Origin of the sequence: Paracoccus nototheniae, assembly GCF_004335005.1 — a bacterium.
GTDB lineage: Bacteria > Pseudomonadota > Alphaproteobacteria > Rhodobacterales > Rhodobacteraceae > Paracoccus > Paracoccus nototheniae.
This window is the reverse complement of record NZ_RQRT01000005.1, coordinates 57,317-154,791: the sequence shown is the minus strand read 5'-3', so window position 1 is coordinate 154,791 and position 97,475 is coordinate 57,317. Positions and strand designations below refer to the sequence as shown.

The following is a 97,475-nucleotide window of genomic DNA, read 5'->3' as shown; positions in this document are numbered from 1 at the left end:
TGGGGGAAGGCGCGAATTCATCAGGGGTCCGGGGCTTTGCCGGAACGGGGGGCCTTGCCGGGGGCGGTGGCCGGGGGCGCTTCGCCCCGTCGCCGGTCGGTCCTCGAACCGATGGCGCACCGACCGGCGACCCCCCGAGGATATTTTCATGAAGAAGACCAGGGTGGGCGTCTCAGTAATGGGGTGGCGGCTGATCGGCGATGGGCAGGCTGCCGGGGGCGTCGGCCTGACGTTCGGCCTCGGCCCGCATCAGCAGGTCAAGACGGCGGGTCAGGCGCGCCAGGTCCGCATCCTGACGGGCAATCACCTCGGACAGATCCTCGGTCAGGCGGGTCAGATGGGCCAGAGCCTCTTCCATCTGTTGCAGGCGACAGCCCTGCTGCTTGTTCATGTCGCAACCTTCCGTTAGAGCGGCCCCTGAATATGGGCCCGAAAAGGCGACCGAGACCATGGCAAAAGATCAAAAGAAGCAGCCCCGCCCCAAGGCCGAGACCCCCAAGGGTTTTCGCGACACCTTCGGCGCCGATGTCACCGAGCGCAAGGCCATGCTGGACCGCATCGCCGGGGTCTATCACAGCCACGGCTTCGATCCGCTGGAAACCAGCGCGGTCGAGACAGTCGAGGCGCTTGGCAAGTTCCTGCCCGATGTGGACCGCCCCAATGCCGGGGTCTTTGCCTGGCAGGAAGAGGCCGTTCCCGGCATCAGTGGCGGGGGTGGCGGCGGGTCGGGCGACTGGCTGGCGCTGCGTTATGATCTGACCGCGCCTTTGGCGCGCGTCGCGGCGCAGTACCGCAACGATCTGCCCAGCCCCTATCGCCGCTTTGCGATGGGGCCGGTCTGGCGCAACGAAAAGCCCGGCCCGGGGCGGTTCCGGCAATTCTATCAATGCGATGCGGATACGGTCGGATCGGCCTCGGTCGCGGCCGACGCCGAGATCTGCGCCATGCTGGCCGAGGCGCTGGAGGCGGTGGGCATCGCGCGCGGCGATTATCTGGTGCGGATCAACAACCGCAAGGTACTGAACGGTGTGCTGGAAGCGGCGGATGTGTCTGCCGATCAGGCCGAGGATGTGCTGCGCACCATCGACAAATTCGACAAGGTCGGTCGCGACGGCGTGCTGGCGCTGCTGACCACGGGTCGGCGCGATGACAGCGGCGCGCAGATCGACGGCGTCGGGCTGTCGCCCGATCAGGCGGCACCGGTCTTGGCCTTCCTGACCTCGAAAGGGGCGGATAATGCGGCGACGCTGGCCAATCTGCGCGCCGCCGTGGGCGGGTCCGACATGGGCGCCGAGGGCGTGGACGAGCTGGCTCAGATGGCGGCAATGCTGGCCGCGATGGGCGTGGCCGAGGATCGGGCGGTCATCGACCCCTCGGTCGTGCGGGGCTTGGGCTATTACACCGGCCCGGTCTTCGAGGCCGAGCTGACCTTCGAGATCCTCGACGACAAGGGTCGCAAGCGCCAGTTCGGATCGGTCGCGGGCGGCGGACGCTATGACGGGCTGGTCGAACGGTTCACCGGGCAAAAGGTGCCCGCGACCGGCGTCAGCATCGGTGTGGACCGCCTGCTGGCCGCGCTGCGCGCCAAGGGTCTGGGCGGGGATGCGGCCACCGGGCCGGTCGTCGTGACCGTCATGGACCGCGACCGGATGGCCGATTACCAGGCCATGGCTGCCGAGTTGCGCGCGGCGGGCATCCGGGCCGAGGTCTACCTGGGCAATCCCAAGAATTTCGGCAACCAGCTGAAATATGCCGACAAGCGCGGCGCTCCGGTCGCGATCATCCAGGGCGCCGACGAGGCGGCGCGTGGCGTCGTGCTGCTGAAGAACCTGCCTAAAGGTGCCATGTTGGCAAAAAACATGAGCCATGATGAGTGGGCGCAACAACCGGCTCAGATCGAAGTGGCTCAAGAACGTTTGGCAGAGATGACCCAAGCGATGATCCGTCAAATCAGCCTCAGCAATTCCTACATCGCGAAAGAAGACTGATGATCCCCAAGCGTGACAAGCAGGCCGTGGGTCAGCGCCTGCTGGGCCGGTTCCGGGCCGCGGGTGCGGTTCTGGTCGCGCCCGACATCCTGCTGCCCGCCGACACGCTGCTGGATCTTTATGGCGAGGATATCCGCGCCCGCGCCTATGTCACGCAGGATCCGATCCGGGGCGAGATGATGCTGCGCCCCGATTTCACCGTCCCCGTCGTGCAGGCGCATATGGACAACGGGGCCGAGCCCGCGCGCTATTGCTATCTGGGCGAGGTGTTTCGCAAGCAGGACATGGGCGACACCCGCCCCCGGACCCTGCGCGACCACGAATATCTGCAATGCGGGTTCGAGCTGTTCAGCCGCGACCCTGACGCCGATGCCGAGGTCTTCGCCCTGTTTCACGACGCGCTGGCGCCCTTGGGTCTGCGGGCCGAGACGGGGGATATGAGCCTGTTGCTGGATGCCGTGGCGGGCCTGCCGCTGACCGAGGCGCGATCGGCGGCGCTGCTGCATCACATCTGGCGGCCCGGTCGCTTTGCCCGGCTGCTGGCGCGGTTCTCGGCCCCCGCCGTGGCGCGCGATCTTCCCGACGCCACCGCCCCCTGGGCCGGTCTGCGCGGCGAGGATGAAATGATCCGCCGCATCGCGCGGCTGCAATCGGATGCCGCCGTGGCCCCCCTGTCCGCCATCTGGACCGATCGGCTGGACCGGTTGTTTTCGTTGCGCGCGCCCGCCGCGCTGGCCCTGCCCGCGCTGGCCGAACTGGCCGCTGACATGCCCGCCATCGCGCCCGCCGTGGCCCGCATCCGCGCGCGGATGGACGCCATCGCGGCGCGCGGGATCGACCTTGGCGCGGTGATCTTTGACGCTAGCCACGGACGCACGACACTGGAATATTACGACGGCTTCACCTTCAGCTTTCAGGCGGGGGCCCTTCACGAAAGCCGGGCGGGCTGGCCTCCGGTCGCCTCGGGCGGGCGCTATGATGCGCTGACCCGGGTGCTGGGGCGGGGCCGGGAAATTCCCGCCGTGGGTGGCATCATCCGCCCCGGACTGGTGGCCGAACTGGAGGCCTCCGCATGATCCGCCTTGGGGTGCCCTCCAAGGGGCGGCTGATGGAACAGACCTTCGACTGGTTCGCCATGCGCGGCGTGCGGATGTCGCGCAGCGGGTCGGATCGCGAATATGCGGGCCGGGTCGAGGGCGCAGAGGGCGTGCAGCTGGTCCTGCTGTCGGCGGGCGAGATCCCGCGCGAACTGGCCGCCGGGCGGATCGAGCTGGGCGTGACGGGCACCGATCTGGTGCGCGAAAAGCTGGCGGGCTGGTCGTCCGAGCTGGTCGAACTGGCGCCGATGGGCTTTGGCCATGCCGATCTGATTCTGGCAGTGCCCGATTGCTGGCGCGATTGCCGCGATCTGGACGATCTGGCCGCCATCGCCCGCGATTTCCGCGCCGAACACGGGTTCCGCCTGCGCATCGCCACGAAATATCACCGGCTGGTGCGGGCGTATCTGGCCGCGTATGAGGTCGCCGATTACCAGTTGGTCGACAGTCAGGGCGCAACCGAGGGCACGGTGGCCAATCTGACCGCCGAGGCGATCGCCGACATCACCTCGTCGGGCGAGACGTTGCGGGCCAACAACCTGCGCATTCTGGATGCCGAACCGATCCTGCGGTCGCAGGCGACGCTGTTTGCCGCCCGCGCGGCGATGGGGCCGCAGCTTTCGGATTTTGCCGCGCAGCTGGGGCTGCCCGAAATCGCCACCGGCTAGATAAGCGCCGCGCCGATGAGCGCCACCCGGATCAGAACCGCCTAGATCAGAACCGCGATCGAGATCGCGGCGATCAGCGCGCCCGCACCCAGTTGCAGGATGCCCGGCAGCCAGCGCCCCGCCTGTGCCCAGGGGCCGGTTTCGGGCAACAGCGCGAAACTCCCGCGGCGCGCCCAGACTGCAAGCCCGGCCACCGCCACGGTCACGATCGCGGTGCCCAGCCCCATGGCCACGGTGCCCAGAATGCCGATGCCAAAGATCCCCATCCGCCATGTCAGAATCAAAAGGAACAGCGCCCCCGTGCAGGGCCGCGCGGCGACGCTGCCGATGACCAGCACCGCATCGCGCAGCGACCGGGTCTGCGCCACCTGCTCGGGCGTTGGACCATGGGCATGGCCGCAGCCGCAGCTGTCGTCGTGATGGTGGTCGTGATGATGATGATGATGCCCCTGCCCCGGACCATCGGCCCGCGTGGCCTCGGCCCGCAGCATCCGTAACCCGCGAAGGCCCAGCCACAGCCCTACCCCGGCGACCAGCGCGGTGCTGAGGCGGGCCATATGCGCCTCGGACAGGTCGGTCAGTGCCTCGCGTCCCAGATCCAGAAGGGTGATGCCGCCCCAGACCAGCGCCACCGCCGTGCCCGCCTGCGCCAGCGATGCCGCCAGCGACAGCCCCGCCAGCCGCGCCAACGGCACCTGCGTGCCAAAGCCATAGCTGCCGATGACCATCTTGCCATGCCCCGGCCCGATGGCGTGAAACACCCCATAGCCAAAGCACACCCAGACCAGCGAGGCGACCGCCCCCGGATCCCCCGCCCGCAGCGCGCGCAGGGCGCCCGCCATCAGGTTCTGGGCCGCGCGCTGCTGGGCGGCGGCCCAATGGTCCAGCCCGGCCAGACCGCCCGACAGCCACAGCGCCACGACGATCGACCCGACCGCCAGCCCGACCAGCGCCAGAAGACGCGGCAGGGGCCCGCTCATGGGGCCGCCCCGCAGGTGATGCGCAGCTCGTCCGCGCCGACGGCGCCGATATCGACGACCAGCATTTCCTCGGACAGGGCGCCATCGGCCTCGGCCAGACCTTCGGCCACGGCGCGGGCATAGGCGTCGGCGGCGGCAAAGGGATCGCCCACGCGCTGATCGACCGCGCACTCGGCCCCCCGGATCACCGGCGGGGCGGGAATGGCGAATTGCACGTAATATTCTGGGTCATAGACCTGCACCAGCAGCGGCAGCGCGCCGTCCAAAGGGTCCGCCAAAGGCCGCACATGGGACGAGATCAGCCGCCCGTCCTGATAGCGGGCCGAAAAGTCGCGGGGGCCGTCCAGCGCGATGCGCCGCCCCTCGACCCCCAGAAACAGGCGCCCGTCGAACCCTTCCTCCCAATCGGCGTCAAAGCCTTGCAGGGCGGCTTCTTCGGAGGGGGTCAGGATGCCGTCGCCATCGGGATCAAGGCCCAGATCCTCGATGATCAGCAGCGAATAGAAATCGTCATAGGCCCATTCGACCGTCACCTGCGTCAGCGCCCCGCCGTCATAATCCAGCACCAGACCGGCATCGATGAAGACATGCGGATGGGCCGCAAGGGCCGTGGGCGCGGTGGCCAGGAGGCAGGCAAGCGGGAATGGACGCAGGAACATGGACGGCACCTTGGCAATGTCGGCGCGCCCAGTTACGCCCCTGACGGCGCGCTTGCAAATCACTGCCGCGACAGAAAGCGCAAGGGCGCTGCCGGAACCGGGCTGCGGACGGGTCCGTTTCGCCCCGTCGGAACAGGAGAGACGATGGAACGGGGCAGACGGGCCATGCTGGCGAAGGGCGTGATGATGGCGGGCATGATGACGGCGGCGCTGGCGCTGACCGGCTGCGGACGGCTGGTCGATGCCCGCGCCACCGCGCGCGAAACCGCGTTCGAGGCCCAGTTCCCGCCCACCGGCCAGCTGCTGGAGGTGAACGGCACCACCGTTCACGCCCATATCGAGGGCACAGGCCCCGATCTGATCCTGCTGCATGGCGCCAGCGGCAGCAGCCGCGATTTCACCTTTGATCTGGTTGACCGGCTGAAGGACCGTTACCGCGTCATCGCCTTGGACCGTCCCGGTCTGGGCTGGACGGATGCCATCGGCGATCAGACCGCAAACCCCATCGCGCAGGCCGAAGTGCTGCGCGCGGCGGCGGGTCAGCTGGGCGTGCGCGACCCGATCGTTCTGGGCCACAGCTATGGCGGCGCGGTGGCGCTGGCCTGGGGATTGCGCGCACCCGGCGACACGGCGGCGCTGGTGATCGTATCGGGCGCCACGATGCCCTGGCCCGGCAATCTGACCGGATGGTACGCCTTTATCGGCACGCCTTTGGGCGACCGCGTCGGACCGCCCCTGCTGACCGCGCTGGCACCGGTCGCGCTTGGCGACCGGATCATGGCGGGGATCTTTGCGCCCCAGCCCGTGCCGCCCGGCTATGACGACTATATCGGCGTGGGGCTGGCGGTCCGGCGTCAGAATTACCGCGCCAATGCCGCCCAGATCAGCGGGCTGCGGCCCTATCTGCGGGTCATGGCGCCCCAGTATCCCCGCCTGACCCTGCCGGTCGAGGTCGTACATGGCGGGCAGGACCGCATCGTCCCCGCCAGCATCCACGCCCTGCCACTGGCCGAGGCGCTGCCCGATGCACGGCTGACGATCCTGCAAGATCAGGGCCATATGCCGCAGCATGGCGATCCGCAGGCCATCTTGGACGCCATCGACCGGGCGGCGGATCGCGCAAGAGACCGGACAGAGCGCCGCCAAGCGCCGTGAACCGGCTCGTCTGAACCGCAGGGGCTTGCGCATCCCGCGCGCCCACCGCAGGCTTGCTGGACAAACAAGACGAGGCCCCCATGCTGACCATCCACGGCGTCACCCGTTCCCGCGCCTCGCGCATCATCTGGCTGTGCCATGAACTGGACCTGCCCTTTCAGCAGGTGCCGGTCATTCAGGCCTATCGTCTGGCCGATGCCGATGCGGCGGATGCGCCCCTGAACACCCGCAGCGCCGAATTTCTGGCCCTGTCGCCCGCAGGGGCGGTTCCGGTGATCGAGGATGAGGGGCTGGTCCTGTCCGAATCCCTGGCCTGCACCCTGCATCTGGCGCGCAAGCATGGCGGCCCCACCGGCCCGCAGGATTATGCCGAAGACGCGCTGATGGGCCAATGGTCGCTTTATGGTGCCACGGCCATCGAACCCGATGCGCTGACCATCATGTATCTGCATGGCCGCACCCTGTCCCAGCCCGACGATGAGGCGCTGGTGGCCGAGGCCGCCGAACGGCTGGCCCGCCCGTTGAAGGTGCTGGACGATCATCTGGCGACCCATGCCTATCTGATCGGCGGGCGCTTTACCGTGGCCGATCTGAACATGGCCGAAATCACCCGCTATGCCATGAACCATACGGCGTTGATGGAGCCGTTTCCCGCGATCCGCGCATGGATGGCGGCCTGTCACGAACGCCCGGCCTTTCAGGCGATGTGGCAGGCGCGGCTGGCGGAACCTGAATAAACCGGGCCGTCTGCTCATCGGTCACGCAATCCGTGGGGGCCGGGACCGGCGGGGCCACAACCCCTTGCCGCCCGCCCCCGCGCCGTGAGATAACCGGCCCGACCCAAAATCCCGACCCGAATACAGCGAGCAGACCAGATGGCCGACGACCTTCTTTCAGGCAATGCCGCCAGCGACGCCTATTCCGCCTCGTCAATCGAGGTCCTGGAAGGGCTGGAACCGGTCCGCAAGCGACCCGGCATGTATATCGGCGGCACGGACGAACGCGCCTTGCATCATCTGGTCGCCGAAATTCTGGATAACTCGATGGACGAGGCCGTCGCCGGTCATGCCAGCCGCATCGAGGTCGAGCTGCTGGCCGATCACAGCATTGTCGTGCGGGACAACGGCCGCGGCATTCCCATCGACCCGCATCCCAAATTCCCCGATAAATCCGCGCTGGAGGTGATCCTGTGCACGCTGCATGCGGGGGGGAAATTCTCGGGTGATGCGTATCAGACCTCGGGCGGGCTGCATGGGGTCGGCGCCTCGGTGGTCAATGCGCTGTCCGATCTGATGGTCGTGCAGGTCGCCCGCAACAAGGAACTGTACGAACAAAGTTTCTCTCGCGGGATCCCGCAGGGGCCGGTGGCCAAGATCGGCGCGGCGCCCAACCGGCGCGGCACCACGGTCACCTTCCATGCCGACGAACAGATCTTTGGCCATCACCGCTTCAAGCCCGCGCGGCTGATCAAGATGGTGAAATCCAAGGCCTATCTGTTCTCGGGCGTGGAAATCCGCTGGAAATCCGAAATCGACGACGGCGAGACCCCGCGCGAGGCGGTGTTCCGCTTTCCCGGCGGTCTGGCCGATTATCTGGCCGAGGTTCTGGCCGGGGCCAGCACCTATTCCGACCGCCCCTTTGCGGGCAGCATCGACTTTCAGGCCAAGTTCGGCGTGCCGGGCAAGGTCGATTGGGCGGTGAACTGGACGCCCGCGCGCGACGGTTTCATCCAGTCCTATTGCAACACCGTCCCCACCCCCGAGGGCGGCACGCATGAGATGGGCTTCTGGAACGCCATTCTGAAAGGCGTGCGCGCCTATGGCGAACGGGTCAACAACAAGAAGGCCCTGCAGATCACCCGCGAGGATCTGGGCGTGGGCGGCTGCGCGCTGGTCAGCTGTTTCATCCGCGACCCGGAATTCGTGGGTCAGACCAAGGACCGTCTGGCCACGACCGAGGCCGCGCGGCTGGTCGAGAATGCCGTGCGCGACCATTTCGACAACTGGCTGGCGGCGGACCCGAAATCGGCGGGTGCCATCCTCGATTTCCTGATCCTGCGGGCCGAGGAACGCCTGAAGCGGCGTCAGGAAAAGGAAACCGCCCGCAAGACCGCGACGAAAAAGCTGCGCCTGCCCGGCAAGCTGGTCGATTGCAGCGCGACCAACCGCGAAGGAACCGAGCTGTTCATCGTCGAGGGTGACAGCGCCGGCGGATCGGCCAAGATGGCCCGCGACCGCACCAATCAGGCCCTGCTGCCCCTGCGCGGCAAGATCCTGAACGTGCTGGGCGCGGCATCCGCCAAGATGGGTGCCAATCAGGAGATCAACGATCTGTGTCAGGCGCTTGGCGTCAGCATGGGCACCCGGTTCAACGTCGATGATCTGCGCTATGACAAGATCATCATCATGACGGACGCCGATGTCGACGGGGCGCATATCGCGTCCCTGCTGATGACGTTCTTTTTCACCCAGATGCGTCCGATGATCGACAAGGGGCATCTGTATCTGGCCTGCCCGCCGCTGTACCGGCTGACGCAGGGGGCGCACCGGGTCTATGTCTCGGACGATGCGGAAAAGGAACGGATGATGGAAAAGGGCCTTGGCGGGCGCGGCAAGATCGATCTGCAACGCTTCAAGGGTCTGGGAGAGATGGACGCCAAGGATCTCAAGGACACCACGATGAACCCCAAAACGCGCAAGCTGATCCGGGTCAATATCGATGACGAAGACGGCGGCGAGACCGGCGATCTGGTCGAGCGCCTGATGGGCAAGAAGCCCGAGCTGCGCTATGAATACATTCAGGAAAACGCCCGTTTCGTCGAAGAACTGGACGTCTGACCCGGTGCCCGCCACGCTTGGTCTGTACGCGCTGGCGGCTGTGGCCGAGATTGCGGGCTGTTTCGCCTTTTGGGCATGGCTGCGGCTTGGCCGGTCCGCGCTGTGGCTGGTGCCGGGGGTCGCGGCGCTGATCCTGTTCGCCTGGCTGCTGACGCGGATCGAGGCGGATTTCGCGGGCCGGGCCTATGCCGCCTATGGCGGGGTCTATGTCGCGGCCTCCATCGGCTGGCTATGGGCGACCGAGGGCCAGATGCCCACGCGCCTCGATCTGCTGGGCGCGGGGCTGTGCATTGCGGGAACGCTGATGATCGTCGCCGGCGCGCGGGCCTAGACCCACTTTGCCAAAGGCGGCAGGCTCATCAGCACGGCATCGGCGTTGTGCCCGGTCTCCAGCCCAAATTTTGTGCCCCGGTCATAGACAAGGTTGTATTCGGCATAAAGACCCCGGTGGATCAGCTGCGTGTCGCGGTCGGCATCCGCAAAGGCCTGGGTCATCCGCGCTTCGGCCAAAGGCAGGAAGGCGGGCAGGAAGGCCTGACCCACGGCGCGGGTAAAGGCGAAATCGGCCTGCCAGTCGCCGGTATTGAGATCGTCGTAAAAGATCCCGCCGACGCCCCGCGCCCGTCCGCGATGCGGGATGAAGAAATACTCGTCCGCCCATGCCTTGAAGCGGTCATAGTAATCGTCGCCATGCGGGCCGCAGGCATCGCGCAGGGTGTCGTGGAAATGCGCGGTGTCGCCGTCGTATTCGATGCAGGGGTTCAGATCGGTGCCGCCCCCGAACCACCATGCGCCAGGCGTCCAGAACATGCGGGTGTTCATATGGACCGCCGGGGCATGGGGGTTCTGCATATGGGCCACAAGACTGATGCCGCTGGCCCAGAAGCGCGGATCCTGATCCATGCCCGCCACGCCGCGCGCGGCCATCGCCGCCTGCGCGCGCGGGGCCAATGTGCCATGCACCTGCGACCAGTTCACGCCGACCTTTTCAAAGGCCCGCCCCCCCCGCATGACCGACATCAAGCCGCCGCCGCCATCCTCGGCGCGGGTGGTGGGGGTGACCTCGAACCGGCCGGGGGCGCTGTCGCCGGGGGCGCGATCCTCGAGCGCCTCGAAGGCGGCGACGATGCGGTCGCGCAGGTCGTGAAACCAGGTGGCGGCCTGTTGGCGTTCAGTCGTCATGGGATCGGTCATCAGGGATCGGCCTCATTCGTGATTTGCAAACCCGCCTGCGTCGGCGCTAGCATCGCCCGACCCCATAAAGAGAGCCGCCATGCGCCGCAACACCGCCCTTGCCCTTTGCCTTGCCCTGCCTCTGGCCGCCTGCGGCACGCCGCAGGAACGCTGCATCGATCGCAATACCAGCGAATACCGCACCGTCAGCAGCCTGCTGGCCGAGGTCGAGGGCAATCTGTCGCGCGGCTATGCCTGGGAGGAACGGCAGGTCGTGCGCACCCGGTTCGAACAATGCCGCCGCGTCTATCGCGACCGGAACGGTCAGCAGCATGTGACGACCTATGGCTGCTGGCGCGACGTCGTGGATAACGAACGCTACCGGGTGCCGATCGATCCGGCGGCCGAGACGCGCAAGCGCGATGGGCTGGTCGAACGGCAGGCGGCGCTGACGCGGGGGGCGAATGCGGCGGTGGCGGCCTGTCGGGCGGCCTATCCGGAAGCGGCGTAAGAAGGGGGGCCAGCCCCCCGTCCTGCGGACTCCCCCCGGGATATTTCAACCAAGATGAAAGGGCGGGGTCAGAGGATGCGGGCGGTGACCGGGTCGGCGAGGCTGCGGCCCCCGTCCACGGTGATGATCTGGCCGGTGACGAAGCGGGCGCCGTCGCTGCAGAGATAATGGACGGTTTCGGCCAGTTCATCCGCGGCGGCGATGCGGCCCAAGGGCGTGCCCGCGATGATGACGGCGCGGGTGTCGGGGTTGTCCTTCAGCGCGCATTGCAGTTCATGCGACATCACGCTGCTGAAGCTGACGCCGTTCACCCGGATGCGGTGCGGGGCCAGTGCCAAAGCGAGGCCGCGCGTCGCCTGTTCCTGTGCGGCGCAGGCAATGGAATAGCCCAGCATCGACGGGATCGGGCGCCGCGCCGCCAAAGTCGAGATGTTCACGATGGCGCCGGTCTGGGCCGATGGCCCTTCGCCCTCGGCCTGACGGATCATGCGTTTGGCGACCATCTGCGACAGGCGCAGGCCGGACAGCATGTTCTGGCGCAGCATCTCTTCCAGCGCGTCCATGTCGGTGTCCAGCGGATCGCTGTCCTTGACCAGCCGATGCGCGTTGACCAGAATATCCACCCGGTCGAAGGCGTCCAGCGTTGCCGACAGCAGGTTCGCCATCGCCAGCTTTTCCGACATGTTTCCGACGAACCGGCGGACATGGCTGTCGCCATCCTCGTAATCCGAAATGGCCGAGGCCAGCGCGCTTTCGTCATTGTCGGCGAACATCACCGAGGCGCCGCGTTCGGCCAGATGGCGCGCGATGGCCAGACCCACGCCGCGCCCGGCCCCGGTGACGATCGCTGTCTTGCCCTGAATGGACAGGGTCATCGGCGGCCCGCCTTGCGGGTGGTGGCGCTGCCCTTGCCCGCCGCACTGGCCTCGATCACCTTGAAGCGGGTGTCGCCGGCGATTTCATGCACCTGACCGAAATGCTGGGCCAGCACCTGTTCATAGGGCAGATGCCGGTTCGCGACCATCCAGAGGCGCCCCGCCCCTGTCAGGATCCGCGCCGCCGTCGCGATGAAGGCGGCGCCAAGCCGGGGGTCGGCCTGCCGCCCCTCGTGAAAGGGCGGGTTCATGATGACGCCGTTCACGGGTTCCCTGAGGGAAAAGTCGCGCGCATCGGCCCAGTGGAAGACCGCGCGCGGGTCGGTCACGTTGCGGCGCGCCGATTGCAGGGCGTCGTGATCGGCCTCGACCAGATGCAGTTCGGTGACGCCCGGGCGCGACAGGGCCTGCGCGGACAGCCAGCCCCAGCCCGCACCCAGATCGACGACGCGCGTGGGCATCTTGGGCGGCAGGTGATCGGCCAGCATCTGCGAGCCCGGATCGACACCGTCGGCAGAAAAGACGCCCGGCAGGGTCGTGAAGCCCGGAACCACCTCGCGCGCGGCAGAGGCCCAATCGGCGGGCAGCCCCCCGGCGGGCAGGGTGATGCGGAAGATCTTACCATGGGCCTTGCTGATCACCTCGGCCACAGACGTCAGGCCGCGCAATTCCCGCAGGACCGCATCGGCGCCGTCGGTCTTTTGCCCATCGACCCACAGCGTCGCGCCGGGCGGCAGATGGGCTGCGGCCTGCGCCAGCCGGGCGCGGGCGGCGGCCTTGGCGCGCGGCAGGCGGACGATGGCCAGATCGAACATCCCCTGCAGATCCGGTGCCACGCGAAACCCACGCGCCGCCAGGCCCTGATGGTCGGTGGCATGACCCTGAAGAATGGTCAGGCGTTGCGGGTCGAGGGGGGACAGATCGTCGGCGGCAGAGGCGCCGATGAACAGCACCTCGCCCCCGGGATGGCCGTCCGGGAAGGCCAGGTCCAGTCTGGATTGGGTCAAGGGGTTACTCTTTTTCCATGGTGCATTGCAGGGGATGCTGCTGGCGACGCGCCAGTTCCATCACCTGAGCGACCTTTGTTTCGGCCACCTCGTGAGAAAAGACACCGACAACCGCGACGCCGCGGCGATGCACGGTCAGCATGATCTCGATCGCTTGGGCATGGGTCATGTTGAAAAGCCGTTCCAGCACATGGACGACGAATTCCATCGGCGTAAAATCGTCGTTCAGCAACAAGACCTTGTACATGGGCGGGCGCTGCGATTTCGTGCGCGGCTTGACCGCCAGATCGGACTGATCGTCGGGTTTGTCGGGTGCGGTCATCCAGTGCGTCATCGGGCTGCGGTCAATCCTGAATGCGGCGGAGGGGGTGGCATCGGGTGAAATATAGCGCAAACGGGGCCGGATGAAAGCCCCCGCGCGGAAAGCACCCGTCGGCGGGCGGGGATGCAATTAAGTGGAATGCAAGGTTTCATGGATAAATAACCCGTGCTATTATCTGTTCATTAACGACGGGTGTGCGATGAATGACGCGCCCGCTTGAGGCAGAGAGACAGTGACAGTGACCCGATTTCCCCATGTCTTCCGGCTGCTTCGTCATGCCGTTCTGGCCCTTTCGCTGCTCAGCCTTCCGGCGGCAGCGGCGCCTTTTGCGGCCTACGTGATGGATGCCCGCACGGGCCAGCCGATCTATCGCCAGAATGCCGACACGCGTCTGCACCCGGCCTCGCTGACCAAGATGATGACGCTTTACATGGCCTTCTCGGCGATCGAACGCGGGCAGGTGCGGCTGGATTCGCGGTTTACCATCTCCAGCAAAGCCGCGAACGAGCCGCCGTCCAAGCTGGGCCTGCGCGCGGGTCAACAGATCGAGCTGCGCTATCTGTTGCGCGCCGCCGCGATCAAATCCGCCAATGACGCCGCCACCGCCCTGGGCGAAGGGCTGGCCGGGTCGGAAGAGGCCTTTACCCAGCAGATGACGCAGATGGCCCGCGCGCTTGGCATGAACAACACCCAGTTCCGCAATGCCCATGGCCTGACGCGTGAGGGGCATTTTTCCACCGCCCATGACATGAGCATTCTGGGCCGCCACCTGTTCTATGATTTCCCCCAATATTACAACCTGTTCTCGCGCCGGTCCGCCGATGCGGGCATCGCGCAGGTCGCGGCGACCAACCGGCGCTTTCTGGACGATTACGCGGGCGCCGACGGAATCAAGACCGGCTATACGCGGGCGGCGGGGTTCAACCTGACCGCCTCGGCGCAGCGCGGCAACAAGCGGCTGATCGCCACGGTCTTCGGCGGAACCTCGACCGCGCAGCGCAATCAGGTGATGGCGGAGCTGCTGGATAACAGCTTCCCGCGCATTCCCGACCGGGTGCGCGAGGTCAAACCGCAGCGGCCCCGGATGCTGGTGCAGGCGACCACCCGGCGCGCGCAGGTGGCGCCCAGCACGGCGGCCACCCAACCCGAACCACAGCGGATGGTCCTCCAGGCCTCGCCGCCGCCGACCGTCCGGCCCGCCGCTGCTGCCACGATCGCCACGGCGGCGGCCCCCCGCGTTGATCTGACCGAGGCGCTGCGCCTTGCCGGGGCCACGGCCCCCGCGCCGGTCGCACCGGGTGTGGCGCTGGCCAGCAGCAACCGCCCCCGCGCCCGGCCCGGCAGCGCGGTCGCCCCCGAGGCCATCGAAGAGGCGATTGCCACGGCAGTCGCATCCGACAGCGCGCCTGCCGCATCGGCCAGCCTTGCGGCGCCGGTTCTGGCAGCATCGTCGCGGCCCACGCCCTCGCCCCGGCGCAGTGCCAGCACTGCTGCCGTCGCGCCGGCGCCTGCCGTGGTCGCCGAGGCCGAAGCGACCCCTGCCCCGCAACCGCAGGCCGCCGCAGGCAGCCTGGTGCTGGACAGCTCGAACAAGCCCAAGCCGCGTTCGGAAACGGTGATTCTGGCCGCGATGGGCGAAGGCGATCTGGGCAATCCCGAAGCGTTGGAGGTCGTGCGCCGCCCGACCGACAGCGGTCGCAGCTTTGGGGTGTCGCTTGGCCTTTACACCTCTCAGGCCGAGGCGGACCGACTGCTGCTGGGGCTTGCGTTGCAGGACGGGAACCTGTTCGGCGCCGCCAGCCGTCAGGTCGCCAACACCAATCGCGGGTTCGAGCCGCGCTTTGGCAACCTGTCCAAGGGTCATGCCGAACTGGCCTGCGAACGGATGCGCAGCCGCTCGAAGCCCTGCACGGTTCTGGGAAACTAGGCCGAATCACCTGCGATCTCTGTCGACTTCCTCTCGCCCCGCCCTGACCGGCGGGGCGTTTTTCATGGCGCGCTCCGGTGCCTGTCCCGGCCATCCCGGCAGGCCCTTCCGGCATCTGCCAGGGAGGGGCGGAACATCAGCATGCCGCCCGAGACCCCTTCGGACCGCCCAAAGACACGCCCTGCGGCAGTCGCCATCGCGCTTTTCCAACCCGGATGGCCTATCCCGCAACCCGATTCAGCTCTGCACGATTTGGATCATGCCGCAGCAGCGGCGGGCAGGCCATCGTGTCTGCCCCGTCCCGATGCGCGATCCCGACCTGCCTGATTCGCGTCATGCCGTCGCAGAGGCCGGGCTGCGACCAAGTCCTGCCCCTTTCGGACCGCCCAAGGCCCGGCACACAGCAAAAAGCCGACCCGGTGGGTCGGCTTTCCAGCGGTCCGGTGCGAAAGACGGTCGTCAGCCGCTGAACAGGAAATGCAGCACGTCGCCGTCCTTGACCTCATAGGTCTTGCCCTCGACGCGCAGCTTGCCGGCCTCGCGCGCGCCCGCCTCGCCCTTGCCCGCGACGTAATCGTCATAGGCGATGGTCTCGGACCGGATGAAGCCCTTTTCGAAATCGCCATGGATCACACCCGCCGCCTGCGGGGCCAGCGTGCCCTTGGTGATGGTCCAGGCGCGGGCCTCTTTCGGGCCGACGGTGAAATAGGTCTGCAGGCCCAGCAGGGTGTAGCCCGCGCGGATCAGCCGGTCGAGGCCCGGTTCCTCCAGCCCCATCTCGGCCAGGAACATCTGCGATTCCTCGGCATCCAGCTGGCTGATCTCTTCCTCGATCCGGGCCGAGATGACGACATGGCCCGCGCCCTGCGCCTCGGCCATCGCGCGGACCTTCTCGGACATGGCATTGCCGTTTGCGGCCTCGTCCTCGGCCACGTTGCAGACGAACAGGACCGGTTTCGCAGTCAGCAGCTGCAGCATCTCCCATGCGCGGCGGTCATCGTCGGAGACGGTGATGGTGCGGGCGGGGAGACCGGCCTCCAGCGCGGCCAGCGCCTGTTGCAACAGGCGCTGCTGATCGGCGGCATCCTTGTCGCCGCCCTTCAGCTTGCGCGCCAGATTGGCCAGACGCCGCTCGATCGATTCCATGTCGGCGATCATCAGCTCGGTCTCGATCACCTCGGCATCCGCCAGCGCATCGACGCGGCCCTCGACATGGGTGATGTCGCCATCCTCGAAACAGCGCAGCACATGGGCGATGGCGTCCACCTCGCGGATGGTGGCCAGGAACTGGTTGCCCAAGCCTTCGCCCTTGCTGGCGCCCTTGACCAGACCGGCGATGTCCACAAAGGTGATCCGCGTCGGGATGATCTGCTTGCTGCCCGCGATCCCGGCCAGCATGTCCAGCCGCGCATCCGGAACCGCGACCTCGCCCACATTCGGCTCGATCGTGCAGAACGGGAAATTCGCGGCCTGCGCGGCGGCGGTCTTTGTCAAAGCGTTGAACAGCGTGGACTTGCCGACATTCGGCAGCCCGACGATCCCCATCCGAAATCCCATGACAGCACCCTTTCCCGACTGATTTCCGCGCTGCTGTTACGCGTCCTGCGGGCCCAAGTCCAGCGGTCGCCCGATTGCACCCCGCCCCCATGCGGGCTAGTCATGACACCAAAGAAGACGGGGACGGACATGACCAGAATCGACGACAGGTTTGCGGCACTGAAGCGCGACGGGAAAAAGGCGTTCGTGGCCTATATGATGGCCTCTGACCCCGATGACGCGACGGCGCTGCAGATCATGCGCGGCCTGCCCGAGGCGGGCGTGGACATCATCGAGCTGGGGATGCCCTTTACCGACCCCATGGCCGACGGCGCGACCATTCAGGCCGCGGGCCAGCGGGCCTTGGCGCAGGGCGGCAGCGTCAGCCGCACGTTGGCGATGCTGCGCGCGTTCCGTCAGCAGGACACGACCACGCCGGTGGTCCTGATGGGCTATTACAACCCGATCTATGCGCGGCCGGGCGGGGTCACGCAATTCCTGACCGACGCGGTCGAGGCCGGGGTGGACGGGCTGATCGTCGTGGATCTGCCCCCCGAAGAGGACGCCGAGCTGTGCGTGCCCGCCGCCGCTGCCGGGCTGAATTTCATCCGGCTGGCGACGCCCACGACCGATGACCGGCGTCTGCCTGCAGTGGTCAAGAACACCTCGGGCTTTGTCTATTATGTCAGCGTGACGGGCATCACCGGGGCCGCCGCCGCGAATGCCGCCGATGTCGCCCCCGAGGTCGCGCGCATCCGCGCCGCCGCCAATCTGCCGGTCGTGGTGGGCTTTGGAATCTCGACCCCCGAGGCGGCCGAGGCCATCGCATCGGTCGCCGATGGCGTCGTGGTGGGCAGCGCCATCGTCAAGCAGATCGGCGAAGGCCGCCCGGTCCCCGAGATCCTGGCCTTCGTCCGCGATCTGGCCGCCGGGGCGCATCGCGGGTGAGCCTGAGGTTCGACCATGTGGCGATCGCCGCCCGCAGCCTGCCCGAGGGTGCGGATTGGCTGCAGGCGCGGCTTGGCGTCACGCTGCAGCCGGGCGGGCGGCATCCGGGTCTGGGCACGCATAACATGCTGCTGTCGCTTGGCCCGGACGCTTATCTTGAACTGATCGCCCCCGATCCGGACAGCGACGACCGTCCCGGCTGGTTCGGGCTGGACGGTTTTGACGCGCCGCCTTGCGTGGCGGGTTGGGTGGCGCGGGCCGATCCGCTGACCGCCCCGCCGGGCACGCGGATCGTCACCGCCCGCCGGGGCGATCTGTCCTGGCGCATCACCCTGCCCGAGGCCGGGCAGATGCCGCGCGGCGGTGCCCATCCGATGCTGATCGACTGGGGCACGGGGCCGCATCCCTCGGATCTGCTGCCCGATGTCGGCCTGCGCCTGTCCCGCCTGACCCTGCCGCTGGACCGGCTGGAACTGTCCGACCGCCGCCTGATGCTGACCGGCGCGGGGACGCCGATGACGCTGACCGTGACCACCGCGGGCGGCGAGGTCGTGCTGTGATCCTGCGCGACGCCGGGCCTGGCGATGTGGCGCAGATCGCCGCGATCTGGAACCCGATCATCCGCGAGACGGCGATCACCTTCTGGCCGACCGAGCGGACCGAGGACGAGATCGCCGCCCTGATTGCCGACCGTCAGGCCACGGGCCATGCCTTTCTGGTGGCCGAGACCGATCGGGTGGTGGGATTTGGCACCTATACCCAGTTCCGGGGCGGCGGCGGCTATGCCCGCAGTCAGGAGCACACGATCTATCTGGCGCCGGGCCAGCGCGGTCTGGGCGTGGGCCGCATCCTGCTGCGCGGGCTGGAGGATCACGCCCGCGCGCGTGGTCACCGGATTATGATCGGCGGGATCACGGCCTCGAATACCGGTTCGATCGCGTTTCACGCGGCGATGGGCTATGCGCCATGGGGCCAGATACCGGCGGCGGGCTGGAAATTCGGGCAGTTTCACGATCTGGTGCTGATGGGGCGCGATCTGTCGATGTGATGGCCCGGGCGCGACACCCCGCCCCTATCGCCCGGCGCCGTTAGCGGCTAATCTGGGGTCATGGATTGTTGCGCAACCCCCCTGACCTGCACCGGCCCGTGCCCCGACCTGCCCAAGCCCCGCAGCTTCTGGCAGAGGATGGCCGACCGGATGGTGGCCTTCATGTGGACGAACCGTCCGGCCACGCCCAAGGAACGCTCGGTCGCCTTCACCATCGCGGTGATCGCGCTTGGGGCCAAACTGGCCAAGGTCGATGGCGCCGTTGCCCGGTCCGAGGTCGCGGCCTTTCGCCGGGTCTTCATCATTCCCCGGTCCGAGGAAAAGAACGCCGCCCGGGTGTTTGATCTGGCGCGGCAGGATGTGGCAGGCTTTGATGCCTGGGCGCGCAAGATCGCGGCCATGTTCCAGCCCGGTGACCCGGTTTTGCTGGACGTGATGGAGGGGTTGTTCGTCATCGCCGTCGCCGATGGCGCCCTGCACGAGGCCGAAATCCTGTTCCTGGCCGAGGTCGGACGCATCTTCGGCCTGTCTGAAGGTCAGATTTCGGCGATCCGGCGCCGCTACGACCGGGGCAGTGGTTGCCCCCCCTGCGAGGTTCTGGGGGTCGAGCCGAACACACCCTTGGACGAGGTCAAGCGCCGCTGGCGCAAGCTGGTGCGCGAAAGCCATCCCGATCATGCCATCGGTCGCGGCCTGCCGCCCGAGGCGATCCGTCTGGCCGAGGCCCGCACCCGCCGCCTGAACGAGGCTTGGGACAGCTATCGCACCCGGTTTCGTCCCGATCCCCAAACGGGACCGCGCGGCGCGCCGGCAAACGGGCCGCATGTCGGCGCGGCCTGACGGAATTGCGCCGGTTCTGAATGCCCGCCTTGGCGCCGCAGGGGATCGGCCAGACTGAACCTTGCATGACCCCGCGCCCGGCCCCATCTTGACGGCATGAACCGGATCCTTACCCCCCTCGCCCTGATGCTGGCCCTGTCGGCCGGTCCCCTGCACGCGCAGAACATCACCCCGCCGCCCGAGGAGCCCACCGCGCCTGAAGAACTCGGCGTGATCGAGCGTAGCTTGGGCGCGATCATCGGCCAGCTGTTCGGGGGCGACGATGCCGCAGACCCCGAGGGCCAGCCGAATGCCAATGATCTGACGCAGGATCTGTCCGGGGCGCTGCGGCAGATGGGTCCGGTGCTGCGCGATCTGGCGACGCAGGTCGATGATGTGCGCAATTATCAGGCGCCCGAACGCCTGCCCAACGGCGATATCCTGATCCGCCGCCGCGAGGGCGCCCCGCCGCCGCCGCCGATGGGCGAGACGTTGCAGCCCGATGATGATGCCGCCCCCGATGCGGCCCCCCTGCCACCGTCGGACCAGCCGCAGATCGCGCTTTGATCCGTCACGACCGCAGGTTCGCATCCGCGATCAGGCGGCGATGTCGGCGGGCCTCGGCCAAGGCCTCTTCGAATCGGGTGATGCCCTTGGCCTCCAGCGCGGGGATCAGGCGCAGAAAGGCCTGAGCGGTCGCGATGGTGTCGCCCATGGCGGTGTGGCGGGCCTCGGACGGGATCTCGATGCCAAGCCGTTCGGTCAGCGCATCCAGCGAATGCACCTCGGAACTGCCCCAGATGATGGCGGACAGGGCCACCGTGTCCAGCACGCGGTTGGGGAAATGCGCCCCGGTCTGCGCCTCGGCTCGGCGCAGAAAGCCCATGTCGAAGGGGGCGTTATGGGCGATCAGCACGCTGTCGTCGCAAAAATGCCGAAATGCCGTCAGCGCTGCCGTCAGATCGGGGGCATCGGCCACCATCGCATCGGTGATGCCGTGGATGGCGGTCGAGGCGGGCGGGATCGGACGGCCCGGATGGACCAGCGTGTCAAAGCGTTCGCCCGTCAGCCGCCCCCGCGCCAGCCGCAGCCCGGCGATCTGCACGATGCGGTCGTGATCCGACAGGCCGGTGGTTTCGGTGTCAAAGACCACGCAGGTCAGATCCGCCAGCCGGGACGAGGCCGCCCCGCGCAAAGCCAGCGCGAAATCATAGGTCACCCCGCCCGCCGCCGTCTGCCCCTGGGCCAGCGGCAGCGGCATGACCAGCCGCGCGGTCGCACCGTCACGTTCGGGCCACAGGCCGGTGCCGTGGCGGGCGAGGATCTCGGTTCCCGTCAGGCCGGGCTGGCCGGGATCAGGGGCATCGGCCAGCCATCCGTCCAGCAGATCGATAGGCACCGGCGCGCCGGTCCATTCCAGTGCCAGCCGCATCTGATCGCCCGCTTCGGGGTGGACAGCCAGGCGGGGCGCATGGCCCAGATCCTGCAGCCGCGATTGCAGCGCCAGCAACAGCGCATTCATGCCCGCCGCCTCGGCCCGGAAACCGACCGCAGGCAGGGGGGCGGCAGGGGTCAGGCCCGCTGCCAGTTCGTCCAGACCCGCCACGTCCACGGGCGCATCGCTGGCCAGAATCTGCGACAGGGTGCGGGTGGTGCTGGCCAAGCCCTGCCCCTCGGCCCGGATCGCCGCGGCCAAAGCGGGCGGGATCGGGCCGTCCAGCGCGTCCAGCATCGGCACCAGCGTCGCGGCATGGCGGCGCAGCGCCTCCAGCGTGGCGCGGGGGGCGGGGCGTTCGACGGCGTGGTCGCGCAGGATCAGCAGCAGGCCCCCGTCGCCCATGCTGTCGATGCGCCGCAATCGCCCGGTCAGACGCACCCCCTGTGCCGTCAGGCAGCTCAGATCGGTCGCCGGCGCCCCCGCCGCCAGCCGCACCTGCGCGCTTTGCAGGGCGCCGGGGGTCAGCAGGCTGTCCAGCGCCCGGTCCAGCGCCAGCCCCGGCAGCAGCCGCGCGGCGCTGGCGTTGTAAAAGACCACCCGCCGCCCCCGCGCATCCGCCATCACCGCGCCCGCCCCGAAATCGCCCAGGATCGCTTCGAGGCTGGCCTTTTCGCGCGCCAGTTCCGCCGCATGCGCATCCAGCGCCTGCGTCAGCGCCTGATCAGACCGCGCGCGGGCCAGTGCCGCATCACGCGCGGCGGGCCCCAGATCGGCCAGATGGCGCGAGGGTTCGGGGTCGGGCACCTGGCCCGTGCGCAGTGCGCCCGCCAATGTCTCGATCGGTCGGGCGACATTGTGGTCGAACAGCAGCCACAGGCCAGTCAGCACGCCGGTCAACCCGAACCCGGCCAGCATCGCGCCCTGCACCAGCGCATCCGCCCCGCCCTGCCCGGCCCGCCACAGCGCCAGCCCGGCCAGCAGCAGCGCCGCAGCCCAAGCGGCCGCGAACAGCAGCAATATCCGCAGGCGCAGGGACAGGCGGGCCATCACATCATCCCAGCAGCCGGGCCATCTCGGCCCGCAGCTCGGCCAGCTCGAAGGGTTTGGCAATGAACCCGTCGGCGCCAAGCGCCAGCCCCTTGCGGCGTTCCACCACCGATCCGCGCGCGGTCATCATCAGCACCCGCACCCCGGCCAGATCGGGATCGGCCCGCACATCCTGCACGATCTGATAGCCCGAGACCTCGGGCAGCATCACATCCAGCAGCACCAGATCGGGGCGGGTTTCGCGAATGCGGTCCACGGCGCCCTTGCCGGTCGCGATGCGGTCATGGCGATGGCCGTCGCGAGTCAGCAGGAAATCCAGCGCGGTGGCGATGTTATCCTCATCCTCGATGACCAGAATGTCAGCCATTCGGGCCTCCATGGGCGCAGACCGCGTCAAAGGCGGCATCGTCGCCCGCCGGCATCCAGTCGCCGCGCGCCGGGCGGATGCGGGCGCCTGCGCAGTCGAAATCCTGCGGCACGACGATCGTCTGGCCGCGCCGTTCGACCAGCATGATCTGGGCGCTGCGGGTGCCGTCCGCCGCATCGGCGATCTGCGCGGGATCGAGGGCGGCAAAGCGCACCTCGACCGGGACCAGATAGGTCCATGGCGCCCACATCTGGCTGTCGCGGCCCACGATCAGCACCTGCGCGCCGTCCGGCAGGGCACCGCGCGCCCGGTCGAACCAGGCATAGTCGTTCCAGACCGAATAGCTGACCATGGCCAGCCCGATTCCCGCCGTCAGCAGCCATGGCGGCGGCGACAGGCCCGCCTTGCGCGCCGCATGCATGCCCGCATAGAGCACCGCAAAGGCGCCCACGGCCACGGCAAAGACGCCCAGCAGATCGGCCCCCATTCCGGCCATTCCGACCTCGTTCATCCCAGCATTCCCTTTCCATGTCCCACCGCCGACTGCATCCCCCGCACGACGACAAAGGCGTCGCGCAGATGGCTGCGGTCGAAATCCGGCAGATCCGCCGGTGAGAGGTAATTGTCGGGCTTGCGCCCCGCGCGCACCAGATGCGCCTGATTGTCCAGCCGCACGGTCTGGATCATGTCGTAAGCCGCGATCAGATCGCGCGCCCCCGACCCCGAGATGACGCCCCGCGTTTCGGCATCCTCCAACCTTGCGCGGGTGTTCACGGCGCTGATCCGGCCCTGCAGCGCATAGACGCGGGCCAGATCGGTGACCGGCACGACGCCGTTATGCTTCATGTCGATATGGTGGCGATGCTCGCCCGATCGGATCGTGGCAAAGCCGCCGATCAGCCCAAGGGGGGGGCGGTGTTTCAGGGAATTGGCAATCATATGCGCGACAAAGATCGAATTCCTCGACGCGGCCTGCAGCGTTTCGCGGTGCAGATCGTCCAGAAGCGCGGCCTCGCCACCGATGGCGCGCAGATCGAACATCACCGAGGCCAGCATCTGCGCCTCGGGCGAGGGCCGCGCGATCCAGTCCTGAAAATAGCCGCGCCAGACCGGCACCGGCTGACACCAGCGCGGGTTGGTGGCCATCATGTCGCCAGGGCAAAAAACATAGCCGCAGGCGTCCAGACCGTCGCAGACCCGCCGCGCCAGTGCTGCGAACCACGGGTCCAGCGGATCGCAGCCCGGCGCCAGGATCAGGCAATTGTCCTGATCGGACAGGCCTGTCTGTTCCTGCCGCCCCTGACTGCCGCAGGCGGCCCAGACCCACAGGCCCGGCGCCGGTCCCAGATCGGCCACGGCCAGATCCAGCAGGCGGCGGGTGACCGCATCGGCGATATCGGTGATCATGCGGGTGATGATCTCGTGGCGCTGGCGGGTCTGGACCAGTTGGGACAGCAATTCCGGGATGCGGCCGGTGACGCGGGCCATCGCGGCGACGTCACCCGCCTGCGCGACCTCTCGGATCAGCCCGGCGGCCGAGATCGCCTGCACGCGGGTCAGATCGGACTGGCTGATCATGCCGATGAAGCGGCCCTGATCGACCACCGGCAGATGGCTGATGCGACGCTCCAGCATGATGTTGAGCACATCATAGCCAAGCGCGGTCGGCGCCAGCGTCACCGGATCGGGGGTCATAACCGCGCGCACCGGCTGGCGCATGTCGCGCCCCTCGGCCACCACGCGGGACGACATGTCGCGGATGGTGACCAGCCCGATCAGCCGGGTGCCCTCGGTGATGCCCAGACTGCTGATGCGGGCGTCGCGCATCAGGCGCGCGGCCTCGATGATCGGGGTCTCTGGGTCGCAGGTCACGGGCTTGCCCGACAACAGCTCTCCGACCTTAAGGCGGGCCACATCGCTGCCGCGATCGACGGGACCGCGGCCCCGGTCGAAAAACCGCGCCACGGCCCGGTGATCCGCGATCAGCCCGGTCACCTGCGCCCGGGGCAACATCAGGATGACGGCATCGTCCATCGCACGGGCGGTGGTGACCGCCACCCCGTCGCGCAACAGCCCGCGTTCGCCGAACGAATTTCGCGGCCCCAACTGGGACACGCTGTCGCCATTGCGGTCGGTCACCGCGACATGGCCGCTTTCGATCAGATACAGACCCGGCAAGCGGTCGCCGAATTCATAGATCAGATCGCCGGGTGCAAAGGGCCTGCGGCTGAAAAAGTCGGCGACGCGCGCCAGCTCATCCCGCGTCAGGCTGTCATAGGGATGCACGGTGGCGATGAAATCGACAATGCGCTCGGACATCCGGGACACCTGTTGAGGAAAGGGCGCCGCGCCCCCCGGACCGGGGGACGCGGCAGGATCGGATCAGTGCGCGACCGCGTCGCCTGCACCGCGCGGAACGCGGATCGATTCGACCAGCTCCTGCACATGGGCGGGGGGACGCTGGCTGACCGCCGAGACACCGAAGGCCACGGCAAAGTTGATCACCGCACCGACGGTCCCGAAGGATGCCGGAGAGATGCCGAACAGCCATGCGTCGGGCGTGTCGGGCAGCATGTTGGTGCCGCCGATGAAGAACCAGCCCTTGTAGACGAAGATATACAGGATCGTGGACAGCATGCCCGCGATCATCCCCGCAATCGCGCCTTCCTTGCCGACCCGCTTGGAGAAGATCCCCATCATCAGAACCGGAAAGATCGAGCTGGCGGCAAGGCCAAAGGCCAGCGCCACGGTCTGCGCCGCAAAGCCCGGCGGGTTCAGACCCAGAATGGTCGCCACCAGGATCGACAGCGCCATCGAGATGCGCGCCGCGTTCAGTTCGCCCCGCTCGCTGATATTGGGCATCAGCGTGCCCTTGATCAGGTCGTGGGACACGGCGCCCGAGATCGCCAGCAGCAGACCCGCCGCGGTGGACAGTGCCGCCGCCAGACCGCCTGCGGCGACGATGGCGATGACCCAGCCCGGCAGGTTAGCGATTTCCGGGTTGGCCAGCACCATGATGTCGTTGTTCACGGTGGTCAGCTCGTTTCCGGCCAGACCCTGAGCGGCGGCCATCTCGACAGCCGGGCCTTCGGTCGCGGCGTCGTTATAATACTGGATGAGGCCGTCGCCGTTCTTGTCTTCCCAGTTCAGCAGCCCGGTGACCTGCCAGTTGCGCATCCATTCCAGTTCGGGCGCGGTCTCGATCGCATCCAGCGAGACGGCAGGCTGGCTGTAGGTGTCGCCGGTCAACGCGCCCGGCCACATGGTTGCGGTCAGATTGAAGCGCGCCATCGATCCGACCGCCGGGGCGACCGTATAGAGCAGCGCGATGAAGACCAGTGCCCAGCCCGCCGATTTGCGCGCATCAGACACCTTGGGAACGGTAAAGAACCGGATGATGACATGCGGCAGACCCGCCGTGCCGATCATCAGCGCCATGGTGAACAGCACCATGTCCAGGGTCGAATTGTGATGCGCGGTATATTCGCGGAAACCAAGGTCGGTGACTAGCAGGTCCAGCTTGGACAGAAAGGCCATGCCGGATGCTTCATGCGTCCCGAACAGTCCCAGCTGGGGCAGGAAGTTGCCGGTCAGCTGCAACGAGATGAAGATCGCCGGAATGGTATAGGCGATGATCAGCACGACATATTGGGCAACCTGCGTATAGGTGATGCCCTTCATGCCGCCCAGAACCGCATAACAGAAGACCAGCGCCGCACCGATCCACAGACCGGTCGAATTCGACACTTCCAGATAGCGAGAGAAGGTGACGCCCACGCCGGTCATCTGACCGATCACATAGGTGATCGACACGATCAGCAGGCAGATCACGCCGATGATCCGCGCGGTCGGCGAATAAAACCGGTCGCCGATGAATTCCGGCACGGTAAACTTGCCGAACTTGCGCAGATAGGGCGCCAGCAGCAGGGCCAGCAGCACATAGCCGCCCGTCCAGCCCATCAGATAGGTCGAGTTGTCGTATCCCGTAAAGGCGATCAGACCCGCCATCGAGATGAAGCTGGCCGCCGACATCCAATCGGCGGCGGTCGCCATGCCGTTCATGACCGGGCTGACGCCACGGTTGGCGGCATAGAATTCCGCCGTCGACTTCGCCCGGCAATAGATGGCGATGCCGATATACAGCGCGAATGAGGCGCCGATGAACAATAGGTTCAGGGTGAATTGGCTCATGGCTGGTTCCTCACTCGTCCACGCCGTGTTCGGCATCCAAGCGGTTCATCCGCCATGCATAGAAAAAGATCAGCACGATGAAGAACAGGATGGATCCCTGCTGGGCGAACCAGAAACCAAGATCGGTGCCCCCGACCGGGATCGACGAGATCAGCGGTCGCAGGATGATGCCAAAGCCATAGGACACCAGTGCCCAGATCGCGAGGCTGATATAGATGATGCGAAGATTGGCCTGCCAATAGGCATTCGAAGATTGTCTGTCACTCATGTCCGTAGGTCCCTCCCTGTTCAGACATCGGGGTCGATCCGCCTTATGTCGGTCTGCGCCCTGACCCCGGCGGCGGGGGCGGGCGGCATTCTGGGGGGCCCCATCCCGGCCCCCCCGGCCGGTCGTCAGCCGCGATTCATGCGGTTGGCGATCAGTTCATCGACGACCTCGGGCTCGGCCAGGGTCGAGATATCGCCCAGGGTGCCGTGGTCGTTTTCCGCGATCTTGCGCAGGATGCGGCGCATGATCTTGCCGGAACGTGTCTTGGGCAGGCCCGGCGCCCATTGGATCAGGTCGGGCTTGGCGATCGGGCCGATTTCGGTGCGCACCCATTTTTCCAGATCGGCGCGCAGGGCGTCGGTCGGCTCGACGCCGTTCATCAGGGTGACATAGGCATAGATGCCCTGCCCCTTCATGGCGTGCGGGTAACCGACGACCGCCGCCTCGGCGACCTTTTCATGGGCGACCAGCGCCGATTCGACCTCGGCCGTGCCCATGCGATGGCCGCTGACATTGATCACGTCATCGACGCGCCCGGTGATCCAGTAATAGCCGTCCTCGTCCCGCCGGCAGCCGTCGCCGGTAAAGTAATAGCCCGGATATTGCTGGAAATACGCCTCTTCGAAACGGGCGTGATCGCCCCACAGGGTGCGCATCTGGCCGGGCCAGCTGTCGGCGATGCACAACACGCCCTCGGCCGGATCGCCCTGCTGCACCTCGGCGGTGGCCGCGTCCAGAATGACCGGCAGGACGCCAAAGAACGGCACGGTGGCCGATCCGGGCTTGGTTTCCGTCGCCCCCGGCAAGGGTGTGATCAGATGGCCGCCGGTTTCGGTCTGCCACCATGTATCGACGATGGGGCAACGGCCCTTGCCCACATGTTCGTCATACCAGTTCCAGGCCTCGGGGTTGATCGGCTCTCCCACGGTGCCAAGGATGCGCAGGCTGGACAGGTCATGGGCCGCGACAAAATCCGGGCCCTTGGCCATCAGCGCACGGATGGCGGTGGGGGCGGTATAGAACTGGGTGACCTTGTGCTTGGCGCAGACCTCCCAGAAGCGACCGGCATCGGGCCAGGTCGGCACACCTTCGAACATCACCGTGGTCGCACCATTGGCCAGCGGGCCATAGACGATATAGCTGTGCCCGGTGACCCAGCCCACATCGGCCGTGCACCAGAAGACATCGCCATCGCGATAGTCGAAGGTGTATTCATGCGTCATCGCAGCATAGACCAGATAGCCACCGGTCGTGTGCACGACACCCTTGGGCTTGCCGGTCGAGCCGGAGGTGTAAAGGATGAACAGCGGATCCTCGGCCCCCATCGGGCGGGGCGGGCAATCGGGAGCGACCTCTTCCATCATCGCCTTGACGTCGACGTCGCGGCCCTCGATCCAGGTGGTCTGGTCGCCGGTATGCTTGACCACCAGACAACGGACCCTGTCGGAACAATGCAGCAGGGCCGCATCGGCATTGGATTTCAGGTTGGTCCGCTTGCCGCCGCGCGGGGCGGTGTCGGCGGTGATGACCAGCTTGGCGCCGCAATCGTTGATCCGGTTGGCCAGTGCATCGGGCGAAAAGCCTGCAAAGACGATCGAATGGATCGCACCGATCCGCGCGCAGGCCAGCATCGCATAGGCGGCCTCGGGGATCATCGGCAGATAGATCACCACCCGGTCGCCGCGCATCACCCCCTGGCTCAGCAGCACATTGGCAAAGCGGTTCACCCGGTCGGACAGCTGCGCATAGGTGATGTGCTGGGCGGGCGTGTTGGGATCATCGGGCTCGAAAATGATCGCGGTCTGGTTGGCGCGCGTGGCCAGATGGCGGTCGATGCAGTTGACCGAGGCGTTCAGCACGCCATCCTCGAACCACTTGATGCTGACCTGACCAAGCGCGAAATCGGTGTTCTTGACCTTGGCGTAAGGCGTGATCCAGTCCAGCCGCTGGCCTTCACGCGACCAGAACCCTTCTGGATCGCGGATCGATTCGTCATAAAGCCGCGTGTAATCGGCAGGCCCCACACGGGCGTCCTGCATTGCTGCCGGAATTGCGTGTTTCTGAATGTTTTCAGCGCTCATGACATCCCCCCTCGTCGCGGCCATGGACCAGCCCCGGATGCGGTCCCCCTCCAGGAACGGTGCAACGGGCTGTTATGAGAGCTATGTTAACCACATCCGCAATGAATAGTTAAGTGTCTTTTTTTAAAGGATTATTTTGTAAATATATTGACCAAAAACAGGACGGTCCTGTAAATCGTTCACAAGCCCGTCAGGGTCCGGGCATGGGCCGGGTCGGTGGCGGTCGGAACGCTGCCGTTCAGCGCCTGAGCCTGACGATCGGATGCGCCGATCACGACCACCTGCGTGCCCCGCCGCGCCAGCCGTGCGGTCAAATCCTGAATCATCCGCGCGCCGCTGCGGTCGATCAGGGTGACATCGGACATCTGCAGCAGCAGCAGGCGCGGATGGGCGTTGATGCGGTCCAGCGCGCCCTCGATCCGCGCGACCGAGCCGAAGAAGACCGGCCCGGTCAGATGAATGGTCATCTGGTCATGCGGCGCGTCGGGACCTGTGGGCAACGATCGCACCTGCCCCTCGCGCGACATGCGGGCGATGAACAGCAGCCCGGCCAGCGCCATGCCCAGAAGGATGCCCGAGGTCAGATCGTCCAGCACGACGGTCAGAAAGGTGGCGGCCATCACCCCGGCCTCGGGCAGGTCCATGCGGATCAGATGGGCGATGGCATGCGTCTCGATCATCTTCCACGACACGATCATCAGCAGCCCCGCCAGCCCCGCCAGCGGGATCGCCCCCACCAGCGGCGCCGCCAGCAGCAGGAACCCCAGCAGCAGCCCCGCATGGATCATCCCCGAGGCCGGACCCCGGCTGCCCGCCTTCACATTGGTCGCGGTGCGGGCGATGGTGCCGGTGGTGCAGAACCCCCCGAACAGGCCCGCGCCGATATTGGCCAGACCCTGCCCGATCAGCTCGTCATCGGGGCGCATCCGGCTGCCCGACATCTGATCGGCGACCATCGCCGACAGCAGCGATTCGATGGCCCCCAGCAGGGTGAAGGCCACCGCAAAAGGCAGCGCGGCCAGAACCGCATCCCAGCCCAAAGCGGGCAGAACCGGCATGGGCAGACCGGCGGGCAGCGCGCCGAAGCGGTCAAAGACCGACGGCGCGTCCAGCAGTTGCGCGGCCAGCGTGGCCGCAACGATGCCCAGCAGCATCGCAGGCAGGCGCGGCGCCCATCGCTGGCAGGCCAGAATGACCACCACGGTCAGCGCGGCAATGATGGCCGATCCCGGCGACAGGGTCGCGCGGGCATCCCACAGGGCGGCCAGCTTGGGGATCAGCATGCCGGGTTCGGGGCCGGACAGCGTCAGGCCCAGCAGATCGCGCAGCTGGCTGGCGGCAATGATCACCGCGATGCCGGCGGTAAAACCCAGGATGACCGGATAGGGCACAAAGCGGATCGCCCCGCCAAGCCGCAGCGCGCCAAGAACGGCCAGCATGATGCCGGACAGGATCGTGGCCAGCACCAGCCCCTCGATCCCGATGGCAGCGACGCAACCGGCGACCAGCACGATAAAGGCCCCGGCGGGGCCGCCGATCTGATGGCGGGTGCCGCCCATTGCGCTGACCAGAAAGCCGCCGATGATGGCGGTGACCAGCCCGCGTTCCGGCCCCACGCCGCTGGCGATCGCGATGGCCAGCGACAAAGGCAGCGCCACGATGGCGACCGTCAGACCCGCCTGCAGGTCTTTGAGATCAAAGGAAACGTCAAGGAAGGCAGGACGATAGGCCATGCGGCGCTCCGGTCGGGTGGGGGCCAGAGTTGCGCCCGGCCCCCACCCGTGTCAACCGCCCCGCCCTATTGCGGGCGGTCCATCCGGGCATAGATGCAGACCCGCCCGCGCAAGGGCTGTGCCCAGTTCAGGCGCAGTTGGCGGCGGGCGGCACCAATCTCGGGCGTGACGGTCGGGCTGGCATCGATGCGGGCGCCGCCCGGATTGATCAGCGCGGTTTCGGTCACCACCGATTGCACCGATCTGGCCCAGCCCTGAAACGGCAGACCATTCAGCGCCGGGCTGGTCCAGACCGAGGTGGCGGTGTTCTGGGTGACCTGCACCATCAGCGGATTGGCAACATAGGTGTCGATGCCGTTGAAGGTGTTCGCCTCGAACTGCAGGTTGCGCATCTGGCTGTAGTTCAGATCGGCGATCGAGGTATCGACCCGGTCGATCCGGGTGACATTGCCGAACAGCGCCTTGAACACATTGCCGACCACGTTCAGCCCCTGAATGAAATGCCCCGTGCCATAGGGCTTGACGGTGATCCAGGTGAACCAGGGGGCGGTGTTCGAACACAGGAAGGTGTTACCGGTCAGGGTCAGCCCACCAAAGCTGAACTCGGTCCCGGTGAAATTCGGGATCGCGCTGTGTTCGTTCGTCCATTCGATCGAGGCGTTGTCGATGTAATTGCCCGATACCGTGGTCTGCACATTGGGCTGGGTCAGCACCAGCCCGGCATAGCGCAACCCCTCGCCCGAGCCGTCGCCCTGAAACCAGTGATTGCCCGAGACGATATGCCCGCCGCCATTGGCCACCAGAAAATGCGCGAAGCGCACAAAGCGGTTGTTGCGGATCTTGATGTCATTGGCATTGACGTTGATCGCAACGGTCGTGCGCTGCTGGGCGGGCAGGTCCAGATCGTTCGAGATGAACTGGCAGTTATCGACCAGCAGATCCTGACAGCCGCGCCCGATCGAGGTGATGCCGCGGTTGACGGGACGGGTGAAATAGCAATCGGTGAACTGGATCATCTCACCCTTGGGGGCCAGCATCACGCCGCTGGCCACGCGCCCGCTGTTGAAGTCGATCTTGTTGAAGTTCAGCCGGCTCAGCTCGCGCACGCCCGAGAAATCGAACAGATAGCGATAGCGTTCGAAGGTATAGCTGCGCGTGCCCGCCCCGCCATACAGATGCTGGGACAGGGTCAGTGTGCCCGTGGCGACGTTCTTGTCATTGACATAGACCTCGCGCCCGACGCCGTTGCCGGTGACGCGGCTGCCGATCTCGATCGCGGCGACATTGGCGACGCCGGTCAGCAGGAAGGGCTGGGCGGGGTTGTAGGTGCCCACGCTGCTGGCGCGCCCGACAGTCCAGGCCGGACCCTCCTTGGCCTGGATCGAGCCGTTCTGGATGACCCGGCGGTTCGAGAACCCGTCCAGCGTCGGGGCCAGATCCGACAGGGTCAGCGGTTCGGTCAGATCCACCCGCCGCCCGCACAGATCCAGCGAGATGTGATCGGTGAAACCCAGCAGCGCCTGCAGCGCCTTCTGCATGCCCACCGTTTCGTCCCCGAAGGCCGCCGCATAGGTCGGGAAATCAAAGCTGCGCATGAACGAGGCGCGGTTGGCCGCAGGCATGGTGATGCGCCCCTTGAAGCGGATCGGGCTTTCGATGGACAGATCGCCGCCGATGAAGAACGTCCCCTGAGGCACCAGAACCGAGCCGCCATCCGCCGCCCGGTCGGCGGCCAGAAACGCCGCCAGATCATTGGTGACCCCGTCGCCCACTGCGCCGTAATCGCGCACATCGACCCAATCCAGCAGCGAGGGAACGAAGGCCGCGGTGATATCCTCGATCCGGATCGATTCGATGCGGAAGGCACCGCCATTGGCGCCCACCAGATCCAGCCCGAAATGACCATAGACAGGCTGCGCGCCCCAAGCCATGTCCACGCCCGCGCGACGGCCTACGCCGACGATGGCGCTGACCTCGACCACCTCGCCATAGCTGGTCAGGGCGGCGGTGGGGCCCGTGGTGACCAGCCCCGGCACGGCGGCCCGCGCGCCATTGCCCGCCCAGCCCGCGATGCGGACACTGGCCAGCGCCCCCGCCACCGCCTTGACGCGCGCCGAGACGCGCAGATAGACGCCGGGGATCATCGGCGTCTCGCCCATGAAGCGCAGGCTGGTGGTTGTCTGTTCTTTGGCGATTTCCAGACAGGCGCCGAAATCCTGATCGGCCGGGACCAGCGATGCATTTGCCGCCTGCGCCCAGATCGGGCTGCCCGAGGTTCCGTCGCTGCGCGACCAGGCGCCCAGCCCCGCCCTGAAGGCGGGGGGCATCAGCAAAAGCCCGTTGGTGATCGCAATATTCATCGGCTATCCCTTCCTGACGGCATGATGGCCGGGCGCGGCGACCCGGTCCGATGCGTCAAGGCATAGGCGCTGAGTGGTTAACGAAGTCTTGGCGATGCGGGCGTTGCGGGGCATGGGCGCGCAACGCCTGGCGCGGGGGCGGGCGTCAGGCCGGGGGGCCGTCTGCCCCCCGGACCCCCCGAGGATATTTCCGCCAAGATGAAAGGATCAGGCCGGAAGCGGAGCCTGAGGGGTGACCAGCTTGCCGGCCAGCGCATCCTCGATCAGGGCGCGGGTCTCATCGATCCCGTAAAGCGCGATGAAGCCGCCGAAGCGCGGCCCCTGATCGGCACCCAGCAGAACCTGATAGAGGGCGCCGAACCAGTCGCGCAGGGGCTCGAACCCGTGATCCTTGCCCACCGCGAAGACCATCGATTGCAGGGTTTCGGGATCGGCAGGCTGATCCCAGGCCGAAAGTCGGGCGGCCAGATCCTGCATCGCCACCCGTTCGATGTCGGTGGGGGCGCGGAAGGCGCGGGTGGGGGCCACGAAATCGGTGAAATAGCGCAGCGCAAAGCCCGCCGCCTGATCGAGACCGGGATGGGTTTCGGGCGAGGTGTCGGGGGCGTAGCGACGGATGAAGCCCCAGAGCCCCTCCTTGCCGGTCTGACCCGCCACGGCGGCGAGGTTCAGCAGCATCTGGAACGGCACCACCATGTCGGAGGCCGGAACATCGCCGCCATGGATGTGCCAGACCGGATTGGCCAGTTGCTGATCGGGCGTCTGGCCCGGATAGGCGCGCAGCTGCTGGTGGTATTCGTCGACCGCCTTTGGGATCACGTCGAAATACATGCGCTTGGCCGATTTCGGTTTCTGATACATGAAATAGGACAGGCTTTCGGTCGAGGCATAGGTCAGCCATTCGTCGATCGACAAACCGTTCCCCTTGGACTTGCTGATCTTTTGCCCGTCCTGATCCAGAAACAGCTCATAGGTGAAATGTTCGGGTTTGCGGCCGCCCAAAATCTCGCAGATCTTGTCATAGATGGGGGTGTTGGTGCTGTGATCCTTGCCATACATCTCGAAATCGACATCGAGGGCGGCCCAACGGGCGCCGAAATCGGGCTTCCATTGCAGCTTCACATGGCCGCCGGTGACCGGCAGGGTGGTTTCCTGACCATCCTCGTCGAAGGTGATCGTGCCCGCTTTGGCATCGACATGCTTGATCGGCACATAGAGCACCCGGCCCGTTTTCGGGCTGATCGGCAGGAAGCAGGAATAGGTCTGCTGGCGTTCCTCGCGCAAGGATGCCAGCATCACCGCCATGATGTCATCATAGCGTTCGGCGGCGCGCAGCAGGACCGTGTCGAACTGGCCGGATTTGTAATATTCGGTGGCGCTGACGAATTCGTATTCAAAACCGAACGTGTCCAGAAAGCGCCGCAGCATGGCGTTGTTATGGGCGCCGAAGCTGTCATGCGTGCCGAAGGGATCGGGGACCGAGGTCAGCGGCAGCTGCAGGTGATCTTTCAGCCGTTCCTGATCGGGGACGTTCTCGGGCACCTTGCGCATGCCGTCCAGATCGTCGGAAAAACAGACCAGCCTGGTGGGGATGTCGCTGATTTCCTGAAAGGCGCGGCGGATCATCGAGGTGCGCGCGACCTCTCCGAAGGTGCCGATATGGGGCAGGCCCGAGGGGCCATAGCCGGTCTCGAACAGGACATAGCCCTTGGCGGGGGGCGATTTCTCGTACCGTTTCAGCACCCGGCGCGCCTCTTCGAATGGCCAGGCCTTCGATTGCATCGCGGCGTCGCGCAGGGTGGTCATGGGCGGATCTCCTGTCATGGGTCCGGAACGCTTATTGAAAGCGCCGCGCATCGTCAATAATTTGCGCCTGAACGAACCGGAGAGAACCATGACCATCGACCTGCCTTCCCTGTCCCCCTGCGACGCGCTGGTCGCGGTCATGGTGGCGGTGTCCTGTTCCGACAACACCATCCGAACCTCGGAACTGGTGGCGATCCAGCGGATGGTCGATCACGCGCCGGTCTTTGCCGCCTATGACGACGACCGCATCCGACCGATCAGCCAGACGGTGATGACCCTGTTCGAGGAAGAGGATGGCGTGGACGCGCTGTTCGGCCTGATCCGCGACGCGCTGCCCGAAAAGCTGTACGAGACCGCCTATGCGCTGGCCTGCGACGTGGGCGCCGCGGACGGGCGCCTGTACGAGGGCGAGGTGATGATGCTGGCCGAGATCCGCGACCAGCTGAACATCAGCCGCCTGCATGCCGCAGCGATCGAACTGTCGGCCCGCGTGCGCCACATCACCGTCTAGGCGATTCGCTTTCCAGCCGTTGAGCGAATGCGCGGGTCAGGTCGCGTTGCAGCGCCTTGGCCTGCCGCGTCCAGACGGCCACCCCATCGGGCAGTTCCTGTCCGATGGCGGCCTGACGACGGGCCGGATCCTCGCAAAAAATGGCAAAGACGCCCTCGGCCCCCGACGGGCTGGTGACATAGCCCGCAAGGTTCGACACGAAATTCAGCGTTCCGGTCTTGGCGGCCATGCGCGGCAGATCGGCGGTCTCGGTCCCATCCGACAGCGGATCCTGACGCAGCAGCGGAGCCAGCATCAGATCGCGCCCCGGCCCGGCCAGAATGCGGGTCATCGCAAAGGGGCTGATCCGGCTGCCTTGCGACAGACCCGAATGGTCGGCCAGCCGCATCCCCTGTCCCAAATCGCCCTGATCCGCCCCGGCCAGCCATTGTTGCATCGCCTCGGCCGAGGCGGCGGGGGTGGCGGCGCCGCTGGCATGCAGGCCAAGCGCCTCGGCGGTCAGGTTGGTCGAAAACTGCAGCATGTCGCGGATCAGCGATTGCACGGGGGGGCTGTCATGGCGGGCCACCACCTGACCTTCGGGCAGGCGGTCGATGACCTCGGGCGCGGGCAGGACCACGCCGCGCGCGCGGCACAGCGTCTGAAACACGTCGGCGGCATAGAGTTCGGGCAGGCGGACCGGCAACCAGCGGCTGCCCGTCCGGCCCATCGCCGCGCGCGAGATGGTCCAGTATTCCCGTTCCAGATCATGGCGATAGGTGAACAGATCGCGATGATCGCCGGGCATGGCGGTGATCGTATAGGCGCGCGGGGACTGGCGCGCGGCCCGAGCCTCGACGCTGATCTGATGACCCGATCCGACCCGCGCCCAGCCCAGATAGACGCGGTTGAAATTCAGCATCATCCCCGAGATGGCAGGATTATAGGGCAGGTGATCGGCCTGTTCGTCAGCGATCTCGGCCAGATGCGGCAGCGCGCCACCCCAGACCGCGAAACGTGCGGGCGCGGGCTGGCCCGATTGCGCCAGCTGCTCGGCCAGCGCCGCCAGATCGTCGGTGCTCAGCACCGGGTCGCCGCCGCCGGCCAGCACCAGCAGATCACCCGCCCGGATCAGCTGCGTCGCAAAACGGTGGCCGGGGCCAAGCCGGTCCAGCGCATAAAGTGCGGTGACAGCCTTCATCGTGCTGGCGGGCGCCAAGGGTATCTCGGCGCGGGCCATCGCCAGCGGCCCGCCAGCGTCGGTCAGCGCATAGGCCGTCTGGCCGGGCAACGCCGCCCGCCGCAGCAGGTCGCGCGGATCGACCGGCGGTCGCTGCGGCGGGCGCGGCAGCGTCCCTTGGGCGTTCAAGACCGAAGGCAGTATTGCCCCCGCAAGGGCCGAGGTCAGAAACCGGCGGCGATCCATGCTCATGCCCGGCCCTTTCGCAACTGGGTGGAGGACAGGCCCGACATCGGCAGGTTCAGCAGCACCCAGGCCGGGGTGGCGCGGGTGGCCAGCGCGCGAGCCCGCGTCTCGGGCAGGCGAAAGGCGCGCAAGGTCAGGGCCGCGACCGACTGGCGGGCCGCCAGCCGTGATCCGGGCCGCGCCAGCACGGCGATGGGCACATCCGCCGCGATCTGTCGCCAGCGGTCCCAGTGATGGAACTGAACCATATTGTCCGACCCCATCAGCCAGACGAAATGCACGCCCGGATACAGCCGTGCCAGCGCTGCCAGCGTGTCGGCGGTCATGCGCAGGCCAAGCCGCGCCTCAAGATCGGTGACCAGAATGCGGGGATCATGGATCAGTCGCCGGGCCGCGGCCATCCGCTGCGGCAAGGGGCCGGGTCCGTGCGGTTTCAGCGGATTGCCCGGAGACACCAGCCACCAGACGCGGTCCAGTTTCAGGCGCCGCAGGGCCACCTTGCTGATCAGCACATGGCCCGCATGGGCCGGATCGAAAGACCCGCCCAGAATTCCGATGCGCAGCCCGGGCCGCGCGAGGGGAAAGCCCGTCCGCATGACGCCCGCTTAGCCGATCAAGCGCGCCATGCCAACGTGCCTTGCAGTGATCGGCGCCGGACGATCTGCCCGGCACCGACAAACGGTCTATTTCACCGTGATGCGACCATCCGTGTAGGGCGCGTAACCGTCCTGCTGCGCGCCCAGATAATCGGCCAGAACCTCGGCCAGATCGGGGCCGAAATCATAGGCGTTCTGCCCGTTCGCGGCGAAGACGGCATAGCCGTCGCCGCCCCCGCGCATATAGTTGTTGGTGGCCACGCCATAGGTCGCGGCCTCGTCGATGGGCGCCCATTCCCCGTCTGCCTGAACCATCACATCGCTGATGCGGGCGCCCGACGGGGCTGCGGGATCGACCGCGTATTGCAGCCCCGCGACCTGCGCGAAACGGCCTGCCTGTTCCTCGTATTGGCTGACGCCGTTCTCCAGCGCGGCAATGACATCGGCGCCGGTCAGCTGGAATGTCGCCAGCGTGTTCTGGAACGGCAGGACGGTATAGACCTCGCCCATCGTCACTTCGCCTTCATCGATCGAGGCGCGCAGACCGCCGCCGTTCTGGATGGCGATGGTGATGCCCTGATCGGCCACGCGGTCCAGCATGGCATCGGCCACCAGATTGCCCATCGCGCATTCCTGCGCCCGGCAGACCTCGCGCGCGCCCTCGATCGGCGCCGTCGTGGTCGCCACGACCTCTTCGCGCAGGGCGGCGATGGGTTCGGCCATCTCGGCCACACGCGCGGCGATCGCCTCATCCTCGGGGACCGAGGCGTCCAGCAGCACCGGCTGTCCCTCGACCGCCGTCAGCGTGCCCGCATCGTCAAAGGTCAGCGTCAGATGCCCCAGATACTTGCCATAGGCATAGGCCTGCGCGACCGGCACTGCCGTGCCATCGGGACCGTCGACCATCGTGGGATAGGCCGCGACCGCGCCCTCCATCCCGCCCAGCAGCGTGTGGGAATGCCCGCCGATGATCGCATCGATGCCGGGCACTTCGGCGGCCAGTTCCAGATCGCGGACATAGCCCACATGGGTCAGCGCGATGACCTTGTCGACGCCCTGATCGGCCAGTTCGGCGGCGGCGGCGGCAAGGCTGTCGGCATCGTCCTGAAAGATCACGCTCGGACCGGGCGAGGCGGTTTCCGGCGTGTCCATCGCCAAGGCCGAGATGATGCCGATGCGGGTATCGCCGACCTCAAGCACGGTGTGCTTGGCGATCTTGTCGGCCAGCACATTGGACTGCGAGACATCCAGATTGCTGGACAGGATCGGGAACTCCACCCCGTCGGTCAGCACGGCCAGCCCCTCGGGGCCGTCGTCGAATTCATGATTGCCCACCGCCATCGCATCATAGCCAATGGCCGACATGAACTCGGTCACCTCTTCGCCCTTGTAGGTCGTGTAGAACAGCGTCCCCTGATACTGATCGCCCGCATCCAGCACGATGACATTGCCGCCCTCGGCGGTGATCTGGTCGCGCAGCTCGTTGATCTTGGTGGCGATCCGGGCGACGCCGCCGAAACATTCGTCGGCGGCCTTTTCCTCGTCGCTGCAGGTGCTGTCGGAACCATTGATCGGCTCGATCCGGCTGTGCACGTCATTGGTGTGAAGGATGTGCAGCACCGTGTCCGCCTGTGCGGTCCCCGCACAAAGCGCGATGGCAGAGGCGGCGGCAAGAAAGCGTCGTGTCATGCCTGATTCCCTTATTGGTCCATTTGGTCGGTCGCCGCAGCTTGGCGCAGCGATGCGACCGGGTCAAACCGCGATGACCAATCGGAAGCAGACGGGGATGACAGGGCGATGACGTCTTGACCCGGTGCCCGACAGGACGGCAAATGCGGCCATGCAGATCTTCAAGGTTTTCCGCGCCCCCGAATGGGCCCAGATGCAACGCGACGGCCAGACCCTTGGGGCGCCGGTCGATCTGGCCGATGGCTATGTCCATCTGTCCACCGCCGAGCAGTTGCCCGTCACCTTGTCCAAACATTTCGCGGGGGAAACCGGGCTGATCCTGCTGGCCTGCAAGGCCCACGATCTGGCACCCGACCTGCGATGGGAGGTGTCGCGCGGCGGCGCCCTGTTCCCGCATCTGTATCGCCCGCTGCGGATGAACGACATCGTCTGGTCGCGCGCCATCGCGACGACCGATCAGGGGCACGAGACGGGGGATCTGGGATGGGGGGATCCGGGATGAGCGTGATCGAAAAGCTGGGCTTGCTGGCGCTGCATCGTATGGACCCCGAACGCGCCCATGATCTGTCCCTGCGCGCACTGGAACGCGGGATGGTCCCCCTGCATGGCGGGCCCGTGACCTCGGACCGGCTGCGGGTGACGCTGGCGGGGATGACATTGCCCAATCCCATCGGGCTGGCGGCGGGCTATGACAAGAACGGCCGGGTGATCGCGCCGCTGATGCGGTCGGGCTTCGGCTTCATCGAAATCGGCGCCGCCACCCCGCGCCCGCAGCCGGGCAATCCCAAACCGCGTCTGTTCCGGCTGACCGGCGATCAGGCGATCATCAACCGCTTTGGGTTCAACAACGAAGGGGCCAGGGTCATCGGACGCCGTCTGGCCGCGCGCCCCGCGGGCATTCCGGTCGGCCTGAACCTGGGCGCCAACAAGGACAGCGCCGACCGGGCCGAGGATTTCGCGCAGGTGCTGACCCAGGCCGGGGCCTCGGCCGATTTCGTGACGGTCAACGTCTCGTCGCCCAATACCGAACAGCTGCGCGACCTGCAGGGCGCCGAGGCGCTGGCGGCGCTGCTGGACCGGGTGCTTGTGGCGCGCGACGGGTTGGCGCGGCGGGTGCCGGTCTTTGTCAAGATCGCCCCCGATCTGACCGACGCCGAGATCGCGCAGATCGCCGCCGTCGTCCGCAATGCCCGCCTTGACGGCATCATCGCCACCAATACGACCCTGTCGCGCGATGGCATCACCGGACCCCACCGGACCGAGGCGGGCGGGCTGTCCGGTAGGCCGCTGTTTCAACGCTCGACCCGCGTTCTGGCACTGCTTCATCGCGAAACGCAAGGCACGGTGCCGCTGATCGGCGTGGGGGGCATATCCTCGGTGCAGGATGTCTGGGACAAGCTGCGGGCGGGGGCCAGCGCCGTGCAGATCTATTCCGCGATGATCTATCAGGGCCTGTCGCTGGCGCCGCGACTGGCACAGGCACTGGACGACCGGCTGGCGCAGGACCGCATCACGCTGCCGGAACTGACCGGCAGCGGTGCGGGCGACTGGATCTAGGTGTAATCCTCGATCCCCAGCAGCTGGTTCATGCTGTAGGATGGTTCAAGACAACCCGCATCCCCGATCACGCGCGCGGGCACGCCCGCCACGGTCTTGCAGGGCGGCACCTCGTGCAGCACGACGGACCCTGCTGCAATGCGCGAATGATGGCCCACGCGGATATTGCCCAGAACCTTGGCGCCGGCGCCGATCAGCACCCCGTCGCCGATCTTGGGATGGCGGTCGCCATCCTCCTTGCCGGTGCCGCCAAGGGTGACCGAATGCAGCATCGACACGTCATTGCCGACCGTCGCCGTTTCGCCGATGACGATGGAATGGGCGTGGTCGATCATCACCCCGGTGCCGATCTTTGCCGCCGGGTGAATATCCACCCCAAAGCATTCCGAGCAGCGCATCTGAACGAAATAGGCCATGTCGCGGCGATCCTGCTGCCACAGCCAATGCGCCATCCGATAAGCCTGCAACGCCTGAAAGCCCTTGAAGAACAGGACCGGCTGCAACAGCCGGTGGGTCGCCGGATCGCGGTCATAGACCGCCATCAGATCCGCCCGCGCCGCATCACCCAGCTGCGCCGTGGTGGCATAGGCCTGATCGGCGATCTCGCGCAGGATCTGCTCGCTCATCTCGCCAGAGGCCAGCTTCAGCGAGAACCGATAGGCCAGCGCGGCCTCCAGGCTTTGGTGATGCAGCAGGCCCGCATGGATCAGCGCGCCCAGCAAGGGCTCGCCCGCGACGGCGGCGCTGGCCTCGACGCGCAGTTGTGACCAGATCGCGTCACGGTCCAGTGCCAGCGGTTTTTTGTCGATATGTTGAATGTTCATCTTCGGCTCACCCGGTCGATCAGTCTTTCTATATAGACCACAACCGGCTGCGGGAAAAGGCGGGCGACCGCTTTGATCGTTGCGGACCGCCCTGCAGGCGTCACAAGGGCAGCCGCATCTCCAGCCAATGCACGGCCAGCCGGATGCGCCCGCCGGTGAAATTTCCCCCTTCGGATGTGACGATCAGCGGAGCGGGCTGATAATAGGCCATGGGGCTGCCCAACAGGCCGCGCGCCCAGGACCCCTCGGGCTTGCCCAGACCCTGGCCAAAGCGGTTGGTGGCCCCCGTGGTCCCAAGCCGCCAGCCGGTCAGCGGCCCGGTCAGCGCGGCCGCCACCCGGGCGGTGGCGCCGATGACCATGGCGCCCGCCGGGATGAGCACATCCGTGACGGCGCTGCTGCCGGTGCCAAGGGTCACCTCGCCCTCGGCCAGCCCGGTCATCAGGCCCGATCCGCCCTGACCAAGGCTAAGCGCGCCGACCGCCCAGTCCGTACCGTCATGGATCGCCTGCTGCCCCCGGTCGGCGACAAAGGCCCGCATGCCGGGCGCGGGCGGCAGAAAGATCCAGCCGCCATTGGCACCGACCGCGATCCGGCCCCCCTGCCCCGCCCATGCTCCTTCGCTTGATGCCGGCAGTCCCCAGCATTGCCCGTCCAGAACCGCCCCCGGCGGCACGGCGGTCGAGACGCTTTGCAGCACCAGATTGACCATGCCGTCCAGCCGCATCAGCGCCTCGTTCACGGTCACATGCTTTTGCGCCTGCGCAGGCGCCAGCAGGGCCATCTGCAGACGGGTGGTTTCACTGGACATCGAAATCTCTCCTTGCAAAGGGGCCGCGCCCGAAGGTCTGCGACAATTGGGCCAGCTCGACCGTGACCGGGCCGGGCTGAAGCTGCGACCAGACCGCATCGGGGACGGCCCAATCCGGGCGATCGGTCTGGACCTCGGCGCGCAGGACATCCCCTTGCGTCAGACGCAGCAGATAACGTTCGGTCTCTTCGCCCAAGGGGATGTCGGGACCGTCCCAGCCATCCCCCTCGATCCGGCTTCGGCGCACCCAGGTGATCACGCGCCCCGCCATGCGCAGATGGCAGGGCGCATAGGGGCGCAGACCGATCCCCGGCGCGACGGTCGTCCGGCTGCGATAACTGGCATCGTCCGGCGCGCGCAGGGCAGGCCCCACCCGCCAGAACCGTTCCTGCCCGCGGGTCGAGGGCGGCAGGTCCAGCTGGCGCGGCCCACCATCCAGCAGGACGACCAGACTGCCCTCGGGCCAGATCGGGGGCACCAGCGCATCGGTGCCCGCCTGCCCGCGCAGGCGGTGGCTGATCTCCCACAGGTCGGGGGCGATCAGTTGCGCCTGCGCGAATTGCATCACCTCCCACCCGGTCAGGCTGCCATCGCCGATCGCCAGCACATTAGCCCCCGACAGCATCGCACCTTGGGTCACAGATCGCAGCGGATCGCCGATCAGCCGCAGCCGCAGCGGCGCGCCCCGGTCGATCACCCCCGGTCGGGCCCGGGCCAGCGGCGTCACGGTGCGCCCGATCAGCGCGCGGCGCTGCAGGATCAGGTTCAGATCGAACCCGCCCTCGGCTTCCGTCGATCCATAGGCCGCGACCGAACCCGGCCAGGGATGGGCCGAGACGGCCAGCCAGGGGGCATGGGACACCTCGTCCCCGCGCAGCAGCGGCAGGTCCAGAAAGACCGGAAAGACCGGCATCGGCGGGACATAGCGCCCGATGCCACCCTGTTCGTGATGGCTCAGACGCGGGGTATAAAGGCCCGGATCGACCCGCACCGCATCGACGATGATCGCCCCCGCCCGCTCGACCCGGTCGATGCGCCAGCGGCGGCTGTCCTGTCCCGGCAGCTGCGTGACGACCACATCCCCCGGTCCCAGATCCGCACGCGAGGGCGGCAGCGCGAAGCGTGCCGTGTCGCGCGCCAGTTCAGCCTCGGCGATCCAGCGATCGGCAATGGCGCGTCCCTCGGGCCGGGTCAGCACCATCGCGAATTCGCTTTCCGACACCGCGCGGCGGTCGGCATCGGTCAGGCTGGCCTCGGCGGTGGCGGTGCCGTAATCGCCGCCCGCCGCGACATGGCTCAGCCGCAGCTGGCCGGGCTGGGCGGCCTCGACCTGGCGCAGGGTTTCCAGCCCGGTCAGATCATCGGCCAGCGCCAGATCCTGCGGCCCGATGACCGCCCGCGCCAGACCGTCCCGCGCCACAAAGCGCAGCATCCCGTCCCGTTCGACCGCATCGAAACCATGCGCCAGCATCAAAGGCTGCAGCGCCGCGCGCGCCGATTCCGCCCCCTGCAGCGCATAGCCCCGCACCACGCCCGAAATGGCCGACACATCGACATCCGCCACCCCCGCCGCGCGGCAGATGTCGCGCACGACCGCCCGCAGCGTCACCGACCCCGCCCGCCCGTTCAGCCAATGCCCCCGGTCCCATGCCGGGCCGTCCGACCACAGATCCTCGCGCCCCGGAAAGGCCGGATAGGGCCGCGCATCCCAGCACCAGACATGGGCGCGATCCAGATCAAGCATCGCCATGCCCTGCGCGTTGACCGGATTGTTCGCCGGGTCGCGCCAATGGGCCATCACCGCCTCGACATAGGCGGCCTGCAACCCGTCATTGCGGGTGCCGTTCGAATAATGCGGCACCATGCTTTCCGATGACATGGCGTCCAGAAACTTGTTCGGCTGGTTGGTGGCCTTATCCAGCGCCGCACAGCCGAATTCGGTGAACCAGACGGGCTTGGACCCCGGCACCCAGGCCGTCGCCTGCGCCTGCCGCAGGCCGCCGGGGCGGTCGTAATGCAGGTTCTGCCACCACCCGGCCAGATCCTTGTAGCGCCAGACCCAGGCCTCGTCATAGGCGCCATCGGTGATCGGCGTGCGGATCTGCGCATCGCGGTCGGCATCGCTGGCATAATACCAGTCATACCCCTCGCCCCCCGCCACATTGGCGCGCAGATAGTCGATATTGTCGATCCGGCCCCAATGGGCGTCCAGATGGTCGTCGCCGTCGCGCCAGTCCGACAAGGGCATGTAATTGTCGATGCCGATGAAATCGATCACGGGGTCCGACCACAGCGGGTCCAGATGGAAGAACAGCTGACCCTCGCCCGGATGATGGCCGAAATATTCCGACCAGTCGGCGGCATAGCCCAGCTTGACCTCTGGCCCCAGAATGGCGCGCACATCGGCGGCCAGCTGGCGCAGCGCGGCCACGGCGGGATAGCTGTTGTTCGGCCCCCGGATCCGCGTCATCGCCACCATTTCCGATCCGATCAGAAAGGCGTCGATTCCCCCTGCGGCGGCGCACAGATGCGCATAATGCAGGATGAACCGGCGATAGGACCACGCGTCCGGCCCCGAATACAGCACTCTGTCCCCGTCGCGCGTGAAATCGCCCGCCTGCACAGTGCCAAAGAAGGCCGCGACCTGGGTCGCCGCCGCCGCCGCTCCATCCGGGCTGCCCGGACGCCCCGGCGCGACGCTGGTCGTGACGCGCCCGCGCCAGGGCATGACCGGCTGTTCCGCCGCCCCGTAAGGATCGGGCAGAGCGTTTCCCGCCAGCTGCTCCATCAGGATGAAGGGATAAAAGATCGCCTTCTTCCCAGATGCTTTCAGCGCCCGCAGCGCCTCGATCACCGACTGGTCCGAGGGCGTTCCCCCATAGATCGGGCGCCCGTCCTTGCGCGCGACCTCGGACGCCTCGGCGCGGGTGATGCCACCCGCGCGCCACGGCATCTCGGCCCCGTCCACCTCGGCGAACTCGACCTTGGGGCGGACCTGACATTGGCCGATGCGCAGATCGCTGCCAAACCAGGACACGACCAGCGCGACCGAGCCGACATTCGGCAGTTCCCGGCCCAGCACATCCATCGAGGCGGCGAAATCCGTGCCCCCCATCGGGGTGTTGGTGTTGAAGCTGCGGCTTTCCCCCAGATCGCCGGATTCGGTGACCGGGGTGGTGGCCAGCGAATATTCCCCCGTGCCGGGGATCAGCGCCACCGCGCGGACGTCGCGCACCAGCCCGCTGCCGTCGCGGGCCGGGCAGGTCACCTCGAAGCTCAGCTGCGGCATGCGGTTGCCCCAGGGCTCCAGGCTCAGCCCCTCCAGCACGACATAGGCGGTGCCGCGATAGGCCGGCGCCGCATCGCCCAGATGCGCGGCAATGACCGGGTCGGGCATCTGCGTCTCGGTCCCGCGATAGACGCGCATGTTCAGATCCGCTTGGGCGATTTCGGCGCCATCGGCCCAGACCCGGCCCACCGACAGGACCGGCCCCTCGGCCAGCGCCAGCGCGACCGACAGGCGATAGGTGATCTGCGTGACCTGCGTGCGCGGCGCGCCCTTGCCGCCACCCGCATCCTCGGTCCGGGTGATCTCCTCCAGCGCCGAGGCCCAGATGACATGGCCCGGCATGCGCATCTGCCCCCACAGGCGCGGGATCGCCATCCCCTCGCCGGCGGTCTGCAGGCGCAGGCGGTCGATGCGCCCGGTCTCGACCGCCCGCGCGCCGCCGCCCAGCAGCCGCTGGTCGATGGCCCGGCCGACCAGGGCGCCTGCAGCCCGCCCCAGAACGGCCCCGGACAGGCCCAGCACCGCGCCCCCAAAGCCCGCCCCAAGCGAGGCACCCACGGCAGACAGGACAATCGTGGCCATCGCGGCCTCCTTTGTTCGAAGAGATCAGGGAAAGCGGAACCGCGCGACGATCCGCGATCGCCAGGGCGCGGTCAGCGGGCTGTCGATGACCCCGTGACCGGTATAGGCATGCAGAAAACGCGGCGCGTCGCCTGCGGCGGACAGGATGCCCAGATGCTTGGCAATGGCCCCCGCCCGCATCCGGAACAGCAGCACCTGCCCCGGCAACCAGTCGCCATCCACGGGAACCGGCAGCAGATGGCGCATCGCGGCGGCGTGCAGAACCTCGGTCCCGCCGCATTCCGCCCAATCCGCGGTATAGATGGGGGGCGTCTCGGGCTCGGCGCCATGGACCTCGCGCCAGACGCCCCGGATCAGGCCCAGACAATCGGCGCCTCCGCCCTTGGTGCTGGCCTGATGGACATAGGGCGTGCCCAGCCAGCCGCGTGCCACCTCGACCACCCGGTCATCCATGACGGGCGGCCTGAGGCGCGATCAGCCAGTCTTCTGGCGGCAGATCGGGAAAGCCGCGAAAGTTCAGGAAATTCCCGAACTTAAGCCGACAGCTGCGGCCGTCCTTGTCGCAGCCTGCGGTCAGGCGGATCTGATCGCCCGGCGCGGGCAGCAGGCCCAGGGCCGACCACAGCTCGATCAGGCGCCCGCCACCGGGGCGCGCGCTGTCATTCTTGATGGCACCCGACAGCCCCTCGGCGGCGCCCGAAAGAACCTCCAGCCGGCCATGTTCGAACCAGTTCGCGTCAAAGGCTGGAAAAGTGGCAAAGCGGAACAGCCGCCCCTCCTCCATCTCGCCGACCGGCATCTGCAGCGAGAGCGAGGGCGCCGACAGATCGATCTTGCAGGACGTATCCCCCAACCGGGCCGAACAGCGTGGATGATAAACCCGCCCCTGCGGCGCATTCAACGCCTCGGACAGACCCCGCAATTCGGCGCGGAACGCCCCCTTGGCGCGCGAGACCTCGCCCAGAGAGCCGCGAAAGACCAGCCGCCGCTGCGCCACGTCCGTCCAGTCCACCTCCCACAGGCGCAGCTGGGCCCCGTCCCACCGACCCGCCATCAGGTCGCGTTCGGTGATCGCCCCGTCGCTCAGCGCGCCGATGGCCTCGGAATTGTCGACCGACAGGCCGGTGCCCTGCACCAGTGCCCGCGCGGCAAGGCCCCGGTCGGGGCGAAAGGTGACACCGTCAAAGACCAGCCGCCCATCGTGATCGGTAAAGCCCAGAACCAGCCCATCGGTACGGCGCAGCGACCAGGCGCGGGCGATCGTCGTCGTGGTCATACCCGCACCTCCAGCACCGGGATCGAGGGCACCTGCCCCGCCTGAAAGGACGCGACGGAAACCGCGATCCGGTCCGTGTCAAAGCGCACCGGCACGTCGAATTCATAGCCCGCCGTGACCTCTGCCCCAATGGCCGGAGGCTCGTGGAACAGGATGACCCCCGCCGCGTGATCGACGCCATAGTTGATTTCGATGAACATCTCGCTGCCGCCGATCCCCGCGCGCACCGTGCCCGCCACCGGCTTGGCGATGGGCCGCTGATAGACGACCCCGCCGGACCGATAGGCCTTGGTGATCGCGAAACTGCGCGTCTGTCCGTCGCCCAGACCAATCACCTGATCACCAAAGGCAGGCGCGGCCGAAGGCAGGCAGCTTTTGTGATCCGACCAGTCCTTCCAGCGAAACCCATGCAACTGCCCGGCGCGGGCCTCGAAAAAGGCGATGACCGTGTACAGATCGTCCAGCGACCGCAGCCCCATCCCGGCGTCATAGCGGCGCAGGGCGTGGCTCCAGGGGGTGTTGCGTTCCTCGTAGCCGCTGGCCAGCGAGACGATCTCGGTCCGCCGCTCGGGGCCGCCGACGGCGCCGAAAGACAGGCTGGCGGGAAATCTGATGTCGTGAAAGGCCATGGCCTGCCCCCTTTGGTTCAGCTGTTGCGGTCGCCGCGCGCCAGCACGCGCGACATCTGGGCGGCGATCTGCGACTGGCTGCGCTGAAAGCCCGCGACATCGGGGGTCTGGATGTGAAAGGTGACATTCACCGCACCCCCGCCGCCCGCCGCCGCGACCCCCAGCTTGCCATCGGGACCGCGCCGCAGCGGCATGATCGCCTCGGGCCCGGCCTCGCCCATCAGGCCCTGCCCGCCGCGCATCGGAAAGGCGGTGGGGGCGCTGACCACGCCGCCGCCCATCGGACGGCCCTGCGAAAAGGCCCCGCCCCTGGCAAAGGGGGTAATGCCGCCCAACAGCCCCGCGATGGAACCCGCCAGCGCGCTTTCGACCGGCTTCATGGCGATCCCATAGGCGGTGTCGGCCAGTGACCGGCCGATCGTCTTCAGCGCATCCGACAGCCTGCCGCCATCCAGCACCAGCCCGTCGATGGCGCGGCCCAAGCCCCGCTCGAGCCCCGAGGACAGTGTCCCGACCTCGCGCGAGGTATAGGTCATCGACTGGCGCAGCCGCGCCAGTTCGGCCTGAAATTCGGCCGTGGTCCGGGCGTTGGCGCCCAGATCGTCCTCCAGCCGGTCCAGCATCGAACCCGCGCCATCACTGAATGCCATCGTCGTGATCCCCCATCGGTTCAGCCTTGACGGCGCCCGCCTGACCGGGCGCGTCGGGATATCGTGCGGCCAGCGATGCCAGCCGGTCGCGGGTCATGCGCGGCGCCAGCGCACCCGACAGACCCAGCATCAGCCCCAGTTCGGCCGGAGTCAGCGCCCAGAACTGATCGGGATGAAGACGCAGATCCTGCAAGCCCGCCCGCATCAGACCCGGCCAGTCCAGCCCCGTGCCTGTCATGCCAGCACCCGTCATTCCGGGGCACGGAAGGCCAGCGCTAGCAGCCGTGCAGCGATCCGGGCGGCCTCCAGCGGGCCGCCTTCGATCTGCACGGCCATCAGATCCCCGGCCTGGCCCTGCCAGCCACCACCGCGCAGACCCGCGACCAGGACCGCCAGAATGTCGCGGCTGGCAAAGCGCCCCTCGTCCATGCGCGCGACCAGCCCATTCAGACCGGCGCCGCTTGAATTGGCATCGTCCAGCCCCTGTTCCAGTTCGGCCAGCGCGCCAAGGGTCAGGCGCGCGACATGGGGCTGGCCGTCCAGCACCAGCGCGACCTCGCCCCGCATCGGATTGACCATCACAGCGCCACGAAGCTGACGGCACCCGCCGAGGCCAGCGCCATCTCATAGGTCGCCTCGCCGTCATAGCTGCCCGCATAGTCCAGAGCGGTGATCTGGAACGCCCCCTCGACGGTGCCGAAATCGGGGATGATCACCTGAAAGCGCGGGATTTCGCCGTCAAAGAACGCCTGCCGCGCCCGCCCGTCGCTGTCGGCATCGCGAAAGACGCCCGATCCCGCGACCTGCGCGCTGCGGATGCCCGCACCGCCCAGCAACTCGCGCCAGCCGCCTTCGCTTTCCAGACTGGTCACATCGACCGTCTCGGCGTTGAAGGACAGCCGCGTCGCCCGCAGGCCCGCCACGGTTTCGAACGCGCCGTCGCCGGTCATGTCCATCTTGATCAGCAGATCGCGTCCGCTTTGTACTGCCATTGTCCTGTCTCCTCGGATCAGATCAGATCGATGCGCGCGCGAAAGGTCAGATCGACCTGACGCACCGCGCCGCTTTTCAACCGGCGCGCGGTGGCGCGCAGGAACCACAGACCGGCCAGCCGGCCCCGCGACAGGACCAGCCCGCCGGGCTCCAGTGCATCGGCCACCGCGACGGCTGCGGCCTTCAGCGCGCCGAACCCCGCGCCCCCGCTGCTGCCCTCCATGACCGAGATCACGAAATCATGCCGCGATCCGCGCGCCGTGGCATCGCCCGCCGCGGCCACATCCTCGGGACCAAGCGAGACGAAGATGCCGCTTGGCGCCGTCACCGGCATCGCGTCATAGATCGCGTCGCCGACCAGATCCGACAGCGCCACATTGGCACGCAGATGCTGATAGACCGCCGCCTGCAGGGCGACGCCCGCGCCATAGCTCATGTCAGATCCTCCTCGCGTGCAAAGACGTCCAGCGTCAGGCCCCGGGCATCGCCCTCGGCGACCGCGCCGATCAGGAACAGCCGCGTCCCCATGCGGAACCGCTGGCCGGGACGGGGGCGACGAGGATCACCGACCGCAGCGGCCCGCAGAGTGATGCGCCATTGCACCACGCTGACCGGCCCGACCCCGGTGCCGGTCTCTCGCCCCGAACGGGCATCCATCTGCGCATAAAGCCAGCCCAGATGCTGCCAGACGGTAGCGAAACCGCCCAGACCGTCCGGCGCCCGCACCGGCGCCTCCAGCGCCAGCCGGGTGGTCATGTCGGACGGGGCCATCAGCGCCCCTCCCGCAGGCCGCGTCCGGCCAGGGTCCGCACCGCCCGCCAGCGCTCGATCAGCGCGCTGACCCCAAAGGGCAGCGCATGACGTCCATCCTCATGGCTGCGATCGTCGTGATAACGCGCCGCCAGCAGGATCACCGCCTGCGCCAGATCGGGCGGAACGCCCTGCCAGTCATCTGCGAACCCCGCCAGAAAGGTGACCGTGACCGATCCAAGCCTGGGCACATGCGGCAGAACCACACCCGTCGGCAGGATCACCGGCCGCTGCATGTCGGGCATCAGCCGCCAGCCCTCGGGCGGCAGGGCGGTGACCGTGCCCGAGCCGTCGTCGATCTCGATCCGCTCGACCGCGTGGACGGGCGCCAGCGGCAATGCCTGTCCCAGCCTGTCACGCCAGTCGTCCAGTTGCATTCGAAAGCGCCGCTTCAGCAGCACCTTGCCGGTGCGCCCCTCGATCGTGGCGATGGCGGCGCGCAGAAAACCCGCCAGGGCCGCCGTCTCGGCCGCGTCGTCGGGGCCATCGAACCCCTGAGCCAGACGCAAATGTCCGCGCAGTGCGGCCACCGGCAGCGCCTCTGCCGCAGGCGCCGTTTCCTCAATCAGCATCATGTCGCGAACCTCCCGTGCCATCCGTCCGCATGTTCCAGCTGAGGTCAGGGCCCCCGACCGGGGCCCCGCCTGCCTTTCGGGGGCTGGGAAAGAAGGGGACGCGCCCGCCCACCAGCCATCAGCGCGCGCGGACAGATGCTTTGCCGGAACAACCGGCATCGGACGCGCCCCCTTCCCCTTCACCCGATCCCGGACGGGATCAGGAGAACTTGATCAGCTTCAGTGCCCGGAAATCCGTGACCCCGCCGCCGACGCGCTTGGTGGCATAGAACAGGACATGCGGCTTGGCGCTGAACGGATCGCGCAGCACGCGCAGGTCGGGACGCTCGACGATGGTATAGGCGGCGCGGAAATCGCCGAAGGCGATGGCGAGAGTGTTCGAGTCGACATCCGGCATGTCCTCGCTGATCAGCACCGGATAGCCCAGCAGCTGCGGCACCTGACCGGCGCTCAGCGCATCGCTCCACAGAAAGCGGCCATCGGCATCCTTCATCTTGCGCACCCGCGCCGCCGTCTTGGAGTTCATGACGAAGGATGCATTGGCCCGGTATTCCGCGCCCAGAGCATAGACCACATCGATCAGGCAATCCGCCGGGGCCGTCGCATTGAAATCGCCCAGGGCACCGCTGGTCACGAAACCGATCTGTGCGGTCGTGGCGCTGGCATTGGCGGCGGTGGGATAGGACAGGATGCCGCGCGGCTTGGCCACGCCGTCGCCCTTGATGAAGGCGCCGGCCTCGGAACGGGCGAACTTGTCGGCGATCCGCTCGGCCAGCCAACCCTCGACATCGAAGGCCGCATCGTCCAGCAGCCGCTGGCTGGCCTTGGGCATCGCCGACAGTTCATGAACCGGAATGGTGATGCGGTCGATGCCCGCATTGCCGGTCTCCGTCGTGGTGGCTTCGGTGGCCCAGCCTGCCGCCATCTCGCCCTTCTCGACCAGCACCTCATAGACGGCGCTTTCGACGGTCACGACATTGGCCAGACGCCGCAGCGAGGCGCCCGCATGCAGCACGTTCTGTACCGCCGCCGCGACCTGGGGCGCGGCTAGAAAGCCGCCGTCGCTGGCCACCGACAGGGCCTTTTCCTCAAGGACAAGCCCGCGCAGCCCGTCATCATCGCCGCAGCGCAGATAGGCGCCGAAGGCCTTCTGATGCGGCACCTCGACCTCGGCCGTGGCGGACAAGGGCGCGCGGCCCCGCAGGGCGGTCTTGCGATCGATCATGGTCATACGCTCTTCCTGTGCAATCAGCTTGGTCTGGATGTCTTCGCGAAAGCCCCTGAGTTCGCTTACGAACCCCATCATGGCCCCCTTCAGATCGGCGGACATGTCGCCGCCGCCCGCGGCCTTCACCTCGGTCATGGTCTTCTCCTTGTCGCGATGATCGGGGGTGCCTCGGCCCCCCGCTTGCCGGACCGCAACCCCATGGGCCGTGGGTCCGAACCGGTGATGGACCGCGCGAAAGGCCGCACGGTCCGAAATCTCATGCGCCCCGCAAGGCCTCGGCCGCTTGCGTGAACAGCGCCGCCATCTCGCGCAGATCATAGGCCTCCTTGCGGCCCACCTTGGCCTCGGGCAGCATCGGAAAGGTCACCAGCGACACTTCCCACAGCTCGACCTCGACTAGCACGCGCCGTGCCTGGGCATCCCGCTCGGCGCGCAGCACGCGATAGCCGATCGACAGCCCGTCGATGGCCCCCGCCCCGATCAGGGCTGCGGCCTCGCGGGCCTGCGCCACCTCGGGCAGCAACCGCCCCCGCACCCACAGGCCGGTCGCATCCTCGCGGATCTCGTCCCAGACCCCGATGGGGCGGGCCGGATCGTGCTGCCACAGCATCCGCACCTTGTCCCCCCGCCCCGCCAGCCGCGCCAGCGAGGCCGAGAACGCCCCCGGCCGGACCGCATCGCCGCCCTGATCGGTCAAACCGAACAGACTGGCATAGCCCTCGATCACCAGCCCCTCGGACAGCACAGGCTGGCCACCGGCGAATTTCACCTCAAGACCCGGTATCATTCGTCATCCCCCTTTCGGCGCATAATCCAGAATTCCCTGCACGGCCTGCGTCAGGATCACCGCGACGACGCCATAGACGGTCATCCACAAGCGCCGCTCCAGCCCCTCGATCATCGCCTCGATCCGCTCCAGCCGACGCTCGACCTGACCGAATTGCAGCGCCATGATCCGCTCCAGCGCTTCCAGCCGCGGATCCTGCCACAGCCCGTCCTTGACGAAACGCGACCCCTCCATGGCTCACGCGCCTTCCAGCGGCGCCAGCCCCAGCAGGGCGCGCTTTTCGGCGTCAGTCAGAAAAGCGGCGGCGCTGATGCGGGCCCATTGCTGATTGCGCTCTTCCGCCAGGGCGAGGATCTGATCGGGATCGGGCCGCAGTTCGATCTCGGCGCGCTGATGCTCGGAAAGCCACCACGCGACCGAGGCCAGAACCCGCGCCACCAAGGGCAGCACCGTCAGCCGGTAAAAGGCCCGGTGCGCCTCGGCATAATTGGCATAGGTCGCGTCGCCGGGAAGGCCCATCAGCATCGGCGGCACGCCAAAGGCCAAGGCGATCTCGCGCGCTGCCGACAGCTTGGTCTCGTGAAACTCCATATCGGCGGGGCTGAAGCCCATGGGCCGCCAGTCCAGCCCGCCCTCCAGCAGCATCGGACGCCCCGCATTGCGCGCGCCCTGATGGTTCATCTCGATCTCGCCCACCAGCCGGTCATATTGCTCGGGGCTCAGAATCCCCTGCCCGTCGATGCCCTTATAGACGATCGCCCCACTGGGCCGGGCCGCATTGTCCAGCAGCGCCTTGGACCAGGCACTGGCGCTGTTATGCACATCCACCGCCACGGCGGCGGCCTGCATGGGCGACAAACCGTAATGATCGTCCTGCGGATGAAAGGCCTTCACATGACAGATCGGGTCGGGACTGCCGGTCATGTCGAAACGATGCTTGCGCCCGCCCACGGCATAATCATAGCCGACCGGCCAGCCATCCGCCCCCGGCACCACGCTCATCCGGTCCGACCGCAGGACGTGCAGCTCCTCCGGCAGCCCCGACCGCGCCAGCCCCGCCGCCTCCAGATAGCCATTGCCCGACAGCAGGATCTGGCCATAGAGCGCCTCGAACAGCTCGGCCCGCCCCTGCCCCGGATTGGGGCGGCGCAGCAGATCCAGCACCGGATGCACCGCATAGCGGTTGTCCCGGTCCGCGCAGACCAACGGCACGGCGGCCGCAGCCTCGGCAATCAGCTTGACACAGCGGAACCCCACCGGGTTGCCCATGAAGCCGCCCCGCGTCAGGCTGCCCGTGTCGCGCGCCGACCAGGCCGCCCGACCCCCGCCACTGGCAAAAGCCACCACCCGGCCCACGGCACTGGCCTTGGCCTCGGGCGCGGCCCCTTGCGGCACCCTTGCCGCATCCCGCGAAAACAATCGAAACACCATGCTCGCCTCCATCTCAGCGCCATGCGAAAGCCGCGCCCCCTGACGGGACGCCGCTTTCATCTTGGCCCAAATATCCTCAGGGGGGTCCGGGGGGCAGAATGCCCCCCGGCCTCTCACAGGCGCCGCATCTGCGGATGGCGCCAGCCGGTCGCAGGCTCGATCATCAGCTCATGGATCGCCCAGACCAGCGCATCCAGCCGGTCGGGACTGCCGCGCCCCTCGAACCCGCGCACGGTCATCTGGCACAGCTGATCCTCCAGCGCCCCAAGCCGACCCTCGCGCAGATGCCGGACGCGGCCCTGCTCATACAGCGCCGCGACCGGCTCGGCCCGCAGACCCTTGCCACGCGCCGCCCTGAGCGCCTTGAAGGGAACCAAAGGGTCGATCTGACGCACCACGCTCTCGACCAGATCGCCGCCCTGATTGACCTCGGCGACCAGCTTTTCGGCACCATGACGGTCCATCGCGGCAACCGCCGCCCGCGCCCAGTCCAGCGGGCCACCCCGCACGCTGGCATCCTCCAGGACATAGGCCCGCCAGCCGGACGGCTCGCCGGTGGTCACGACACCCGCCACGACGATCCCGCATTCGTCGCTGGCCCGCCCCCCGGTGACCGAAGGATCGACCGCCACGACGATCCGGTCCAGCGCGGGCACCGCATCGACCCGGCAGGCCTCCAGCGTGGCGGTCGACCACAGGGCACCCTCGACATCATTCAGCAGAACCCCGTCCAGCTCCTGACGACCCAAGCGCGTGCCGCCATAGCGGGTCTGCACCTCGGCCAGAAAGCTCTCCGCCAGATAGGCGCGGTTGGCTTCCGTAGGGGCATGGGTGGCGACCGTGCTGGCATTGCCCAGAATGCGCTTCAGCACGCCCACATTGCGCGGCGTGGTGGTGACCACCTGCTGGGGATGCTCGCCCAAACGCAGCGCGAATTGCAGCATGTCCCAGACATCCTCGGCCTTCTTCCACTTGGCCAGCTCATCGGCCCAGGCCGCATCGAATTGCGGCCCGCGCAGCGCCTCGGGCTCATGGGCGGAATAGACGGTGGCCGTGGCGCCATTGGCCCAGACCAGTCGCTTGCGTCCCGCCTCCCAGACCGGGCGCCGGTCGGGGGGCGAACAGGCCAGAATGCCGCTTTCGCCGAACACCATCACCTCGCGCACCTGATCAAACGTCTCGCCCACCAGCGCCACGCGATGACACCGGCCCGGCGCGGCCGCTGTCGGTCCCTCGACCATCCGGCGCACCCATTCGGACCCGGCGCGGGTCTTGCCCGCGCCGCGCCCGCCCATGATGACCCAGCTTTTCCAGTCGCCGCCGGGGGGCAGCTGATGCGGCAGGGCCCAGAACTCGAACAGCCAGGGCAGGCTCATCAGCGCGTTTTCCGACAGCCCGCCCAGAAAGTCCTCAACCTCCTGCGGCCCGGCGCAGGCAAGCCAGCCGGCGCCCGACCTCGTCTCGTGCGGCGTCAAGATCGAGGCTTCCGCCCCCGACGTCGCCCGCGATGTCCTTGCGAAGTTTGTCAACCCTGATCCTTTCCGCCATCAGCAGCTGGACGGCCTCGCGGACCGTCTTCGCCGTCTCCATGGCCTTTTTCAGCTTGGCGGGGTCCAGTTCCCCCGATTTCTGCACCTCAAGCTCGGCCTGATGGCCCCGCAGATCCCTGACGTAATCCCAGAACAGCCAGCGCAGGACGTCGATCTCGTCCTCGCCCTCGGCAATCTCGGGCAACCGGAACCCGGCCCTGTCAGGCTGTGCTCCGGCCACGAAAGGTCCCTCGGTTCCCCCGACCCCGCCCCATTCCATATCGTTCATGCACTCTGCCCCGCCTCGTGTTCTGTCCGCACGAGCCCAGAGACGAAAAAAGCGGCCCAGGGTTTCCCCCGGCCGCTTGCCCACCTCTTCCAGCATGTGTTTCTTCTACCCAAGGCCGTTCGCAAAGTCAATGACTAAACCAAGGGTTGTGCTTCGTCCTTTAACTCTCTTGAAATTTCAACGCTTTGATTGACGCAACGCCCCAACGCGCGCTGCGCAACATCATGCCTTTGCGGCGGCAATGAAGGCAGCGATGCGCACAGAATCCTTGACCCCGGGCCCCGATTCCACACCCGAACTGACATCGACCACCGCAGCCCCGGTCAGCCGCACGGCCTCGGCCACATTGTCGGGCGTCAGCCCGCCTGCCAGCATCCAAGGGCGCAGCCAGCGCCGCCCAACCAGCAGCCGCCAGTCAAAGGCCAGCCCGTTGCCACCCGGCAATCCGGCATCCTTGGGCGGTTTGGCATCGACCAGCAGCATGTCGGCCACCAGTCCGTAATCCGTCAGCTGCGACAGATCGTCGGGCCCCGAGATCCCCACCGCCTTCATCACCGGCAATCCGGTCAGGGCCTTGACCTCGGTGACCCGGTCAGGCGTCTCATGACCATGCAGCTGCACGATATCCAGGGGCATCACCGACAGCACATCGTGCAGCAGATCGTCCGAGGGGTCGACGAACAGTCCCACCCGCGCCACGCCCAAGGGCAGATCGGCGCTCAGCGATGCCGCCTCGGCCCCCGTCACGGCACGCGGAGATTTGTGATAGAACACGAAACCCAGATAGCGCGCGCCTGCATCGACCGCCGCCGCGACATGGGCCGCCTCGCGCAGCCCGCAGATCTTGACCTCGGCCACGCCTCAGCGGGCCACGGGCAGGCTGGCCCGATTCACGCCGGGACGCGGCGCCGATGCGGGCTCGTCCAGAATGGCCAGAACCTCGTCACGCGGCGCGGCATGGCGGACCCGCAGATGGCCGACCTCGCCCTCAAGCCGGGCCACCTCGGCACCGCGCAGCTTGGCCTCGCGGCGGATATGCGCCTCGCGCAGCCATTCCCAGACCAGCCCGGCCAGCATCCCAAGGGCAAAGGCCACGAAGATGACCAGAAAAAGCGGCAGCGTCACCGACCAGGTGCCGCCCAGAAACTGCCCGAAATTCGCCGGAAAGGCCGACAGCGTTACCGCGCCGCGATTGGCCAGCGCCACACCTACAAGCACAAGTGCCAGCAGGGCCACAAAGATCAGACGGATAAAGCGCATGGAAAGTCCTCAGCGGTTGGGTGGAAGCGTAAAGGCCGCCCGGTGTCGGGATCAGGCTTCGCCGTTCAGGCGGTCGCGCAGCAATTTGCCGGTCTTGAAAAACGGCACATGCTTTTCATCGACCTCGACCGATTCACCGGTGCGCGGATTGCGCCCCGTGCGGGAATCGCGCTTCTTGACCGAGAATGCACCAAAGCCGCGCAGCTCGACCCGGTCGCCCCGCGCCATGGCGTCGATGACCTCTTCAAAGACGGTGTTGACGATCCGCTCGACATCGCGGCGGAACAGATGTGGGTTTTCGTCGGAAATCTTCTGAATCAGTTCTGACCGGATCATGTTTTCCCCCAAATGGACGGGTCTTTCCTGCCGATGGCAATCAGGCCGCGTGGGTGTCGGGATGGCATTGCGCCCCCCCTTGTGATCCCGTCAACGCCCGACAGAAGTGACTGGTTTCATAGAGTTGCCAGCTTTCCCGTCAAGTGGCAAGCGACATGGCGCCGACTGCCCGGACCGCTGGCAGGAAAAAGCCCGCCCCGGATGAACCGGGGCGGGCCAAAGCGTGGTCGGATCTGGGACGATCAGCTGTTGCGGTTCAGCGCCGCACCCAGAATGTCACCCAGAGACGCGCCCGAATCCGAGCTGCCATAGGTGTCGATCGCCTCTTTTTCCTCGGCGATCTCGCGGGCCTTGATGGACAGGCCAAGACGACGGGTCTTGGTGTCCACATTGGTCACGCGGGCATCGACCTTGTCGCCGACCGTAAAGCGCTCGGGGCGCTGGTCGGCACGGTCGCGTGCCAGATCGCTGCGGCGGATGAACGACTTAACGCTGTTGAACTCGACCTCGATCCCGCCTTCTTCGATCGCGGTGACCTCGGCGGTCACGATCGAGCCACGCTTCACGCCGTCAACGGCTTCGGCCATGTGCTCGTTCTCAAGCGACTTGATCGACAGGCTGATCCGCTCTTTCTCGACATCCACGTCCTGCACGACAGCCTTGACGACGTCGCCCTTGCGGAAGTCCTGAATGGCGTCTTCGCCACGGGCGTCCCAAGAGATGTCCGACAGGTGAACCATGCCGTCGATATCGCCGTCGAGGCCGACGAACAGACCGAATTCGGTGATGTTCTTGACTTCGCCTTCGATGACGGTGCCGGTCGGATGCGTTTCAGCGAACACTTCCCACGGATTGCGCATCGTCTGCTTCAGGCCCAGAGACACGCGGCGCTTGGCCTCGTCGATCTCAAGGACCATCACTTCGACTTCCTGAGAGGTCGAGACGATCTTGCCCGGATGCACGTTCTTCTTGGTCCAGCTCATTTCGCTGACATGGACCAGACCTTCGACACCGGCTTCCAGCTCCACGAAGGCGCCATAGTCGGTGATGTTGGTGACGCGACCCTGATGGACCGATTCGATCGGGAACTTGTCCGCGACCGTATCCCACGGATCGGCCTGCAGCTGCTTCATGCCCAGGCTGATGCGGTGGCTGTCCTTGTTGATCTTGATGACCTGGACCTTGACGGTCTCGCCGATCGCCAGGATCTCGGACGGGTGGTTGACCCGGCGCCATGCCATGTCGGTGACGTGCAGCAGGCCGTCGACGCCGCCCAGATCCACGAACGCACCGTATTCGGTGATGTTCTTGACCACGCCATCGATCGACTGGCCTTCGGTCAGGTTGGCGATGACTTCGGCGCGCTGTTCGGCGCGGCTTTCTTCCAGAATGGCGCGACGCGACACGACGATATTGCCGCGGCGACGATCCATCTTCAGGATCTGGAAGGGCTGCTTCAGACCCATCAGCGGGCCGGCGTCGCGCACGGGGCGCACGTCAACCTGCGAACCGGGCAGGAAGGCGACAGCGCCGCCCAGATCGACCGTAAAGCCGCCTTTGACGCGGCCAAAGATCGCGCCTTCGACACGCTCTTCGTCGCCATAGGCGCGTTCCAGACGATCCCAGGCTTCCTCGCGGCGGGCCTTTTCGCGGCTGATCGACGCTTCACCACGGGCGTTCTCGACGCGGTCCAGATAGACCTCGACCTCGTCGCCGACCTTGATGTTCGATTCTTCGCCGGGATTGGCAAATTCTTTCAGATCGACGCGGCCTTCCATCTTGTAGCCGACGTCGATGATGGCCTGACCTGCCTCAATGGCGATCACGCGGCCTTTGACAACGCTTCCCTCATCGGGGGTGTCAATCTCGAGGCTTTCATTCAGAAGGGCCTCGAACTCCTCCATAGTCGCTTTAGCGCACATGCGTATGCAGTTTCCTTTGTTTCTGTTTTCCGGCCTGACGGTTGGCTCCGCCGGTCTTTATGATGCCTTTGCGGGCAACGCCAAAGGGTCGTGGCGTGACGCCCGACCCTTGTGGAAAGCGGTCTGTTCTGACCATGTCGCCCGTGTGACTGCGCGTCCTTTATCCCCGATCACGACAAAATTCAACGCCTAAACGCGCCGCCACACCCCCGAGGCGCGGCTGTATTGCCCCACCTGCGGCGGATCAAAGGCCATCGCCTGCATCGGTGCCATGTGCCGTTCCAGCCGCAGGTCCGCGCCCTCGATGTCCAGCAGCGCGAATTCGTTCTGCCGGTCGGTCAGGCGCGCACACAGCGCGGTCCCGGTCTGGATCTGCAACACGCGTGGATGCCGACCCGTCGCCAGCAGCTCGTCCACGGCCCATCGGTGCAGATGCCCCGACAGCACGACCTGAACCCCCGCCGCCTCCATCCGCGACAGCGCCTCGGTGGCGCGGCGGGCCAGGGCCTTGTCCACGCGGGGCAATTGCTGCAACGGATGGTGCAGCGCCGCGATATTCGTGCCGATCGGATCGACATGACCGATAACGCGGGAAATCTCTCCGGCGCGGATCTTGCCGCGCTGCCAGCTATAGGGATCGGCGCTGTTGATCGCCATCACCCGCACATCGCCCGCCCGACCGACCGGCGTCAGCGACGGTCCGAACAGCCGCCGATACCCGGCAAAGGGCCAGAAGGTGCGCGCGACCGGGTTCCACAACGGCACGTCGTGATTGCCCGGCATGCACATCACCGGTGCCGCGATCCGGTCCAGAAACGCCCGTGCCTGCGCCAGTTGCCCGGGCAGGCCGCGATGCGTCAGATCGCCGCCCACCACGACAAGATCGGGGCGCAGCGCATCGATGCGCTCCAGCAGCGGCTCCACCATCGCCTGACGGTGAAAGCCGAAATGAAGGTCGGTCAGATGCACGATCCGGGTCACGTCTTACGCCTCGTCCCGCGCGGTCTTGCTGACACCGTCCAAAGGCAGCAGAACGCGCAGCGCGTCGTGACGCACCTGCATCCTGAACGGGCTGTCCAACGTCGATTTCTCGCCGTCATGGGCGACCAGCTGACGACGCTTGGGCGTCTCGATCTGCAACTCGTCGGTCAGGATCAGATCGAAATCATCATCCTTGGCGCTTTGCCCCACCGCCATGCGCAAGGCCGACCGCATCAGCGGCAGCGGCCGTTTCGCCTTGGCGATCAGCACCGCAAACTCTCCGCGCCGGATCTCGTCCGCGCCTTCCAGCCCGAAGCTGTCCAGCTGATAGGCGCTGCGGGCCACGAACACCAAGGCACTGGTGTATCGCTGCGACTGTCCATCCACGCGGGCGACCAGCTGCATCGGGCGGCGCAACCGGCGCAGCGCGACCAGCACCGACCAATAGGCCGCCAGCCGCGACCGCCCCCACCGGCGATAGATCCCCTCGCGGGTCTTCAGGATCTTGGGATAGGCGCCCAGACTGACATTGTTCAGAAAGATCAAGCCGTTGACATCTCCGACATCGACGACATCGACCCGCGCCTCCAGGATCGTGTCCAGTGCATCGTCCAGATTTTCACCGACGCCCAGATCGCGGGCGAAATAGTTGAAGGTGCCGCCCGGCAGCACGCCCATTACCACGTCGGTGCCGGTCAGCGCCCCGGCCACCGCCGATTGCGTGCCGTCGCCGCCCGCCGCGATCACAAGATCGAACCCCTCGCCCGCCACTTGTCTGGCAAGCGCCGGCAGATCGCGGCCCTTGCGGCTTTCGCGCAACGCAAACTGACCGCAGGCCGGGGCCAGCCGCTCGTTCAGCAGATCGCGCAGCTCCTGATGCTTTTTCTTTCCAGAGCCGCGATTCATCACCACGCAGACCTTGGCCTGCGCCAGATCGAACCGGTCAATCTTGTCCTGCATAAGCTGCCTGTCCCCGGGCGTTGCGGTCATTCGCTGTCGGTCAAACCCGCAACCCCCGCGAAAGGTTGCACCTTACAGCAGGCGCGCCGCCTGCTCGGCCGAGGGTTTCAGCCCCTGCCCGCCGGTTTCCAGAAAGGTCAGCAACTGGGCACGCATCCGCGGTTCCCAGTAATCGCGCAGATGACCGGCGATCTTTTCCGCCGGATCGCCGGGCTGGCTGTCGAAAAACGTTGCGATCTGATTGGCCATCATGACCATTTTCTCAGGCGACATGGGATGCATCCTTTTCAGGCGCCAAGGGGTTTTCGGAGGACAAGGCGCGCATCTCGGCGCGCAGCCGTTCGGGGTGGGAAAACAGATCGAACCCCTCGCCGCGCGCAAAGGCGGCAAGCGTGATCCCCGAGGCCTGCGCCAGACGCAGCGCATGCGCCGTGGGCGCCGACACCGCGATCAGCACCGCGCCCCCGGCCATGGCGCATTTCTGCACCATCTCGACCGAGACGCGGCTGGTCAACACAAAGGCACCGTCAGCGCCCCGCAGTCCCTGCCGCGCCATGGCGCCGATCAGCTTGTCCAGCGCATTGTGGCGGCCCACATCCTCGCGCGCCAGCACGATGCCCTGACCGGGCATCAGGAACCCCGCCGCATGGACGGCGCGGGTCTGGTCGTGAAAGGGCTGCCAGCGACGCAGATCCTCGGTCGCCTGCGCGATCTGGGCGGCGTCCAGACACGGACCCACGCCCGACAGATCGGGCAGCGCGCGCACCGCCTCGTCCAGACTGTCGATCCCGCACAACCCGCAGCCCACCGGCCCGGCCATGAAACGACGCCGCGCGGCCATCGCCTCGGATCGTTCGCCCGCCAGCCACATCTGCGCCTCGATCCCCTTGGGATGGGCCATGACCTCCAGCCGCTCGATCTGGGCGGGGTCGGTCACGATCCCCTCGGTCAGGGAAAACCCCACCGCAAAATCCTTCAGATCGGCGGGCGAGGCCATCATCACCGCCTGCGTCGAGCCGCCATAGACCATCGCTACCGGCACCTCTTCGGGCAGGCACCGGGTGACGGCACTGCGGCTGCCCGCCCGGATATGGGTGGCCGCCGCAGAGACAACGGGGGGTGGCAGGATCATCGCTTACTCCGCAGCTGACAGGATCCGCCGCGACCGTTCGGCCTGTGCATTATAGGTTTCCTGCCAGTCCGACGGACAGTTCGAGGCGCTGACCTGCACGGCGGTGACCTTGTATTCCGGGCAATTCGTCGCCCAGTCCGAAAAATCGGTCGTCACCACGTTAGCCTGCGTCGCCGGATGATGGAAGGTCGTATAGACCACCCCCGGCGCCACCCGTTCGGTCAGCGTCACCATCAGCGTGGTTTCCCCCGCCCGGCTGACCAGCCGCACCCAGTCGCCGTCATTGATGCCGCGAACCTCGGCGTCATGGGGGTGGATCTCCAGCACGTCCTGATCGTGCCAGACGCTGTTTTCCGTGCGCCGGGTCTGCGCGCCGACATTGTATTGCGACAGGATCCGCCCCGTGGTCAGCAACAGCGGGAACCGCGGCCCGGCCTTTTCGTCGGTCGCCACATATTCGGTGATCATGAAATGACCCCGCCCCGTCTCGAACCCGTTCACATGCATCAGGGGCGTGCCTTCGGGCGCATTCTCGTCACAGGGCCATTGGATCGAGCCCAGCTCCTCCAGCCGCTCATAGCTGACGCCAGCAAAGCTGGGCGTGGTCGAGGCGATCTCGTCCATGATCTGGCTGGGATGGGTATAGTGCCATTTCGCCCCTTGGCTGTCCTTCAGCAGGGCATTGGCCAGCATCTGCGTGACCTCCCAGTCCTCATACCCGTTCCGGGGCGCCATGACCTTGCGCACGCGGTTGATGCGGCGTTCGGCATTGGTGAAGGTGCCGTCCTTTTCCAGAAAGCTGGAACCGGGCAAAAAGACATGGGCGTAATTCGCCGTCTCGTTCAGAAACAGGTCATGGACGATGACGCATTCCATCGCCTTGAGGCCGGCCGCGACGTGATGGGTGTCGGGGTCCGATTGCAGGATATCCTCGCCCTGACAGTAAAGGCCCTTGAACGTTCCTTCGACGGCGGCGTCCAGCATGTTGGGGATGCGCAGCCCCGGCTCGGGGTCGATCGCGACGCCCCATTCGCGTTCAAAGATCGCCCGCACATCGGGCAGCTTGACGTGGCGATATCCCGGCAGCTCGTGGGGAAAAGACCCCATGTCGCAGGCGCCTTGCACATTGTTCTGGCCGCGCAACGGGTTCACGCCGACGCCGGGCCGCCCGATATTGCCGGTCAGCATCGCAAGGTTCGCAATCGCCATCACAGTGGTCGAGCCCTGGGAATGCTCCGTCACCCCCAGCCCGTAATAGATCGCGCCATTGCCGCCTGTGGCGAACATCCGCGCCGCCGCGCGCAGATCGGCGGCTCGCACCCCGGTCAGGGCCTCGTTGGCCTCCGGCGCGTGGCGTGGATTGGTGATGAACTCCACATAATGCTGGAACTCGTCCCAGTCGCAGCGGTCGCGGATATAGGCCTCGTCCACCAGACCCTCGGTCACGATCACATGGGCCATGGCGCTGATGACGGCGACATTGGTGCCGGGGCGCAGCGGCAGGTGATATTGCGCCTCGACATGCGCGCTGCGCACGATATCGGTGCGGCGCGGATCGACGACGATCAGCTTGGCGCCCTGCCGCAGGCGCTTTTTCAACCGGCTGGCAAAGACCGGATGCCCGTCGGTGGGATTGGCGCCGATGATCAGCACCACATCCGTGTGTTCCACGCTGTCAAAGTCCTGCGTGCCCGCCGAGGTGCCAAAGGTCTTGCCCAACCCATAGCCGGTGGGCGAATGGCACACCCGCGCGCAGGTGTCGGTGTTGTTGTTGCCGAACACCGCTCGGGTCAGTTTCTGAACCAGATAGGTTTCCTCATTCGTGCAGCGGCTGGAGGTGATGACGCCCACCGAGCGTCGCCCATGCTTCGCCTGAATGCCCCGCATCCGGTCAGCGGCAAAGGCCAGCGCCTCGTCCCATTCGACCTCTTGCCAGGGATCCTCGATCCGTTCCCGGATCATCGGTTTCAGGATGCGATCCTGATGGGCAGCATAGCCATAGGCAAAGCGCCCCTTGACGCAGCTGTGCCCCCGGTTCGCCTTGCCGTGCTTATAGGGCACCATGCGCACCAGCTGATCGCCGTTCATCTCGGCCTTGAAGCTGCAACCGACACCACAATAGGCGCAGGTGGTGATGACAGACCGCGTCGGCGTGCCCAGCTCGGCCACGGATTTTTCCTGCAGGGTCGCGGTCGGGCAGGCCTGCACGCAGGCCCCGCAGCTGACGCAATCGCTGCTGAAAAAATCGTCCGCCAGCGTCCCGGCGCTGACGCGGCTGTCGAAACCCCGACCCTCGATGGTCAGCGCGAACGTCCCCTGCACTTCGTCGCAGGCCCGCACGCAGCGCGAACAGACGATGCATTTGCTGGGGTCATAGGTGAAATAGGGATTGGAATTGTCCTTGGGAATGAACTGCGGGTTGTCATGCCCGCCCCGCAGCTTGGCTTCCGCCTGAGACCGGGCGCCCGTCCCCGAGGGGTCGAAATGGTTGTCGCCCGGCGTATAGCGCACATCGCGCAGACCCACCTGCCCCGCCGTTTCCTGCAATTCGCAATCGCCATTGGCCGAACAGGTCAGGCAATCCAAGGGGTGGTCGCTGATATACAACTCCATCACACCCTTACGCAGCTTGCGGATCTTGTCGGACTGGGTGCGGACGACCATCCCCTCGGCCACCGGCGTGGTGCAGGAGGCAGGCGTGCCGCGCCGCCCCTCGATCTCCACCACGCATAACCGGCACGACCCGAAGGCCTCCATATTGTCGCTGGCGCAGAGTTTGGGGATCTGCACATCCGCCATCATGGCGGCGCGCATGACCGATGTGCCCTCGGGGACGATCACCGGGATGCCGTCGATGGTCAGCGCCACCGGAGCGCCGGACCGCGCGGGCGTGCCCATGTCGCGGTCGTCTCCGGGTGCGAAATCCGGGATGATGAAATCTTTCATTCGGCTGCCTCCTGATGGGTGGCGAAATCGTCGGGAAATTGCGTCAGCGCGGACATGACCGGATAGGGCGTGAAACCACCCAGGGCGCATAGCGACCCATCCTTCATCGTCTCGCACAAATCGGTCAGCAGGGCGGCGGCCAGCGGATCACCGGCGGCGATGCGGTCGATGGTTTCCACCCCGCGCACCGCACCTATCCGGCAGGGCGTGCATTTGCCACAGCTTTCCACGGCGCAGAATTCCATCGCAAAGCGCGCCATCTGCAGCATGTCGGCGGTATCGTCGAAGACCACCAGCCCGGCATGGCCGATCAGCCCGCCCGCCGCGTCGAAATCCTCGTATCCCATGGCCGTGTCGAACTTGCTGACCGGCATATAGGCGCCCAGAGGCCCGCCCACCTGAACCGCCTTGACCGGCCGCCCCGACAGGGTGCCGCCGCCGATATCGTTCACGACCTCGCCCAGCGACAGGCCAAAGGCCGTCTCGAACAGCCCGCCATGGCGGACATTCCCGGCAATCTGCAAGGTGACCGTGCCGCGCGACCGGCCCAGCCCGAAATCGGCATAGGCCTGCGCGCCGCGTTCAAAGATCACCGGGATCGTCGCCAGCGAGATGACATTGTTCACCACCGTCGGCTTGCCCAGAAACCCCTCCAACGCGGGCAGAGGCGGTTTCGCCCGCACCGTGCCGCGCTTGCCCTCCAGGCTGTTCAGCAGGCTGGTCTCCTCGCCGCAGACATAGGCACCCGCGCCGGTGCGGACCTGCATGTCGAAGGTCCGGCCACTGCCCAGCACATCGGCACCCAGCATCCCGCGCTGGCGGGCGATCACCACGGCGCGCTCCAGCACCTCGATCGCCACCGGATATTCCGACCGCATATAGACATAGCCCCGCGTGGCCCCGACGCCCAATGCGGCAATCGCCATCCCCTCGATCAGGGTAAAGGGATCACCCTCGATGATCATCCGGTCGGCAAAGGTGCCGCTGTCGCCCTCGTCGGCATTGCAGACGATGTATTTCTGATCCGCCCTGGCCTCGGCCACGGTCTTCCATTTGATGCCGGTCGGAAACCCCGCGCCGCCGCGCCCGCGCAAGCCGCTGGCGGTGACCTCGGCCACGATGGCAGCGCTGTCCATGCCGACCGCGCGGCGCAGCCCCACCAGCCCGCCATGGGCGGCGTAATCGTCCAGATCCAGCGGGTCGATCAGCCCGCAGCGGGCAAAGGTCAGCCGGGTCTGGCGGGCGAAGAAGGGGATATCCTCGACCGGGCCAAGACTGTTCAGACGCCCCTCCAGCAAGGCGGGCACATCGGCGGGGGTCACCGGGCCATAGGCGATGCGACCGGTGCCGTCATCGACCTCGACCAGCGGCTCCAGCCAGACCATGCCCCGCGATCCGTTGCGGATGATCTGCACGTCCAGCCCCAGCGCCGCAGCCTGACGCGCAATGGCATCGGCAACGGCATCGGCCCCCAGCGCCTTGGCAGCACTGTCCAGCGGCACATAGATCCTCATGCCGACACTCCCAGTTCAAGGACCAGCCGATCGGCATCGACCCGCCCCAGCACCCGGCCATCCAGCATCGCGGCGGGGCCGCAGGCGCACAGGCCCAGACAATAGACCGGCTCGACCGTCACCGCGCCATCCGCGGTGGTGCCGTGCCAGTCCACGCCCAGCCGGGCCATGGTTTCCGACGCGACGGCATTGCCGCCGACCGACTGACAGGCCTCGGCCCGGCAGATCTTCAGCACCTGCCGACCGGCGGGATGATCGCGGAAATCATGGTAAAAGCTGATGACGCCATGCACCTCGGCCCGGCCAAGGTTCAGGACATCGGCCAGCACCGGCACGGCGGCCTGCGGGACATGGCCCCAGACCGCCTGAATGGCGTGCAGCATCGGCAGCATCGGCCCCTCCAGCGCGGTCAGGGGGGCGATGACATCGCGGATGTCTTCGGCGGAGGGGGCTGGCGCGGTCGATTGCATGGCTGGCCTTTCAGGTTCGGACACCCAGCAGACCGCCATTTCATTCGAAAATCAATATCGCAGTTCCGTCAAACGATAGGCGTTGCCTATCGAACCATCCGTCGCGCTTCGGTCAGCAAGGCCTCCAGCACCGGCGTATGGGGTTCGCGCCAGGGGGCGATCAGGCCGACGGCATGGCCCGGCCCCTCGCCCTCCATCGGGACCAGCGACAGGGGTTTGCCTTGCGCCAGAAAGCCCGCGATGTCCTGCGGCAGAATGGTTAGCCAGCCTCCCGCCAGCACCTGCGACACCAGCACCACGGTCGAGTTCGATTCGACCATCGCCAGCGGCGTCACCCCGGCATCGGTCAGACGACGGTTGATGATGCGCCGGTTCTGCATGTCCGGCGTCAGCAGGCACAGCCGCTGCCCGTCCAGCGCCGACCACGCGACCCGGTCCCGCCCGGCCAAGGGGTGATCCTGCGGCGCCACCAGCGCATAGGCCTCGTCATACAAGGGCACGGCGCTGACCTTGCCCAGGGGCTCGTTATCCAGATAGGAAATGCCGGCATCGACCTCCAGATCCTCGATCATCTGCAGGATCTGGGCCGAGCTGCGCGACAGGATCGAAAAACCGACATTCGGATGCGCCGCCCCGTATCGGGCCGCGAGCCGCGCCGCCCATGTCAGCGCGGTCGGCACCACCGCGATGCGCAGCCGCCCCGACAGCCCGTGACGCACCGCCCGCATCTCGTCGCGCAACTGCCTTGCATCGCCCACGATGCGCCGCGCCCAGACCAGCGCCGACTGCCCCTCGGGCGTCAGCCCCCCATAGCGAGAGCCGCGAAAGATCAAGAGGACACCAAGGCTCTCCTCCAGCTGCTTGATCCCCGCGGACAGGCTGGGCTGGGTGATGCCAAGGGTCTGGGCGGCGCGGCCGAAATGGCCCTCCTTGGCGACGGCCAGAAACATCTCCAGCTTGTCGATCATCGCGTGCCCCCCGGTTCGGGGGCATCTGGCCGCAGCGGGGCTGTGGGGTCAAGGCGCTTGCGGGCGACCGCATGGGGCGGCACAGTCGCGCGATGGCGACGATCCTGCTGATCCACGGGGCATGGCATGGCGGCTGGTGCTGGGATGCGCTGGCCGAGGCTCTGCAGGCGCGCGGTCACCGGGTGCTGTGTCCCGACCTGCCTGACGCGCCCGGCACCGGCCTGATGGATGCCGCAGCCACCCTGCCCCACGCACCCGTCATCCTTGGCCATTCGATGGGCGGGATGCTGGCCGAGGTCATGGCCCAGAGCCGCCCGCCGCGCCTGCTGATCCATCTGTGTTCCTATCTGCCGCTGCCGGGCGACAGTCTGGCGGCGCTGGATCGCCTTCTGCCTGCGCCCGCGCGCCACTGGCCCCGCGACGTGCAAGGTCGGCTGATCCTGCCGCCCGAGGCCGCGCAAAACCTGTTCTATCACGATGTCCCCGCACCCAACGCCGCCGCCGCCCTGACCCGTCTGCGCCCGCAGCCCCCTGGACCCTTGCGCGACCCCCTGCCCAGCCTGCGGCGCGCGCCCGTCAGGCGGCATTACATCCTGTGTGGCACGGATCGCGCCCTGCCCATCGCCCTGCAACGCGCGATGCTCGCTCGCGCCCCGGTCGAGCATTGGCACGAAACCCCTTGGGGGCATTCGCCTTTCCTTTCCGATCCGCAGGGTCTGGCCGCGGTTCTGGACCGGATCATCGGCACCGAAAACCCGTCCTGACGCAAGCGGGCAACAGCGCGTCCCCACCCCGCCACGGCCCTTGCAGATCGCGCAAATCCTTGGTTCTGTCCCGCCGGACGGCGCCGGGCTTTCCGCGCCCCTTCCGGCAAGGACGCAGCGATTGACCCTGACGCATCTGGCCACATTCGCCACCGCCCTGACCGGCGCGGCGATCTTCCTGGCCCTCGGCCTGCCCTTGCCATGGCTGCTGGGGCCGATGATCGCCTGCCTGATCGCGGCGCTGTCGGGCCAGCGGCTGGCGGGGACGGGACAGCTGGGCATCTTCATGCGGACGTTTCTGGGCGTCGCGGTCGGCGCCTCGATCACGCCTGCGGTGCTGGCGGGGCTGCCGGACATGGCGGCCTCGCTGGCGATCGTGCCAGCCTTTGTCGCGGTGATCGCGCTGATCGGCTATCCGCTGTTCCGCCGCGTCTTCGGGTTTGACCACCCGACCGCATGGTATGCCGCGATGCCCGGCGGGTTGCAGGACATGCTGATCTTTGGCGAGGAAGCAGGCGGCGACATCCGCGCCCTGTCGCTGATCCATGCGACCCGGGTGCTGGTCATCGTGACCGTGGCGCCGCTGATCATGACGCTGTGGTGGGGTCTGGATCTGTCCCAGCCCCCCGGCGCACCGCTGACATCGGTCGCTTGGGACCAGCTGGCCCTGATGGCCGGGGCCGGGCTGCTGGGCTGGAAGGGCGCCGAACGCTTGGGCCTGTTCGGCGCCTCGATTCTGGGGCCGATGATCCTGACGGCGGGCCTGTCGCTGACCGGGATCATCCAGACCCGCCCCCCGGCCGAGGTCATCCAGGCCTCGCAATTCTTCATCGGCATCGCCATCGGCGCGAAATACATGGGCATCACCGGCCGGGAACTGCGCATCGATGTGACGGCGGGGCTGGTCTATTCGCTGATTCTGGCCGTCATCAGCCTGATCTTTCTGGAACTGATCCATCTGCTGGGTCTGGCCCCCGGGCTGGACGCCTTTCTGGCCTTCCTGCCCGGCGGTCAGGCCGAGATGGTGGTCATCGCCATCATCGCGGGCGCCGATCTGGCCTATGTGGTCAGCCACCACATCCTGCGGATCGTGCTGGTGATCCTGCTGGCCCCGATCGTCGCCCGGCTGATGCGTTAACCGACTTCGACCGCGATCACCGCCAGACAATCGCCCGATTGCACAAGGCCGGGGAAATGCCGCGCCGCGATCAGCCCGGCGCGGTTCGCGGTCACCGTGACCGGGGCCACGCCACTGCGATCGGCGGGCCAGATCTGCGCCAGCGGCTGACCCTCGGCCACCGGATCGCCCAGATCGGCCAGAGGATGCAGCAGCCCGTCGCAGGGGGCAAAGTGGAAACACTCATCCCCCGGCATATCCAGCATCCGGCTGTCGCCCGCGCCCTCGACCGCGCCCGACAGGATACCGGCATGGCGCAGCACGTTGCGCGCGCCCCGGATCGCGATGCGCGCACTGGCGGCTGTGGCGGTGCCGCCGCCCCCCAGTTCGGTCGTCACAAAGACCTTGCCCTGCCCCTCGACCGCCGTGTCGAACATGCCGACCGCATCGATTTCGCGCATCATCATCGACCATGGCGCGCCGAATGCCCGCATCGCGGCCACGCAGGCCGCCTGCTGATCCGCATCGTCCAGATAATGCGCGGCGGCATAGGGCAGGAAATCCAGCGTCTTGCCGCCCGAATGGTAATCCAGAACCACATCGGCCAAGGGCACCAGCACGCTGTCGATGTAATGCGCGATCTTCTGTGTCACGCTGCCGTCGGCGCGACCCGGAAAGCAGCGGTTCATGTTGACCTGATCGATCGGGCTGACCCGCGTGCCCGCCCGGAAGGCCGGGGCGTTCATCGTCGGCAGAATGATGATCCGCCCCGCGACCTGTGCCGGTTCCAGTTCCCATGCCAGTTGCTGCAGGGCGATGGGGCCTTCGTACTCGTCGCCGTGATTGGCGCCGGTCAGCAAGGCGGTCGGCCCCGCGGACCCCACGATCACCGTCAGCGGAATCATCACGCTGCCCCATGCGCTGTCATTGCGGCTGTAGGGCAGGCGCAGGAAGCCGTGATGCTTGCCGGGCTGATCCAGCGGGATGGTGGGGGTGACGGCGCTCATGCCTTCACCAGCATCCGCCGCGGGATGGAACAGAACAGCTCGGGTTCGGCCTCGGTGATGACCAGCGATTCGGTGGTCTCGTATCCCCAGCCCTCCATCCACAGACCGGTCATGAAATGGAAGGTCATGCCCGGTTTCAGCTCGGTCCGGTCACCCCGGCGCAGGGACATGGTGCGTTCTCCCCAGTCCGGCGGATAGGACAGACCGATCGGGTATCCGGTGCGGTTGTCCTTGACGATGCCATAGCGGTCCAGAACGGTGAAGAAGGCATTGGCGATATCCTCGCAGGTATTGCCAGCGCGGGCGGCGCCCAGTCCCGCCTCCATCCCTTCCAGCACGGCCTTTTCGGCCTCCAGCATCTCTTTGGGCGGCGTCCCGAGGAAGATCGTGCGCGACAGCGGCACATGGTAACGCTGATAGCATCCGGCGATCTCGAAGAAGGTGCCCTCATCCACCTTCATGGGCTGATCGTCCCATGTCAGATGCGGTGCCGCCGCATCCGGTCCCGATGGCAGCAGCGGTACGATGGCAGGATAATCGCCGCCATGCCCCGACCATTCGTCATAACGCAGGCCCGCATCATAGATCTCGGCCACCAGATCGCATTTGCGCTTGCCGACCTCGATCTTGTCGGCGATGCGGCGGTGCATGCGTTCGACGATGCGCGCGGCCTTGCGCATGTATTGCAGTTCCTTGGGCGTCTTGATCGCGCGCTGCCAGCTGACAAGGCCGGTGGCGTCCAGGATCTTGGCCTCGGGCAGGCCATGGGTCAGCCGCTCATGCGCCTTGGCCGAGTAATAGTAATTGTCCATCTCGACCCCGATGAACCCCTTGTGCCAGCCCTTGTCGGCCAGCGTCGCCCACAGGTAATCCATCGGGTGGCGTTCGGTCGATTGCACGTAATGGTCGGGATAGCCGATGATGTGATCATCGGTCATCCAGACGGTGCGCAGCGCGCCTTGGGCATCCTGCCCGCGCCCGAACCAGATCGGCGCCCCGGTCGGACCCACGATCACGCATTGATGGACATAGAACGACCAGCCGTCATAGCCGGTCAGCCAGGCCATGTTCGACGGATCGCTGACGATCAGCAGATCGAGGCCCAGCTTTTCCATGCTGGCACGGGTTTTCTTCAGACGCTCTTCGTATTCGGCGGTCGAAAAGCGTTCGGGTGTCCTTTGCAGTTCAGGCATCGTCGGGGTCTTTCGAAAACGCGGCAAGCGCGTGGGTGGCAATGGCGGTGTCCTGCACGCCGGTTCCGGTCAGATCGGCGATGGTGATCTGACCCTGCGACTGGCGGCAGGGATGCTGGCGGGCGATGATCTGGCCCAGTTCGGGATGATCACCGTCTGGCATGGTTCCTGCGACAAGGGCTGCGCGCAGCTCTCCCATCAGGCGGGTCTGGCTGAGGCGGTCGGCGACATACAGATCGGCGCGGGAAAGGCAGTCGGGATGCAGCTCGTTCTTGCCGGGCTGGTCGCTGCCCATGGCGGTGATGTGCTGGCCGGGGCGCAGCCACGCCGCCTGCAGGATCGGCTGCGTGGCGGGGGTGGTGGTGACGATGATATCGGCCTGTGCCGCCGCCTCGGCGGGATCGGCCGTCGCCGTGACGCGGCAGCCCGGTTGATCCAGTTCGCTGGCCATAGCTTGTGCGCGGGCCGGGTCGCGCGCCCAGATCACCGCATGGGTCAGGGGCCGGACCAACCGCAAGGCCTGCAACTGCAGCCGCGCCTGCATCCCGGCGCCAAAGATCGCCGCACGTGTGGCATCCGCCCGCGCCAGATGCCGGGCCGCCACCCCACCTGCCGCCGCCGTGCGGATATCGGTCAGATAGCCATTGTCCAGCAGCACCGCCCGGACCCGGCCCGTCACCGCATCCAGCACCACCATCAACCCCGAGGTCGAGGGCAGCCCCCGCCCCGGATTGTCGAAGAAACCGGGCGAGATCTTGAGCGCAAACCCCTGAAGTCCCGGTACATAAGCGGTCTTGACGTCCACCTCACCATTCAGCTGCGGCAGATGCATCGACAGCACCGGGGGCATCACCACACCGCCCTCGGCCAGCCGGGCAAAACCGGCCTCGACCACATCAATGGCGGCAACATCCAGCGGGATGCGGGCGCGCAGCTGCGCCTCGGACAGGATCAGGGGGGTCATGCGGCCCTCAGGATTGCCGCATGGGCGGCGGGGTCGATATTGGAGCCCGACAGGATCAGGACCAGCGGGAAAGGCCCCGCCAGACGCCCGGCCAGAACGGCAGCGGCACCGACGGCGGCGGCGCCCTCGACCACATGGCCGTCATGCGCCAGATGGCGCAGGCCGGTGGCGATCTGATCCTCGGTCAGCAGGATCAGATCATCCATCAGGTCGCGCACCATTGGATAGGTCAGCCGGTTCGACAGCCCGATCCCGCCGCCCAGACTGTCGGCCAGCGTCGCCAGCTCGGTCACCTCGACGGGCTGGCCTGCGGCAAGGCTGGCGGCCATGGCGGCGCCGCGTTCCATGCACAGGCCGATGATGCGGATATCGGGGCGCAACGCCTTGGCGGCAACCGCCGCCCCGGCCAGCAGACCGCCCCCCGACAGGGGCACGGCGATGCCGGCGGCCTGCGGGATCTGGTCGAGGATCTCCAGCGCCAGCGTCCCTTGCCCCGCGATCACATCCGCATGGTCAAAGGGCGGGATCAGGGCGAACCCCTCGTCGCGTTCCAGCCGCTGCGCCTCAAGGAACGCATCGTCCTGACTGTCGCCGATGATCCGCGCCTCGGCCCCAAGGGCGGTGATGGCGTCGATCTTGTTCTGCGGAACCAGCCGGGACAGGCAGATGACCGCCCGCAGCCCCCGCGCCCGCGCCGCATGGGCCAGCGCCCGGCCATGATTGCCGGTCGAGGCGGTGGTCACCCCCGCCACATCGCCCAAAAGCGCCACCGCATTGGCCGCCCCGCGCAGCTTGAAAGCGCCGGTGGTCTGACGATGTTCCAGCTTCAGCCAGACCGGCCCCCCGGCATGGGCGGACAGCCTGTCCGACAGCGCGACGGGGGTCTGCACCACCTGCCCCGCGATGCGGTCCCGCGCGGCCAGAACCTGATCCAGCCCTACCATGTGCGGGTCCGGAACAGCGCGCCCGGTCCGGTGGCGGGAATGCCCGCCTGATCCAGCATCGACCAGAACAGCACCTGATTCGAACTCAGCACCGGCTTGCCCAAGCGCGCTTCCAGATCGTCGATCAGGCCAAGCGCGGGCAGCGCGGTGCAGGACAGGAACAGCGCCTGCGCGTCGGGATGATCGCTGGCCTCGGCCATTTCGATGATCTCGGCCTCGCGCAGCATCGCCATGTCCCGATCATCGGCATGACCCATTGAACTGCGGCGCAGAACATTCATGCCATGGGATTGAAAATGCCCCGCCACCAGATCGGTCGTGGCCGCCAGATAGGGCGTCATCAGCGCGATCCGGTCCAGCCGCAGCGTTTGAAATGCCCGCAAGGCAGCGCTGGCGGGGGTGGACAAGGGCGCGCGCCCACCGGCCAGTGTTTCCATCTGGTCGCCCAGCACCGCCGCTGCCGAGGTGCAGCCAAAGCCGATCCCCGACAGGGTGACGCCGGGCACCAGCAGATCGACGGCGGCGCGCAGACGCGGGCCGGTCTGGCGCAGGTTTTCGGCGGTGGTGGGATTGTCGAACGCGATCCGGGTGACGTGCAACCGCGTGCCAAGGGGCATCAGGCGGGCGGCGTCGCCCTCGATCGTCAGGTCGGTCGCCAAAGCCACCAGTCCGAAACGGTTCAAATTATCACGGCGCATGGCAGTTCCTTACCGGCTGATCGAGATGTCGCGCAGGAACAACGCGATCTGCGGGAAATAGATCAGCGCCACCGACACCGACAGCAGGATCGCGATGAAGGGCGGCGTGCCGCGGATCACCTCCCAATAGGGGCGGCGAAAGACGGCGATCGCGGTAAAGATGTCGCAGCCGAAGGGGGGCGTGGCACTGCCGATGGCCACCTGCAGCGTGACGATGGTGCCGACCAGCACCGGGTCCAGCCCGGTCGCCTGCACCACCGGCGCAAAGATCGGCACAAGGATCAGGATCACCACGATCGGATCGACGAACATGCAGCCGATGAAGAACGCGATCGAGATGGTGAACAGCACCCCGTAAGGCCCCATCCCGTCGATGCCGATGCCGCCCAGAATGGCCTGCGGGATCTGCGCAAAGCTGATGACATAGCTGAAGGCCGCGCCCGCCCCCACCAGAATGAACACCACCGCCGTGATCAGCCCGGTCGATTTCGCCGTCGCATACAGCTGACGCGGAGAGACCTCGCGGAACACGATCATCTCCAGCACGATGGCGTAGAGGACGCAGGCGGCGGCGGCCTCGGTGGGCGAAAAGATGCCGCCATAGATGCCGCCGATGATGATCACCGGAAAGCCAAGCGGCCAGATCGCGCGGCGCATGGCGCGGAACCGTTCCGGCCAGGTGGCGGCGGGTTCGGTCGGCACATTGTGGCGCACCGCATAGATATAGGAATAGATCGAAAACAGCAGCAGGATCAGCAGCCCCGGCCCGATCCCGGCCAGAAACAATTCGGAAATCGAGGTGCCCGACACCACGCCGTAAATGATCATCCCGATCGAAGGCGGGATCAGAAAGGCGATGTCGCTGGCATTGATGATCAGCGCCAGCGTGAACTTGTCGCTGTAGCCCGCCTTCAGCAGGCGGGGGCGCAGCGGGCCGCCGACGGCCACCACGGTCGCCTGCGTCGATCCCGACACGGCGCCGAACATGGTGCAGGCCCCGGCGGTGGAAATCGCAAGGCCACCCTTGATATGGCCCAGAAAGGCCATGACCAGATCGATCAGCCGGGCGGCGGACTGGCCCCGGGTCATGATCTCGGCGGCAAAGATGAACATCGGCACCGCGATCAGGCTGGCGGGCTGGATGCCCGCAATGACCTGCTGGACCAGCGTCTCCAGCTGGCCCAAGCCTCCGAACAGGCCCACAAAGCCGACCATCGATCCAATGATCAGCGGCACCATCATCGGAAAGCCCAGCAGCAAAAGCACGATCATCGTGCCCAGAATGGCGGCGGTCATGGGGCTTTGTCCTTGTGCGGCAGGTCATAGCCGTCGCGCGTCGCGGTCGACAGCCAGATTTCGGGATCGGTCAGGTTCTTCAGCGCGGTCAGCGCATATTGCAGACCGGTCAGGAACAGGCCCGCAGGCACCCAGACCAGAATCCACCATTGCGGGATGCGCAGCGCGGGCAGCACCCGACCCCGCCCGGCCTGCGTCATCACATAGGTCAGCGCATACCATGACAGCGCCAGCAGCAGCACCGCCGTCACGCCCGAGGTGATCACCATCATCGCCTTGCGCTCCCGGAAGGGCAGCGCATCGGTGATCGCCGACATGCGGATATGGCGCCCATGCCGCGCGGCATAGGAGATGCCCGCGAATGTGATCAGCACGATCAGCGCCTGATTGATCTCTTCCGAAAAATACAGCGACTGGCCAAAGACGAAACGTCCGACCACATTGGACGTGGTGTTGAAGGCCATGGCCAGCACGCCAAAGGCCAGCGCAAAGGCCTCGAGCCGCGCGATGCCCTTGTCCAGCAGACCAAGCGGTCCGGGCAGACCGGATTCATACAGCCCGTCATCGATATCGTCCTGCGCCTGCACCGCCTCGGCGGCGGCCAGAACGGCGGCATCGACCGGGGATGGTCCGGGAATGGCAGTGGCGTCACGCGAAGGGTCGGGATCGTTCGTCATGGCCACCTGTGCCTTGCATGGGGTTCATCGGCAGGACCGGCCACCGATGTGGCCGGCCCCGGTCATCAGGTGCGGATCAGCTGGCGGCGGCGGCTTCCAGATCGGCTTTCATCTGGTCCAGCACCTCTTGCGCGCGCGGACCGCCGATTTCCAGGAAGGTCGCCTCGACATCGCCCGCCGTCTCGCGGAAGGGTGCGCGCTGTTCCTCGGTCAGGGTGGTGACGGTCATGGCCGGCTTGGCCTCCATGATCGCCTCCAGCGCGGTCTCGGTCAGGCCCTGCTGATAGTCGATGATGTGATCGAAGGCGGCATCGGCGGCGGCCTGGATGACCTGCTGGTCAGCCTCGTCCAGCCCCTCGAAAAACTCCTGATTGGCCATCAGCGCGGTGGTAAAGTTGTTGTGGCCAAGCCGGGTGATATGGTCGGTGACCTCGTACATCCGCGTCGATTCGATGAAGAAGGCAGGGTTTTCCTGACCGTCGATGATGCCGGTCTGCAAGCCGCCATAGGTCTCGCCCCAAGGCAGCGGCGTCGGCGTCGCGCCAAAGGCCCGATAGCTTTCGACCAGCAGCGGGTTGGTCATCACGCGGACCTTGACGTCGCTCAGATCGGCGGGGCTTTCGACGGGGGTCTTGGTGGTCAGCATCACCTCGCCCTCGGGATACATCTTCAGCAGTTCCAGCCCCTGTTCGGCATATAGCTCGGGGAAGATGCTGGTGATGGTTTCCGAGTTGCGGAAAAAGCTGACCAGCTGGTCCTGATCCTCGGGCAGCAGATAGGGCACGAAGAACACCTGCGCCTCGGGGATCAGCGCGCCGGTGAAGCCGGGCGACTGGTTCACGAACTGCAGGATGCCCGATTGCGCCTGTTCCATGATGTTGTCGGATTCGCCAAGCGTGCCAAACGGGAACAGCTGAACCTCGTGGTCGGAATTGGCCTCGACCTCTTCCTTGAATTTCTGGGCATAGACGCCCTGAACCTCGTCCAGAGCCTCTTCGAAAGCATAGCGCCAGGTGTCCGCCATCGCGGTGCCCGAGCCGAGGATCAGGGCGGTCAGGCTGGCGGTCGTCAGGGTCTTGATGGTCATGAGTTACCTCCGTTGGCGGGCCGTCCCGGCGCGATGCACCTGCGGCCTCTGGGTGCGGGATTCGGGCGAAAATGCCCGTTCCGGCTTGGCCCGAGAATTCGGACGAAGCAGATTCCAAGTCAATTTGTATATTAAATCATGACAATTTTGACGCCGGAAGTCAAACCGGTCCCCGGCAGCCGGGGCCTCAGACGGGGGATTCGGCGGGCAGGATTGCCGAAACGATGCGCAATGCCTGTTCCAGATCACGCAGGGACGCCCCCCCGATCGAGACGCGCAGCGCGGGCCCCGCAGGCAGCATCGCAAAGCCCGCGCCCGGCGCCAGCGCGACCTGTTGCGACAGGGCGGCGGACAGGGCCTGCGCCTCGTCCTGACCGTCGGGCAGGGGCAGCCAGCGATGCAGCCCATGCAGGAAGCCTTGCGCGCGCGGCCCCAGAATCCGCGCGGCCATCCGGTTGCGGGTCGCCAGCTGCAACCGCTGTTCGGCCAGCAGCGCATCCGCCGTGCCGCCGCTGATCCAGTCCTGCGCGATCTCGGCCATCAGCGGGGTCGCCATCCAGGCCATCGACAGATGCCGGTTCAGCGCGGCCTCTGCCATATTTTCGGGCATCGCAAGAAAACCAAGCCGCAGCCCCGGCGACAGGCATTTCGACAGGCCGGTGAAATAGAAACTGCGTTCCGGCGCGAAACCGGACAGTGCGGGGGGACGGCGCGGCGGCATGGGGCCGGTCGGATCGCTTTCCAGAATCACCAGCCCGGCTTGCGTGGCGGCCTGCGCCAGCGCCTCGCGCCGGTCGCGGTCCATGATCTGCGCCCTGGGCCCGCCACCCGAGGGCAGCACGAACACCGCCTTCATCCGCCCGCCCGAGGCGCGCGCGGCAGCGATCAGCGCGTCGGGGTCCATGCCGCGTGCATCGCCCGGAATACCCCGCAGGCGCAGATGCAGATGCTGGGCGGCGGGGCGCAGCGTGTGGCAGGTCGCGGCCTCGGTCGCGATGATGTCGCCGGGCTGCGCGACGCTCATCAGGGCCACGAACATGGCGGGCGTGGTGCCATTGGTAATCAGGATGCGCTGCGCGGGCACCACCATCCCGCAGCGCGCCAGCCATGCCGCCGCCATCCCGCCATAAAGCGACATCGTCTGGCGCGGACGAAAGGACATCATGGCCGAGGGCGGCAAGCGATCCGCGATCCGCATCAGGCTGTCGCGCCAGGCATCCGCGATCTGCGGCAGCGCCACCGGTGTCATCATCGACAGATCGATGGGCGGCCGGTCGGTGGGGGCGCGGAACCACGGCACCTCGATCGTCTCGCGCGGGCCGGACCGCACAAAACTGCCCCGCCCCACCTCGCCCGAGATCAGGTCGGCGCGGATCAGTTCCTCATAGGCGCGGCTGACGGTCTGGACGCTGACGCCCAGTTGCCATGCCAGATCGCGATGCGGCGGCAGGCGCGCGCCGGGCGCCAGACTGCCTGCATCGATGGCCGCCGCGATGCCTTGGGCAAGGCTGCGATAGGCGGGGCGGCTGATGTCGTCGCGTCGAAGGGGCCAATGGGACATAAGGCGCAGGATCGCGTGGCGGGGCCGGATTGACAAGCCGCGCCGCGCCGGGAACAAGCGGGCGCATGATCCCGCCCCGCAGCCCCCTTTTGCCCCGCAGTCCGCGCCTTGACGACCGCGACATCGCCATTCTGGCGATCCTGTCGCGCGAGGGGCGCATCGCCAAAACCGATCTGGCCGCCCGCGTGAACCTGTCGCCCACCCCCTGCTGGGACCGCATGAAGCGTCTGGAACAGGCGGGGCTGATTCGGGGCTATCGCGCCCAAATCGATCTGGCGGCGCTTGGGCCGCATGTGCAGGTCTTTGTCACGGTCGAGCTGGACAGCCATCGCAGCGAGAATTTCCAGATGTTCGAACGGGTGATCGCCCGGATGGATCAGGTCACCGGCTGCTGGGCCATCGGCGGCGGCTATGATTACTTGATGCAGGTCATCGCCTCGGACGTGGCCGCGTTCCAGACGCTGATGGACGGGCTGCTGGAAAGCCGGGCCGGGGTGCGGCGCTATTTCAGCTATATCGTGACCAAGCCGGTCAAGGACCAGCCCCCCGCCAGCGCGCTGCTGGGCTAGAGGATTCTCGCGCCCCGCCGCGCGACAACAGAGGAATTCTCTGCCCATCCCGCCGCCTACAGGCAAATCCCCTGCCCCACCTGCGCCATCCTTGGATCAACAAGGAGGCTTTGATGCTTGACGATCACCAGACCCCGCTGCCCGAACGCCTGACTGATCAGGGCCTGCTGCCCGGCGCGGGCGATTTTCCGGCGGATGGCCGGATGGCCGTGCGCGATCCCGCCACCGGCGGGCTGACCGCCCAGGTCGCCATCAGCGACGCCAAGGGCGCGCGCGCCGCCGTCGATGCGGCACAGGCGGCCTTTCCCGCATGGTCGGCCATGCTGCCCCAGCACCGCGCCACGATCCTGCACCGCTGGCACGCCCTGATCCTTGAGGCGCGCGAGGATCTGGCCCTGATCATGGTCGCCGAACAGGGCAAACCGATCAGCGAGGCGCGCGGCGAAATCGACTATGCCGCCAGCTTCGTGGCCTTCTATGCCGAGGAAGCCCTGCGCCCGAATATCGAAGGCGTGACCAGCCACCTGCCCGATGCCGAGATGGAGCTGTGGCGCGAACCCGTGGGCGTCGCCGCTCTGATCACGCCGTGGAATTTTCCCTGTGCGATGATCACCCGCAAGGCGGCGGCGGCCTTGGGCGCGGGCTGCACGGTGGTCATCCACCCGTCCGCCGAAACCCCCCTGTCGGCGCTGGCGCTGGCGGTGCTGGCGAGCCGTGCGGGATTCCCGGATGGCGTCGTGAACACCGTCATCGGCGACGCCGCGACCATCGTCGGCGTCTGGACCGGCGATCCCCGCGTCCGCGCGCTGTCCTTCACCGGCTCGACCGAGGTGGGGCGGCTGCTTTACCGCCAATCCGCCGATACGGTCAAACGGCTGGTGCTGGAACTGGGCGGCCACGCCCCCTTCATCGTGTTCGAGGGCTGCGATCTGGACCGCGCCGTGGCCGAGGCGGTCAAGGCCAAGTTCGCCACCTCGGGTCAGGATTGTCTGGGCGCCAACCGCTTCTATATTCACCGGCCCGTCTATGACGATTTCTGCGCCCGCTTTGCGGCGGCGGTGGACAAGCTGACATTGGCGCCTGGCATGCAGGACGGCGATCTGGGACCGCTGATTCATGACCGCGCGATCGCCAAGCAGGTCGCCCATGTCGCCGATGCCGTGGCCCAGGGCGCCCGCATCCTGACCGGGGGCGCGGTGGACGGCGATCAGGGGCCGCTGTTCTTCCAGCCGACCGTGCTGGCCGATGTGCCCGACAGTGCCGCGATCATGCGCGAGGAAACCTTTGGCCCGGTCGCCGCCCTGTCGGTCTTTGACACCGAGGACGAGGTGATCTCCCGCGCCAATGCCAGCGAATACGGGCTGGTCGCCTATGTCCACAGCCTTGACCCGCGCCGCATCTATCGTCTGACGCGGGCGCTGCAATACGGCATGGTCGCCGTGAACCGCACCAAGGTCACCGGCGCGCCGATCCCCTTCGGGGGCATGAAGCAATCCGGGATCGGCCGCGAGGGCGCCCGTCAGGGGCTCGAGGCCTTTACCGACATCAAATATATCTGCCGCGATTGGGCATGAGAGGACACGCTATGCTGACCAATGATGAACTGGCGAAATGGGACCGCGAGAGCTTTTTCCATCCCTCGACCCATCTGGGACAATTCGCGCGCGGCGAGGCGCCGCAGCGCATCGTGACCGGCGGCAGCGGCTGTCACATCCATGACCGTGACGGCAACAAGCTGCTGGACGGATTCGCGGGCCTCTATTGCGTGAATGTCGGCTATGGCCGTCAGGAAATCGCCGAGGCGATCGCCACGCAGGCGCGCGAGCTGGCCTATTACCATTCCTATGCGGGCCACGGGACCGAGGCCGCGATCACGCTGGCCAAGATGGTCATGGACCGCGCACCGGAAGGCATGGCGCGGGTCTATTTCGGCCTGTCGGGATCGGATGCGAACGAGACGAACATCAAGCTGATCTGGTATTACAACAATATCCTGAACCGCCCGAAGAAAAAAAAGATCATCAGCCGCTGGCGCGGCTATCACGGGTCGGGGCTGATCACCGGATCCATGACCGGGCTGGAGCTGTTCCACAAGAAATTCGATCTGCCGCTGGAACAGGTGATCCATACCGAGGCGCCCTATTATTTCCGCCGCCCCGATGCCGCCATGTCCGAGGCCGATTTCGTCGGCCATTGCGTCGAAAAACTGGAAGCGCTGATCGCGGAACACGGCGCCGACACCATCGCCGCCTTCATCGGCGAGCCGGTTCTGGGCACCGGCGGCATCGTGCCGCCCCCCGCCGGGTACTGGCCCGCCATTCAGGAGGTTCTGGACCGCCACGATATCCTGCTGATCGCGGATGAGGTGGTGACCGGGTTCGGCCGTCTTGGCACCATGTTCGGGTCCGATCACTACGGCATGAAACCCGACCTGATCACATCGGCCAAGGGGCTGACATCGGCCTATGCGCCGCTGTCAGCCTCGATCGTGGGGCAGCGCATGTGGGACGTGCTGGCGCGCGGCACGGATGAGAACGGCGTGATGGGCCATGGCTGGACCTATTCCGCCCATCCGATCGGCGCCGCCGCCGGGGTCGCCAACCTGAAGCTGATCGACAGTCTGGGGCTGGTCGAGAATGCCGGCACGGTCGGCGCCTATCTGAACCAGCGCATGACGGCGGCGGTGGGCGATCACGCCCATGTCGGCGAGGTGCGCGGCGAGGGGATGCTGTGCGCGGTCGAGCTGATGGCCGACCGCGATGCGCGCCGGTTCTTCGACCCCTCCGAGGGCAAGGGCGCCAAGGTCGTCGCCGCCATGCTGAAGCGCGGCGTCATCGCGCGCGCCATGCCACAGGGCGATATCCTGGGCTTTGCGCCGCCCTTGTGCCTGACCCGCGACGAGGCGGACCAGATCGTCGATGTGACGGCCGAGGCTGTGGCGGAGGTGCTGGGCTGAGTTTGCGTCCCGCGACGGCGGGGGGGCTTCGCGCCCCCCGGCTGCCAGCGGTTCTTGAACCGATGGCTGACCCCCCCTGCGGGATATTTTCATGAAGAAGAAAGGTCAGAGGTCTTCGGGGTGATCGATGTCGCGCAGCAGCGTCGGTGCCGTGATGTATTGTGCGGGCGGCAGCTGTCGCAGCAGGCGGGCGGCGCCCTGATCGGCGGTGAGGGTTTCGAGGGCGCCGAGGCTTTGGCGCGGAAAGCAGGCAGGAGGCAGCGGCGACCGTCCATCATGGCTGCAGGCGGGCAGATCGTCGGTCGTCGTGGCGATGATCCGGGACAGATGCGCGGCAGTGATGTCGGGCATGTCGCCCAGCACGATCAGCAAACGGTCCGGGATGCCCGCCGCCTGAAGCCCGGCGCGCAGGCTGTCGGATTGCTGGCCTTGCGCGATCAGGATGATCCGGAATCCCTCCAGCCAGGGGGTCAGGTCCGGATTGGCGATGACGGCGATGCGGTGATCGAGATCGGTACTGCGCATGGCTTGGGCGGCATGGGCCACCAAAGGTTGGCCCCGCAGCGGGGCCAGCAGCTTGTCCTGCGGGCCAAAGCGACGCGAGGCGCCTGCGGCCAGCAGCAGGCCGGTGCGGATCACGCAGTCAGCGCCTCGTAGGCGGCAAGGATCTCGGTCAGGGCCGAGGCGGCGATCAGGCGCGGATCGCGGGCAGGGCTGACCACGCCGATCGGGCCGCGCAGCCGGGCCAATTGGGCTTCGGTGATCCCCAGAGCCTGCAGCGCGGCATGGCGGGCATCGCGCGCACGACGCGACCCAAGGGCGCCGATATAGAACGCATCGGAGTTCAGCGCGCGGGTCAGCGCCGGCAATTCGCGGTCATGGTCGTGAAACAGCGTCACCACCGCGCTATGGGCATCCGGGCGCGCCTCTTGCCCCAGAAGCGGCAGGTCGAGCGCCGTGACCAGCGCGGACAGGGCCTGCGATTCATCCCCCTCTCCGTGGATCTGGAAGGCGGGCGGGGGCGGCAGGGTCAGCGCAAAGTCCAGCTCATCGGGCTGATCGGCGCGACAGGCGGTGCCGGTTCCCAGATTGACGCACCAACGACCCGTACGGCGCCGGATCCGGTCGTCCCAGATCGCGCCCAGCCAGTCGGGGTCTGGACGGTGGATCAGCGCGATCTGGACACTGCCGCCACAGGGCAGCGGCAGATCGACCGGGCCACCCACGCCATAGGTCAGCCGCGTCACCGGACCGGGCCGGTCCAGATGGGCGGCGATATCGGCATCGATACAGCCCGCCCCCAGCCTGCCCACCCGCATCCCGTCGGGCCACAGAGCCATCATCGCACCGGGACGACGGGGAAACCCGCCCTGCGATGCGGTCAGCATCGCCAGCGCGCCATCCGGGCGGCGCAGCAGGGATTTGACAGGGCAGTCGCTGGCGGCGGCAATCGGGGCTGAGATCATCGGACAGGCTTTCGGGCGCAGGGATCGTGAGCCATCCTAACGCAGCAGCCCGACATTTGGATGCAGGAAATGAACCGATCCGGGCGCGATGGTGCGTCAATGTGCAGTCATGCGCAGCGCGGGCCATGCAAAAGGCCGCCGATCCCTTTGGGATGGCGGCCCGTGCATCGAAAATCGAGCATCGAAGGGTCAGGCAGATCTTACTTGATCTTGCCTTCCTTGTATTCGACATGCTGACGGACGACGGGATCGTATTTACGAACCGACATCTTTTCGGTCATCGTCCGGGCATTTTTCTTGGTCACATAGAAATGACCGGTCCCGGCGGACGAGTTCAGCCGGATCTTGATGGTGGTCGGCTTCGCCATGTTTATCGCTCCTGCTTCGGGGCAATCGCGCGCCGCACACCCCTTGGAATTCCTGTGGAAGCCGCCTTTTATCCTCAGGCGCGGCGGAGTCAACCGTCAAAGGCCGGAAATCGCATGGCCTACGTCGAAATGCGGTCTGCGGGCCGGGATCAGGGCTGCGCGTTGCAACCAGCAGGGCGATGATCTATCATTGTCGTCTCGTCCGGGGCCGTCTCTGGCGCAGCTCAAAGTTCACCGTCATGTCGCTGGAAAAGTTCAGGCTCACCTCGCAGAATTGCTGCGATTGCCAGATCCGCTATCGCGCTGTCTGTGCGCATTGCGAAAACGACGAACTGGCGCAGCTGGAAAACATCAAGTTCTATCGCAGCTTCGAACCCGGCCAGACGGTGGTCTGGGCCGGAGACCGAATGGATTTCGTGGCCTCGGTCGTGTCGGGCGTCGCGACGTTGAACCAGACGATGGAGGACGGGCGCCGCCAGATGGTGGGGCTGCTGCTGCCGTCGGATTTCGTCGGGCGACCGGGGCGGCTGACGGCCACGCATGACGTGACGGCGGTGACCGATCTGGTCCTGTGCTGTTTCCGCAAGGCGCCGTTCGAACGCCTGATCCGCGACGTGCCCCATCTGGGCAGCCGCCTGCTGGAGATGACGCTGGACGAACTGGACGCGTCGCGCCAGTGGATGCTGGTGCTGGGGCGCAAGGCGGCGCGCGAAAAGATCGCCAGCCTGCTGGCGATCGTCGCGCAGCGGATGGCGGCCCTGGCGGGCGATCGCACGCCGGACGCAGGGATGGCGGGCGCAGGGATGGCGGGCGGCCCGGCATCCGGACCCGCGGAACCCGGACTGTTGTCCTTTGATCTGCCGCTGACGCGCGAGGCAATGGCAGATTATCTGGGCCTGACGCTGGAAACCGTCAGCCGCCAGATGACCGCGCTGAAGACCGACGGGCTGATCCGGCTGGAGGGCGCCCGCCGGATCGTGATCCCCGACCTGCCCCGGCTGGTCCGGGCGGCGGGCGACGATGCCGATGGCGGGATGGTCGACCAGACGCGTTAATGCGCCATCAGCACCGGCACCGTTGCCAGTTTCAGCATGGTGCGGGTGGCGCCGCCCAGAATGGCCTCGCGCAGGCGGGAATGCCCGTAAGCCCCCATCACCAGCATGTCGGCGCCGCTGTCGTGCAGGTGGCGCTGCAGCACGTCCGAAACCTGCGGCAGGGTGCAGGCCAGCACGCTGACCCCGGCCCGCACAGCGTGGCGCGACAGCATCTGCGCCAGCGCACCGCCGGGATCGGATCGGTCGGGGCTGTGCCGCGGGGGCGCGATCACGGTGATGTCCACGGTCGCTGCGGCCTGCAGGAACGGCAGGGCGGCGCGGGTGGCGGTCAGCGCCTCGGGCGTCTGGTTCCAGCCGATGACGATGCGGGTGCCAAAGACCGCAGGCAGGCCGGTGGGGGGCACGACCAGCACGGGTGAATGCCCGGCGAACAACGCCGCCTCCAGCACCATCACCGTCTCATCCGATGCGCCCTCGCCATAGGGGCGGGGCAGCACCGTCAGATCGGCGAAACGCGCCCGCGCGGCCACCATCGCGCCGATGCCGCCAAAGGGCAGCGCCTCGGTCTCGATGCCAAAGCGGATGTCCTCCCTGTCCAGCACGCGGCGGGCCAGCACGCCCAGATCGCGGGCCTCGGCCTGGGCTGCGGCGATGTTTTCGACCTGAATGGCCATCGCGCCGCCCGGATCGTAATAGCCCGTGGTGCTGAGATCGAAGCCCAGACACAGCACGTCCAGATGCGCATCATGACGCCGCGCCAGCGCGACGGCATCGGCCAGCAAAGGCCCTGCCCCGGCCGCATCGGTCAGCACGGTCAACAGCGTTTTATAGGCCATGATCAACCCTCCTTCAGGGGGGCCGGCCGGGATGATGCTGGGAAAAAGGCCCGGACCTGCCGCATCCTTCCGGCATAGGCCATCGGGCGGCGCGGCGCCTTGATCCAGATCAAGGCGCCGCTTGCAGGATGGGCCCGAAAGGGTCACCGGGTGCCGCGCCAACTGCCCGTCCGGCCGGTTGTGCCGGACAGGCATCGCGCCGCGGTGAAGACGGCCTCAGATCATTCCCACTCGATCGTGCCCGGAGGCTTCGAGGTGATGTCATAGGTGCAGCGGTTGATGCCCTTGACCTCGTTGATGATCCGGGTCGCAGTCTCGCCCAGGAATTCATGGGTGAAGGGATAGTAATCCGCCGTCATCCCATCGACCGATGTCACAGCGCGCAGCGCGCAGGCGAAATCATAGGTGCGACCGTCGCCCATCACGCCCACCGTGCGGACCGGCAAAATCGCCACGAAGGCCTGCCAGATCTCGTCATACAGGCCATGCTTGCGGATCTGGTCGATGAAGACGGCATCGGCCTTGCGCAGGATCTCCAGCTTTTCGCGGGTGATCTCTCCGGGGCAGCGGATGGCAAGGCCGGGGCCGGGGAACGGGTGGCGGCCGATGAAGCTGGCGGGCAGGCCCAGCTCGCGTCCCAGTTCGCGCACCTCGTCCTTGAACAGCTCGCGCAGGGGTTCGACCAGCTTCAGGCCCATCTTTTCGGGCAGACCGCCGACATTGTGGTGGGACTTGATCGTGACCGACGGCCCGCCGCTGAAGCTGACGCTTTCGATCACGTCGGGATACAAGGTGCCCTGCGCCAGAAACTCGGCGCCCTCGATGCCGCTGGCGTATTTCTGGAACACGTCAATGAACAGCCGCCCGATGGTCTTGCGCTTGACCTCGGGGTCGCTGATCCCCTCCAGCGAGCCCAGAAACAGCTCGACCTCGTCTGCATGGATCAGGGGGATGTTGTAATTGTCACGGAACATCTTGACGACTTCGGCGCCCTCGTTCAGGCGCAGCAATCCGTGATCGACAAAGACGCAGGTCAGCTGGTCGCCGATCGCCTCGTGGATCAGGACCGCCGCGACGCTGCTGTCGACGCCGCCCGACAGACCGCAGATGACCTTGCGGTCGCCCACCGTCTCGCGGATCTTGCGGATCGCCTCGTCCTTATAGCTGGCCATGGTCCAGTCGCCGGTAAAGCCCGCCAGCCGGACGAAATTCTCCAGCATGATGCGGCCCTGCGGCGTGTGATGCACCTCGGGGTGGAACTGCACGCCATAGAACCGCCGCGCCTCGTCCGCGATCATCGCGATGGGGGCGTTGGGAGAGGTACCGATGACCTCGAAGCCGGGGGCCAGCCGGGTGACGCGGTCGCCATGGCTCATCCAGACTTCTTCGCGGCCGGTTCCGAACAGGCCTGCGAAGATGCCGTCGGACTTATGGCCCGGCGTGGGCGCGATGAAGGCGCGACCATATTCGGCGTGGTGGCCGGCCTCGACCGTGCCGCCCAGCTGTTCCATCATCACCTGCTGACCATAGCAGATGCCGAACACCGGCACGCCCATGTCGAACACCGCCTGCGGGGCGCGGGGGCTGCCCGCATCGGTGACGCTGGCGGGGCCGCCGGACAGGATGATCGCCTGTGGGGCCATGTCGCGCAGCGACTGGTCGGACACCGCGTTGAACGGGTGGATTTCGCAATAGACATTCAGTTCCCGCAGGCGACGCGCGATCAGCTGCGTCACCTGGCTGCCGAAGTCGATGATCAAAAGGCGCTGGTGCTGGGTCATGGATGCGCTTTAAGCGCGGTTTCAGGGCCTTGCAAGGGTTTCGCAGGGCCCAAGGGGCGGAACTTGCCAATCCCGGGCGACGTTTCCCGGCAAGCCGTCCCGTTGCGCTTATTCCCGTGGCCCGCGTTCCTGCGGCCCGCCGTTCCGATCAGAAGGTCTGTCCGATGTTCAAAGCCCCCCTTGCCGCTGCCGCCTGCCTGATGGTGCTGTCCGCCTGTCAGCTGCCGATACCCGGCGTGAACGCCCCGCAAGCCCCCGCCGATCAGGCGCTGGCCACCGAATGCAGCGGCGATGCGCAGGCGGCTGCGCGCCTGTCCAGCGGCGTCAATGCCGCGCGCCTGGCCGAGGGCAAGAACGAGCTGGCCGTGAATGACGATCTGAACCGCATCGCCCTGGCCCATGCCTGCGACATGGCGCAGACCGGCCGGGCCGATGTGGCGGGGTCGAACGGATCGAACGTAGTCGATCGCGCCCGCTCTGTCGGTTATCCGACCTGCGGCGTGGTGCAGCTGGTGGGGGCCGGTGGCACGCCCGAGGGCACCGTAGGCGCGTGGTTGGCCGCCGGTCCGCAGCGCGAACAGATTCTGGGTCAGCTGAGCTATCAGGTCGGCAGCGGCGCGGTGCAGGGCCCCGACGGGCGGATGTGGCTGAGCACGGTTCTGGGCAACAACTGCCGCTGACGTCTGGCTGGGCGGCAGCCAGCATGGCCGCCGCCCCGATCGTGTCATTTCTCGGGCAGCAATCCCCGGGGCGCGAACCGCAGCACCGCCAGCAGCACCAGCCCCATCGCGATGAAGCGCATATGCGGCGCGCTGTCCAGAAGATGCGCCTTGAAAGCGCTGTCGGGCAGAGGACCGGTCAGCGCCGCGATCAGGGCCGGGCCCCAGACCTCGGCCTTGATCCACAAGAACCAGATCGTGACCGCGCCCAGCACGGCGCCCCAGTTGTTGCCGGACCCGCCGACGATCACCATCACCCAGATCAGGAACGTATAGCGCAGCGGGTTATAGCTGGTCGGCGCCAGCAGCCCGTCCAGCGTCACCATCATCGCGCCCGCCACCCCGATCACCGCCGATCCCAGAATGAAGACCTGCAGATGGCGGCGGGTGACGTCCTTGCCCATCGCCTCGGCGGCGGTCTCGTTGTCGCGGATGGCGCGCATCATCCGGCCCCAGGGGGATTTCAGTGCCAGTTCGGCCAGCAGGATGATGACCAGCAGCACGACCAGAAACAGCGACATATAGGACAGCTTGACCCAGATCCCCGAGGCTTCGGCGGCAGGAAATCCCCAGCTGGCGGCGAAATCGACAAAGTCGGGGTTGCGCTGCAGGGCGACCTCTTGCGCGACGGGCCGGGGGATTGAGGTGATGTTCTTGACGCCGCGCGCCAGCCAGTCCTCGTTCTTCATGACGGCGACGATGATCTCGCCGATGCCAAGCGTGGCGATGGCCAGATAGTCCGATCGCAAGCCAAGCGCGACCTTGCCGATGGCCCATGCGGCGGCGGCGGCGAACAGGCCGCCCACCACCCATGACAGCAGCACCGGCAGGCCCAGACCGCCGATATTGCCGTGGCGGGCGGGGTTGTTGGCCTCGATCGCGATGACGGCGGGGTCGAACAGCGCGCGATAGGCGACAAAGCCGCCGATCAGCAGGGCCGCCACCAGAAGGCCGCTGCGGGTGCGCGTCCATGCCAGCTTGGCCAGCGCCAGCGTGCCCAGACCCACGGCCAGCGCCATCATCAGGCGGGTGCCGCCTGCCGCCCATGCGCCCTCGACCGGGGGCAGCGACACCAGCACCGGGGCCAGCGCGCCCATCGCCAGAAAGCCCACGACGCCGACATTGAACAGCCCCGCATAGCCCCATTGCATGTTCACGCCCAAAGCCGTGATGGCCGAGATCAGCCCCATGTTCAGGATCGCCAGCGAGGTGTTCCAGCTGCCCGAGAACATCGAATTTCGCACCGTCCCCTCCAGTACGAACAGAATCGCCAGCACGGCGAACAGCACCGGCGCGCGCCAGCGGCTGGAGGAGGAGGTGGCTTGACGGTTGGTGGCCATGATCTTCCCCTTACACCGATTTGCCGCGGAACAGACCCGTGGGCCTGAACAGCAGAACGACGATCAGAATCACAAAGCTGACGGCGAATTTGTATTCCGTCCCCAGCAGCTGCATCAGGCCCGAAGGCTCGAACCCCGGCACCAGATAGCCGACGACCCGGACCCAGGGATAGGTCACCGCCACCTCGGAAAAGGCGACCAGAAAGCCGCCCGCGATGGCGCCAAGCGGATTGCCCAGGCCCCCGACGATGGCTGCGGCAAAGATCGGCAGCAGGATCTGGAAATAGTTGAAGGCCTTGAAGGACTTGTCCAATCCGTAGAGCGTGCCCGCGATGGTGGCGAGGCCCGCCGCGATGATCCATGTCAGCCGGACAACCCGTTCAGGGTCGATGCCCGACAGCAGGGCCAGATCCTCGTTATCGGAATAGGCGCGCATGGCCTTGCCGGATTTGGTGCGGTTGAGAAACCAGAACAGCGCCACCATCACGACCAACGCCACCACCACCGTCAGCGCCTGCGTGGAGCGCAGGGCCAGCCCCTCGGGCAGGCCGGTCATCTCGCGGAAATCGCGGACATTGATGATGAACCGCGCGCCGTCGTCAAAGCGGTATTCATCCACCCCGATCAGGATTCGGGTCAGCCCGTTCATCACGAACATGACGCCCACCGATGCCATGACCAGAATGATCGGCGCCGCCTTTTGCTTGCGATAGAACCGATAGACGGCGCGGTCGGTGCCCAGCACCAGCAGGGCCGTCAGCGCGATGCCGAAGGGCAGCGCGATCAGCGCGGTCGGCAGCGGCCCGGCGCTGATCCCCATGCCCTGCAACCCCCAGGTCAGCAGGATCACCACGCCGGCGCCAAAGGCCATCGTATCGCCATGGGCAAAGTTCGAGAACCGCAGGATGCCATAGATCAGCGTCACCCCAAGCGCCCCAAGCGCCAGCTGCGCGCCATAGGCGGCGGCGGGGATGAACACGAAATTCAGAAAGACCACGAGGGCGTTCAGGATATCCAAGGTCTCAGCCCCCCAGGAAGGTGCGGCGCACCTCGTCGTTTTTCATCAGCTCGTCTCCGGTGCCGGTATGGGCATTGGCGCCCTGCACCAGAACATAGGCCTTGTCGGCGATCATCATCGCCTGACGCGCATTCTGTTCCACCATCAGGACCGGCAGCCCGCCGCGCGCGATGGCGATGATGCGGTCGAACAATTCGTCCATCACGATCGGGCTGACACCTGCGGTGGGTTCGTCCAGCATCAGCACCTTGGGCTGGGTCATCAGCGCCCGGCCCACGGCCACCTGCTGGCGCTGCCCGCCCGACAATTCGCCCGCCGCCTGTTTGCGCTTGGCTGCGACGGCGGGGAACAGATCATAGACCTGCGCCATCGTCGCCCTGATGTCGTCGCGCCGGATATAGGCGCCCATTTCAAGGTTCTCCTCGACCGTCATGGACGGGAAAATGTTGTTCACCTGCGGCACAAAGCCCATCCCCGCCTTGACGCGGTCCTGCGGGTTCAGCGCGGTGATGTCCTGCCCGCTCAGCCGGACTGATCCCTGCCGCAGGTTCAGCATCCCGAAGATCGCCTTCATCGCCGTCGATTTGCCCGCGCCGTTCGGCCCCACGATCACCGCGATCTGGCCCTGTTCCACGGCGATGGTGCAATCATGCAGGATGTCGGCGCCCTTGCCGTATCCACCGGTCATGTTCTCGCCGATCAGAAACGGATCGCCGGTCCGCCCCGGTCCCACCGGGCCAGAACGACGGGTGCCGTCGATGGTGCCGCGCCCCTTGGGGTTCACGACCGAGGCGTCGCGATTGCCCCGATTGCCGAAGGTCGTGTCGCTCATGCGCCCACCATGTCCTTGTTCTTCAGGCCGGTGCCCAGATAGGCCTCGATCACCGCTTCGTTCTGCATGATGTCCGACGCGCTGCCCTTGGCCAGCACGCGCCCCTCGGCCATGACGATCACCGGGTCGCACAGCTTGCCGATGAAATCCATGTCATGTTCGATGACGCAGAAGGTATAGCCCCGTTCGCGGTTCAGGCGCAGGATCGCGTCAGCGATGGTCATCAGCAGGGTGCGGTTCACGCCCGCGCCGACCTCGTCCAGAAAGACGATCTTGGCATCGACCATCATCGTGCGGCCCAGCTCCAGCAGCTTTTTCTGACCGCCCGACAGGTTGCCGGCCTTTTCATGGGTCAGGTGGCGGATGGTCAGGAAATCCAGCACCTCGTCGGCCTTGCGCCGCAGGTCGGCCTCTTCCCGGGCGATGCGGCCACGCTGGAACCAGGTCTTCCAGATCGTCTCGCCCGATTGCAGGCCGGGCACCATCATCAGATTCTCGCGCACGGTCATGCTGGAAAACTCATGCGCCATCTGGAAGGTGCGCAGCAGACCCTTGTGAAACAGCGTGTGCGGCGGCAGGCCGGTGATATCCTCGCCATCCATGAAGACGCGGCCCGAGGTGGGGGGCAGCACGCCCGCGATGACGTTGAACAGCGTCGATTTCCCCGCGCCATTGGGGCCGATCAGCCCGGTGATCGATCCTGTCTCGATCGTCAGGCTGGCGCCATCGACGGCGCGAAAGCCGCCGAAATGTCTGTGAAGATCCTCGACCCTGATCATGCGTCCCTGTCCCTGTCTTCACACAATAGGTGAAGTCTATGCGGCAAGCGGTTCTTATTATTTGAAAAATGGCCCGGCATTCCTGCCGGGCCGCGTCACGTGACGAAAGGGTCAGCGATAGCCGACGACCTCAAGCTTGCCATCGGTGAACTGCACCTCGCGGAAGGTGCCGGCGGATTCGCCGGGTCCGACCAGATCGACCGCAGTGGCGCCGACATAATCGACATCGCCGCCGCCATTGATAATCTCCAGCGCCTTGGCCAGTTCGCCGGGCAGGATTTCCTCGCCGGGGCCGTTGGCCACGTCCATCACGCTGTCCTTATAGACCGCCGGATCGGACGATCCCGCCTTGGCCATCGCCAGCAGCATCAGCGCCGCCGCGTCATAAGCCTCGCCGGAAAAGGCGCCGGAACCGTCAAAGCCCGCAGCCTCGGCCATGGTCAGATAGGTCTCGCGGCCCTCGCCCTCGGCGGCGGGGTTCTGGCCAAAGCTGCCGTCGATCTCGGTGCCGAAGTTTTCCTCCAGCGCGCTGCCGACCATGCCGTCGGGGAAGACGAAGGTTTCGAACGCGCCGCTGTCCAGCGCGCCGCGCACGATGCCCGAACCGCCCTGATCCACATAGCCGACCACGACCAGCGCATCGCCGCCCGCGGCCGCCAGTGCCCCGACCTCGGCCGAGTAATCAGCCTTGCCGTCGTCATGGGCGCTGTTGACGGTGACCGTGCCGCCATTGGCGGTAAAGGACGCCGCAAAGGCATCGGCCAGACCCTTGCCGTAATCGTTGTTGGTATAGGTCACGGCGACCGACGAGATGTCGCGGTCGGCGATCACCTGCGCCATCACCTCGCCCTGACGGGCATCCGAGGGGGCGGTGCGGAAGAACAGCCCGTCATCCTCGATATCCGTCAGCGCCGGAGAGGTGGCCGAGGGCGAGATCATCACCATGCCATTGGCCTTGGCGACGTTTTCCAGCGAGGCGATGGTTTCGCCCGAACACATGCCGCCGATCATGCCCTTGATGCCTTCCGAGGCGATCAGGCGTTCGACTGTCGCGGTCGCGGCGGCGGCATCGATGCAGGTGCTGTCGCCGGTGACCGACACGACGGTCGATCCATCCAGCAGCAGGCCCGAATCGCTGACTTCCTTCATCGCCATCTCGGCGCCCTGCTGCATGGCAGGGGCCATCGATTCCAGCGGTCCGGTAAAGCCAAGCGAGATGCCCAGCTTGATCTCTTCAGCGCCAGCGGCACCGGCCATCAATGCGGCGGCGGCGGTCGCAAGAAGAAGGTTTTTCATGTAGAAGTCTCCCAGTTGGAACGTTGTCCTGCGCGTCAGGTTAGAAGCGGGACGTTCAAAAAGGAAGGGTCATCTGCTGCGCTTTTGCATTGTTTGTAAGCAAAGCGCACAAGGCCCCTAGCGCCAGCCAAGCCGGTCCTGACGCCGGAACGCCCGTCCCGTCAGCGCGGCCAGCAACCAGCCCAGCACGAAACCCAATCCCCCCGCCATCAGCCCGGACGTGGTCAGCGGCAGCGCCGGGCGGAAATCGTCCCAGGTGGCGCGTAACGTGTCCAGATCGCGCAGCCGGTGGGGCAGCAGCATCCGTTCCAGCGGCCCCGCGATGCGCAGCATGGCCAGATCGGCGCGCGCCCGGTCCAGCCGGGTGAAGGCGCGGGTCATGTCGGCGCGGTGACCGTCGCGAAAGGCGCTGCCCGACAGATCGGCCAGCGCCTCGGTCCGCGACAGCCCGGCGCGGGTGGCGCTGGCGTCGAATTCCTGAACGACCAGCGTCAGCGCATCGACCTGACCGCCAAGCCGTTGGACATATTGGTCCGAAAAAGCCGGAAATTGCGACAACAGGGCGGCCAGAAGCCCCGCCAAAGCCAGCCGCAACAGCCCGGTCATGTCCCCCGCCCTTTCAAATGTCCGGGCCCTTTCACTTGTCCTGAACAGGCAGCCCCAGAACCGGCTGATAGATCTGCATGACCCGGTGGATCGCATCGGCGGGCGACAATTCCTCGGTCTGGCCGGTGCGGCGGCAGGTCAACTCGACCTTGTTGTTGGTCAGGCCGCGCGGGCCGACCGTGATCCGCCAGGGCAGGCCGATCAGATCCATCGATGCGAATTTCGCCCCGGCCCGTTCGTCGCGATCGTCATAAAGCGGGTCCAGCCCGCGATTCTGCAATTCGGCATAGATCGCCTGACAGGCGCTGTCGGTCGAATTGTCGCCCTGCTTCAGATTGACGATGCCGACATGAAAGGGCGTCACGCCCTCGGGCCAGATGATGCCCTTGTCGTCGTGATTGGCCTCGATGATCGCGCCCAGCAGGCGGCTGACGCCGATCCCGTGGCTGCCCATATGCACAGGCACCTGTGCCCCGTCCGCACCGCGCACCGTGGCGCCCATCGGTTCGGAATACTTGGTGCCGAAATAGAAGATCTGCCCGACCTCGATCCCGCGCGCGGTGCGACGGCGATCCTCGGGGACGTCGGCATAGACGGCCTCGTCATGCGTCTCGTCGGTGCGGGCATAGCGGCTGGTGAATTCCTCCAGCACGGCCTGACATTCCTCGACATTGTCGTAATCGATCTGGCGGTCGCCAAAGGTCAGGTCGGTGATCTGGCTGTCATAAAAGACCTCGGATTCGCCGGTCTCGGCCAGCACCAGAAATTCATGCGTGTAATCGCCACCGATCGGGCCGCCATCGGCGCGCATCGGAATGGCCTGCAGACCCATGCGTTCATAGCTGCGCAGATAGCTGACCAGATGCCGGTTATAGGCATGCAGTGCGGCCTCTTTCGTCAGGTCGAAGTTATAGCCGTCCTTCATCAGGAACTCGCGCCCCCGCATCACGCCAAAGCGCGGGCGGATCTCGTCGCGGAATTTCCACTGAATGTGATACAGCGTCAGCGGCAGATCCTTGTAGCTGTTCACATGGCTGCGGAAGATGTCGGTGATCATCTCCTCGTTCGTGGGGCCGTACAGCAGGTCGCGCTTGTGGCGGTCGGTGACGCGCAGCATCTCTTCGCCATAATCGTCATAGCGGCCGCTCTCGCGCCACAGATCGGCGGGTTGCAGCGTCGGCATCAGCATCGGGATATGGCCCGCGCGCTGCTGTTCCTCGTGCACGATCTGCTCGATGCGCTTGAGAACCTTGAAGCCCATCGGCAGCCAGGAATAGATCCCCGCCGCCTGCTGCTTGATCATGCCCGCGCGCAGCATCAGCCGGTGGCTGACGATCTGCGCCTCTTTGGGGTCTTCCTTCAGCACGGGCAGGAAATAACGCGACAGACGCATGGGGCGGGCTTTCGATGACGGAGTTTTCCCTTGGACTTCTGGTCCATCCAGCCCCCCGATGCAAGGTCCAAGGCCCCGCCCGACGGCCCCCTGCGCGGCACCGCGCCGCATCGCAGGCCGGGAACGCAGACGCCATGCTGCGCGTCCTGTGGTTTTCGGAGGGACGTGATGGCGCGGCTGATCCTGATCCTGGGCGACCAGCTGTCGCGCGACGTGGCCGCCCTGCGCGCGGTCCAGCCCGGCGACGTGATCGTCATGGCCGAGGTCATGGCCGAGGCCAGCTATGTCCGCCACCATCCCCAGAAGATCGCCTTTCTGTTCGCCGCCATGCGCAAGTTCGCGGGCCAGTTGCGGGCCGAGGG

The 97,475-nt window shown here is 66.8% G+C and carries 98 protein-coding genes (1 of these 98 cut by a window edge); 25 read left to right on the top strand and 73 right to left on the bottom strand.

The features are described from left to right. Positions 1–172 precede the first annotated feature (172 nt). Entirely contained in the window at positions 173–391 is a 219-nt protein-coding gene (locus tag EG885_RS04635) for a SlyX family protein (protein WP_131573306.1), read from the bottom strand. A gap of 58 nt (positions 392–449) precedes the next feature. On the opposite strand from EG885_RS04635, the gene hisS reads away from it, so the two are divergent. Genes hisS through hisG form a run of 3 tightly spaced genes read left to right on the top strand, consistent with a single transcriptional unit; the run spans position 450 to position 3,753 of the window. Beyond that, entirely contained in the window at positions 450–1,988 is a 1,539-nt protein-coding gene (gene hisS, locus EG885_RS04630) for a histidine--tRNA ligase (RefSeq protein ID WP_131573305.1), read from the top strand. Between the two features lie 2 nt (positions 1,989–1,990). Further along, positions 1,991–3,064 carry an ATP phosphoribosyltransferase regulatory subunit gene (locus tag EG885_RS04625; RefSeq protein ID WP_131573318.1) on the top strand — a complete coding sequence of 358 codons (1,074 nt, stop codon included), beginning with the start codon at positions 1,991–1,993 and terminating at the stop codon, positions 3,062–3,064. Then, on the top strand, positions 3,061–3,753 hold the full coding sequence (gene hisG, locus EG885_RS04620; RefSeq protein WP_131573304.1) for an ATP phosphoribosyltransferase: 693 nt from the start codon (positions 3,061–3,063) through the stop codon (positions 3,751–3,753). The genes EG885_RS04625 and hisG overlap by 4 nt, the downstream gene beginning before the upstream one ends. Before the next feature lie 41 nt (positions 3,754–3,794). Here the strand turns inward: hisG and EG885_RS04615 are convergent, their stop codons facing one another. Beyond that, positions 3,795–4,733, bottom strand: coding sequence for a nickel/cobalt transporter (locus EG885_RS04615; protein WP_131573303.1), 939 nt, complete (start codon positions 4,731–4,733; stop codon positions 3,795–3,797). Beyond that, a complete protein-coding gene (locus EG885_RS04610) occupies positions 4,730–5,392 on the bottom strand; it encodes a DUF1007 family protein (RefSeq protein WP_131573302.1) in 663 nt (220 codons plus the stop codon). The genes EG885_RS04615 and EG885_RS04610 overlap by 4 nt, the downstream gene beginning before the upstream one ends. A 144-nt stretch (positions 5,393–5,536) precedes the next feature. Between EG885_RS04610 and EG885_RS04605 the strand changes: the two genes are divergently transcribed. The 4 genes from EG885_RS04605 (at position 5,537) to EG885_RS04590 (ending at position 9,715) form a co-directional block, all read left to right on the top strand. After that, on the top strand, positions 5,537–6,547 hold the full coding sequence (locus EG885_RS04605) for an alpha/beta fold hydrolase (protein ID WP_242679496.1): 1,011 nt from the start codon (positions 5,537–5,539) through the stop codon (positions 6,545–6,547). Positions 6,548–6,627: 80 nt separating this feature from the next. After that, positions 6,628–7,284: a glutathione S-transferase family protein gene (locus tag EG885_RS04600; RefSeq protein ID WP_131573301.1), complete on the top strand. Its 657-nt coding sequence runs from the start codon at positions 6,628–6,630 to the stop codon at positions 7,282–7,284. Positions 7,285–7,422: 138 nt separating this feature from the next. Further along, entirely contained in the window at positions 7,423–9,384 is a 1,962-nt protein-coding gene (gene parE / locus EG885_RS04595; RefSeq protein WP_131573300.1) for a DNA topoisomerase IV subunit B, read from the top strand. Positions 9,385–9,388: 4 nt separating this feature from the next. Further along, on the top strand, positions 9,389–9,715 hold the full coding sequence (locus tag EG885_RS04590) for a YnfA family protein (protein ID WP_242679495.1): 327 nt from the start codon (positions 9,389–9,391) through the stop codon (positions 9,713–9,715). On the opposite strand, the gene hemF is transcribed toward EG885_RS04590, so the two are convergent. Next, positions 9,712–10,578 (bottom strand): oxygen-dependent coproporphyrinogen oxidase, encoded by an 867-nt coding sequence (hemF, locus tag EG885_RS04585; RefSeq protein ID WP_131573298.1) that lies wholly within the window; start codon positions 10,576–10,578, stop codon positions 9,712–9,714. The two genes, EG885_RS04590 and hemF, sit on opposite strands and share 4 nt — an antisense overlap. A 79-nt stretch (positions 10,579–10,657) precedes the next feature. Here hemF and EG885_RS04580 point away from each other — a divergent pair, with 79 nt between their 5' ends. After that, positions 10,658–11,068, top strand: coding sequence for a hypothetical protein (locus tag EG885_RS04580; RefSeq protein ID WP_131573297.1), 411 nt, complete (start codon positions 10,658–10,660; stop codon positions 11,066–11,068). Between the two features lie 68 nt (positions 11,069–11,136). Here EG885_RS04580 and EG885_RS04575 read toward each other — a convergent pair whose 3' ends face one another. Genes EG885_RS04575 through clpS form a run of 3 tightly spaced genes read right to left on the bottom strand, consistent with a single transcriptional unit; the run spans position 11,137 to position 13,272 of the window. Beyond that, positions 11,137–11,943, bottom strand: a complete 807-nt coding sequence (locus tag EG885_RS04575) for an SDR family NAD(P)-dependent oxidoreductase (RefSeq protein WP_131573296.1) — start codon at positions 11,941–11,943, stop codon at positions 11,137–11,139. Then, the gene (locus tag EG885_RS04570; protein WP_131573295.1) at positions 11,940–12,950 is read right to left on the bottom strand and encodes a class I SAM-dependent methyltransferase; all 1,011 of its coding nucleotides are present in this window, start codon (positions 12,948–12,950) and stop codon (positions 11,940–11,942) included. The genes EG885_RS04575 and EG885_RS04570 overlap by 4 nt, the downstream gene beginning before the upstream one ends. A gap of 4 nt (positions 12,951–12,954) precedes the next feature. Then, positions 12,955–13,272 carry an ATP-dependent Clp protease adapter ClpS gene (gene clpS, locus EG885_RS04565; RefSeq protein ID WP_131573294.1) on the bottom strand — a complete coding sequence of 106 codons (318 nt, stop codon included), beginning with the start codon at positions 13,270–13,272 and terminating at the stop codon, positions 12,955–12,957. 238 nt (positions 13,273–13,510) lie between these two features. Here clpS and EG885_RS04560 point away from each other — a divergent pair, with 238 nt between their 5' ends. After that, on the top strand, positions 13,511–15,199 hold the full coding sequence (locus tag EG885_RS04560; protein WP_278248451.1) for a D-alanyl-D-alanine carboxypeptidase family protein: 1,689 nt from the start codon (positions 13,511–13,513) through the stop codon (positions 15,197–15,199). Positions 15,200–15,658: 459 nt separating this feature from the next. Here EG885_RS04560 and ychF read toward each other — a convergent pair whose 3' ends face one another. After that, positions 15,659–16,756, bottom strand: a complete 1,098-nt coding sequence (ychF, locus tag EG885_RS04555) for a redox-regulated ATPase YchF (RefSeq protein ID WP_131573293.1) — start codon at positions 16,754–16,756, stop codon at positions 15,659–15,661. Positions 16,757–16,885: 129 nt separating this feature from the next. Here ychF and trpA point away from each other — a divergent pair, with 129 nt between their 5' ends. From trpA to EG885_RS04530, 5 genes are all read left to right on the top strand, one after another. Then, positions 16,886–17,683, top strand: coding sequence for a tryptophan synthase subunit alpha (gene trpA / locus EG885_RS04550; RefSeq protein ID WP_131573292.1), 798 nt, complete (start codon positions 16,886–16,888; stop codon positions 17,681–17,683). Further along, positions 17,680–18,243, top strand: a complete 564-nt coding sequence (locus EG885_RS04545; RefSeq protein ID WP_165571034.1) for a VOC family protein — start codon at positions 17,680–17,682, stop codon at positions 18,241–18,243. The genes trpA and EG885_RS04545 overlap by 4 nt, the downstream gene beginning before the upstream one ends. Further along, the gene (locus EG885_RS04540; RefSeq protein WP_341352749.1) at positions 18,240–18,731 is read left to right on the top strand and encodes a GNAT family N-acetyltransferase; all 492 of its coding nucleotides are present in this window, start codon (positions 18,240–18,242) and stop codon (positions 18,729–18,731) included. Before EG885_RS04545 ends, EG885_RS04540 begins: the two co-directional genes overlap by 4 nt. A 60-nt stretch (positions 18,732–18,791) precedes the next feature. After that, entirely contained in the window at positions 18,792–19,571 is a 780-nt protein-coding gene (locus tag EG885_RS04535) for a molecular chaperone DjiA (protein ID WP_131573290.1), read from the top strand. A 96-nt stretch (positions 19,572–19,667) separates the two neighbouring features. Then, positions 19,668–20,117, top strand: a complete 450-nt coding sequence (locus tag EG885_RS04530) for a hypothetical protein (protein WP_131573289.1) — start codon at positions 19,668–19,670, stop codon at positions 20,115–20,117. Between the two features lie 4 nt (positions 20,118–20,121). On the opposite strand, the gene EG885_RS04525 is transcribed toward EG885_RS04530, so the two are convergent. The 10 genes from EG885_RS04525 to EG885_RS04480 form a co-directional block, all read right to left on the bottom strand. Then, positions 20,122–22,035, bottom strand: coding sequence for a 3'-5' exonuclease (locus EG885_RS04525; RefSeq protein WP_242679494.1), 1,914 nt, complete (start codon positions 22,033–22,035; stop codon positions 20,122–20,124). Positions 22,036–22,039: 4 nt separating this feature from the next. Further along, positions 22,040–22,402 (bottom strand): response regulator transcription factor, encoded by a 363-nt coding sequence (locus EG885_RS04520; protein ID WP_131573287.1) that lies wholly within the window; start codon positions 22,400–22,402, stop codon positions 22,040–22,042. Next, the gene (locus tag EG885_RS04515; RefSeq protein ID WP_242679493.1) at positions 22,395–22,913 is read right to left on the bottom strand and encodes a hypothetical protein; all 519 of its coding nucleotides are present in this window, start codon (positions 22,911–22,913) and stop codon (positions 22,395–22,397) included. Before EG885_RS04515 ends, EG885_RS04520 begins: the two co-directional genes overlap by 8 nt. Beyond that, entirely contained in the window at positions 22,910–24,721 is a 1,812-nt protein-coding gene (locus tag EG885_RS04510) for a DUF294 nucleotidyltransferase-like domain-containing protein (RefSeq protein WP_131573286.1), read from the bottom strand. Before EG885_RS04510 ends, EG885_RS04515 begins: the two co-directional genes overlap by 4 nt. Before the next feature lie 63 nt (positions 24,722–24,784). Further along, positions 24,785–26,593: a sodium:solute symporter family protein gene (locus EG885_RS04505; RefSeq protein ID WP_131573285.1), complete on the bottom strand. Its 1,809-nt coding sequence runs from the start codon at positions 26,591–26,593 to the stop codon at positions 24,785–24,787. A gap of 10 nt (positions 26,594–26,603) precedes the next feature. Then, positions 26,604–26,861 (bottom strand): DUF4212 domain-containing protein, encoded by a 258-nt coding sequence (locus EG885_RS04500; protein ID WP_131573284.1) that lies wholly within the window; start codon positions 26,859–26,861, stop codon positions 26,604–26,606. A gap of 125 nt (positions 26,862–26,986) precedes the next feature. Further along, entirely contained in the window at positions 26,987–28,942 is a 1,956-nt protein-coding gene (acs, locus tag EG885_RS04495) for an acetate--CoA ligase (protein WP_131573283.1), read from the bottom strand. A 179-nt stretch (positions 28,943–29,121) separates the two neighbouring features. Further along, a complete protein-coding gene (locus EG885_RS04490) occupies positions 29,122–30,675 on the bottom strand; it encodes a SulP family inorganic anion transporter (protein WP_131573282.1) in 1,554 nt (517 codons plus the stop codon). A gap of 65 nt (positions 30,676–30,740) precedes the next feature. Further along, positions 30,741–33,035 carry a glycosyl hydrolase family 28-related protein gene (locus EG885_RS04485; RefSeq protein WP_131573281.1) on the bottom strand — a complete coding sequence of 765 codons (2,295 nt, stop codon included), beginning with the start codon at positions 33,033–33,035 and terminating at the stop codon, positions 30,741–30,743. 207 nt (positions 33,036–33,242) lie between these two features. After that, entirely contained in the window at positions 33,243–34,841 is a 1,599-nt protein-coding gene (locus EG885_RS04480; RefSeq protein ID WP_131573280.1) for a lysine--tRNA ligase, read from the bottom strand. Between the two features lie 88 nt (positions 34,842–34,929). On the opposite strand from EG885_RS04480, the gene EG885_RS04475 reads away from it, so the two are divergent. Next, positions 34,930–35,352 (top strand): tellurite resistance TerB family protein, encoded by a 423-nt coding sequence (locus tag EG885_RS04475; protein WP_131573279.1) that lies wholly within the window; start codon positions 34,930–34,932, stop codon positions 35,350–35,352. Here EG885_RS04475 and dacB read toward each other — a convergent pair. The 3 genes from dacB to EG885_RS04460 form a co-directional block, all read right to left on the bottom strand. Next, positions 35,342–36,763 (bottom strand): D-alanyl-D-alanine carboxypeptidase/D-alanyl-D-alanine endopeptidase, encoded by a 1,422-nt coding sequence (dacB, locus tag EG885_RS04470; RefSeq protein ID WP_131573278.1) that lies wholly within the window; start codon positions 36,761–36,763, stop codon positions 35,342–35,344. The genes EG885_RS04475 and dacB overlap by 11 nt on opposite strands. Beyond that, positions 36,760–37,353 carry a nicotinate-nucleotide adenylyltransferase gene (locus EG885_RS04465; protein WP_131573277.1) on the bottom strand — a complete coding sequence of 198 codons (594 nt, stop codon included), beginning with the start codon at positions 37,351–37,353 and terminating at the stop codon, positions 36,760–36,762. Before EG885_RS04465 ends, dacB begins: the two co-directional genes overlap by 4 nt. Before the next feature lie 87 nt (positions 37,354–37,440). Beyond that, positions 37,441–39,042, bottom strand: coding sequence for a bifunctional metallophosphatase/5'-nucleotidase (locus EG885_RS04460; protein WP_131573276.1), 1,602 nt, complete (start codon positions 39,040–39,042; stop codon positions 37,441–37,443). A gap of 151 nt (positions 39,043–39,193) precedes the next feature. Here EG885_RS04460 and EG885_RS04455 point away from each other — a divergent pair, with 151 nt between their 5' ends. Together EG885_RS04455 and EG885_RS04450 are read left to right on the top strand one after the other, a co-directional pair. Further along, complete coding sequence (locus EG885_RS04455; RefSeq protein ID WP_131573275.1) at positions 39,194–39,544, top strand: DUF952 domain-containing protein; 351 nt, start codon at positions 39,194–39,196, stop codon at positions 39,542–39,544. After that, positions 39,541–40,599 (top strand): quinone-dependent dihydroorotate dehydrogenase, encoded by a 1,059-nt coding sequence (locus EG885_RS04450; RefSeq protein WP_131573274.1) that lies wholly within the window; start codon positions 39,541–39,543, stop codon positions 40,597–40,599. Before EG885_RS04455 ends, EG885_RS04450 begins: the two co-directional genes overlap by 4 nt. Here EG885_RS04450 and cysE read toward each other — a convergent pair. The 31 genes from cysE to EG885_RS04295 all read right to left on the bottom strand — a co-directional run bounded on the left by cysE (position 40,596) and on the right by EG885_RS04295 (position 68,791). Then, positions 40,596–41,423: a serine O-acetyltransferase gene (gene cysE, locus EG885_RS04445; protein WP_131573273.1), complete on the bottom strand. Its 828-nt coding sequence runs from the start codon at positions 41,421–41,423 to the stop codon at positions 40,596–40,598. The two genes, EG885_RS04450 and cysE, sit on opposite strands and share 4 nt — an antisense overlap. Positions 41,424–41,523: 100 nt before the next feature. After that, positions 41,524–42,234: a DUF2793 domain-containing protein gene (locus EG885_RS04440; protein ID WP_131573272.1), complete on the bottom strand. Its 711-nt coding sequence runs from the start codon at positions 42,232–42,234 to the stop codon at positions 41,524–41,526. After that, entirely contained in the window at positions 42,224–46,105 is a 3,882-nt protein-coding gene (locus EG885_RS04435) for a baseplate multidomain protein megatron (RefSeq protein ID WP_131573271.1), read from the bottom strand. The genes EG885_RS04440 and EG885_RS04435 overlap by 11 nt, the downstream gene beginning before the upstream one ends. Positions 46,106–46,129: 24 nt before the next feature. Next, positions 46,130–46,558 (bottom strand): C40 family peptidase, encoded by a 429-nt coding sequence (locus tag EG885_RS04430; RefSeq protein WP_131573270.1) that lies wholly within the window; start codon positions 46,556–46,558, stop codon positions 46,130–46,132. After that, on the bottom strand, positions 46,551–47,381 hold the full coding sequence (locus EG885_RS04425) for a DUF2163 domain-containing protein (RefSeq protein ID WP_131573269.1): 831 nt from the start codon (positions 47,379–47,381) through the stop codon (positions 46,551–46,553). Before EG885_RS04425 ends, EG885_RS04430 begins: the two co-directional genes overlap by 8 nt. Beyond that, the gene (locus tag EG885_RS04420; RefSeq protein ID WP_131573268.1) at positions 47,378–48,010 is read right to left on the bottom strand and encodes a DUF2460 domain-containing protein; all 633 of its coding nucleotides are present in this window, start codon (positions 48,008–48,010) and stop codon (positions 47,378–47,380) included. The genes EG885_RS04425 and EG885_RS04420 overlap by 4 nt, the downstream gene beginning before the upstream one ends. Before the next feature lie 17 nt (positions 48,011–48,027). After that, positions 48,028–48,660, bottom strand: coding sequence for a phage tail tape measure protein (locus EG885_RS04415; RefSeq protein WP_131573267.1), 633 nt, complete (start codon positions 48,658–48,660; stop codon positions 48,028–48,030). Beyond that, the gene (locus EG885_RS04410; RefSeq protein WP_131573266.1) at positions 48,647–48,898 is read right to left on the bottom strand and encodes a rcc01693 family protein; all 252 of its coding nucleotides are present in this window, start codon (positions 48,896–48,898) and stop codon (positions 48,647–48,649) included. Before EG885_RS04410 ends, EG885_RS04415 begins: the two co-directional genes overlap by 14 nt. A gap of 11 nt (positions 48,899–48,909) precedes the next feature. Continuing rightward, positions 48,910–49,239, bottom strand: coding sequence for a gene transfer agent family protein (locus EG885_RS04405; RefSeq protein WP_131573265.1), 330 nt, complete (start codon positions 49,237–49,239; stop codon positions 48,910–48,912). Then, positions 49,239–49,652: a phage major tail protein, TP901-1 family gene (locus EG885_RS04400; protein WP_131573264.1), complete on the bottom strand. Its 414-nt coding sequence runs from the start codon at positions 49,650–49,652 to the stop codon at positions 49,239–49,241. Before EG885_RS04400 ends, EG885_RS04405 begins: the two co-directional genes overlap by 1 nt. Positions 49,653–49,669: 17 nt before the next feature. After that, positions 49,670–50,089 carry a DUF3168 domain-containing protein gene (locus EG885_RS04395; protein WP_131573263.1) on the bottom strand — a complete coding sequence of 140 codons (420 nt, stop codon included), beginning with the start codon at positions 50,087–50,089 and terminating at the stop codon, positions 49,670–49,672. Then, entirely contained in the window at positions 50,086–50,424 is a 339-nt protein-coding gene (locus tag EG885_RS04390) for a head-tail adaptor protein (RefSeq protein ID WP_131573262.1), read from the bottom strand. The genes EG885_RS04395 and EG885_RS04390 overlap by 4 nt, the downstream gene beginning before the upstream one ends. Then, positions 50,424–51,038 (bottom strand): head-tail connector protein, encoded by a 615-nt coding sequence (locus EG885_RS04385; RefSeq protein ID WP_131573261.1) that lies wholly within the window; start codon positions 51,036–51,038, stop codon positions 50,424–50,426. The genes EG885_RS04390 and EG885_RS04385 overlap by 1 nt, the downstream gene beginning before the upstream one ends. Before the next feature lie 199 nt (positions 51,039–51,237). Then, positions 51,238–52,401 (bottom strand): phage major capsid protein, encoded by a 1,164-nt coding sequence (locus tag EG885_RS04380; protein ID WP_131573260.1) that lies wholly within the window; start codon positions 52,399–52,401, stop codon positions 51,238–51,240. Between the two features lie 121 nt (positions 52,402–52,522). Then, positions 52,523–53,053 carry an HK97 family phage prohead protease gene (locus tag EG885_RS04375; protein ID WP_131573259.1) on the bottom strand — a complete coding sequence of 177 codons (531 nt, stop codon included), beginning with the start codon at positions 53,051–53,053 and terminating at the stop codon, positions 52,523–52,525. Positions 53,054–53,056: 3 nt separating this feature from the next. Next, complete coding sequence (locus EG885_RS04370) at positions 53,057–53,287, bottom strand: GTA head formation protein, RCAP_rcc01685 family (RefSeq protein ID WP_131573258.1); 231 nt, start codon at positions 53,285–53,287, stop codon at positions 53,057–53,059. 3 nt (positions 53,288–53,290) lie between these two features. Next, entirely contained in the window at positions 53,291–54,484 is a 1,194-nt protein-coding gene (locus EG885_RS04365) for a phage portal protein (protein WP_131573257.1), read from the bottom strand. A gap of 113 nt (positions 54,485–54,597) precedes the next feature. After that, positions 54,598–55,860, bottom strand: coding sequence for a DNA-packaging protein (locus EG885_RS04360; RefSeq protein ID WP_131573256.1), 1,263 nt, complete (start codon positions 55,858–55,860; stop codon positions 54,598–54,600). Positions 55,861–55,894: 34 nt separating this feature from the next. Continuing rightward, on the bottom strand, positions 55,895–56,302 hold the full coding sequence (locus tag EG885_RS04355) for a permease (RefSeq protein ID WP_131573255.1): 408 nt from the start codon (positions 56,300–56,302) through the stop codon (positions 55,895–55,897). A gap of 222 nt (positions 56,303–56,524) precedes the next feature. Then, on the bottom strand, positions 56,525–57,160 hold the full coding sequence (locus EG885_RS04350) for a phosphoribosylanthranilate isomerase (protein WP_131573254.1): 636 nt from the start codon (positions 57,158–57,160) through the stop codon (positions 56,525–56,527). Positions 57,161–57,163: 3 nt separating this feature from the next. Next, entirely contained in the window at positions 57,164–57,562 is a 399-nt protein-coding gene (locus tag EG885_RS04345) for a lipopolysaccharide assembly protein LapA domain-containing protein (RefSeq protein WP_131573253.1), read from the bottom strand. A gap of 51 nt (positions 57,563–57,613) precedes the next feature. Further along, positions 57,614–57,898, bottom strand: a complete 285-nt coding sequence (ihfB, locus tag EG885_RS04340) for an integration host factor subunit beta (RefSeq protein WP_131573252.1) — start codon at positions 57,896–57,898, stop codon at positions 57,614–57,616. A gap of 242 nt (positions 57,899–58,140) precedes the next feature. Then, entirely contained in the window at positions 58,141–59,820 is a 1,680-nt protein-coding gene (rpsA, locus tag EG885_RS04335) for a 30S ribosomal protein S1 (protein WP_131573251.1), read from the bottom strand. A gap of 189 nt (positions 59,821–60,009) precedes the next feature. Continuing rightward, the gene (locus EG885_RS04330) at positions 60,010–60,801 is read right to left on the bottom strand and encodes a metallophosphoesterase family protein (protein WP_131573250.1); all 792 of its coding nucleotides are present in this window, start codon (positions 60,799–60,801) and stop codon (positions 60,010–60,012) included. 3 nt (positions 60,802–60,804) lie between these two features. Further along, on the bottom strand, positions 60,805–61,761 hold the full coding sequence (locus tag EG885_RS04325; RefSeq protein ID WP_242679492.1) for a diacylglycerol/lipid kinase family protein: 957 nt from the start codon (positions 61,759–61,761) through the stop codon (positions 60,805–60,807). A 72-nt stretch (positions 61,762–61,833) separates the two neighbouring features. Further along, a complete protein-coding gene (locus EG885_RS04320; protein WP_131573248.1) occupies positions 61,834–62,034 on the bottom strand; it encodes a formate dehydrogenase subunit delta in 201 nt (66 codons plus the stop codon). Continuing rightward, positions 62,024–62,893, bottom strand: a complete 870-nt coding sequence (gene fdhD, locus EG885_RS04315) for a formate dehydrogenase accessory sulfurtransferase FdhD (RefSeq protein ID WP_131573247.1) — start codon at positions 62,891–62,893, stop codon at positions 62,024–62,026. The genes EG885_RS04320 and fdhD overlap by 11 nt, the downstream gene beginning before the upstream one ends. Positions 62,894–62,896: 3 nt before the next feature. Then, positions 62,897–65,839 carry a formate dehydrogenase subunit alpha gene (gene fdhF / locus EG885_RS04310; RefSeq protein ID WP_131573246.1) on the bottom strand — a complete coding sequence of 981 codons (2,943 nt, stop codon included), beginning with the start codon at positions 65,837–65,839 and terminating at the stop codon, positions 62,897–62,899. Beyond that, positions 65,836–67,353, bottom strand: a complete 1,518-nt coding sequence (locus EG885_RS04305) for a formate dehydrogenase beta subunit (protein ID WP_131573245.1) — start codon at positions 67,351–67,353, stop codon at positions 65,836–65,838. The genes fdhF and EG885_RS04305 overlap by 4 nt, the downstream gene beginning before the upstream one ends. Beyond that, positions 67,350–67,823 carry a formate dehydrogenase subunit gamma gene (locus EG885_RS04300; protein WP_131573244.1) on the bottom strand — a complete coding sequence of 158 codons (474 nt, stop codon included), beginning with the start codon at positions 67,821–67,823 and terminating at the stop codon, positions 67,350–67,352. Before EG885_RS04300 ends, EG885_RS04305 begins: the two co-directional genes overlap by 4 nt. An 86-nt stretch (positions 67,824–67,909) precedes the next feature. After that, positions 67,910–68,791 carry a LysR family transcriptional regulator gene (locus tag EG885_RS04295; RefSeq protein WP_131573243.1) on the bottom strand — a complete coding sequence of 294 codons (882 nt, stop codon included), beginning with the start codon at positions 68,789–68,791 and terminating at the stop codon, positions 67,910–67,912. A gap of 71 nt (positions 68,792–68,862) precedes the next feature. Here EG885_RS04295 and EG885_RS04290 point away from each other — a divergent pair, with 71 nt between their 5' ends. Next, positions 68,863–69,555 carry an alpha/beta fold hydrolase gene (locus EG885_RS04290; RefSeq protein ID WP_242679491.1) on the top strand — a complete coding sequence of 231 codons (693 nt, stop codon included), beginning with the start codon at positions 68,863–68,865 and terminating at the stop codon, positions 69,553–69,555. A 121-nt stretch (positions 69,556–69,676) separates the two neighbouring features. Next, positions 69,677–70,693, top strand: a complete 1,017-nt coding sequence (locus EG885_RS04285; protein WP_379107022.1) for an AbrB family transcriptional regulator — start codon at positions 69,677–69,679, stop codon at positions 70,691–70,693. Here the strand turns inward: EG885_RS04285 and doeB are convergent. The 9 genes from doeB to ehuR form a co-directional block, all read right to left on the bottom strand. Further along, positions 70,690–71,679: a N(2)-acetyl-L-2,4-diaminobutanoate deacetylase DoeB gene (gene doeB / locus EG885_RS04280; RefSeq protein ID WP_131573242.1), complete on the bottom strand. Its 990-nt coding sequence runs from the start codon at positions 71,677–71,679 to the stop codon at positions 70,690–70,692. The genes EG885_RS04285 and doeB overlap by 4 nt on opposite strands. Beyond that, positions 71,676–72,872 carry an ectoine hydrolase DoeA gene (gene doeA, locus EG885_RS04275; RefSeq protein WP_131573241.1) on the bottom strand — a complete coding sequence of 399 codons (1,197 nt, stop codon included), beginning with the start codon at positions 72,870–72,872 and terminating at the stop codon, positions 71,676–71,678. Before doeA ends, doeB begins: the two co-directional genes overlap by 4 nt. After that, the gene (locus EG885_RS04270) at positions 72,865–73,836 is read right to left on the bottom strand and encodes a cyclodeaminase (RefSeq protein ID WP_131573240.1); all 972 of its coding nucleotides are present in this window, start codon (positions 73,834–73,836) and stop codon (positions 72,865–72,867) included. Before EG885_RS04270 ends, doeA begins: the two co-directional genes overlap by 8 nt. Next, positions 73,833–74,780, bottom strand: coding sequence for a hydroxyectoine utilization dehydratase EutB (gene eutB, locus EG885_RS04265; RefSeq protein ID WP_131573239.1), 948 nt, complete (start codon positions 74,778–74,780; stop codon positions 73,833–73,835). The genes EG885_RS04270 and eutB overlap by 4 nt, the downstream gene beginning before the upstream one ends. Further along, on the bottom strand, positions 74,774–75,478 hold the full coding sequence (locus tag EG885_RS04260; protein WP_131573238.1) for a maleate cis-trans isomerase family protein: 705 nt from the start codon (positions 75,476–75,478) through the stop codon (positions 74,774–74,776). Before EG885_RS04260 ends, eutB begins: the two co-directional genes overlap by 7 nt. Before the next feature lie 9 nt (positions 75,479–75,487). Beyond that, positions 75,488–76,774 (bottom strand): TRAP transporter large permease, encoded by a 1,287-nt coding sequence (locus EG885_RS04255; RefSeq protein ID WP_131573237.1) that lies wholly within the window; start codon positions 76,772–76,774, stop codon positions 75,488–75,490. Then, positions 76,771–77,451 (bottom strand): TRAP transporter small permease, encoded by a 681-nt coding sequence (locus EG885_RS04250; RefSeq protein WP_131573236.1) that lies wholly within the window; start codon positions 77,449–77,451, stop codon positions 76,771–76,773. Before EG885_RS04250 ends, EG885_RS04255 begins: the two co-directional genes overlap by 4 nt. A gap of 76 nt (positions 77,452–77,527) precedes the next feature. Then, positions 77,528–78,538: a TRAP transporter substrate-binding protein DctP gene (dctP, locus tag EG885_RS04245; RefSeq protein ID WP_131573235.1), complete on the bottom strand. Its 1,011-nt coding sequence runs from the start codon at positions 78,536–78,538 to the stop codon at positions 77,528–77,530. 187 nt (positions 78,539–78,725) lie between these two features. Beyond that, complete coding sequence (gene ehuR, locus EG885_RS04240) at positions 78,726–80,099, bottom strand: MocR-like ectoine utilization transcription factor EhuR (RefSeq protein ID WP_131573234.1); 1,374 nt, start codon at positions 80,097–80,099, stop codon at positions 78,726–78,728. 65 nt (positions 80,100–80,164) lie between these two features. On the opposite strand from ehuR, the gene EG885_RS04235 reads away from it, so the two are divergent. The 3 genes from EG885_RS04235 to EG885_RS04225 all read left to right on the top strand — a co-directional run bounded on the left by EG885_RS04235 (position 80,165) and on the right by EG885_RS04225 (position 83,624). After that, positions 80,165–80,668, top strand: coding sequence for an Lrp/AsnC family transcriptional regulator (locus tag EG885_RS04235; RefSeq protein ID WP_131573233.1), 504 nt, complete (start codon positions 80,165–80,167; stop codon positions 80,666–80,668). Between the two features lie 113 nt (positions 80,669–80,781). After that, positions 80,782–82,242: an NAD-dependent succinate-semialdehyde dehydrogenase gene (locus tag EG885_RS04230; RefSeq protein WP_131573232.1), complete on the top strand. Its 1,461-nt coding sequence runs from the start codon at positions 80,782–80,784 to the stop codon at positions 82,240–82,242. An 11-nt stretch (positions 82,243–82,253) separates the two neighbouring features. Further along, a complete protein-coding gene (locus EG885_RS04225) occupies positions 82,254–83,624 on the top strand; it encodes an aspartate aminotransferase family protein (RefSeq protein ID WP_131573231.1) in 1,371 nt (456 codons plus the stop codon). 105 nt (positions 83,625–83,729) lie between these two features. Here EG885_RS04225 and EG885_RS04220 read toward each other — a convergent pair whose 3' ends face one another. The 3 genes from EG885_RS04220 to rpmG all read right to left on the bottom strand — a co-directional run bounded on the left by EG885_RS04220 (position 83,730) and on the right by rpmG (position 85,458). Beyond that, a complete protein-coding gene (locus EG885_RS04220) occupies positions 83,730–84,263 on the bottom strand; it encodes a nucleotidyltransferase family protein (protein ID WP_165571033.1) in 534 nt (177 codons plus the stop codon). Further along, a complete protein-coding gene (locus EG885_RS04215) occupies positions 84,260–85,090 on the bottom strand; it encodes an XdhC family protein (RefSeq protein WP_131573229.1) in 831 nt (276 codons plus the stop codon). The genes EG885_RS04220 and EG885_RS04215 overlap by 4 nt, the downstream gene beginning before the upstream one ends. Positions 85,091–85,290: 200 nt before the next feature. Next, the gene (rpmG, locus tag EG885_RS04210; protein ID WP_131573228.1) at positions 85,291–85,458 is read right to left on the bottom strand and encodes a 50S ribosomal protein L33; all 168 of its coding nucleotides are present in this window, start codon (positions 85,456–85,458) and stop codon (positions 85,291–85,293) included. Between the two features lie 239 nt (positions 85,459–85,697). On the opposite strand from rpmG, the gene fnrL reads away from it, so the two are divergent. Beyond that, entirely contained in the window at positions 85,698–86,513 is an 816-nt protein-coding gene (gene fnrL, locus EG885_RS04205; protein WP_131573227.1) for a transcriptional regulator FnrL, read from the top strand. Here the strand turns inward: fnrL and EG885_RS04200 are convergent. Further along, entirely contained in the window at positions 86,510–87,349 is an 840-nt protein-coding gene (locus EG885_RS04200) for a universal stress protein (protein ID WP_131573226.1), read from the bottom strand. The genes fnrL and EG885_RS04200 overlap by 4 nt on opposite strands. Positions 87,350–87,570: 221 nt before the next feature. Further along, positions 87,571–89,130, bottom strand: a complete 1,560-nt coding sequence (gene guaA, locus EG885_RS04195) for a glutamine-hydrolyzing GMP synthase (RefSeq protein WP_131573225.1) — start codon at positions 89,128–89,130, stop codon at positions 87,571–87,573. A 164-nt stretch (positions 89,131–89,294) separates the two neighbouring features. On the opposite strand from guaA, the gene EG885_RS04190 reads away from it, so the two are divergent. Next, a complete protein-coding gene (locus EG885_RS04190; protein WP_165571032.1) occupies positions 89,295–89,810 on the top strand; it encodes a CAP domain-containing protein in 516 nt (171 codons plus the stop codon). Positions 89,811–89,854: 44 nt separating this feature from the next. Here the strand turns inward: EG885_RS04190 and EG885_RS04185 are convergent, their stop codons facing one another. From EG885_RS04185 to proS, 7 genes are all read right to left on the bottom strand, one after another. Beyond that, positions 89,855–91,189: a branched-chain amino acid ABC transporter permease gene (locus EG885_RS04185; protein WP_131573223.1), complete on the bottom strand. Its 1,335-nt coding sequence runs from the start codon at positions 91,187–91,189 to the stop codon at positions 89,855–89,857. Positions 91,190–91,199: 10 nt separating this feature from the next. After that, complete coding sequence (locus EG885_RS04180; RefSeq protein ID WP_131573222.1) at positions 91,200–92,207, bottom strand: branched-chain amino acid ABC transporter permease; 1,008 nt, start codon at positions 92,205–92,207, stop codon at positions 91,200–91,202. 4 nt (positions 92,208–92,211) lie between these two features. Further along, complete coding sequence (locus EG885_RS04175; RefSeq protein ID WP_131573221.1) at positions 92,212–93,039, bottom strand: ABC transporter ATP-binding protein; 828 nt, start codon at positions 93,037–93,039, stop codon at positions 92,212–92,214. Next, positions 93,036–93,818 (bottom strand): ABC transporter ATP-binding protein, encoded by a 783-nt coding sequence (locus EG885_RS04170; protein WP_131573220.1) that lies wholly within the window; start codon positions 93,816–93,818, stop codon positions 93,036–93,038. The genes EG885_RS04175 and EG885_RS04170 overlap by 4 nt, the downstream gene beginning before the upstream one ends. 111 nt (positions 93,819–93,929) lie before the next feature. Then, the gene (locus tag EG885_RS04165; protein WP_131573219.1) at positions 93,930–95,114 is read right to left on the bottom strand and encodes an ABC transporter substrate-binding protein; all 1,185 of its coding nucleotides are present in this window, start codon (positions 95,112–95,114) and stop codon (positions 93,930–93,932) included. Between the two features lie 117 nt (positions 95,115–95,231). Beyond that, positions 95,232–95,720: a DUF2937 family protein gene (locus EG885_RS04160; protein WP_165571031.1), complete on the bottom strand. Its 489-nt coding sequence runs from the start codon at positions 95,718–95,720 to the stop codon at positions 95,232–95,234. Positions 95,721–95,751: 31 nt separating this feature from the next. Continuing rightward, complete coding sequence (gene proS, locus EG885_RS04155) at positions 95,752–97,113, bottom strand: proline--tRNA ligase (RefSeq protein WP_131573217.1); 1,362 nt, start codon at positions 97,111–97,113, stop codon at positions 95,752–95,754. Between the two features lie 168 nt (positions 97,114–97,281). On the opposite strand from proS, the gene EG885_RS04150 reads away from it, so the two are divergent. Then, a protein-coding gene (locus tag EG885_RS04150) for a cryptochrome/photolyase family protein (RefSeq protein WP_207392197.1) crosses the window boundary here: on the top strand, positions 97,282–97,475 show its 5' end (the start). 1,330 nt of this gene lie beyond the right edge of the window; the window shows 194 of its 1,524 coding nt (coding positions 1–194); its start codon is at positions 97,282–97,284; its stop codon lies beyond the right edge, outside the window.

Coding starts and splice junctions, on each gene's coding strand:
- EG885_RS04295 (WP_131573243.1), bottom strand. CDS start 68,791: ATGATCGACAAGCTGGAGATGTTTCTGGCCGTCGCCAAGGAGGGCCAT.
- EG885_RS04345 (WP_131573253.1), bottom strand. CDS start 57,562: ATGCGCTTTATCCGTCTGATCTTTGTGGCCCTGCTGGCACTTGTGCTT.
- EG885_RS04170 (WP_131573220.1), bottom strand. CDS start 93,818: ATGATCAGGGTCGAGGATCTTCACAGACATTTCGGCGGCTTTCGCGCC.
- EG885_RS04290 (WP_242679491.1), top strand. CDS start 68,863: ATGGGGCGGCACAGTCGCGCGATGGCGACGATCCTGCTGATCCACGGG.
- EG885_RS04510 (WP_131573286.1), bottom strand. CDS start 24,721: ATGTCCGAGCGCATTGTCGATTTCATCGCCACCGTGCATCCCTATGAC.
- EG885_RS04520 (WP_131573287.1), bottom strand. CDS start 22,402: ATGGCTGACATTCTGGTCATCGAGGATGAGGATAACATCGCCACCGCG.
- ihfB (WP_131573252.1), bottom strand. CDS start 57,898: ATGATCCGGTCAGAACTGATTCAGAAGATTTCCGACGAAAACCCACAT.
- trpA (WP_131573292.1), top strand. CDS start 16,886: ATGACCAGAATCGACGACAGGTTTGCGGCACTGAAGCGCGACGGGAAA.
- EG885_RS04225 (WP_131573231.1), top strand. CDS start 82,254: ATGCTGACCAATGATGAACTGGCGAAATGGGACCGCGAGAGCTTTTTC.
- EG885_RS04270 (WP_131573240.1), bottom strand. CDS start 73,836: ATGACCCCCCTGATCCTGTCCGAGGCGCAGCTGCGCGCCCGCATCCCG.
- EG885_RS04580 (WP_131573297.1), top strand. CDS start 10,658: ATGCGCCGCAACACCGCCCTTGCCCTTTGCCTTGCCCTGCCTCTGGCC.
- EG885_RS04255 (WP_131573237.1), bottom strand. CDS start 76,774: ATGACCGCCGCCATTCTGGGCACGATGATCGTGCTTTTGCTGCTGGGC.
- EG885_RS04320 (WP_131573248.1), bottom strand. CDS start 62,034: ATGTCGCCTGAGAAAATGGTCATGATGGCCAATCAGATCGCAACGTTT.
- EG885_RS04525 (WP_242679494.1), bottom strand. CDS start 22,035: ATGGCCCGCCTGTCCCTGCGCCTGCGGATATTGCTGCTGTTCGCGGCC.
- EG885_RS04575 (WP_131573296.1), bottom strand. CDS start 11,943: ATGACCCTGTCCATTCAGGGCAAGACAGCGATCGTCACCGGGGCCGGG.
- EG885_RS04500 (WP_131573284.1), bottom strand. CDS start 26,861: ATGAGTGACAGACAATCTTCGAATGCCTATTGGCAGGCCAATCTTCGC.
- acs (WP_131573283.1), bottom strand. CDS start 28,942: ATGAGCGCTGAAAACATTCAGAAACACGCAATTCCGGCAGCAATGCAG.
- fdhF (WP_131573246.1), bottom strand. CDS start 65,839: ATGAAAGATTTCATCATCCCGGATTTCGCACCCGGAGACGACCGCGAC.
- EG885_RS04450 (WP_131573274.1), top strand. CDS start 39,541: ATGAGCGTGATCGAAAAGCTGGGCTTGCTGGCGCTGCATCGTATGGAC.
- eutB (WP_131573239.1), bottom strand. CDS start 74,780: ATGGTAGGGCTGGATCAGGTTCTGGCCGCGCGGGACCGCATCGCGGGG.
- EG885_RS04230 (WP_131573232.1), top strand. CDS start 80,782: ATGCTTGACGATCACCAGACCCCGCTGCCCGAACGCCTGACTGATCAG.
- EG885_RS04200 (WP_131573226.1), bottom strand. CDS start 87,349: ATGGCCTATAAAACGCTGTTGACCGTGCTGACCGATGCGGCCGGGGCA.
- EG885_RS04420 (WP_131573268.1), bottom strand. CDS start 48,010: ATGGCCTTTCACGACATCAGATTTCCCGCCAGCCTGTCTTTCGGCGCC.
- EG885_RS04535 (WP_131573290.1), top strand. CDS start 18,792: ATGGATTGTTGCGCAACCCCCCTGACCTGCACCGGCCCGTGCCCCGAC.
- EG885_RS04375 (WP_131573259.1), bottom strand. CDS start 53,053: ATGATACCGGGTCTTGAGGTGAAATTCGCCGGTGGCCAGCCTGTGCTG.
- EG885_RS04190 (WP_165571032.1), top strand. CDS start 89,295: ATGTTCAAAGCCCCCCTTGCCGCTGCCGCCTGCCTGATGGTGCTGTCC.
- ychF (WP_131573293.1), bottom strand. CDS start 16,756: ATGGGATTTCGGATGGGGATCGTCGGGCTGCCGAATGTCGGCAAGTCC.
- guaA (WP_131573225.1), bottom strand. CDS start 89,130: ATGACCCAGCACCAGCGCCTTTTGATCATCGACTTCGGCAGCCAGGTG.
- hisS (WP_131573305.1), top strand. CDS start 450: ATGGCAAAAGATCAAAAGAAGCAGCCCCGCCCCAAGGCCGAGACCCCC.
- EG885_RS04485 (WP_131573281.1), bottom strand. CDS start 33,035: ATGAATATTGCGATCACCAACGGGCTTTTGCTGATGCCCCCCGCCTTC.
- EG885_RS04355 (WP_131573255.1), bottom strand. CDS start 56,302: ATGAACGATATGGAATGGGGCGGGGTCGGGGGAACCGAGGGACCTTTC.
- doeB (WP_131573242.1), bottom strand. CDS start 71,679: ATGAGCGCCGTCACCCCCACCATCCCGCTGGATCAGCCCGGCAAGCAT.
- EG885_RS04440 (WP_131573272.1), bottom strand. CDS start 42,234: ATGTCCAGTGAAACCACCCGTCTGCAGATGGCCCTGCTGGCGCCTGCG.
- EG885_RS04260 (WP_131573238.1), bottom strand. CDS start 75,478: ATGCGCCGTGATAATTTGAACCGTTTCGGACTGGTGGCTTTGGCGACC.
- EG885_RS04185 (WP_131573223.1), bottom strand. CDS start 91,189: ATGGCCACCAACCGTCAAGCCACCTCCTCCTCCAGCCGCTGGCGCGCG.
- hisG (WP_131573304.1), top strand. CDS start 3,061: ATGATCCGCCTTGGGGTGCCCTCCAAGGGGCGGCTGATGGAACAGACC.
- EG885_RS04505 (WP_131573285.1), bottom strand. CDS start 26,593: ATGAGCCAATTCACCCTGAACCTATTGTTCATCGGCGCCTCATTCGCG.
- EG885_RS04360 (WP_131573256.1), bottom strand. CDS start 55,860: ATGAGCCTGCCCTGGCTGTTCGAGTTCTGGGCCCTGCCGCATCAGCTG.
- EG885_RS04235 (WP_131573233.1), top strand. CDS start 80,165: ATGATCCCGCCCCGCAGCCCCCTTTTGCCCCGCAGTCCGCGCCTTGAC.
- EG885_RS04175 (WP_131573221.1), bottom strand. CDS start 93,039: ATGAGCGACACGACCTTCGGCAATCGGGGCAATCGCGACGCCTCGGTC.
- EG885_RS04460 (WP_131573276.1), bottom strand. CDS start 39,042: ATGACACGACGCTTTCTTGCCGCCGCCTCTGCCATCGCGCTTTGTGCG.
- EG885_RS04165 (WP_131573219.1), bottom strand. CDS start 95,114: ATGAAAAACCTTCTTCTTGCGACCGCCGCCGCCGCATTGATGGCCGGT.
- rpsA (WP_131573251.1), bottom strand. CDS start 59,820: ATGTGCGCTAAAGCGACTATGGAGGAGTTCGAGGCCCTTCTGAATGAA.
- dacB (WP_131573278.1), bottom strand. CDS start 36,763: ATGAGCATGGATCGCCGCCGGTTTCTGACCTCGGCCCTTGCGGGGGCA.
- EG885_RS04405 (WP_131573265.1), bottom strand. CDS start 49,239: ATGGTCAATCCGATGCGGGGCGAGGTCGCGCTGGTGCTGGACGGCCAG.
- EG885_RS04160 (WP_165571031.1), bottom strand. CDS start 95,720: ATGACCGGGCTGTTGCGGCTGGCTTTGGCGGGGCTTCTGGCCGCCCTG.
- EG885_RS04400 (WP_131573264.1), bottom strand. CDS start 49,652: ATGGCAGTACAAAGCGGACGCGATCTGCTGATCAAGATGGACATGACC.
- EG885_RS04425 (WP_131573269.1), bottom strand. CDS start 47,381: ATGACCACGACGACGATCGCCCGCGCCTGGTCGCTGCGCCGTACCGAT.
- EG885_RS04430 (WP_131573270.1), bottom strand. CDS start 46,558: ATGGATGACCGGGTGGTCGAGGTGGCACGCGGCTGGCTGGGCACGCCC.
- EG885_RS04530 (WP_131573289.1), top strand. CDS start 19,668: ATGAACCGGATCCTTACCCCCCTCGCCCTGATGCTGGCCCTGTCGGCC.
- EG885_RS04215 (WP_131573229.1), bottom strand. CDS start 85,090: ATGATCTCAGCCCCGATTGCCGCCGCCAGCGACTGCCCTGTCAAATCC.
- EG885_RS04435 (WP_131573271.1), bottom strand. CDS start 46,105: ATGGCCACGATTGTCCTGTCTGCCGTGGGTGCCTCGCTTGGGGCGGGC.
- fdhD (WP_131573247.1), bottom strand. CDS start 62,893: ATGATCCTGCCACCCCCCGTTGTCTCTGCGGCGGCCACCCATATCCGG.
- EG885_RS04480 (WP_131573280.1), bottom strand. CDS start 34,841: ATGACCACCCTGCGCGACGCCGCGATGCAATCGAAGGCCTGGCCATTC.
- EG885_RS04455 (WP_131573275.1), top strand. CDS start 39,194: ATGCAGATCTTCAAGGTTTTCCGCGCCCCCGAATGGGCCCAGATGCAA.
- EG885_RS04600 (WP_131573301.1), top strand. CDS start 6,628: ATGCTGACCATCCACGGCGTCACCCGTTCCCGCGCCTCGCGCATCATC.
- EG885_RS04415 (WP_131573267.1), bottom strand. CDS start 48,660: ATGGCATTCAGTGATGGCGCGGGTTCGATGCTGGACCGGCTGGAGGAC.
- EG885_RS04370 (WP_131573258.1), bottom strand. CDS start 53,287: ATGGAGGGGTCGCGTTTCGTCAAGGACGGGCTGTGGCAGGATCCGCGG.
- EG885_RS04395 (WP_131573263.1), bottom strand. CDS start 50,089: ATGAGCTATGGCGCGGGCGTCGCCCTGCAGGCGGCGGTCTATCAGCAT.
- rpmG (WP_131573228.1), bottom strand. CDS start 85,458: ATGGCGAAGCCGACCACCATCAAGATCCGGCTGAACTCGTCCGCCGGG.
- EG885_RS04610 (WP_131573302.1), bottom strand. CDS start 5,392: ATGTTCCTGCGTCCATTCCCGCTTGCCTGCCTCCTGGCCACCGCGCCC.
- ehuR (WP_131573234.1), bottom strand. CDS start 80,099: ATGTCCCATTGGCCCCTTCGACGCGACGACATCAGCCGCCCCGCCTAT.
- EG885_RS04325 (WP_242679492.1), bottom strand. CDS start 61,761: ATGCAGGACAAGATTGACCGGTTCGATCTGGCGCAGGCCAAGGTCTGC.
- EG885_RS04365 (WP_131573257.1), bottom strand. CDS start 54,484: ATGGTGTTTCGATTGTTTTCGCGGGATGCGGCAAGGGTGCCGCAAGGG.
- EG885_RS04250 (WP_131573236.1), bottom strand. CDS start 77,451: ATGACGAACGATCCCGACCCTTCGCGTGACGCCACTGCCATTCCCGGA.
- doeA (WP_131573241.1), bottom strand. CDS start 72,872: ATGCCTGAACTGCAAAGGACACCCGAACGCTTTTCGACCGCCGAATAC.
- EG885_RS04635 (WP_131573306.1), bottom strand. CDS start 391: ATGAACAAGCAGCAGGGCTGTCGCCTGCAACAGATGGAAGAGGCTCTG.
- EG885_RS04385 (WP_131573261.1), bottom strand. CDS start 51,038: ATGATGCTGATTGAGGAAACGGCGCCTGCGGCAGAGGCGCTGCCGGTG.
- dctP (WP_131573235.1), bottom strand. CDS start 78,538: ATGACCATCAAGACCCTGACGACCGCCAGCCTGACCGCCCTGATCCTC.
- parE (WP_131573300.1), top strand. CDS start 7,423: ATGGCCGACGACCTTCTTTCAGGCAATGCCGCCAGCGACGCCTATTCC.
- EG885_RS04615 (WP_131573303.1), bottom strand. CDS start 4,733: ATGAGCGGGCCCCTGCCGCGTCTTCTGGCGCTGGTCGGGCTGGCGGTC.
- EG885_RS04465 (WP_131573277.1), bottom strand. CDS start 37,353: ATGCGGACGGGCTTTCCCCTCGCGCGGCCCGGGCTGCGCATCGGAATT.
- fnrL (WP_131573227.1), top strand. CDS start 85,698: ATGTCGCTGGAAAAGTTCAGGCTCACCTCGCAGAATTGCTGCGATTGC.
- EG885_RS04605 (WP_242679496.1), top strand. CDS start 5,537: ATGGAACGGGGCAGACGGGCCATGCTGGCGAAGGGCGTGATGATGGCG.
- EG885_RS04515 (WP_242679493.1), bottom strand. CDS start 22,913: ATGAACGAGGTCGGAATGGCCGGAATGGGGGCCGATCTGCTGGGCGTC.
- EG885_RS04305 (WP_131573245.1), bottom strand. CDS start 67,353: ATGAGGATCTATGTGCCGCTGGACAGTGCTGCCAAGGCGCTGGGGGCC.
- proS (WP_131573217.1), bottom strand. CDS start 97,113: ATGCGTCTGTCGCGTTATTTCCTGCCCGTGCTGAAGGAAGACCCCAAA.
- EG885_RS04410 (WP_131573266.1), bottom strand. CDS start 48,898: ATGACAGGCACGGGGCTGGACTGGCCGGGTCTGATGCGGGCGGGCTTG.
- EG885_RS04390 (WP_131573262.1), bottom strand. CDS start 50,424: ATGGCCCCGTCCGACATGACCACCCGGCTGGCGCTGGAGGCGCCGGTG.
- EG885_RS04380 (WP_131573260.1), bottom strand. CDS start 52,401: ATGACCGAGGTGAAGGCCGCGGGCGGCGGCGACATGTCCGCCGATCTG.
- cysE (WP_131573273.1), bottom strand. CDS start 41,423: ATGAACATTCAACATATCGACAAAAAACCGCTGGCACTGGACCGTGAC.
- clpS (WP_131573294.1), bottom strand. CDS start 13,272: ATGACCGCACCCGACAAACCCGACGATCAGTCCGATCTGGCGGTCAAG.
- EG885_RS04490 (WP_131573282.1), bottom strand. CDS start 30,675: ATGGCCTATCGTCCTGCCTTCCTTGACGTTTCCTTTGATCTCAAAGAC.
- EG885_RS04300 (WP_131573244.1), bottom strand. CDS start 67,823: ATGCAATCGACCGCGCCAGCCCCCTCCGCCGAAGACATCCGCGATGTC.
- EG885_RS04475 (WP_131573279.1), top strand. CDS start 34,930: ATGACCATCGACCTGCCTTCCCTGTCCCCCTGCGACGCGCTGGTCGCG.
- hemF (WP_131573298.1), bottom strand. CDS start 10,578: ATGACCGATCCCATGACGACTGAACGCCAACAGGCCGCCACCTGGTTT.